The sequence below is a fragment of the Mucilaginibacter sp. P4_E8 genome, assembly GCF_056401495.1.
This window is the reverse complement of record NZ_JBFUJG010000002.1, coordinates 1-115,343: the sequence shown is the minus strand read 5'-3', so window position 1 is coordinate 115,343 and position 115,343 is coordinate 1. Positions and strand designations below refer to the sequence as shown.

The window sequence follows — 115,343 nt, the reverse complement described above, 5'->3', positions numbered from 1 at the left end:
CGTTGGGTTTGCCGGAGGGAGTGAGCTATTATACGTATAGGTGGTTCGTAATGGGATACTACATAAGTGTTCGCAATATATATTCCTGCCTTTGGGAGAGTAATAGCCTATGAAAAGACGGCGATTAAATTTTGAGGAGAAATAGTACCGTCCACAGTTGACTCACCCGGTCTACGCTTCGCTGGACCACCCTCTCTCCGGCTTCGCCGCAAAGAGGGTAAAGGAAAAAAATGTTGAAATCCCCTCTTTACGCGGAGCGTAGAGAGGGGTGATAAGCGCAGCGATGTCGGGGTGAGTCGATACCGCGTTTAATTCTCGTCGTCTGTCTTTTCATGGGCTATTGCTCTTGGGAGGGGTGAGCTGGATTGTGCAGTGGCAGGGAGGGGGTTCTACATGTGATTAAACCTGTAGCTCAATAACCCCTACCTCCTCCTTCCCCAAGGAAGGAATCGCACAGCTCACAGCTTTCTTTTTATTCTTCGGAACACCCGCCAGTTCAAGCGTCCACGCTTGAACTTATATTAACATAAACGTCCACGCTTATGTTAGGGTTTAGGCTAAATATAAGCGTGGACGCTTACCCAAGTTATTATTCAAGCGTGGACGCTTGAACAGGCGAAAAATACCTTAACTTTATCCATTATGCTTAAACCTTATCTAATCCTGTTTCTTTTATTTATTGTAATCGGTTCTGTTGTTTCCTGTACAAAAAGTATGGAAGATCCATCTGCTCCGCCGGTTATAAAAACGCTGCCTTCTATAAGTAAAATTTATCCTGAAAGCGCGGGTGGCGGCGATACGGTGATTGTGGTAGGCAAAAACTTTTTGGTTGATGGAACAAATCCAACCATAACTATAAATGATAAACCTGTTACCATTATTAAACTGATCAGTGATACCTTAAAAGTGATCATCCCTAAACTTGCAGGCTCGGGCCAGGTGGTGGTGACCAGCAAAGGGAAAGACTATACCGGCCCGCAGTTCACTTATAAATATAAGGCTACTGTAACCACCGTAGCGGGGAGCGGCGCTGTTGGTACAAGCGATGGCGGTGGTCGCCAGGCTTCTTTTAATTGCCCCTGGGGTGTAACTCTTGATGATAATAGCGGTTTGTACATAGCTGATTGCTACAACAGGCTGATCAGAAAAATAAATCTTGCAGATAACTCCGTATCAACAATTAATATACCAACCTATGTTGACGGCGGTGAATTTTATTCGCCTTATAACATTACGTTTAATGGTAACGACAAGGCGCTTTATGTTACCGATTTTAACAAACACCTGATGCGGGTAAGTGCCGAAGGCTCATTAAAAGTAATTTATACAGGTACTATGCCAACTACGGGTATTGCAGCTGGTGCCGATGGTTACCTGTATATGAGCAATAATATAAAAGGTACCATTATGAAGCTACGTACCGATGGCAAAGACACCGTAAACTTTTCTTCGGGAATTATAACACCGAGAAATATCATTTTTGATAAAGCAAATACTATGTATGTAGCTGGTTATGACGGTAGTTCTGAATCTGCAGCGATATTTAAGGTTGATAATGCCGGTAAATCAACAATGGTTGCAAAGGATAAAGGTTTTAAGGGATGGGAAATAGCAATTGATGCCCAGGGGAATTTTTATGAAGCTGATCACTTTGGTAATACCATAAAGCTGATTGAAAAAAATGGCAATGTAGTAACCCTTGCCGGTAGTGGTACTGCTGCCGATGTTGACGGCGTAGGCCTAAAAGCATCATTTGATGGCCCGCAGGGAATGGCTATGGATAAAAATGGGAACTTATACGTAACAACCTATAATTACGATAAAAAAACAGGCAATAAGGTACGAAAGATAGTAATAGAATAGGTTTGAAAAAGGCAGTATCGCCTACCTGGTTTCAATTTTAAAACGCTGCATCACCTCTGTGATATCATTAAAACTGGGTTTTATAAAACCGATGCTGGGGTTGTCAAAAAACTCCGCGCTGCAAACACCTTGCTTGCAGTGTTTTGCAATGGGCTTCTATAGTCATCAGCCCAAACATTACTTGTAATTACCACAACAATAATTTAGCTTTAAAAATATTGTTGCATTAATTTAACCACTATGAAGCACCTTACCTTAAAATCATTATTTGCCGTGTGCATGTTAAGCAGTACAAGCCTGTTTGCACAGCAGGAGGTTGTTGATACTGCTGTTTTCAGCAGGATCAGGAACGCGGAACTGAAAGATTCGCACATACCCCATATCGCGCATTATCTTACGGATGTTTCGGGGCCACGACTTACCGGTTCGCCGGGTTTTAAAAGGGCCGCTGAGTGGGCGGTTGAAACCATGAAAAAATGGGGACTGGTTAATGCCACTTTAGAGCCCTGGGGCCAGTTTGGTAAAAACTGGGAGATACAGGATTTTAGCGTGATGATGAAAGTGCCATACGCGCAACCCGTAATGGCTTACCCTGAGCCGTGGAGTTCCAATACCAATGGCCTGCAACAAGGCCCGGTGATGTTGATTACGCAGGCTCAATCAAGGGATACCACCTATATAAGCCAGCATTTGAATGATTTTAAAGGCAAATTTATTTTAGTAGCAGGAGGGCCAATAAACACTGCCGACAACTTTAAACCCTCGGCCAAACGCCTCACAGATGCTGAACTTGCCGATATGAAGGACACTTATATGGTTAACCATGACCTGATAGTGCAATTTTTGGGGTCCTTTAAAATGTTAAACAAGGTGAGTATCTTGTTTAAACAGTCTGGTGCTATCGGGATCATAAATACGGGCAGGGCCAATATTAACGGAACTGTTTTTGTACAGGCGCGTAGCGGCTATAAGCTCACTAACCCCGAAAGTGTGCCTTCGGTAAGTATGGCATTGGAGGATGCTTTAAAAATAAAAAGACTGATAGAATCGGGCCACCCGGTAGAGATAGCGCTAAACATCAACGGAAAGCTTTCTACCGAAGATAACAAAGGCTATAATGTTGTTGCGGAGATACCCGGGACTGACCGTAAATTAAAATCGCAGCTGGTAATGTTGGGCGGACATTTGGATTCATGGTCGGCCGCTACTGGCGCTACCGACAACGCTGCAGGTTGTATTGTGATGATGGAAGCAGTTCGCTTGCTTGATTCATTGGGTTTAAAACCAAAACGTACCATACGCATTGCCTTATGGAGCGGCGAAGAGCAGGGTGTTTACGGTTCATACAATTATGCAAAAAACCATTTTATGGATGCCGAAAAAGGTACCGTGAAACCGGAGCAGGCCAAAGTATCGGCTTATTTTAATCTGGATAACGGTACGGGTAAGATCAGGGGAATATTTGCACAAAACAATACAGCCATGAAACCCATATTTGAGCAATGGTTTGCGCCGTTCCACGATCTGGGAGCCAGTACGGTTACACTGAAAAATACAGGTTCTACAGATCACCTGTCGTTTGATTGGGCGGGGATACCCGGCTTTCAGTTTATACAGGATCCTATTGATTATGAAACCAGAACGCACCACAGCAATATGGATAGCTATGACCACCTGCAAATTGACGACCTTAAACAGGCCGCGATTATTGTAGCATCGTTTGTATATCAAACAAGCATAAGGCCCGATCTTTTGCCAAGGAAACCATTGGTTAAGGAAACTTTTGCCTTTGATGGGTTGTAGATAACGAGCGGTTTATTTGTGATAGAGCCCCTGTAGATGTACAGGGGCTTTATCGTTTATTTAACCGCCAGTTCAAGCGTCCTTCGCTTGAACTTATACCAGTGTAAGCGTCCACGCTTACACAAATAATTATTAAAAAAGGTAAGCGTGGACGCTTACATCAACAATTATTCAAGCGGAGGACGCTTGAACAGGCAGAAACCTGAACTGTCATCTACTTCAACTTTGCTGTCATATCAAAATGTTCAACTGTTTTTATACCGTTTGGGGCTTCGTTAAAAGCGGAGTATAGTACGTATTTTTTGTCTTTATCTATTCCCGGCAAAGTTTTATCTATTACTTTTTTGATCGCCTCGTTTTCGTGCTTTATGGCTGTAGTATCTTTTAATTTTATGGACGACAGGTAATAGATCATTGGGAAATCTCCCTCAGGAGTGGTTTGATTAGATATCCTGATAATGCGTGGATGAGTGGCAACCTGTGTAATAACTAACGGGAATTTGTAATGTTCAATGGTTGACTTCAATAGCTTGTCATATAAATCCCTTGTCGCACCGAGATGATCATAGATCCATACATCGCTTGGGCGGTTACAGTATATAGCCGATTCAACCGTGTTTAATGCATCTATCAAATAGCCTTTATCATAATACGCCTTAGCTTGCTCGAGAAGTTCAGGACCGGTTTTGCCATTTATAGTGTATCGGCTTACCTCAAGGTTACTAAGCTTCCATCCATAATCATATTTGCAGTAAATAGCGGTGATCATATCTTTATTGGCACCTTCCTTCGGAATAAAAAATGCCATGTACATTTGGTGGGTTGTACCGATATAATTTAGTGTATAGCTGTTAATGCCTTTGGTGCCTGTTTTTATGGTATCATTATTTTTATAACGGTTTATTACATAATACTCATCAAGCAGGCTATAGCTGGCGGCTTTAACCCTGTTGCTTACCAGTTCAACTTTCCTCTCTTTGCCTGGTTCATCAATAAACTCTTTCGACATGATGTATTCCAACTGTTTTTCATTATTAACTTTCAGTTGTTTAAACAGTTCATCGTTAAGTTTATGAAATTTTTCCCGATCGCTTTTGGCTATGTTTTCATTCTTCCAGCTCCCCGGTTGTTCAGGCTCGCAGCTTTGTAAAGTAAAAATGACCAGTAAAAGGCCAAGCAGTTTTGTTACGGATGGGTTATATTTCATCGTTAGCGTTAAAGTATTAGGTGGGTACGATGATAACAATTTGCGGGCATTCTGCAAAAAAAATATTGTAGCATTTGTATAGTTACCAACGTATCATTTTTATAAACCTTAATGTTTATGAAAAAGCTATTACTCATAAGTATTTTGGCCGTTTTGATAGGCTGTAAAAAAGATGCCGAAAACAACGCTGGTCTTAATGGTAGCTGGGAGTATAGGGGCGCCGCCTGCTATTGCGTGGCAGCAGCCGACACCAGTGCCAACAAACCAGGGAACGGGAATATTTTAAGTTTTACAAATAGTGACTATAAGCGCTATACCAAAGGCGTATTGGAAAAAAGCGGTACTTATACCATTATAAAGGCTACGGCAGCTAACAAACAAATAGCAAGCCGCATTATCTATGATGGTGATACCACATCGGGCATTGTATATTTCAGGATCGATTCCTCAAAACTGACGCTTTTTGGATCGATACCCCTTGCAGCAGACGGGCCGGAATATTACTATGAGCGGATAAAACTATGAAATAATTTACCGTTTAAGTATACATTATTAACTTTTAGTAGTATTATTTTCTTTAAATGTTTACATTCCCCTCTTTATGCACATTCTAAACCCAGATAGGTATGGCAAAAGAAGATCGAGTGGACCTGTTAAAACTTATTTCCCCATTTTCTGACGAAGTACAGAACAAGGCGCTATGGCTGCGTGATTTTGTATGGAGCCAGTACCCGCAAGCTAACGAGCTTATCTTTGATAATCATGATAACATTATTTTAGGATGGTCGCCTACAGAAAAGGTGGGACATGCTTCTTGTGTCATCGCGTTAGACAGAACGAATAACAACATATACTTTGGGTTTTATGACGGAGCCGCGCTTGCCGATCCCGAAAAATTGTTGACAGGTAATGGTAAGCGGTACAGGTATATCCAGATTGAGGATATAAATGATTTTCCCAAAGCCTATATCACCCAGCTTTTAAAAGATGCGTGGATCAATTCGCTGAGAAAGGTTAATGATTACAAACAGATTGTGAATGGAAAAACCGTAGTCAAATCTATTTTGGCTTCCTTAGGGGCAATGCTCGAAACAATAGTACAGTTGTAACCATTTACCGCCACCTGTTGTTCTGAAATGTGCGACAATAGCGTTTTGCATGAAGTTTGGTACATTAACTTCCTGATATTTGTTGTGCGCATATTAAATTGGTAATTTTAGTATTAATATGCCAAAGGAAGAAAAAGCCGATCTTTTAAAATTTCTGGCTCCATTTGCTGCAGATGTGCAGGAAATGGCATTATGGCTTCGTGATTTTGTGTGGGATCAGTATCCGCAAGCCAATGAGCTCATTTACGATAATTATAACGCTGTTGCTTTTGGCTGGTCGCCTACAGAAAAAGTAGGTCATATCTTTTGTTCCATTGCCGTTGGCCGTACGAGTAACAATGTACATTTCGGGTTTTACTGGGGTGCCGAGCTCGCTGATCCCGAAAAATTGCTGATAGGCAACGGTAACCAGTACAGGTATATCCTGGTACACAATACAGCCGATTTTCCCAAAGCATATATTACCCAACTTGTGCAGGAAGCCTGGATCAACTCCCTTAAAAAAGTTAAAGATCCCAAACAAATTGTGCAGGGTAAAACTATTACCAAATCTGTTTCGGCTGTAAAACGGGAAAAGAAACCAAAAGGTGCATAAAGCTTTATTTTTCTACCAGCGCCAGCCAATCCTTTATAACCTTCCTTATCCCGGCCTCCTTGCTTTTCAGGTCATCCATACTTTTTATATATATAAGCCGGCGGCCGTCTGCATAATCACCCTCCAATAAGCCCGACGTGTCATTAACCTTAGCGCCGCTCGGAAAAACCAGTAGGATGCGTTTGTGCAGGTTCATCACCATGATGTGTCTTTTGTACTCTTTGGGGTTAAAGGGTTTCATTTCGCCGGTATACAGAAAGCTTGGCGCATTCCATTTTATTTCCTCGCCAATTTCAGGATCGGTGCTCAGTATGATCTGTCTGATGGCTTCAACAATTCCGGCAACCGGGGCATCCAGGTTTTGAATGTACCCGGTAACCAGTTCGGCATTTGACTGAGGTAATTGCTTTGCCATAATTTATTTGCAGGTTTTATACAAATGTGTTGAATATCAGGCAATAATAAAAGCGGTCATGCCCAAATCCTTCTTCGGAAGCTACATATTTTATTTAGATGTAAAGAACACTTTTATATCCAAAAAACGGGTAAATACGATAGCCGGAAGGAGAGGCTTAACAGCAATCAAAAAGTCTCCCCTACTGGGGGAGATTTAGAGGGGGCTCTTCCTTCATTTTTATTTCATATATCGCAATCAAAAAACATATATCTTAGTTTAATATTTCGGGCCGCAATTAAGGCAAATACACATGTGTTTCCGTAACATTATAGCGGTTTGCATGTCTTTATATAAACATTTTTAACATGGCTATTAATCTTCAAAAAGGACAAAAAATAGATATCGGACTGTCTAAAATGACAGTTGGTTTGGGCTGGAACCCAAACGAAGGCACAGGTTATGATTTTGACCTGGATGTATCGGCTATCATGATTGATGCCAACCGGTTTGTACCCGAAGACGAGTTCTTCGTTTTTTATAACAATGTTGATTCGCCTGATGCCGCAGTGCATCATACCGGCGATGATCCTTCAGGCGGCAACAGCGATGGCGGTGATGATGAATCCATTAATATTGATTTGACCAAAGTTGACCCTAAAATACAGGAGATCCTGTTTGTAGTTACCATACATGAGGCACAGCCGCGCAGGCAAAATTTTGGCCAGGTGCGTGATTCTTACATCCGTATTATTGATGACCTTACCGGCAGCGAAGTGTGCAAATATGAATTGGGCGAAGATTTCTCTATTGAAACCGCTATTGAGTTTGGCCGTTTATACAGGCGCAGCGGTGCCTGGAAGTTTGAGGCATCGGGTGTAGGATATAAGGAAGACCTTGCCTTCTTTTTAAGTAAATATTTTAAAGGACAGATCATTAAATAATCAAAAGCCCCACCCAAACCCTCCCCGGAAGGGAGGGCTTTTAAAAAAAGTCTTCCCTACAGGGGGAGATTTAGAGGGGGCTTATTAAATAATAATATAATGGCAATAAATTTAGTAAAAGGTCAAACTATTGACCTTCGTAAAAACGACCAGGGCGAAAGCTTCGACCTGTCGTCTGTTACCATTGGTTTAGGCTGGGATGTAAAACAAAATGGCGGCGGCGGTTTTTTAGGCAAGCTGTTTAGCGGTGGCGATGAGGTTGAGTATGACCTTGATGCCATAGCTTTTTTGTTAGATAAAAATGGTCGCGTGGCCGATAGGGGGCGTACATTTGAAAAGCCCAATGGCAATAAGGTAAGTTTATATGAGGGCGATGTGATCTACTTCAACTCTATGAAACACCCGTCGGGACATATATGGCTTACCGGCGATAACCGCACCGGAGCAGGAGATGGCGACGATGAACAGATCATCGTGAAGCTGGACTCGCTCGACCCAAAATTCGACCGGATACTTTTCATTGTTGCAATATACCAGGGCCGCAAAAATGGCCAGCATTTTGGTATGGTCGAAAACGCGTTCATCCGCGCGGTTGATAACCGGGGTAAAGAGATCGCGAAGTTCAGCCTTTCGGGCGATTCAACATACAACGGCATGTGCTCCATGACCTTTGCCGAGGTGTACAGAAAAGATGGCACCTGGAAATTCCGCGCCCTTGGCGAGCCGCACACTACCGATAACTTTTTAGAAATACTTAAACAATATTAGAAGTGGCGTGGGTCGGGTTGCGTGGTTCGGGGCTTAAATGATATGCCTTTCCCGCAACCCGTAACAGACAACCCGACCCCCATAACCCGACCCTCGCACCACACAACCCGCCCCCCGAACCAATGTCCTACCTGCACTATTCCTTTGATCTTTGGCTTACACTGATAAAATCCAACCCGGGTTTTAAAGCGGAACGTACCCGGATCTTTCACCGGGATTTTAATCCTGCTCATAAAAGCATAGAAGAGGTGGCAAAGGCTTTCAGGCTGGTTGACCTCATGTGTAACGCGGTTAACGAAAGTACCGGGAAAAACATCGATGCGGACGAAATGTACCTGATGGTGGTCAGTTTGATCAATGATAATCAGCTGAATTTGAATGATATTGATACGGGTAAACTTTATGCTGATATGGAGACGCTGGTGTTTAACTACCTGCCGGTAGTATACTCGCCTGTAACAATTGAGGTGCTGGACCGTCTAAAACAAAAAGGCGGCAGTACGTTTAGTATATTAAGCAACACCGGCTTTATTAAAGGAGCAACATTAAAAAAGATACTGGCGGAATTAAAGATGGAAAAATACTTTGATTTTCAGCTGTACTCTGATGAGGTGGGCATGTCAAAACCAAACCCGGCCTTGTTTAACCTGATGCTTCAATATATTAAACAGATCAATAAAGAAAAAGATATAACTTTAAGCAGCATTATTCATATAGGCGATAACCCTAAGGCTGATGTGGAAGGTGCAAACGCGGCAGGCATAAAAAGTTTGCTTATCAACTCAAACAACCAATCCATTTTTACATTATTAAGCTAATGAACGCTACCTGGTCATTACATCATATTAATAACGCGCAGGCATTAGGGTTTAACCCTGATGATTATAGCCGCTTTAAGTTTGGCGATGACGCTGTTGCAAAACAATTTGGTACCCAACTGGCAGATGGTTTTATTCATCAACATTTGTGTGTAAATCCTGTTGAACAGCAAATTGTGGTGATATCAAGCCCGTATTCGTTTATCCCAACAGCTACCTTTGCCATGAAAACCTGGTTTGTTTGCAGGCTTAACCGCTGGCTGGCCCAGCATGGCTATCCCGTAGTACAGGAAACAAAGGTACACCGCACCATAACCTATAAAGAAGATTATGGCGAACTGGATGCCGAACAAAGGATAAATCTGATTGGTAACGACTCGTTTCATATTGATAAGGATTTTCTGCAAAACAAAACGCTGGTGTTTTTGGATGATATAAAAATTACCGGCAGCCATGAACGTATGATTATGAAAATGGTGAATGCCTATGGTTTAGGTAATGATATATTTATGCTTTACTTTGCCGAGCTTACCAATAAAAGCATCCATCCAAATATCGAGAACCACTTAAATTATCACCAGGTAAAATCAATTTTTGATCTGGATGGCATCATAAAAAGCGGTAGCTTTATTATCAACACACGTATAGTAAAGTATATTTTAAATTACGATTTTGATAGTTTTTGTATTTTTATACAGGATCAAACGTATGATTTTATCAACCTGTTATACGATATGGCCCTGGGTAACGGTTATCATACTATTGAGGCTTATACCCAAAACCTAAATTTTATAAAAGAAAACCTATTTTTAAACAATCATAAATTAATTCAACATGGCAATTAACTTGCAAAAAGGTCAGCGGGAAAACATTAATGCTCCTAAATTTACCATCGGCCTGGGATGGGATACCAATACATCTTCAACAGGCAGTGCATTTGACCTGGACGCGTCTGTTTTTATACTGGGCGATAATAAAAAATTAGTATCTGACGAGAACTTTGTTTTTTACAACAACCTGAAATCGCCTGATGGCGCGGTTGAACATACCGGCGATAACCTAACCGGCGCCGGTGATGGCGATGATGAGCAAATAAAAGTCGACCTGTCAAAAGCCGATGCAAAGGTATCAGAAATATGCATCGTGGTAACTATTCACGAAGCGGAAGCCCGCAAACAAAATTTTGGCCAGGTACGCAATTCCTTTATCAGGATATTTGATGCGGCTACCAATACCGATATTTTAAAATACGAGCTGGAAGAGGATTTTTCGATAGAAACGGCTGTTGAGTTTGGCCGGATCTACAAAAAAGATAACAATTGGAAGTTTGAAGCAGTAGGCGTAGGCATGAAAGGCGGCCTGCAGGATTATTTAACCAAATACCAATAAAACTATGGCAATCAATCTTCAAAAGGGACAACGTATAAGTCTCGAAAAAAGTAATGGCAGTAAATTACAAAGTGTTTGCGTAGGTATAAACTGGGGCGCTATTGAAAAGAAGGGCCTGTTTGGTTTTGGCGCAACTAAAGAAGCTGTTGACCTTGATGCCAGCTGCGCTTTATATGATGATAACAAGCAACTCATTGATGTGGTTTACTTCGGTCACCTGAAATCAAAAGATGGTGCTGTTAAACATAGTGGCGACGATTTAACCGGCGATATGGCTGGTGATGACGGACTGGATAATGAAGTGATCACGGTTGATTTTGCGGGTCTTGGAAGTAACATAAGTTATGTGGCCTTTGTGCTTAACAGCTTCCGCGGGCAGGATTTTGCATCTATCCCGTTTGCGTCTATCCGTATTTATGAAGGCTCGCCTAAACAAGTGAATGAAGTGTTTGCTACCTATGATATTGCAAACAGCAGCGGTTTTGCAGGCCATGTATCTATGGTGATGGGCGTATTTTATAAAAAGAATGGCGAATGGAAATTTAATGCCATTGGCGAACCTACCAAAGACAGAAAATTAGAAGAAACAGTTAAAACTGTTACTCAAAACTATTTATAAATAACCTCACCCTGCCCTCTCCGGAGGAGATGGTTCAGAAAAGTGAAGTTAAAGTCCTCTCCTTTGGAGAGGATTATTACATGAGGGCTTCGCCGTTTAGGTGAGGCTAAATAGTTAGTATTTAAAATAATAATTGTATTTCAATAATTGAATTATGGAAAGCGCACCAGGCAATAACGAGCTAAATATAACACCGGTTAATCTGGATATTAATCCGGCTCCTTCTACCAATACTCCGGCAAAACTGCTGGACAAGGAAGGCAATGTAGACCTTACAAACATTTCATCGGCCGAGGTACAAAAATACAGCGAAACAGCGAAGGCCCTCGACCCTAAGGATGTTAACTCCATCCTGAACTATGGTACCGATGTACAGGCTTCCATGGAGAAGTACAGTAATAATTTCCTGACATCGGTACGTACTTACAACTCTGGCGAGGTTGGTTTGCTCATCAATGATCTGCTTACCGAACTGAACTATATTGATGTGGATGAGCTGAACCAAAGTGCGTTCACTTCATTTATATCGCATATACCTTTTGTTAAAAAGCTGGTATTTGATGCTAAAAAGCTGTTTCAAAAGTATGACACGGTAATTAACAACATTGATAAAATTACCAATAAGATAAAGGCCGGCCGGGTTAACTCGCTTAAGGATAACAGCTCATTGCAAACCATGTTTGATAGCAATGTAAGCTACATTCACCAGATGGAAGAGCTGATCATATCGGGCCAGTTAAAATATAACGAGCTTAATGAGCAGCTGGCGCAAATGGATGCCAACCCAACAGCTTATAACGATTATGAAATTGCCGATCTGCGCGATTTTGTGAACCGACTGGATAAACGCCTTGCCGATTTAAAAGTGGTGCGTTTTATCATGATGCAGTCGCTTGCGCAAATACGCATAGTGCAAAGCAACAATACCACCATTGCCGAAAAAGCGCAGTCTATTGTATCAACTACCATTCCGGTTTGGAAAAACCAGCTGACCATAGCGGTTGCCCTAAACAGGCAAAAGGAAAATGTGGAAATGCAGAAAAAGATCTCAGATACTACCAACACCATTCTGCAAAAGAACGCCGAACTGCTGAAGCAAAACAGTATTGACGTTGCCCGCGAGAATGAGAAAACCGTAGTATCATTGGATACCCTGAAAAAAACAACCGCATCCCTTATTGAAACCCTTACCGAGGTAAAACGCATTCACGATGAAGGTACTGCCAACCGCAAAACCCTCAACACCGAGCTGCAAAACCTGGAAGTGGAATTGAAAAAGACGGTAACAAACGGGTAAGGGCCTCACCCAACCCTCTCCAAAGGAGAGGGCTTTAAAGCACTTTTTAAAAGTCTCCCCCTTTGGGGGAGATTTAGAGGGGGCTTCGTGCTCCGCAATGACATATTTAATATGGTTGTCATATAATAAGACTGTCATACTTCAACAAGCTCTTGGCTACAAGCCCCTTTTGTTATTTATCACCTATAATTTTGTAAATTTGCATTTAATCAAAAAGTCGAGGTCGCCCGTTGATGGATGAAAACCGGTTAAATATTTTAAATCAGTCAAACCGAATGCTCAGTAAGCTGCAATTGCTTTCTGTTTTTTTTGGCGACGATGTTATTTATAAAATATATCTGCGCAGCCAGGTTATCCATAAGTTGTTTGAAACAAATCCTGAGCTCGATGTAAATAAGCTCGACCTGTTTCACCTGCAGTTCACCCAAAGCCTTATTGACCTGCTCCGGAAAATTAAAAAGAACAACGAGAGTAATATTAGCCTGGTGTTTGATGAAATACAGATCAATAAGGAACTGATTGACAAGCTGAATGATCCGTTTTACACCGAGGCCAATTTTAACCTCGAAAAGCAACGGCAGGCGCTAAAGGTCAATCTTTCGTTACGTAAATTGTTCCAGGTACTATCTGATAATTTAACGGATAACCCGCTTTCGAAAAATATCAACGCTTTTAGCTCCAGGTTTGCTGCCGACTTTTTTTATACCATAACACCCGAGCTGCTGGATGAACTCACCGCTTATAATGCCAAAGATGTTTATACTGATGAGTATGCTACCATTCAGCGAAAACTGATGGGCGTGCTGTGTAAATATGATTTTAAAACCGAGTTTTATTGCGGATTAAAATCGGGCAATCAAATTATTGAGGTGTATAAGTTTATGAATGCCGACCGGTATTTTCTTTACTCTCCATCAGACAGTCTGTTTGTGTTTTTGGATGTGGCTAAAATAGCGAACATCGATTTTTCAACTAATTTGTCGAAAAAAGAAAAGCTGATGCATGAGCTAAAAGATAAGAATGATAAGCTGGAAGGCAATGCTGCGGCCATGAAGTCATTTATGCCGCCCGAAATTAAAAACCTGCTGGCCGACGATTATAAAAAAATATCTGACATTAATTTCCTGGAGAATATCAGTAATATAGATGTGCAAGCCAATATTTTAAAAAGCATGCTCAATACCGATTTAATTTAGTTTATTTAACCCGACATTAATTCCTTACCTGTTATTATGGATTTCTTACATTCAATTTTGGGGCCTGATCTAAAAGCAGGCGTACTCGTTATTTTAAACTTAATAGTGATTGAGAGTTTATTATCAGTTGATAATGCCGCGGTGCTGGCCACCATGGTGCTCGACCTGCCTCCGCATCAACGTAAAAAAGCTCTTAGGTATGGTATCATCGGCGCTTATGTATTGCGTGGCGTTTGTTTGTTTTTAGCAGCCTGGCTGGTAAAAATATGGTGGTTAAAACCTATTGGTGGCTTATACCTGCTATACCTTGCTTTCGACTATTTTAAAGGTAAAATTCAGGCGGCTAATGGAGATGGAGGAGAGGAATCGGTTGACAAGAATAAAAACTGGCTTTATCGCTCTACAGTAGGGGTATTTGGTGTTTTTTGGTCAACTGTTGCTTTGGTGGAACTGATGGACCTTGCCTTTTCTATCGATAACGTATTCGCGGCCGTAGCTTTTACTGATCACATCGTTTTAATTTACATAGGTGTATTTATAGGCATACTGGCCATGCGTTTTGTAGCCCAGACCTTTGTTAGGCTGATGGAAAAATTTACCTTTTTAGAGACTGTTGCTTTTATAGTGATCGGTGTTTTAGGTATTAAACTATCGTCTTCAATATATGTGCATTTTTACCCGGAGGCGCCTGTTTCCAAAATGCTGGAGAGTGAGAAGACCGATATAGTTACCTCTATATTTACGGTGTCTTTATTCATTATTCCGGTATTAACTTCCTGGTTGTTTAACTTTCCTAAAAGGCACACCATCAACCCCGAAGTAGCCGAAGCCGCGGAAGATGTGTTGGATAAGCAATAAGGTTAAAACTGAAAGGTAAAAGGCGAAAGCTAAAACCAGGCCCGTGCGATTCCCCTCTTGAGAGGGGGGAGGGGTGTGTTCTTGACAGCAATTAATAACACCCCTGCACCGCTCTACCTAACGCGCCCCCTCTCAAGAGGGGAACTGAACGAGGGCATAAAACATGGCCAGCTCCAATGAACTATTGAACTAATGAACATTAATAAAATAATAGCCTCCATATTTGGTATAGGATTTTTAAAAGGCGGTGGTACATATGCCGCTATAGTAACCTGCGGATTTATCTGGTTGCTGTGGCAAAATCCCGCATTACAGAACCCCTGGTATTTATTTGCAATTACTATAGTGATAACCCTGCTGGGTGTACATGTGAGCAACAAAGTTGAACCCGACTGGGGCGAAGACAGCTCGCGCGTGGTGATTGATGAGGTTGCGGGTATGCTGATCGCCATGGTGTTTGTACCAATCAATATTTATCTTTTGCTGGCAGGCCTGGTGCTGTTTCGCTTTTTTGATATTGTAAAACCCCTGGGGATCCGTAAAATGGAAGCCCTGCCCAGCGGTACCGGTGTAATGATGGATGATGTGCTAGCCGGCTTTTACTCCAATGTTTTATTACAGGTAGGATATTTGGTGTGGGAAGTTTGGAAGGTAAAAAACTAAGAACAATCATACTAAATTAAGGAGTCATCCCGAATTTATTTCGGGACCCCATATTAAAAGCAGGGGATAGTGCGATTCCTTCCCTTGGGAAGGGGAGGTAGGGGTTTAGCAAACTTTGCAAGCTTACACCGCACGTATAAACCCCTCCCTGCCACTACACCTACAGCCGCACCCCTCCCGTGGGTAGGGAATTATATAGAGGGCTGCTCAGCATCACAACTCTTAAAGTTTCCTGATCTCCACATTCCTGAACCATACATCGGCTCCATGATCCTGCAGGGCTATGCGGCCTGTTTTAAAAGTACCGAAAGCCGGCCATTCCTTAAACTTGCTGCCTGCCACCAGTTTTTTCCAGCCATCGTCCCAAAGCGTGGTTGAGAGTACGTGCTCATTATTCATATAAATATCAAGCTTGCCTTTATTAGCCACAATCTCTACCTGGTTCCATTCGCCTGCAGGTTTTGCTACATCCTTTGATATCGACATCAGGTCATACAAATCACCTGCGCGGTGTTTGATCAGCTTGCCATCTTCATTTTCTTTATTATCAGCAACCTGACATTCCGGGCCGGTGTACCAGGCATATTGGTATTTAGCAGGATCTTCCTTTACATAAAACATAATACCGCTATTGCCGGCTTTGGATATTTTCCATTCGGTTTTAAAATCAAAGTTTTCATACTCCTCGTTGCTTACAATATCGCCTCCGTTTTTGGTTTGCCAGTCGCCTTTTTGTGAGGCATCCAGGTGTAAAACCCCGTCCTCAGCTTTCCATGCGCTGCCTGCAGTGTCTTTCCCGTAAGTATGCCAACCCTTGGTAGTTTTGCCGTCAAACAAAGGCGTGAATGCATTGCTGCTGCTATCGGCTACTTTGGCTACGGTATCAGTACCGGTGTTATCCTTCCTGGTCGACAAATTGCAGCTGCTTATGGCAATCACAACAATTAATAATAAAAATATCCTGTTCATCATGATGGTTTTAGTATTGGTTTATATGGATTATAGGTTCCCTTTTTTGATCTCACTTACAGCATAAGTGGCCGCCCTCGCCGTTAAAGCCATGTATAATATAGAAGGACTTTGGTTGCCGGTGGTGGTCATGCAGGCGCCATCGGTAACAAAAACATTTTTGCAAAGGTGCAGCTGATTCCAGTTATTGAGCAGCGATGTTTTGGGATCTTTGCCCATGCGCACGCCGCCCATTTCATGGATGTCAAGCCCCGGGGCCTGCTTGTTTTCATGTTTTTCGATGTTTTTACAGCCCGCTTTTTCCAGCATCTCGGCGCTTTGCGTTAAAAAATCCTGTATCATTCGCTCATCGTTATCATCATATTCAACAGAGGTGATCAATAGCGGGATACCCCATTGGTCCTTTTGGTCCTTACTCAGGCGCACATGATTTGTTTCTTTGGGTATGGTTTCGCCCTGCAGGTACATGTACGCTTTCCAGCCACCGGGTTCAGTAAGGGAATCTTTATATGCTCCACCAACTTGTCCACTCCCGGTCTCTGCCGGTCGTTCACGGTAGGCACCCATGAAGGTGGTAAAGCCGCCTTTATAATCGGTTTCCTGCTGGTGCAGGTTGCGGTAATTGGCCAGGATAAGCTCTGTAGGGTTTCTACCAAAATAATACCTGTCCAAAAATCCATCCATGCTTGCCGTTACCGAGGCCCGGTAATTTTGAAAGGCGACGAATTTACCCAGCAAGCCATTGTCATTACCCAAACCATTAGGGAAACGTGCCGAAGTTGAGTTAAGCAGGATAAGATTGGTGTTCAGTGCCGACGCGTTCATAAAGATGACCTTTGCCTTGTATTCAATCACCTCTTTGGTATTGGTATCAATCACTTTAACCCCGGTTGCCTTGCCCAGTTTTTCGTCATAAATAATAGAATGCACTACCGAGAACGGTCTGATGGTAAGATTACCTGTTTTTTTTGCCCAGGGTATGGTGGAGCTTACCGAACTGAAATAGCCACCAAACGGGCACCCTCGCATACACAAATTACGCGCCTGGCATTTGGCCCGCCCCTGGTCAAGATGAATTTGGTTGGGCTTGGTAATATGGGCCCAGCGGGCATGCACCAGGTGACGATCTTTATAGTTTTCACTTATTTTTTTACTGATAACCTCTTGTACTGCGTTCATATCAAACGGAGGCAAAAACTCGCCATCGGGCATGGCTTCAATGCCGTCTTTATTACCGCATACGCCAATAAATTTCTCTACATGCGAGTACCAGGGCGCAACATCATCGTAAGTTATGGGCCAGGCAATGCCATAGCCAAAGCGTTCGGGATTTATAAACTCATATTTACTCCAGCGCTGGCAAGCACGCCCCCATATAAGCGATTTCCCGCCAACCTGGTACCCGCGTATCCAGTCGAACGGCTTTTCCTGTATGTAAGGGTGGTCTTTATCCTTTATAAAAAAATGCGCGTTGTCTTCACCAAAACCAGCTGCTTTACTTATCAACGGGTTCTCATCTAAAAAAGCTTTGGTCATGGCCCCCCGGTGTTTAAATTGCCAGGGATCAAGGGTAGCCGTAGGATAATCTTTATTATGCTCCACGTTTCTTCCCCGTTCCAAAACCAGGGTCTTTAAACCTTGTTCACACAACTCTTTAGCCGCCCACCCTCCACTGATGCCTGAGCCTATAACAATGGCATCATAGGTTAAATTATCTGCCGGGTGTGAGGTGTTTTTTGAAGGATCTGGCATCGTGTTTTATGATTATATGTAAAAACTATTCAATCTGTATTTTTATATAGATTTTAACTATTATTACTGCGCAGCTATTCGATAAATAGCTTATCTGCAGCATCATTATCTAAAAGTACCTGTGCATTTGGCAGGGTTTGAAAGATGGAAGCAGGTACATCGGGCGTAACCGGCCCTTTCAAAGCCTGTACTATGATGTCGGATTTTTTTATACCGCTCGCAATTAAAACCGGAACTTTTGATTCGGCAAGGTGCCCAAGGCCAAGTGTAATACCTTCAGTTAGTTGGGTTTGCTGCTTAAAATATTTTTGCGCTACATCTACCGTAACTGGGTCTAACGCCGAATGATGTGCATAGGCTTTAAAATCGGCTCCGGGTTCATTCAGGCCGATATGGCCGTTCATGCCAATGCCTACTATCATCATATCCAAACCGCCAAGTTTACTGATGTACTCATTCATTTTTTTACACTCCGCATCAAGGTCATCAGCAACCGCGTCAAAAAAACGTACCTGTGATGATGATAATTTTAATGGCGTAAAGAAATGGGTATTCAAAAAATAGCTGCAACTGCCCTCATTGTCTTTATCCATGCCTACCCACTCGTCCAGTGCTACAAAATGCGTTTTACTGAAATCAATACAACCTCCCTGTGCATATTGAACAAGGTACTTTAGCATATCCGTTGGCGACTCACCCGATGGGAAACAGATCAGGGAATCCGGTTTTTGCTGCACTTGCCGCACAACAAGCTTAGCCACTGCCTGCGACATTTCATCATAATTTTTATAGGTGTGTATGTTCATCGTCGTTTATTTATGATCCAACCAAAGGTCAATGGGTTTGGCCACCTTAGCCGAAAATGGTAACGTTATCTTTTTACCCGCGCCCGCCGAAGCGTAAGCCGCATATATGATCTCCAACACAGCCCTGCCATCTTCGCCGGTAACCAGCGGGGTTTCATCATTTCGCACACAGTCAATAAAGTGTTTCAGCTCATGCGGATAGCCCTGGTTAAAGGCTTCCTCAAAAATGGTAAAGCTCCAGCCCTTGCTGGTATCAGCTTTTTCCATAGCATAACCATATCCTTCGCGACTATAAGTAACTGCCGCGTTGCCCATGAACAGGTCGGCATAGATCACGCCCCCGGTACCGTATATTTCGCAGCGGTCGTCCATGCCGCCATGTTTGGCCCAGCTGTTTTCGGCCACGGCGGTAACGCCATTTTCAAATTCCACTATAATAACCGAGTTATCCTCGCCTTTTGTGCGATCTTTATGAAATACGGTGCTCATGGTAGCGTAAACATTGGCAACTTTTGCATTATTAAGCATCCACCTGAACCAGCCTAAAGCATGGCAGCCCATATCCATAATAACACCGCCGCCTGCCAGGTTAATATCATAAAACCAATCCGTATGCGGGCCCGAATGTTTCTCGCCCTGCTTCAGCATAAATACATCGCCAACCGCGCCATCTTTTACCAGCTGCCTTGCCCGCTCATATTTTGGGGCGAAGCATAGTTCTTCGGCATACATGAGTTTTACGTTGTGGGCTTTGCAAACGGCTATCATTTCATCAGCCTCTTCCAGCGTTACGGCCAGCGGTTTTTCGATAATAATATGTTTGCCGGCTTTGGCCGCTTTGATGGTGGCTTGGGCATGCAGGTAATTGGGCAGGCATATATCCACCACTTCGCAGCCCGATTCGGCTATCAGCTTATCTATATCATCAAACCATTGTGGTACCTGGTATTTTTCGGCAAAAGCCTTTGCCTTATCATAATTGCGGGCATATACGGCAACCACTTCGGCCTCGGGTATAAAGCGATGATATGATTCTATGTGGATGTCGGTAATAAAACCTGCTCCGAGTATAGCCACTTTAGTTCTGTTCATACAATATATTTTACGTAAGCAGCAACAATTAATTACTGCATGTTTATTAGGTATAATTTAAGCGTTGCAATAATTGGAGCAACGTTCTATTGGTTCAAGGGGTATTCAGAAATACTAATTCAAGATTAACGATTTAAATGTTAAATCAAAAAACTAATTGAAGTTTTAAAAAAGGATTTAGCATGGGCTACGGATAATATTTGAACAGTTGGCAGCCGGTAATTGTTTATTTGAGCCGTTTAACATTTGCAATTTCAAAAGATAATATATACTATTGTGTATTATTGACACAATGATTTTGTTTGCTGTTAATAAGCCAGTTATAACCAACAGGATTTTATACCCCTTTAAAATTTAACATGAGAATAAGCTACAAATTAAGTGTTGCTATTGTACTGACGTGGGCCGTCAGCGGTTTTCAATCAACCGTGCAAGCCCAAAACAAGCAACAAGCCCCGCAATTGCGTGCAAACAATGTTAAGCAGATCATAGCTGCTATGACATTAGAAGAAAAATCAAAATTGGTTGTTGGCATGGGCTTTAAAATGCCCGGTATGCCGCCGCCCGAAAAAGGTAAAAAGCCCGAAGCTATTGACATTGGTGGCTTTAAATTACCTCCATCTGATCCTGATGCTTATAATATTCCCGAAAAAGTTCCCGGAGCCGCGGGCCGTACACATGGCATTGCCCGTTTGGGTATCCCATCAATGACGGTATCTGACGGCCCTGCCGGATTAAGGATCGAACCGATCAGGAACGGCGATAAATCAAAAACATATTATGCCACAGCGTTCCCGGTGGCCACCTTGCTGGCTTCAACCTGGGATACCGAACTGGTAAACCGGGTAGGTGTAGCCTTTGGTAACGAGGTACGCGAATATGGCGTGGATATATTGTTAGCGCCGGGTTTAAATATTCACCGCAACCCGCTGGGCGGGCGTAATTTTGAATATTATTCGGAAGATCCGCTGGTTGCCGGTAGCATGACCGCCGCTATTGTGCGTGGTGTGGAATCAAACGGCGTGGGTACATCTATAAAACATTATGCCGCCAATAATCAGGAAACTAACCGTAATTCTATCAATACCATAGTAAGTGAAAGGGCCATGCGCGAGTTGTATTTACGTGGATTTGAGATCGCCGTAAAAAAATCACAACCATGGACAGTGATGTCATCCTATAACAAACTGAATGGAACTTTTACTTCGCAACGGCATGATCTTTTATCAACCATCCTGAAAAAAGAATGGGGCTTTAAAGGCTTTGTGATGACCGACTGGTTTGGTGGCGTTGATGCGGTAGCGCAAATGAAGGCCGGTAATGACCTCATTATGCCGGGCAGCCCAAGCCAATCTGAAGCTATTGTGGCCGCCGTTAAAAAAGGCACACTGAGCATAGCCCAGCTGAATGCCAATGTAGAGCGGATTTTGAACATCGTGGTTAAATCGCCATCATTCACTAAATATAAATATTCTGATAAGCCCGATTTGGCCGCTCATGCTAAAGTTGCCCGTGAGGCAGCGGCGCAAGGTATGATTTTGCTTAAAAACGATGAGCATGCTTTGCCGCTTGCCGCGGCTAAAAGAATCGCGGTATTTGGCAATACCTCCTATGATATTATTGCCGGTGGTACGGGAAGCGGTGATGTGAACAAGGCATACACCATATCGCTGATGCAAGGTTTGGGTAATGCAGGTTATAAATTACAGGAAAAACTGTCGAAAAGCTATGCCGATTACCTGGCCGATATGAAGCTAAAACAGCCCAAACCTAAAAACTTTTTTGACCACCCGGCCCCCATCCCCGAAATGGATGTAACCGCAATACTGGCCGATGAAGCCAATGGAGCCGACGCGGCCCTGATCACGATAGGGAGGAACGCCGGTGAGGGTGCCGACAGAAAACTGGATAACGATTACTACTTATCGGCAGCCGAAAAAGGATTGATCAAAAGTATTGCCGATGCCTTCCACGCCAAAGGTAAAAAGGTAATAGTGGTATTAAACATAGGCGGCGTAATTGAAGTAGCCAGCTGGCGCGATGGAGTAGATGGTATCCTGCTGGCCTGGCAGCCCGGTCTTGAAGCAGGCAACGCCATTGCCGATGTTTTGAGTGGCAAAGTAAATCCTTCGGGTAAACTGGCCACCACCTTCCCAATGGATTATAAGGATGTGCCATCGGCCAATAATTTCCCGGGAACACCAGCCGATAAACCAGAGCAGGTGATATACGAAGAAGGCATTTATGTGGGTTACCGTTATTACGATGCGGCAAAAGTTAAACCGGCTTATGAATTTGGTTATGGATTATCATACACCAATTTTAAATTCAGCAATCTGAAACTGAGCGCATCAAACTTTGTAAAAAGTATTACAGCAACCGTGACCGTTAAAAATACAGGCGATGTTGCCGGTAAAGAGGTAGTGCAATTATATCTGGGTGCCCCTAAAAAAGATCTGGATAAACCCGAAGATGAGTTAAAAGCCTTTGGCAAAACCCGCCTGCTTGCTCCCGGCGAATCGCAAACATTAAGTTTTGTGATCAAGGCAGCCGACCTGGCATCGTTCTATACGAACAGGGAAGCCTGGGTAGCTGATGAAGGCAAATACGAGGTTAAAGTAGGTTCCTCATCAAGAATGATAGCCGAAACAGCATCGTTTAAACTGGCAAAAGATATTACCGTTGAAAAGGTGAACAAAGCCCTTGTGCCTCAACAAGCAATCAAGGAATTAAAATTAAACAAATAAAATTCCCCTCTTGGGAGGGGTAATAGCCTATGAAAAGACAGACGACGAGAATTAAACGCAGTATCGACTCACCCCGACATCGCTGCGCTTGTCACCCCTCTCTACGCTCCGCGCAAAGAGGGGATTTCAACATTTTTTTCCTTTACCCTCTTTGCGGCGAAGCCGGAGAGAGGGTGGTCCAGCGAAGCGTAGACCGGGTGAGTCAACTGTGGACGGTGTTATTTCCCTTCAAAGTTTGATAGCTGCCTTTTCATGGGCTATTACTCTTGAGAGGGGGAGCGATGGGTAGTGTAATGGCAGGGGTGTGTTATTGAAATGATCAGGAACACACCCCTACACCCCTCTCAAGAGGGGAATCGCACAGGCCCTATGCTTTTTAGAATTTGTCTGCCTTGCAATTATTTAAATGTGTTGCAAAGGCATTTATAAATGATCAACTTTATACTAACCAATTATGAACCTTATGGCTAATCGACTTAAAGTTATAGCATTGCTGTCCCTGCTGCCTGCTACTGTAACTATGGCGCAAACTAAATGGACCGAAAAAAAATCGGGTGATATTGTTTTTGTGACAAATACAGGAGGGCAAAGCCTGGGCTATGCAAGCACATCGGGTGTAAAAATTTTAACCGTTGATGGCCTGGCTTTTAAAGACCTGAACAAAAATGGCAAGTTGGATAAATATGAAGACTGGCGCTTACCGGTTGATGTAAGGGCTAAGGACCTGGCATCACAAATGAGCGTGGAGCAAATTGCCGGTTTAATGCTGTACAGTAAGCACCAGCCCATCCCCGCTGCACCGGCTGGCCCGTTTGCAGGTACTTATAATGGTAAAAGGTTTGCCGAAAGCGGGGCAAACCCTTATGATCTTTCTGATCAGCAAAAGCAATTTTTGGCTAAGGATAATGTACRCCACGTATTGATCACATCGGTACAAAGCCCCGAGATAGCGGCGCAATGGAATAACAACGCGCAGGCTTTTGTAGAAGGCCTGGGTTTGGGGATCCCGAACAATAACAGCTCGGACCCTCGGCATGGCACCGTTGCCACCGCCGAATACAATGCCGGTGCTGGTGGCGCTATATCCATGTGGCCCGGTTCGCTGGGTTTTGCTGCTACTTTTGACCCTAAGGTAGTTGAAGGCTTTGGCCACATTGCAGCTTTGGAGTACCGGGCTTTGGGTATCGCCACCGCTTTATCGCCGCAGGTTGATATTGCTACAGAACCACGCTGGGCCCGTGTAAGCGGAACTTTTGGCGAAGATCCGCAGCTATCTGCCGATATGGCCCGTGGTTATATTGATGGTTTTCAAACTTCGCAGGGCGATAAGGAAATTACCGGCGGCTGGGGTTATGGCAGCGTGAACGCCATGGTAAAACACTGGCCGGGTGGTGGTGCAGGTGAAGGTGGCCGTGACGCGCATTATGGTTATGGCAAGTACGCGGTTTATCCGGGGAATAATTTTAAACAGCATTTAATTCCGTTTACAGAGGGTGCTTTTAAGCTGAATGGTAAAACAGGAATGGCTGCGTCGGTTATGCCTTATTACACCATATCCTTTAATCAGGATACCAAGAACAAGGAGAATGTGGCCAATAACTATAACGCCTATATCATTAATGATTTATTAAGAAAGAAATATAAATACGATGGCGTGGTATGTACCGATTGGCTGGTAACGGGTGATGAAACCGCGGTTGATCAGTTTTTGTCGGGCAAATCATGGGGAGTGGAAGCGCTTTCTATAGCGCAAAGGCATTATAAAGTATTGATGGCCGGGGTTGATCAGTTTGGCGGTAATAACGAGGTTGGTCCTGTGGTAGCAGCCTACCAGATTGGGGTTAAGGAACATGGCGAAGCCTTTATGCGGGCGCGGTTTGAGCAATCGGCAGTACGGTTGTTGCGGAATATTTTCAGGACCGGTTTATTTGAAAATCCTTACCTGGATGCAGCGGCGACAAAAGCGACAGTTGGTAGTCCGGAGTTTATGAACGCGGGATATCAGGCACAACTTAAATCTATCGTGATGTTGAAAAACAAGAAAAACATCTTACCGCTTGTCAAAAACAAAACCGTGTATGTGCCAAAGCAATTCACCCCTGCAGGCCGTAATTTCCTGGGGATGGAAACACCCGAAAAACTGGAATACCCGGTTAACATGGAAACGGTAAAAAAATATTTTAAGGTAACCGAAAATCCCGATGAGGCCGATTATGCTTTGGTATTCATCAACAGCCCCAACAGCGGCGGCGGGTACAACAGCCAGGATGCTAAAACCGGTGGAACGGGATATGTACCTATCAGTTTGCAATATGGGGCGTACACAGCCAATGATGCCCGTGCAACAAGTATAGCCGGCGGCGATCCGTTAGAAAAATTTACTAACCGTACTTATAAAGGTAAATCGGCAACGGCTATCAATGTAACCGACCTGGGTATGGTTACGGATACCTATGCCAAAATGAAAGGCAAACCGGTAATTGTTTCGGTTAATATGGCGAACCCTATGGTGTTCTCTGAATTGGAAAAGGATGCGGATGCCATATTGGTTGATTTTGGTGTACAGGGTCAGGCTACTTTAGATATCCTGACCGGCAACAGCGAGCCATCGGCTTTATTACCGCTGCAAATGCCCATCAATATGAAAACCGTGGAAGAGCAGTTTGAGGATGTACCGCATGATATGAAATGTTATGTAGATGAGCAAGGCAATACTTACGATTTTGGTTTCGGGCTTAACTGGAAAGGGGTGATCAATGACGCACGTACCGCTAAATATAAAAAGGGGAGTGTAAAACCATAAATTAGCCTATTGTAAACCTCGAAATTTAAAAATGAGAAACTGTTTGTTATTATCTGTAATGTTGCTGTACTGCACTTTGGTCTGTGCTCAAAAAAATGATCTGACTGTAGTTAAAACCGATGCAGGGCTCGTTTCGGGCAGTACCAATATTACAGGCGATGTACATATATTTAAGGGGATTCCTTTTGCCGCGCCACCGATTGGCGATCTGCGGTGGAAGGAGCCTCAACCGGTAAAATCCTGGGAGGGGGTAAAACAGTGTACTACTTTTTCGGCCAGCCCTGTGCAGGGTAAACCCGATGAGTTTGGTGTTTATACCCGCGAGTTTTTAATCCCATATGACCCCATCAGCGAGGATTGCCTGTACCTGAATGTTTGGACAGGTGCCAAGTCATCCACAGAAAAACAACCTGTATTGGTTTATATATATGGCGGCGGATTTGGGAGTGGGGGCGCGGCTGTGCCTATATATGATGGCGAAGCCACTGCTAAAAAAGGAGTTATATTCGTGGTGATCAATTACCGGGTAGGCATATTCGGTTTCTTCGCGCACCCCGAGCTAACCAAAGAATCGGGTCATAATGCTTCGGGTAATTATGGGTTGATGGATCAGCTGGCGGCCTTAAAATGGGTAAAGCAAAATATTGCTGCCTTTGGCGGCGACCCTGATAACGTGACCATCGCGGGGCAATCGGCAGGTTCTATGAGTGTGAATTGCCTGGTAGCTTCGCCGCTTGGGAAAGGGCTGTTTCAAAAAGCCATTGCCGAAAGCGGGGCAAGTTTTATTACCGGCCAATACGGTGGTACAACATTGCAGCAGGCCGAGCAGGAAGGAGAAAGGGAAGTCAAAGTTTTAGGGACAAATTCTATTGCCGAATTAAGGAACAAGCCGGCATCAGAGCTGGTTAATAAATCGCACAGCCGGCCTATTATTGATGGTTATGTATTGCCCAAATCTATAGCACAAATTTTTGATGAAGGAAAAGAGAATGATGTGCCTTTACTTACCGGCTGGAACGAGGACGATGCTTTTGTGGGCAAACTTAAAAACGCAGCAGATTACAAACAGCAAATACTTGCACAATACGGAATTAAAGCCAACACGTTCCTACAACTTTATCCGGCCAATACTGATGCCGAGGCGGCAACATCGCAGATCAGGATAAACCGCGACCAGATATTTGGTGTGCAAAACTATACATGGGCCAATATCCAAAGTGAAAAAGAGCACTCCAAGGTTTACGTTTACCGCTTTACCCGTCGCTTGCCGGCCACAGCCGATTTTGTAAAGTACGGGGCATTCCATACCGGTGAGGTAGCCTATGCTTATGATAACCTGAAATTTCTGAACCGCCCCTGGCAACCGGTTGATCATGAGCTGGCCACAACAATATCTACCTACTGGACAAATTTTGCCAAAACCGGTAACCCCAATAGCAAAGGCCTACCCACATGGCCCGCCTATGATACTCATGATAACCAGATCATGATATTGGGCGAAAAACCAATGGCAAAGCCCCTGCCTGATAAGGCCGCTTTAGATTTTATGTTTGGTGAAATGAGCAGGAAGTAGATTGCATCAAACTTATGTGGGTCATAATTCCTGCCTGATCACTTTTACAGCGCCACCACGGGCTAAAGAATGATGCGCTATCCACTGCTTTTCATGCTGGGCAATTAGTTTTTCGGTTTGTTGAGCTATCAATTTTTCTTCGAGACGGATTAAACAAAGTTTTTTATTTTGTAACTGTGAGCGGCTATCCATAGCCATTACCTGTATACCGGTAGGGGTATGGGTGCCACGCACAGCAGTTTCAACTTTATTTACATTTTGTCCGCCAGGTCCTGACGAGCGCAATGTTTCAAACCTCACATCTTTAGCATCAAAGTATATTTGTTCGGCTATACCAAAAACCCCAATCCCAACAAACCAGTTTTTACGTTTGTGAAATTTGCGGAAAGGGCTTTGCGCTATCCATTGTACAGTACCATTCCATTCTTTAATAAATGCATCTAAATTATGGCCCTGTGCCAATAAAGTAGCCGATAGTAGCGCTCCGTTTGTACCTGCTTTTTTATTTTCAATTATTGATAGTTCAATGCTGGCAAAGTGAGCCTGTTTCATTATCATTTCCTGTACTTTTGTTACTACTCTGCAACACTCCATTGGACCCTTGCCCGCGGTTATTTGTATAATTACCTTTTTCATTTTGTTAATCTTTATTCATACGTACAATACGGGGTAAAAACAGGCCCTGTATTTCTACCAGATCCTGTTGTGCTTTCATCACTGTTTCAATATTCTTATAAGCGGCCGGACTTTCTTCCAAACTGCCACCAATCAGGTTTACGCCGGCTTCGGTCAGTACCTTTTTCAGAGCCGAGTTTGTGGTGCTTTCCTTTGCCTGTTGCCGGCTCATGGCCCGGCCTGCACCATGTGAAGCAGAATATAGCGCATCTGCGTTACTCTTACCCATAACAAGGTAGGCGGGAGTGGCCATACTGCCTGGTATTATACCCAATTCGCCGTTGTGTGCTGGTGTAGCTCCTTTGCGGTGGATGATCGCTTCAGTGCCATCAGCAAGTTTATCTTTCCAGGCAAAGTTGTGATGATTCTCCACTTTGTATAACGGCTTTAATCCTAATGCCTTCAGTAAATTCATATGGATGCGGTCATGACAGGCCCGGGCATAATCGCCGGCAAGGTTCATGCTTAACCAGTATTCCTGCCCTGCTTCGCTATCCAGGTTAAGCCAGGCCAGTGGTTGCGCTTCGCGCGGAAGCTTGCAGGTGTTCATAGCTATTTGTGTGTAATGCCGCGCAATGTTAGCACCTAAACCCCGGCTGCCCGAATGAGATAGTAGCGCCACATACTCTTTAGCGGGTAGTCCTAATGTATTGTTATCTGCCAGTTCAATAGTTCCAAACTCTACAAAGTGATTGCCGCTGCCCGACGAACCTAATTGTTTTACCGCTTTACCATGCAGTTTTTTTAATAGCGCAGTTTCATAGAATTGAGGCTTGTCAAGAACTTCATGATACTGGGGTATGGATAAGCCGCCTTCCATGCCAAAATGAGTGCAGGTGTTTAAGGTCTGTTTTATTTGATGCTCATATCGCTTAATGAATTTCGCATCAGCATCAATAATAGTTAAAGCCATACGGCAACCAATATCCATTCCCACACCATAGGGCATAACTGCATTACGGGTAGCTAAAACACCACCTATTGGCAGGCCATAACCACTATGTGCATCTGGCATTAAAGCCCCCTGTATACTGATAGGTAATGACAAGGCCAGTTCCATTTGTTTTATTGCAGAGGTTTCAATTCCATCCCCACCATAAATTTTACAAGGAGCAGCTTTACCCATCAATTCAAATGAATTAATGACGGGCCGAACTGGGTTTTTTATAAATGACTCAGCAATTTTTTTGGTGGCCGAATCATTTATATATGCATCAGGATTATTCCCGATGTCGGTTAATAATGTTATGATCTCATTTTTACTTTGATGTTTAAAATGTTTAGCAATGGTGTTGATGGCAAGGCTTTTCAGCCTGTCGTCGGTATAGCCTATCTGCTGTAGTTCTTTTATTTTTATATTGCCCATAACGGTGCTGTTTTAATATTCCAGGTATGCCTCTTTTGAGGTATACCTGGGTTTGTTTTTTAATTTGTTAATGTACTGGGGCTTGTCGAAATAAACATCTCCCCAATATTTGTATGCGTTTCCGTGCAGTTTAAATATTCTTGGCTGCCAATTATTCCAGTTGATATGCTTATCAACTTCACTTATTGCTTGCTCCAGTAGTTCATCTACTCTGTTTACAGCAAAAACAATATGAGGCTGTATGGTTAATACAAATCTCCATGCCTCGGTGCAGGAGTAAATCGCTTCCCACTTTCTGTACTGGTTATTCCAGATCTCTTTACGGTAAAAGCACTGTTTTTCCGCCTCGCTCAGGTTAAATCTTCTGCCATGAAATTCATCATAGGATAATTCTCTTAATTTTTGCTTTTCGGCATCGTAATAATGATATACCCCTTTGCGGATCTTTCTCTTTTTGAATGATCGGTCATAGTGATATTGAACTTTGTTGATCTTATTTAATAATGTCTGATAAAATTCAGCTTTGTCGCTTCGCTTAATATCATCCCGCAAAACAAAAAGACGTTTCCATCCTCTTTGATATGGTTTTTCTAAGATTATAGGGGGCAAACTCCTTATCTGATCGGTCAACGAGTGACGCAACTTATCCAGCCTTATCAACTGCTTATCGAAGTCTTTTTTTACGAGCCGCTTCTTTCTCCGGGCCGACTTTATCCTGTACGGCCAATCATATATGTCCATCGGACTTTATGCATTAAATTTTTTTAATCTGTTAGGATCGTGAAAAATTCATCCATCGTATGGATATACCCTTTGTGGAAAGCTCAAAGCATGGCCTGTAACGCAAAATTTATGGCGAACAAAATTGATATGCCGATGAAAATATCGTCAGTAAATCAAGTCCAAATAAATTAAAATAGAAATGGCGTCCGCCTGTATCAGGCAGCGAGCTAAAGGGATGTGTTGGAGTTACTTTCTGTCATGATTCCCTGGTATTAAAGTGTTAATAGTAAGGAACTGGCGCAAAGATGGGAAATAATTTTAAAATGGCAAGGATATATTTCGCCAGCTATTTTTTCTGCTGTTTAATTAGATTTTCCAGCGCCTGCAGGTGCAGTTTAAAGGCGGCCCGGCCTTTTTCGGTTACGGAGTAACGGGTATTGGGTTTGCGGCCGATAAAGCTTTTTTGTACCTGCATATATTCCTCTTTTTCGAGTGCTTTTAAATGCGATGCCAGGTTACCATCTGTCAAATCGAGCAATTCTTTAAGCGAATTAAAGTCGTAGCTTTCATTGGCAACCAGTACGCTCATGATCTGCAGGCGTATGCGGTTTTCAAATGCTTTATCAAACTGGTCTAAAGAAATTTTCACGAATCGTATTTAAAGTGCATCACGGTACCATAAATAATGTGCAGCAGCCCAAAACCCACCGACCAAAAAATTAGTCCGTAGCCTGGTACCAATGCGGCCAACAAACCTAATAAAATCTCCATAATACCCAAGCCCTTTACATCAGAATAGGTATAATGACTGGCGGCTATCAGCGAAAGTCCATAAAATATAAGCGTTGATGGTGCCACAATACCGTAGTGACCGTGAAATATCAGGATAAATGTAAACAAACCCCCGCTTACCAGGGGTATGGCCATATTAACCACCAGTCTTTTACTAATGGTTCCCCAAAAAGGCTGTCCGTTTTTTTTAGCCTTTTTAAAGGATAACCAGATGGCAGTGCCAATGGAAAGAAAAAGCACGGCAGATGCTACCACAAATAGTTCGGCTATAAGCGTTGTGTCGTTACGGTTAACGAGGCCCCCGTTTGCCTGTTGCAAAAGCTGGTAGCCTATCCCCGCGCCAATAAGCGCGTAAATGCCCGCCAGGATACCCGAAAGCCCGCTAAGCGAAATGAACTTGGCCGAACGCTCCATCAGATCGCGGATAGAGCTGATCTCGGCGTGAATGTCTTTTTCTTTCATCGAAAGTACTTTGTTTACCAAAGTTATTAAGATAGTTGGTAATTGCAAGGGGAAGATAATAAAAAACGCGTCATTGCGAGGTACGAAGCAATCTCTATGCTGTACAGAGCGGTTGCCCAAATGATAAACTTTGAATATTTAACCAGCCTATGTAGAGATTGCTTCGTACCTCGCAATGACGCTGCTTTTTAAGACCTTCTTTCCGTCGCAGGCGATGACAGGATGAGTCAATCTGCGGAAGAAAAACGCGTCAATGCAAGAAGTCCCCTCTAAGCAGCGAAGCTATCATGAACGCAAAAAATAAATATAATAATGTAAGTAAACTCCCTAAAGGGGAGACTTTTAAAAAGCATTTTAAAGCCCTCTCCTTTGGAGAGGGTTGGGTGAGGCTTCTGCAAGCATCTTAAAATCTAATTAAAGTTTTAATAAAAATTATATTTTCAGTATTTATTGAAAATATAATATAAACTGTATATTTGTACTGTGCAATCACAAAACACAAATCAAAATACAATGAAAACGTTAAAAGATCATGTGGTGCTTTTCGATGCGGAATGTCCTATGTGCAGTGTGTACACCAAAGCCTTTGTTAAAACCGGGATGCTGGATACCGATGGACGTTCAGCTTATCAGGATGTTGCTGAAAATACCTGCCCGGTATATGACCGCCAGCGGGCCGTTAATGAAATTGCCCTGATAAATCTTAAAAGCGGCGAGGTAACCTACGGAATAAAAAGTTTGTTTAAAATAATAGGTAATGCATTCCCACTATTTACACCACTGTTTGCATTTAAACCATTTATATGGCTCATGAGCAAAGTTTACGCCTTTATATCATACAACAGGCGGGTTATTATTCCGCCATCAAAAGGGGAGGTCAATTTTACTTATCAGCCCACATTTAAAAGACATTACCGGATAGCGTACCTGCTGTTCACCTGGTTTTTTACAGGGTTTATACTAACCGCTTATGCCCATTTGCTTACCGGGGTGATACCATTGGGCAATGCCTATCGCGAATACATGATATGCGGCGGACAGATCATTTTTCAGGGAGCAGTGATGAGCTTTTGGGAACGCCGCCAAACCTGGACCTACCTGGGCAATATGATGACCATTTCTTTCGCGGGCAGCTTGTTGCTTTTAATTCCGCTGGCAATAAACCATTGGTTTAAATTAGGGTCTGAGGTATATGCTTTGTGTTTTATGGCTGTTGCCGGGTTAATGTTCCTGGAGCATATCCGCCGTACTCAACTGTTAAACCTGGGTTGGGTACCTACTATTACATGGGTTGCGTATCGTATTATTTTATTGGCATTGATCTTAAACCTGAACTAATGAAAACCTATAAAAAAATTGTACTTGCCGGCGGCAATGGCTACCTGGGCACTATACTGGCAAAATATTATAAAGACATAGCCGATGAGGTCATCATCCTGGCCCGCAAACAAGCAAAACCTGTTGATAATATACGAACTGTAGTTTGGGATGGTAAAACCGAAAACGGCTGGACGGTACAGCTCGCAGGTGCCGATATGCTGATAAACCTGTGCGGTAAAAATGTAAACTGCCGCTATACAGAAAAAAACAAGTCCGAAATTATTACCTCACGCGTTTTGCCTACCGAGCTGCTGGGCCATGTGATCCATAAAATGACCAACCCGCCAAAACTTTGGATCAATGTAACCTCTGCCACGATATACCGCCATGCCGAAGACCATCCGCAGGATGAGGAGACCGGCGAAATTGGCTATGGTTTTTCAATAGATGTATGCAATATATGGGAAACCGTTTTTCTGAACTGCGAAACACCGCATACCCGTAAAGTTGCCCTGCGCATGGGTATAGTACTTGGCCGCAGCGACAGTGTTTTTCCGCGCCTGCTTAACCTGGTGCGACTGGGCATGGGTGGCAAACAAGGTACCGGACAACAATATATGGCCTGGGTGCATGAGCACGATGTGGCCCGCAGTACCCAATGGCTGCTTGATCACCCGGATATGGAGGGCATATTTAATTGCACTGCGCCCATGGGTGTGAAAAATATCGACATGATGGATACCATACGTAAAAGTTATGGTATGCCGTTTGGATTGTCTGCACCGGAGTGGTTGCTTGATATCGGTGCCGTGGTTATTGGTACCGAACCTGAACTGATATTAAAAAGTCGCTGGGTAAAACCCAAACGATTATTGGATTCTGGCTTTGTGTTTCAGTATGAAAATGCCGAACACGCGGTGCATGATATATTGAGTATTAAGGGGTAAATGTCAAGTCCTCAAATTTGTTCGGAAGAATAGAAAAGAAAACGGAGGGAATGTGCGATTCCTTCCTTAGGGAAGGGGAGGTAGGGGTTTTGTAAACACTTGCGAGTCCGGATCGCACGTAGAAACCCCTCCCTGCCATCGCCCTCTACCTACCGCACCCCTCCCAGGGGAGGGAATGTTTATATGAAACGTTATGTACTAACTGCCGCAAGTGGCACGCGTGCGCCAGCGAAGGCAATCCCTTTTTACCTTTCGATTACAAAGGCCTTACTCGCAATTGTCTGCCCCGCCAGTTCAAGCGTCCTTCGCTTGAACTTATATCAAATGTAAGCGTCCACGCTTACGCAAAGAGTTATTAAAAAAGGTAAGCGTGGACGCTTACTTCAGCAATTATTCAAGCGTGGACGCTTGAATAGGCGGAGCAATCCCCGATTTACAGAGTGGCTCTGTATAGCATAGAGATTGCTTCGTGCCTCGCAAGGACGCGCGGGGATAAACAATCGGGACACGTGCGACACGCGTTGCGCCAGCTTTGGAAGTTATTTAGTAATTGAATAGGAGAGACAATATATCCGCAATAAGCTATTTGTAGAGTTAGTACTTAACTCGACTTTACACAATTCATTCAAATTCACCCCTATCTTGCTCCATTTCTCCTTTACTGCAACAACATCCTCTCCTATATATGAAATGTTCAAATATCTTATGGTTTCTTCTGCAACAATCCCAAAGTTAAGGTGTAATTCCGCATGATACACATCCTTAAGCAATAGAGTTACTGTGTCATATAGAATCTTAAAGTCTAATAAAATCGAATCGTTTTCGCCCGGATTTGCCCGGTCTATTTCAACTCGTGTTAAAATCTGATCATGCCATTCTATATCTTCTATCTTCATTTTATTTATTGTTTAAATCCAGGACCCCACTATCCGATTCTCTGACTTCGAACTACTATGCCTATAGCATTCAGACTACCTAAAGCGTTATTCATTTTCCTTATCCGCTTTTTTACCAACCTCTTTGGTCATTTTTAAAGTCAAAAAAAGCAACAACCCAAGGGCAACTATTATAGCGATCCAGATAAACACAGTATAATCACGGCCTGCCTTTTTCTGTTTGGTTTGGTAAGCGGTGTTTTTTTGAACTGCCTCATGACTTATCTGCGGGATATCATCGCGAATGCTATCTGCAAAAAATTTGAGATCATATTCGGGTGCTTGTACCGACGCATCGCCTGCAAGGAGCTTGTAGGTTTGTTTACCATCCAGATAGCTGATCAATGATTCGTCGGACTGATACGCTTCGATACCCTTGATGGCTAAAGGCAAATTATCACCATTGCTTATTTGCAGTAACAGTTGGCCGGCCTTGGCAGCTATGAGCAGGTCAGTAGGTTTTGCGGAATTTAATTCGGCCTCGCCAAGCAATTGTTTGTCGCGCCCGATGATCTGGTAAACCATCACATCACGCTTAAAATATTTAGGCGCTATGATATTTATATGCAACTTGTTTACCTGGTAGCTGTCATTCAGTTTAATGGTGACGTAGGTGGTTTTATTACTGTCGGTCCGACTTATTTGCGCGGGTGCAATCGGCATATAGGCGAGCGAGGCTGCATATTCGGTATATACCCCGGCCTGCAAAAACTTTATGGGTGCTTTATTTTTATCGTTCACCAAAATTTTAAGGTAGCGGTAATTGCTGGTTGGGAAGGCTAATGATTGCATATAAGTGCCCTCGCTGTTTACCACGGCCTCCTGCAACGGAACATCTTCCTGTATGGCAAACCATTGTTTCAGGTCATCGCTGCCAACTAAATTTACCTTGCGCTGTACGGCGGTATTTTGCAGTTTTATCCACAGGCGGTCCAGAGCCAGACCGGTTTTATTTTCAACAATAAAAGTGGTTCCGGTATCGGTGCTTAACCGGGCATCAACCTGGTTAAAAACAACAAAGCTTTTCTGATTTTTTTGAGGCAGGCTTCCCGCTTGTATATAAGGTATGAAATTCCCTTTAGCATCAATGACCCTAATGTCTGACAGATCGGCCTTGGCTTTTGCCACTAAAGCAGGCTGCAGGCTAATGCGATAAAATCCGGTACTATTGATCTTTTGCAGGGCTGCCTGGTATTTAAAGTTTTTTTGTGCCGATGCAGATAGCATCAACCCACAAAATAATAGGGTAAGGCAAGCTATTTTATTCATCCTTGGCTTTAGTCTTGTCATCAACAATAATTTTTTTAACCTTTTGATACATGAACGATATTATAAGTAGCAGGATCCCCAGGCAAAAGAACGCTGCGATCTTTCCCGCCACAGGTATATTAACAATATCGAACAAAAATAATTTAAGCAGCGTTAACGAAAACAGGCTTAATGATACAATACGCATCACCCGGAGCTTATAACGCATCCCCAGCCACATGAGCGCGAAGGATAACAGGCCCCATAATATGGGCAGTCCGGTTTTAACATAAACTGTTTCTATCCTGTCGATAGAATGTATTTTGCTATAGAACAGCAGATTGCTTAATAAGCTTATTTCTAAACTTAAAAACAATACTATAGCCGCGCTGATGAGCCAGGTGAACATGATCTTCATCCCTTCATCCAACGTTTTTTGGCACAGGCGGGTAATACGGTAAAACAACAGTCCGATAAAAATTGCCCCTATCCAGTGCGCGGTGAAATGACTGGTTGAAAGTTTTTGCTGCATGAGCATAATCCGTTGCAGATCGAAGAAAGTGGGGGTTAACGCCAGGTAAACCGTAACGCAAACCATCAAAATGCCCAGCCTTATTTTTTCATTGAAATTAAGGGCCGGTACTTTTAACGAAACCAGGTAATACAGATAAACAAATGCCGGGGTGTACAGCATCATGTACAATATATTTAGGGAGGTATTGGGGTAGTGATTTAAAAATTGGTGATTGATCTCCAGCAAGCCGCTTAAAAACAGGAGCGCGAGTGCTGCAATACTGAAAATCCGCTTATCTACAGCTATACCGCGTAAATGGGGATCTGCTTCCTTGCTCACCAAAACTGATAGCAAGTATGAACTTATAGCAGCTACCAACGTGGTAATAAAACCCTTATTGGCTATGATGGTAAGGCTTGTTTCGTGGTAGGTATATATCTGGTACCAGTCCATAAACAGGCTGAGCAGCATGGCCATCCATAGTATTAACGAAGTAAGTTTCATTAACTGGATAGATGATTTTTGGTACAGCCAATACAATAGCACTGTTTCTGACGCCCAAAAAATAGTGATGCTGTTACCATGCAATTGAATAGGCGCGGCCAGCGAAATAAATGTAAGCGTAATACCGATGAGCAGGTACAATATATTGGTATCAACCTTACGGTTGCGGAACAAAATGAAGGATAACACCAGGTTTACAACAGCCAAACTCACGCAAAACAAACCCCTGAACTGCTCTTCCTTCATCACGGTAAGCAGGTATAAGCCGGCGGCAAAATAAAGCGCTGTGTTGCTGAGCAATATGGTAAAGTCAGAGGCGACGAATTTTTTGTTCTCCTTAACATTGTTTGCCACATTGATAATAAAATACAGCACATAAAAAATGCTGGCATAAACAAAACCAATATGGTAGGTAGGCGCGGTAAGTGTATATAAAACCGATGCGAAAACAATTACCGTAAAGCCAAAGGATACCATATTAAGTATGCGCCAGGCTTTAAAATAAGCGATGATGAGCAGGCCGGTATTGAGTATAAGCAGGTATATAAATAAAGCATCATAATTAGCGGTACCGGTGCTTACCATAAACGGGCTTGCAAAACCACCAACCAGCGCAATCACGGCCAGTTCCTGCTTGTCATATAACAGCGAAAGCACCACCGCGAAAATGGTGATCACGATAAGGATAATGAACGATGCGGTTTGATTAAACAGGTGAAACTGGTGAAAAGCCAGTGTAATGGTAAAATAAAATACAGCTAAACCACCGCCAACCAGTACCGAACTAAAGGCCTTATAACTGTTGCGTAACCGGTGGGCTATGGCTATTAAAATACCTCCGCAGGCTATGCCTATGCCAACGCGGCCTATTGGGCCAACCCAATCGTTATCAATAGCGAATTTTACAAAGTAACCAATGGCTAAAACCAATATGGCTATACCTATTTTATTGATGAGGTTTTCGCCGATGAATTTCTCCAGATCAGGGTGGCGCTCAAAGAAGGATGGTTGAGGTTCTTTTGGTTTGGGTGGATACAGATCCGATGTTTTAACCGGTCGCCTGATGCCGGATAAGCTATCGCTAATAACTTCACGTTGTTTTTCAACCTGAACAGGTTCAGGCTCGGGTTTTATTTCGACGGGAGCAGGCGGCCTTGGCACGCTAACGGGTTCTTTCGGCGGTTTTACCGGCGGGATTTCGCTAATGGCAGGTTGAGGTGTATCCGTTTTTTTAACCGGTTCTTCACCTGGTCGGGATACCCGTAAATGGTCAATTACCCGCTTTAGCTCCAGTATTTTTAGTTCCAGATCGGCAATTTTATGGTTAATACTGGTCTTATTGTTCATGATCAAAACAATAATTACCAGCAACATAATAATGGTAAAAAATTCCATAACCTTAGGTTTAGCAAAACCTAAAGATAGATGATTTATGAAATAATATGCATTTGTAGATAAATAAGGGATGTAAAAGCCTCATCCCAACCCTTCTCCAAAGGAGAAGGGCTTAAAAATGATAATTATTCATTTGGCAAGTCAAAGTCCTCTCCTTTGGAGAGGATTATTACATGAGGGCTTCGCCGTTTAGGTGAGGCTAAACAGCTCGCAAGACTTGCGCAAGTGAATTTGGCTAAAGCCTTTCCTTTTTTTGTTTTTATCCGTCCCATAAATGGGACGGCAATGAATAGTCTGCTTTTTATGAAGTTTTTCATTGCCGTTGGCTTTAGCCAACGGATACAGAGTAAGCAAATGGGCTTTAGCCAAATTCTTTGTTGCTATGATCTAAGTATAGCGCCGCCTATTTTAAGGTGCAAATCAAACTACAATTTGATTTGCACCTTAAAATAACGTATAAGCTAAATCAAATTAATTAACTTAGCTTCATTCATAAATCCCTGCTGCTAACCACAGTACACAAAGCCTAATAATGAAGATACTTTTTAAGCCTGCCTTGTTGATAGTCTGTTTATTAATTATAAAAACGGGCAATTCACAAACTGTTTCCCCATCACTTTTAAGAGGTCATTGGAACGCTTCCTGGATCACCGTACCTGATGAACCCACAAAAGATTACGGCGTTTACCATTTCAGGAAAAATATCCAGCTAAATGCTAAACCAGCTTCCTTTATAGTACATGTATCTGCCGATAACCGGTATAAGCTATATGTTAACCAAACCCTGGTATCATTGGGCCCTGCCCGTGGCGATACCTATTACTGGAACTATGAAACGGTTGACCTGGCACCTTATTTAAAAGCCGGAAATAACAGCATCGCGGCATTGGTATGGAACGAGGGCGATTACCGTCCCGAAGCCCAGATCTCTATCCGCACCGCATTTATTATGCAGGGCAACACGGCTAATGAGGAAGGGATCAATACCAATAAAACCTGGAAAGGTATTCGCGATAAAGCTTATCGGCCCTTTACCGGTGTCGGTTATCGTACTTATTATGTGGCCGGGCCGGGTGAGCTGGTTGATATGAACACAACGGTTAAAGGATGGGACGCTGTTGACTTTGACGACAGCGCCTGGAAAAATGCCATTAAGATAGACGTGGGCAACCCCAAAGGAACAGTAAACGCTTTCGACTGGATGCTGGTGCCATCATCGCTCCCACAAATGGAATTAAAGTACCAACGCATAGCTTCACTCCGCAAGGCTGAAGGCGTTAGCGTTCCTAAGTCTTTTCCGGCGATAAAAACTGCGGTAACCATACCGGCCAACACATCGGCTACTTTACTGCTCGATCAAACTTTTTTAACCAATGCTTTTATAACGCTCAATTTTAGCAAGGGGAAAAACGCGGCTATAAAACTGACCTATGCCGAGTCCATGTTCACCAGTTTAACCGGGCCGGAGGGTACGGTTAAAGGTAACCGTAACGATGTGGAAGGGAAATTATTTGCTGGTCGTAGGGATAGTATTATTGCTGATGGCTCGCCCAATCAAACATTTACAACCCTGGCATGGCGTACTTACCGCTATATCCAATTAAAAGTTAAAACCGGGAATGAACCTTTGGTTATTGATGATATTTACGGCACGTTTACGGCCTATCCATTTCAGCTGAATGCCAAACTGGAAACAGGCAACCCCGAAATACAAAAGATCCTGGATATAGGCTGGCGAACTGCACGCCTTTGCGCTGGTGAAACGTATACCGATTGCCCGTATTACGAACAACTACAATATGTTGGCGATACCCGCATACAGGCCCTGGTATCTTTTTATAACAGTGGTGACGACCGGCTGGTACGCAACGCCATTAACCAGATGGATCATTCGCGTATTGCCGAAGGATTGACGCTGAGCCGCCATCCTTCATTTTCGCCCCAAATTATTTCTACCTTTTCTTTATGGTACATTGGTATGCTGCATGATTACTGGATGTACCGGCCCGATAGCGCGTTTATAAAAGATAAGCTATCAGGAGCAAGGGATGTGCTGGCATTTTTTGGCAAATACCAACAGGCCGATGGCTCACTAAAAGATACACCCTACTGGACATTTGTTGATTGGGTAAATGATAAAGGCTGGGATTTTGGTCAGGCACCTAAAAGCGCCGGTGGAAATTCGGCCATATTGGATATACAACTGATGTGGGCCTATAACCAGGCTGCCGAAATGGAAGCAAAAATGGGTTTGCCCACCTTTGCCGCATCATACCAGGAAAAGGCAGCGCAACTAAAAGCCACTATTCAAAAAAGATATTGGGATGCAGGCCGGCAATTGTATGCAGATACGGAGGACAAACAACTGTTTTCGCAGCATACCAATACGCTGGCGGTTTTAACAGGTATGGTTACGGATACCGATGCAACCGCGTTATGCAAAAAACTGTTAACCGATACTACGCTTACGCAATGTACCATCTACTTTAAATACTACCTGCACCAGGCTTTAATAAAAGGTGGTTTTGGAGACGACTACCCGAAATGGCTTGATATATGGCGAAAAAACATCAACATGGGCCTTACTACCTGGGCCGAGATCTCGGACCTGGAACATAACCGTTCTGATTGCCATGCCTGGGGTGCAAGTCCTAATATTGAGTTTTACAGAACCATATTAGGGATTGACAGTTATGCCCCCGGTTTTAGTAAAATAAAAATAGAACCACATTTGGGCGAACTAAAAAATGTAAGTGGCGAAATTCCTCATCCCAATGGAAAGCTATCGGTAAAATACCAGATGGAGAAAAGTAAGTGGATGATGTGGATCAACCTGCCGCCAAATACATCGGGTGTGCTGGTATGGAAGGGTAAAAGTTATTCTATAAAAGCCGGGGAGAATAAATTAAGCATTTGAAAAAACAACCTTTCCACACAGGGTGAAAATTCCAAAATGTTTATTATCAAATATTTGTAGATTTGATAGAGCCAATTAAACCCAAACCAATGAAAAAAATAATTATAGTGAGCTTGCTAAGCCTAATGGTGATCATGATGTATTCATTTAGCCGGGCCGAAAAGAAACTGCCCGAAGGTATTTTAATTCCGGAAGGTTACCGGAATTGGACGCATGTGAAAACGGCTGTCAACAATCCCACTTTTGCATCACATTCAGGGTTTCATCATATATATGCTAATCCAAAAGCTATAGAAGGCTATAAAACGGGTCAGTTTGCCGATGGCGCTATCATCGTGTTTGACGTATTGGAATCCCTCCCTCAAAAAAACGGGGATATTTATGAAGGCAAAAGAAAGCTAATAGATGTAATGGTTAAAAATAGTTCCCAATTTAACGAAACGGGCGGTTGGGGATATGAGGAGTTTATTTACAGCGATAGTGTAACCACAAAGGCGCTGCACCCAACAAAAGAACAATGCTTTAACTGTCATAATACCCGAAAAGTAAATAATTTCATTTTTAGTAATTACAGGAGCTAAGAGAGCAAAGCCTGTCAGTCTTGTCGAAGACTTGTGCGCATAGGAGAGGCCTGCTCACCATGACACCCGGCCGCTGCAAGCGTCCCGCTTGTAGTTACCATGATTTGGAATAAACCCAACTATCCAATTTACCACAAGCGCTTGCGGTAGCGAAGGCAAATGGCGCATAGAGATTGCCCTGCCTAAAGCACATCGGGTGTTTTTATCTGGAAAGGTCGTAGTTATGTGATTAATTCAGGTAAAAACAATGTAATTGTTTAATAAATCAGTAAAAAAATATAATGAAAGTCATGTTTTATTGAAAAAGTGTTAATAAAAGAGCATTTTGCATCGTTTTTGCAATTTTTGAGTAAAAAAACTTTGATTTTCTGTTTGAAAAGTAAAAAGCAACACTAACTTTACCTTTGTAAGGATGATTGCTTATTGTAATAGTTACACTTGTATTAATTGCATATTTAACAATCAGATATTATTAAAAATGTGATATTTACGTGCCGGGGAAATTAAGTGATCAAATTGATTGTCGATTACACCTAAAATCCGGTATAAATCTATACGAATGAAAAACAATACGCCATCACAAGTAAAAATTCTTTCCATCGATATCGGCGGCTCACACATTAAGGCCACCATCTTAAATAAAAAAGGCGAACTCAAAATGGATTACGATAAAATTGTAACCCCGGCGCCTGCAAGTCCCGAAAATTTGATAAAAGCTATCAAAACATTGGTTAAGAATTTTCCTTCATATGATTATATATCTGTAGGTTTTCCGGGATATGTGAAAAACGGGATAATAGATACCGCCCCCAATTTAGATACCAAACTTTGGGCTGGTATTGATTTAAGCAAAAAATTGGCCGAAGCGTTGGGCAAACCAACGCAGGTGGTTAATGATGCAGATATGCAGGGCCTGGGTGTAGTAAAGGGCAAAGGCCTGGAAATGGTTATTACACTGGGTACTGGTTTTGGCACCGCGCTGTTAATGAATGGTCATTTGCTACCGCATTTGGAACTGGCCCACCATCCAGTTAAAGATGCAGACACCACTTATGATAAATACATTGGCGAAAAGGCATTGGAAAAATATGGTAAGGAAAGGTGGAACAAGCGCATGCAAAAAGTTTTTAAAATTTTAAAAACAGTATTCAATTACGATACTTTATACATTGGCGGTGGTAACTCCGACCTGCTTACTTTTAAGCTGGATAAAAACATGAAAATTGTTACCAATGCCGACGGCATAAAAGGTGGCGCAAGGTTATGGCTTAACGAGGGTGAAAGCAAAACCAAAAGATCAAAAGCAACACCGGCCAAATAAATCATTTAACACCAACTAAATAAAATTATACAACACCGACACGACAATGGAAAATAATCAGGACATAGAAAAATTAGCAATAGATACCGTAAGGATATTATCGGCAGATGCAGTTCAAAAGGCAAACTCAGGTCACCCCGGCACCGCGATGGCGCTTGCACCTATGGGCCACGTTTTATGGTCAAAGTTTTTAAACTACAACCCTAAAAACCCTGATTGGGTAAACCGCGACAGGTTTATCCTTTCGGCAGGGCATGCTTGTATATTGCAGTACAACTTTTTGTATTTAACAGGCTATGATCTTAGTTTAGATGATATCAAACAATTCCGCCAGTTACATAGCAAAACCGCAGGTCACCCCGAGTATGGTTTGGCTCCTGGTATTGATGTTACTACTGGTCCGTTGGGTCAGGGTTTTGCAAATGGCGTAGGTTTTGCCATTGCGCAAAAACATTTGGCAGCACGTTACAACAAGCCAGGTTTCGAACTTTTCAATTACAATATTTACGCTATTACCAGCGATGGTGATATGATGGAAGGTGTTACTTCTGAAGCAGCATCATTAGCTGGTCATTTACAACTGGGTAATTTAATTTATCTGTATGATGATAACCATATCTCTATTGAAGGCAGCACCGATATTGCTTTTAATGAAGATGTAAGCGCGCGTTTCCGCTCATACGGCTGGCAGGTACAGGAAATAGCCGATGTTAACGATACCCACGCGTTAGAACTGGCTTTAATAAATGCCAAATCCGAAACTCAAAAACCATCACTGATCCGTGTTCGTTCGCTGATAGCTTATGGCAGCCCTAACAAATCTGGTACTGCAGGCTCACATGGTTCGCCGCTTGGTGCTGATGAAATTAAGCTGGTTAAAAAATTCTTCGGCTTTGATCCTGAAAAATCATTCGAAGTACCTGCCGAAGTATTAAAATACTACAACGGAGTAGGTGCTAAAGGCGAAGGCAAAGAAGAAAAATGGAATAAATTATTTGCCGACTATAAAGCCAAATATCCTGAATTAGCTGCCGAATACGAACTGGCCAGCAGTGGTGGTTTACCAGAAGGCTGGAAAGATAAACTGCCGGTATTTAAAGGCTCTGACCCTAAAATGGCTACCCGCCAGGCATCAGGTAAAGTATTGAACGCTGTTGCAGCAAGCCTGCCCAACCTGATAGGTGGCGCGGCGGATCTTTCCCCATCAACAGAAACCAACCTGAAAGAATTTGATTCATTCACCTCTGAAAACAGGAATGGCCGTAACTTCCACTTTGGTATCCGTGAGCATGCCATGGGTTCGGCAATGAATGGTATGGCATTAACAAAAGGCGTTATTCCTTTTGGCGCTACCTTCCTGATGTTCTCAGAATATATGCGCCCGCCTATCCGTTTGGCGGCCATTATGAAAATAAGCCCGATTTTTGTTTATACCCATGATAGTATTGGTTTAGGCGAGGATGGTACTACCCACCAGCCTGTTGAGCAATTGGCTTCACTGCGTTCTATTCCAAATATTACGGTTATACGCCCGGCTGATGCCAACGAAACCACACATGCATGGCGCGTTGCGCTTGAGCATAAAGGTGGTCCGGTTGTATTGGTGTTCACCCGTCAGGGCTTGCCAATCCTTGATCAGGATAAATACGGTAAAGCCGATGGTCTTGAAAAAGGCGCCTACATTCTTTCAGAAGGCAGCAAAGGTCCGGATCTGATCCTGATAGCAACCGGTTCTGAAGTGGCATTGATCATGGAGGCTCAGGCAAAATTAGAAGCAGAAGGTATTTCAACTCGTGTGGTAAGTATGCCATCATGGGAATTGTTCGAGAAACAGGACGCCGCTTATAAAGAAAAAGTATTCCCTAAAGCAAGCAGGAAACGTTTGGCTGTTGAAATGGCATCCCCAATGGGCTGGCATAAATACACTACCGACGAGGGCGATATGTTAGGCATGACCACCTTTGGTGAATCGGCCCCGGCAGAAGACCTGTTCAAGTTTTTTGGCTTTACAGTAGATAATGTAGTGGCCCGCGCTAAGGCTATTTTGTAGTATCAAGTAGCGAGTATCAGGTAGCAGGATTGCTATTTGATACTTGCTTTAAGTTCTTAGATATCGATATATAAATGAATAAAAGATGTTTTATAATTGTTAGTATAGTTATGCTAAGTGTGGCTGTATTTTCAAAAGTAAACGCACAGCCTTCTGTACAGGATAAGGCAGATGTTAAAGCTTTTGTTCAAAAATTTTATGATTGGTATGTTGTTTTGTACACGGCTCCGGTAAATAAAAAAAATCCGGCATGTTCTTGTGAAATACCTACAAAACAACATCCGGAATATTTCGATCTAAGTCTTCGTAAAGCACTAAAAGACGATTTTGCCGCGCAAGCCAAAGTAAAAGGGGAAATTGTGGGACTGGACTCAGATCCGTTTTTGGGAGGACAGGACATAGGCCTTGGCTATCAAGCAGGTAATGTAAAGAATATTGGTAACAAGTTTCTTGTCGATATACATGATATAGATAAAGGCAAATCCGAAAAAGAGAAGTTGGCAGCACCAGTTACAGTTATTGCGGAGGTTGCTAAATCAAATGAACATTTCGTTTTTACGAATTTTATTTTTTTGATAGACGGTAAACGGTTCAGTCTTCTGAAAATGTTAAAGGATTTGAGCGATGAACGAAAAAATAATATAAAGTAATCAATGAGTCCTAATAATAACCTCATACAAAACCTACAATGGTCGTCGGAGATCATTAATCCGGTTGGCAAGCAAAAGGTGGCGCGGCAAATTACCGAAAAGGTAAAGGATGGCGATGTGCTTGGCGTGGGCTCGGGGTCTACTGTGTATATGGCTTTGCTGGCCATTGCCGACAGGATTAAATCTGAAAATCTGAACGTGCTGGCAATCCCCACCTCGTTGGAGATTTCGATGTTTTGCAGCAAGCTGGGCATACCGCTAACTACCTTGTATGAGCACAACCCAGATTGGCTGTTTGACGGCGCAGATGAGGTTGACCCAAACAACAGTTTAATTAAGGGCAGGGGTGGCGCAATGTTCAAGGAAAAACTGCTCATCAGCTCAAGCCCAGTGAATTATATTATTGTTGATGAATCAAAAATGGTAGCCAAATTAGGTACTAATTTCCCGGTACCTATTGAGGTGTTCCCACAATCGCTGCTGTATGTTGAAAGGGAATTGAAGAACCTGGGAGCTACCAGCATTGTTTTGCGCCCGGCTAAAGGTAAAGACGGATCAATAATTTCAGAGAATGGTAACCTGATACTTGATTGCAAATTTGAGGAAATAGGCATTACTATGGAAAAGGACATCAAGGCAATTACCGGAGTTATTGAGAGCGGGCTTTTTATAGGCTACAATCCGAGCATTTTAATGGCCTCGAACAATTAGGGATAAAGGATCGGATCAAGGATACAGGAAGAGCGACGGCATAAGAGAGTAAAAAAAGCACCGGGTGTGTGCGATTCCTTCCCTTGGGAAGGGGGAGGAAGGGGTTTATTAACCATGTGATTTCTGATCGCACGAACAAACCCCTCCCCGCCATTGCTCACAAACCCTGCCGCACCCCTCCCGTTGGGAGGGAATTTAGGCATAAACACAATGCAGAGACGCATAAATTGCGTTTCCCGGTACTGAGTTATTCAAACAATGATACTAAGGTTACCTAATTTACAATATAAATTAGGAACTTTAACTTATCAAAACAAATGCAGGCGATTTGGGAGGTAAAACCGCCATCTGCAAAAAAAACATCTACCTCGTTAATTAAATAATTGAACTTTAAAACAACCTTAATATGGCAACTAATAATGTAAAGCAAATACATGATTTCGGACAAAGCATCTGGCTTGATTTCATCGATCGCGAGATCATTGCTTCAGGAAAACTAAAAAAATTAATTGATGAAGATGGTGTAAGAGGCGTAACCTCAAACCCGGCAATTTTTGAAAAAGCCATAACCAGCAGCTCTGATTATGATAACGATATTGTTGAACTGTCAAAAACCACTGACGACAACGAGCAGCTGTTTTTTGGTTTAGCCATAAAAGATATTCAACAAGCGGCCGATTTGTTTAAAGGCGTATATGAAGAATCAAACGGCGTAGATGGTTACGTAAGTTTAGAAGTTTCTCCGTTTTTGGCGTTAGACACCGCAGGCACTACCAAACAAGCTGCCGAGCTTTGGAGAAAAGTTGATCGTAAAAATGTAATGATCAAAATTCCGGGTACACAACCAGGTTTACCAGCTATCAGGCAATCAATTGCCAAAGGCATTAATATCAATGTAACCCTACTTTTTGGTTTAGAGCGTTACGAGGCAGTTACCGAAGCCTATATTTCGGGCTTAGAGGATCATTTGGCGGCAGGTCATTCCATTGGTCATATTGCATCAGTAGCCAGTTTCTTCCTGAGCCGTATTGATGTGGTTGTTGATCCATTGCTGGAATCAAAAGGTCATAAAGAACTGGTAGGCGAAGTTGCTATCGCTTCAGCTAAAAAAGCTTACGAAATTTATAAAAGGGTGTTCAGTACCGAAAGGTGGAAAAAACTGGCAGCACAAGGCGCTCAGCCACAACGTTTATTATGGGCAAGTACCGGCAGCAAAAACCCGGCATTTAAAGATACCAAATATGTTGAGGCATTAATTGGTCCGGATACTGTTGATACCGTTCCTTTAGAAACTGTTGATGCTTTCCGTGATCATGGTATTGCAGCCAACACGCTTGAAGGTGGTTTAGAGCAGGCAACCGCTACTTTAGCTAAACTGAAAGATCTGGATATTGATCTGGATGCCATTACCCAACAACTGGAGGATGAAGGTATCGAGAAATTCAATAAACCTTTTGAAAAATTATTGAACGCGATTGAGGAGCAAAAAAGTAAAGTAAGCTAATTACTTTATGGAAGCTGCAAGCCTTAAAATACTTTTTTTTGACGTTGGTGGCATTTTGCTCACCAACGGCTGGGGTCATGAATCCCGGAAAGAAGCATCTAAAAGATTCGGCCTTAATTACACCGAAGTGAATGAGCTGCACAATTTCATATTTAACGTATATGAAATTGGCAGCATCAGCCTTGATGAATACCTGGATACTGTAATATTTAACCACCCCCGCGATTTTGTACGCGAGGACTTTAAGGAGTTTATTTATGCGCAGTCGGTTGAGCTGCCTGATATGCTTGCCTGGCTTAAAGCGTGGAAAAAAGACTGTGGTTTCCGTATCATTTCGGTAAATAACGAGGGTAAGGAGCTGAATGATTACCGGGTTAAGAAATTTAAGCTGCATGAGTGTTTTGATGCCTTTGTATCATCGTGCGAGGTAAAAATGCGTAAACCCGATCCGGGTATATGGCAACTGGCTATGGGTATAGCGCAGGCATCGCCGCAACAATGCGTGTATTTTGACGACAGGATCATGTTTGTGAATACGGCCCAGAAATTGGGTATCCGCTCGTTCCTGCACACTGATTTCGAAAACACCAAAAAAATATTAGAAGATCTAAAAAAAGAAAACAATGTTCATTAAGGCAGTGGAAGTTATTTAGCCTCACCAAAATCCTCTCCAAAGGAGAGGACTTTAACTTCACACTTTTTGAACCCTCTCCTTTGGAGAGGGTAGGGTGAGGCAACCAATGAACAAGTGAACCAATAAACTAAAACAATAAAATGAGCGCAACAAATAATAAATATGCTTTTGGTATGATAGGCCTGGGCGTTATGGGCCGCAGTCTGCTGCTCAACATGGCCGATCACGGCTTTGCTGTAGCCGGGCATGATAAAGATGCCGCCAAGGTATCATCACTGAACGAAGAAGCCGGCGACCGTGCCGCTAAAGGTTTTGGTGATGTTAAAGAATTTATACAAAGTTTAACCACCCCGCGTGCTATCATGATGCTGGTTCCGGCCGGCAAAATTGTGGATGCTGTAATTGAGGAACTTACGCCGCTGCTGGAGAAAGGTGATATATTAATTGACGGTGGTAACTCGCACTTTACCGATACCAACCGTCGTGTGGAAGAACTGGAAGCCATTGGCCTGCATTTCTTTGGCATGGGTGTTTCTGGTGGAGAAGAAGGCGCGCGTCGTGGCCCAAGCATGATGCCGGGTGGCGATAAGCAGGCCTACAACGTAATGAAGCCTATTTTTGAAGCCATTGCCGCTAAGGTTGATGGTGTGCCTTGTGTTACCTACATTGGTCCGGGTGCATCAGGTCACTTTGTTAAAATGGTGCACAATGGTATTGAGTATGGTATTATGCAGCTGATTGCTGAAACTTACGAGATCCTGAAAAAAGGCCTAAAACTAAGCAATGATGAGATAGGCAAAATTTTTGCCGAATGGAACGAAGGCAGGCTGCAATCATTCCTGCTGGATATCACCAAAGATATTTTCAAATATAAAGCTCCGGGTACCGATCATTTATTATTAGATGATATTAAGGACGAAGCCCGCGCTAAAGGTACCGGTAAATGGACATCGCAAGTGGCCATGGACCTGCAGGCTCCTATCCCTACTGTGGATACTTCGGTAGCCATGCGCGATCTGTCAAAATACAAACAACTGCGCGAAAAAGCCGCTGCACTGTATGCTAAAGATGCTATTGTTTTAGAAGCCGATAAAGCCGAGTTTATAGCGGCTTTGGAACAGGCATTCTACTTCACCATGATCATCAGCTACGCGCAAGGCATGCATTTGCTGTCAAATGCGTCGGCAGAGTATAAATATGATCTGCACCTGGGCGAGATAGCCAAAATTTGGCGTGGAGGCTGTATCATCCGCTCAAAATTCCTGAACGATATTTTTAAAGCGTACGAAAAGAATGCCGGCTTAGAGCACCTATTACTGGATACCAATGTGCAGGCATTAGTTGAAAGCGTTGTACCGGGCATCAGGAAGGTATTGTCAAAAACCATTGCTGCCGGTGTGGCAGCACCAGGCTATGCGGCATCACTAAGTTACTTTGATGCTTTCCGCAGTGCAAGGATGCCATCAAACCTTATCCAGGCCCAGCGCGACTATTTTGGCGCGCACACTTATGAGCTGATAGGTAAAGAAGGTACATTCCATACACAATGGGCACCAGTTAGTTAGGGTCGGGTTGCGGGATCCCTGGTTCGGGGGGCAGAATGTATGAAACCCAACAACAGAAATCCCGCAAAACACAGTATACACAAACCTCGCAACACGCAACAGAAACAAAATGAGCACACACACTAAATCAGATCCTACTATATTCATCATTTTTGGTGGCACAGGGGATTTAAACTCCCGGAAAATTGCACCGGCCCTTTATAATCTTTTTTTAGATGGCTGGATGCCTAAGCAATTTTCTATTATTGGCACCGGTCGTACCAAGCTTACCGACGAGCAATTCAGGGAGAATTTATTTAAAGATATCAACCAGTTTTCGCGCAGCGGTAAAACCGACGATAAAAAATGGGCCGAATTTGTAAAAAATATCACTTACCAGGTATCAGACGCTAACGACTTTGAAACCTATAAAGAATTTGGCAAACGTATTGAAAAACACAATGCCGAGTGGAAAACTAAAGCCAACGTATTGTTTTACCTGGCAGTAGCGCCTAATTTCTTCCCGATTATTGCTGCTAACATATCAAAGGCCAAACTGGCCGAGGATAAAAAGCGCGTAAGGATCATCATTGAGAAACCATTTGGCCACGATCTGGAAACAGCGAAGGAACTGAATCAATTGTTGTCGAGCATTTTTGATGAGTGCCAGATCTATCGTATTGACCATTACCTGGGTAAAGAAACTGTTCAGAATATTATGGCTTTCCGCTTTGCCAACTCCATTATGGAGCCGCTGTGGAACCGTAATTACATTGAGCACGTACAGATCTCGGTTACCGAGCAATTAGGCGTTGAAGATCGCGGCGACTATTATGACGGATCGGGCGCTATGAGAGATATGATCCAGAATCACCTGTTGCAATTGCTTTGCCACGTAGCCATGGAACCGCCCGTTAGCTTTAACGCCGATGAAGTGCGCGACCGCAAAGTTGATGTACTAAAAGCTATGCGCAAGTTTAGCCCCGAGGATGTACGTAATTCGGCCGTTAGGGGCCAGTATGGCAGTGGCTGGATGAAGGGCAAAGAAGTTCCCGGATACCGTGAAGAGCCAAAGGTTAACCCTGAATCAAATACCGAAACTTTTGCCGCCATTAAGTTTTTTATTGACAACTGGCGCTGGCAGGGTGTTCCGTTCTATTTACGTACAGGTAAAAGATTGCACCAACCGTCATCGGTTATCACCATTCAGTTTAAGGATGTTCCGCATTTGATTTTCCCTACTGAGGCCGCCGAAAGCTGGCAGCAAAACAGGCTCATCATCAGTATACAGCCCGAGATGAGCATCCGTTTACAGGTGCAGGCCAAACGCCCCGGAATTGATATGGTATTAAATGCTGTTGATATGGTGTTTGATTATAAAGGTACTTACACAAACCAGGCGCCCGAAGCTTATGAAACGCTGATATTGGATACCATGCTGGGCGATCAAACCCTGTTTATGCGCGGCGACCAGGTTGAAGCGGCGTGGGAGCTGGTAATGCCTATTCTGAGCACGTGGCAGAATAAAAAGAGCCTGAATTTCCCTAACTATTCTGCCGACTCATGGGGGCCTGAATCTGCCGAGGCACTAATTGCCCGCGATGGATTTACATGGTTCACATTGCCGGTAAACAGTAAAAAATAGTAATACAAGTTTAAAGTCTGTAGTCTTAAGTCTTAAGCCTGAAGTCCAAAGTCTTATGATTAGGAACTTGAGACTTTGGACTCGAGACTTAGGACTTCAGGCTTAAGACTATAAAACAGTAACCATGAAATTGAATATATTTAACTCGGCCGATGAGGTGCTTACCGCATTGGCAGATTATTTTGTTAAAGTAGCCACAGAGTCGATAGCTGCAAAGAACAAGTTTACCGTAGCCTTATCTGGTGGTAGTTCGCCTAAAAAGCTATATGAACTGCTGGCATCAACCTCTTATGCCGATCATGTAGATTGGGAAAAAGTATACTTCTTTTTTGGTGATGAGCGCAATGTGCCCCAGGACCATAAAGACAGTAATTACCTGATGGCTAAAAAGGCATTGTTTGATCCATTGCTGATAAGCCCTGCCAATGTTTTTGCTGTTGATACCACATTTGAGCCCGCGGAAGCCGCTGCCAGGTATTGGGAAATGATCTCCACCTTTTTTGATGAGGGTGAACTGAGCTTTGACCTGGTACTGCTTGGCCTGGGCGATAATTCACATACAGCATCATTGTTTCCGTATACAYCGGTACTGCATGATACCACACCAGGTGTAAAAGAGGTTTGGCTGGAAGACCAGCAGGTGTGGCGCATTACACTGAATGCCCCATTGATCAACGATGGTCGTCATATAGCATTTTTGGTTTATGGCGAAGGTAAAGCCATTGCTGTACACCATGTACTGGAAGATGCCGAGGATATTGACGAATACCCGGCCCAACTGATAGATTCAATTACAGGCGAAACCGTGTGGTTTTTAGATGAAGCCGCCGCCGCTGACCTGGAAGAAAAGTAAGAAGGGATAGTATTCCGTTATCAAAAGAAAGCAGGCTCATAAATGAGCCTGCTTTCTTTTGATACTTTAGGACACGTCATTGCGAGGTACGAAGACAACCGACTGAAGGGAGCTCATTAATACAAATAAAAACTAACACAGCATTAATAATCTCTATGTTATACAGAGCGTACATTCATGTAGCAGAGCGCTCAATTGCCGCTGAGGCTGTTACTTTTGTCTTGATACAAAAGTAACCAAAAGATCAAGTCAGCAGAAATGCTTCATTGCCGCACAGGGCCTTTACCCCGCAAATCAGCCAGAACCACGGGCTGCTAAATTTTTACTCCACTGCGTTCCCGCTATCCCTTTGCTTCAGTAAAAATTGCTAATGCCCCGCCACCGCGCAACCCATCGTGTTCTGACTGATTTCGCCCGAAGCTTATCTGCTGACGGGGAGGCTGAATGGTTAAAATTAAAATCGTGGTAATCCCTTAATCCCACAAATCCAGGTTCAGACAATTAGTCGCGCGGGTTACCTTGTTCTATCCGCTTTCTCCCGAAGTTTCCCCCTCCTCATAATATGTTGTCATTGCGAGCGCAGCGTGGCAATCTCATAGGACAAGTAACGAACTTTGCTTGGGCAACCTGCATAGTGAGTTTGCCACGCTGCGCTCGCAATGACATATTTTTAATCTGCCAAATGCAAACAGTTATTTTAGCTCAAAGTGGTTTAAAACCGGTTGATAATGATCAAAAAGTGTTAAAAAATGTAATTTTTTGTCATTTATAAATAGTTAAATAAGCCTAAAATGGGGTAGAAATGCGTATTAAATGTCACCTTATCGCCACTTAATGCACAAAAAATACACCTTAACAACCTGTTTATTTGGATAGTGAAGTTTGAATTTTGTAACTTTGGGTATGGCAACAGAAACACTTGAAGAATTTTACAAAAATAAATTTGACTGGCTGCCCGATAACCTGCAGCAAAACATCGGTCATTTTAACGTTTTCAGGATTGAGGATTGTATTGGCCCTAATGCAAAACCGGTTACTTACAGCCGCAGGAGCTTTTATAAGATCAGCCTGATGCATGGTGATAATATTATTCATTATGCTGATAAAAGTATTCAGTTATCAGGCACCTCGCTGATGTTTTTTAGTCCGCATGTGCCGTATACGTTTGAGCGCATGTCTGATGACAGAACCGGGTTCTTTTGCATATTTACCGAGGCTTTTTTTACAGAAAGGTTCAGGGGCGGTTTAAGCGAGCTGCCGATGTTTGCCCTTGGTGCAAAACCGGTTTACGCGTTAAATAGCGAGCAGAATGAATACGTGAGCGGTTTGTTCTTAAAAATGATCGATGAGATCAATTCTGAGTATGATTTTAAGTATGACCTGATCAGGAACTATGTTACTGAAATGGCCTATTATGCCCTAAAAACCCAGCCATCAGAAAACGTATACAAACATGCCGATGCCAAATCACGAATAACGTCTGTTTTTACCGAACTACTGGAGCGCCAGTTCCCCATAGAAACCCCGGCACAGCGCTTCGCGCTACGGTCGGCCAATGACTTTGCCCAGCGCCTTTCAGTACACGTAAATCACCTGAACAGGGCCATCAGGGAAACCACCGGTAAAACCACCACCGATCACATCGCCGAACGCCTGCTAAGCGAAGCCAAATCATTACTAAGGCATACCGACTGGAATGTATCTGAAATAGGCTATTGCCTTGGCTTTGAAGAGCCTACCCATTTCAATAACTTTTTTAAGAAACAAACCCAGCAAACGCCATCCTCTTTCAGAAATGTTTAAACGCTGATTTTATTTTGCGGCTGCAAATCGTTATATTTGTTATAAACCTAACAGGCCTTTTCAATCAAAGCATTCTTCGTAAATTCATAAATGTTTGAATTTTGTAACCATTGGTTTGATTGGCGTAATGCATTGCCTCCGTCCCTGCCGTAAATTTGTTCTATCAAACAGAACAAATTATGGACAACAACAAAAAAGTATGGTTTATAACCGGAGCTTCCAAAGGATTTGGGCTCAGTTTAGTTAAACAATTACTGGATGCTGGTCAGCTTGTTGCCGCCACCTCCAGAAATCAACAGGAGTTAATTGAAGCAGTTAACACCCAAAGCAATAATTTTTTACCCCTTCAGGTCGATCTTGTTAATGAGAGCAGCGTATCACTGGCCCTGCAACATACTAATGAAACATTTGGAAAGATAGATGTAGTTATCAATAATGCCGGTTACGGTATTGGCGGTGCCATTGAAGAGCTTACGGATAAAGAAACCCGCCAGGCCTTTGATGTAAATGTATTTGCTACCCTTAACGTGATAAGATATGTGATGCCTTATCTGCGTAAGCGGCGTTCGGGGCATATCATCAACATATCATCAATAGCAGGTATTGCACCGGGTACTGGCTGGGCAATTTATGGTGCTGCCAAATATGCCGTAATTGGTTTATCAGAAGTGCTTGCCGCTGATGTAAAATTATTGGGTATTAAGGTTACCGTAGTTGCCCCGGGCGCGTTCAGAACCAGTTTCCTTACCCCTGATTCCTTAACTATCACTAATAATCCTATAGCCGATTATGAAGATGTTAGGGCCTCACATGCTAAATACCTGAAAATGGATGGCGAGCAGGCCGGCGATCCGGAAAAAGCAGCCGAGTCTATTATAAAAATTGCTGATGAAGCAAATCCGCCATTGTACTTATTATTGGGTGGCGATGCTTATAACAGGGCTTTGGCCAAGCTGGATGCTTTGCATGACGAGATCCGTGAATGGCAGGATCTTACCTGCTCAACCGATTTTGAGTATGATCTTGAAAATAATTAGAAGGAGGGCCTCATCCCAACCCTTCTCCAAAGGGGAAGGGCTTAAAAATAAATCATTTAGGTGAGGCCAAACACTGATAGTCATTATGGAAAATATTAAGGAAAAAGTTATTGTAATTACCGGCGCCAGCAGTGGCATCGGCGCGGCTGCTGCCCGTAAACTGGTTGAGCTTGGGGCTAAAGTGGTTTTGGCTGCGCGCCGGGAAGATCAGTTAAAGACCCTGGTAAACCAACTGGGGGATAACGCCATGTATGTAATAACAGATGTGAGCAAACGTGCCGATCTTGATAACCTTATTCAACAGGCCATAGCCAAATTTGGGCACATAGATGTTTTGTGGAATAATGCCGGTATTATGCCCATCTCTTTTTTTGACGAAGGACTTGTAGAAGAGTGGGACCGGATGATCGATATCAATATCAAAGGGGTATTGTATGGTATTAATGCCGTACTGCCACATATGATAGCAAGGGGAGAGGGGCATATTTTGGCTACCTCATCTGTTGGTGGTTTAAGAACGTCGCCGGGTATTGGGGTATATAGCAGCACCAAGTTTGCTGTGAAGGCCATTATGGAAACACTGCGCGAAGAAGTAACCCAGATAATAAAAGTAACTACCATTTACCCGGGCGCTACGCAATCTGAACTGGGACATGACATTACCAGTCCTAAGATCAGGGCTCTTTACGGGAATTTAAAAAACATGCCCAAAATGGATGAGGAGGCAATTGCCAACGCTGTTGTATATGCTATAAGTCAGCCTGGTAATATAAACGTGAACGATGTGGTATTAAGGCCACTTGGGCAAACCCGGTAACGGCATCACGCACAACATCTACCTAAAAACAAAAAATAAAATGGAAAATAAAAAAGTATGGTTTGTAACCGGAGCCTCTAAAGGATTAGGGCTTACTTTAGTAAAAAGATTATTAGCAGAAGGCTATCGCGTGGCTGCTACTTCAAGAAACCTGAGCGACCTGAGCAAGGCCGTTGATAGCCACAGCGATCAATTTTTGCCACTGGCGGTGGATATTAAAAATGAAGACAGCGTGCAGGAGGCTATTGAAAAAACAGTAAGCACCTTTGGCAAAATTGATGTAGTGGTTAATAATGCCGGCTATGGTTTGCTTGGCGGTTTAGAGGAATTAACAGACGAGGAAGCCCGTAATAACTTTGATGTAAACGTGTTTGGTTCTTTAAACGTGATCCGTAAGGCATTACCTTATTTGCGCGAACAGCAATCGGGTCATATTCTTAATATATCATCAGTTGGTGGGTTTACCGGAGGGGCACCAGGCGGCGGTATTTATTGTGCTACTAAATTCGCGGTTAATGGTTTTTCAGAGGCATTGTATTCAGAAGTTAAACCCTTTGGTATAAAGGTTACCATAGTAATGCCCGGATATTTTCGCACCAATTTCCTTTCTGAGGGATCGCTTGTAGTTCCTAAAAATCAGATAGATGCTTATCAAAATGTGCGTGATACAGTAAACTGGCATCAGAATGATATGGACAATCAACAGGCAGGTGATCCGGAAAAGGCGGCAGCGGCCATGATCAGGATAACCAATGAGGCAGAGGCTCCGCTTAATTTGTTCCTTGGGGCGGATGCTTATGATTTCGCAAATCAAAAAATTGCTTTGGTTCAAAATGAACTGGAAGCATGGAAATCGTTAACAACATCAACAGGATTTTAATATAACATGGAGAAAGATCAGCATATAGGCGTTTGGGTAACAAGGGATGGTTACATACGCCATGAGTTTTTACCAAACGGCCGTTATGATGAGGCCCGTGGTAATAAAAAAAGCGCGTACACCGGGTTTTATACCATTAGGGGTAAGCATGTAGAATATCTGGACGATACCGGTTTTACAGCCGATGGCGATTTTAGGGATGGCGTTTTTTACCATGCCGGCATGGTGCTGTATAAAGAATCGGCATAATCAGCAACGCGCCTGAGTGCTGCCGGATAAATAAAATGTCTTTAATGTTGTAACTTCACTTACAGCATTAAAGACATTAGCTAATGGTATGGCGCAACCTTTGTTTATTTATTTTGTGGATGAGCACTGTAGGCTCCTCCGCTCCAATACTTGCGCAGGAACAGAGCCATACAATAACTTTCGCCAGTGACACGCAGGAACCCCTGCTGGTTGAAAAAGTGATCCGCAAAACAGATCATAATCAAAAAGCAACTAAACTCATCTTTCAGGATATTGTAACTACCCAACCCTCAAGCTTATTTATATTGGGCGATGTAGTGTCATTAGGCTGCCAGGATAGTAAGTGGAAAAGGATGGATGAGTATCTTGGCTGGTGCCGCCAGCGTAATATACCGGTTTATGCTGTGCTTGGTAACCATGAATTAATGCTTAATGCAAAAAAGGGGGCGGCGAAATTTCAGGACAGGTTCCCGATGCATAGTTCAACAGGCTATGTTGAAAAGGTGGATTCTGTAGCTGTGGTTTTACTAAATTCAAATTTCGGTAAAATGACGGAGTTGGAAATAGAAAAACAGGATAACTGGTATCGGCACACCATGAATGAGTTAGACCATGATGCTGCTATAAAATTTGTGATTGTTGGTTGTCACCATTCGCCTTTTACCAATAGCAGGGTAGTTGAGCCATCATTAAAAGTACAGCAGCGGTTTGTGCCCGCCTTTATTAATTCAAAAAAGGGTATTCTTTTCCTGTCGGGCCATTCGCATAATTTTGAACATTTTAATATACAAGGCAAAAATTTTCTGGTAATAGGCGGCGGTGGCGGTCCGCACCAGCCCATACGTTCAGGTAAGGGCGTAATGCATGATATTGATAGTAGCTATAAGCCAATGTTTCATTACCTGCAGATAAAAAGATACCGCGATTCACTGCAGGTGGTTTCGCGGCAACTGAAAACTGATTTCTCCGGGTTTATTGATGGATCAACCTTTTATATCCATCGCTTTTAATAAAAATAACAGGATCATAATTGAGGTTCCATTAAATTTAAAAATTGATAATAATGGGTATCTGACATAAAAAGCTTGCTAATAAAAGCAGGCTTTTTTTATCTTTATAGAAATCAAATACCAGTTAAATATGAGTTTTCAAGACCAGATCAGTTCGATATTTGTGGAAGAAAGCGAGATACCAGCCGAATTCCAAATAGAAGAAGTGCACCAGCGGGAATACCTTTGCAACGGCGAAATGAAACAATGGATTGGGCCCGTGAGCGAAGTTTACTCGCCTGTTTGTTTCCCTACCCCCGATGGGTTTGAACGCAAACTAATAGGCACATACCCCATTTGTACCGAAGAGGAAGCTAATGATGCCCTGGAGGCGGCCATTGCTGCTTATGATAATGGCCGCGGCGAATGGCCCACTATGAGCATTGATGGCCGGATCAAATGCATGGAGCGCTTTATTTACAAAATGATTGAACAACGCACCCTCGTGGTAAAGCTGCTGATGTGGGAAATTGGTAAATCATACGGCGATTCGGCAAAGGAGTTTGACCGTACCGTTGAATATATCAATGCTACTATTGATGCTTTGAAGGAGCTTGACCGAAAGTCGTCTCGGTTTGAAATGGCCGAGGGGCTGATAGCCCAGATACGCCGCTCGCCGTTGGGCGTGGTGTTGTGTATGGGGCCATTTAACTATCCGCTTAACGAAACTTTTACCACCCTGATACCTGCCCTTATTATGGGCAATACCATTTTATTTAAACCACCTAAGCATGGTACGCTATTGCATTACCCATTGTTAAGGGCTTTCCAGGAGTCGTTCCCAAAAGGCGTGGTTAATACGGTTTATGGTCGTGGTGCAGTAGTTACCCCGGGTTTAATGCAAACCGGCAAAATCAACGTGCTGGCCTTTATTGGCTCAAGCAAGGTAGCCAACGACCTTAAAAAACGCCATCCTAAGATAAACCGTTTACGGGCGGTGCTTAGTCTTGATGCTAAAAACGCAGCTATCGTAACTAAAAATGCCGACCTGCATTTGGCTGTAAGTGAATGTGTTTTAGGCGCATTGTCATTTAACGGACAGCGCTGTACTGCCATAAAAGTGATATTTGTTCACAAAGATGTTGCCGATGAGTTTTTGAAACTGTTAAGTGAGGAAGTATCAAAGCTTAAATTTGGGTTACCCTGGGATAAAGATGTAAAACTTACCCCACTGCCAGAAGCCAACAAGACCGACTATTTAACAGATATAGTTAATGACGCCATTACCCACGGCGCTAAAATTATTAATGAAAACGGCGGCGAAACCGTTGCCTCATTCTTTTACCCGGCAATTGTTTATCCGGTTAACGAAAAAATGAAGCTGTACCGCGAGGAGCAGTTTGGCCCGGTGATCCCGGTAATTCCCTTTGAGTCGATCGAAGAACCTATTGATTACCAGATAGATTCGCCGCATGGTATGCAGGTGAGTATATTTAGTAACGATGCCAAAGAGGTGTCATCATTAATTGATCCTTTTGTGAATTTGGTAAGCCGGGTAAATATCAACAGCCAGTGCCAGCGCGGGCCCGATGTATTTCCTTTTACCGGGCGTAAGGATAGTGCCGAGGGGACACTTTCGGTATTTGATGCGCTAAGGGCTTTCTCTATACGCTCCTTAGTAGCCACTAAAATGAACGAAGCCAATAAACAGATTCTCAATGAAATTGTGAATAATAATGATTCCAATTTCCTGAGCACTAAGTTTATACTGTAATCCCCCCAGCCCCCTGAAGGGGGAGCAATTAAAATTAGTGTGGACCGCTATTCACAATTGTTCTCCCCTTCAGGCAGGTAGGGGGCTTTAAAAAGCAGGAAAATCAAAAAACCTCTCCTTCTGGGGGATTTAGAGCGGGCTAATAAGTGCCTGAATTAGCGAAAGGTCAGTATAAATCTATAGTTTCCAATGAAATAGCTATGGTTTATATAATTTAAATCATGTATAAATAAAATCTATATGATATAGATTATTAGTATTCGGCGGCAGCCTTAAAAAGTTTATATTTGCAGAAATAATAAAGAAATAGCAAATATGTTAACGATAGGACAAAAATTCCCCCAATTTTCTAAAATTGCCGTAACAAGTCTTGAAAAAGGCAAAGAGTTTGAAACACTAACTTCTGACTACCTGGTGAACGATGATAACGTTTGGACTGTAATGTTCTGGTGGCCAAAGGATTTTACTTTTGTTTGCCCAACTGAAATTGCTGAGTTTAACAAAAACTATGGTGAGTTCCGTGACCGCGAAACCCGTTTAATTGGTGCTTCAACTGATTCTGAATTTGTTCATGCTGCCTGGAGACGCGATCATGATGATCTGCGCGATCTTAAATTCCCGATGCTTGCCGATACTTCAAAATCATTGGCTGAGGATCTTGGTATATTGGAGCCAACCGAAAAAATCGCTTACCGTGCTACTTTTATTGTTGACCCTACCGGTATCATCCGTTGGGTATCTGTTAACGATTTAAGCGTTGGCCGTAATGTTAAGGAAGTTTTACGTGTACTTGATGGTTTACAAACCGACGAACTTTGCCCATGTAACTGGGAAAAAGGTCAGGAAACTCTTACCGTTTAATACCCCTGTTAATCTCCATATTCCCCGTACATTTTAATTCTGTGCGGGGATTTTTTATACACTTTATAAGCAGAAAGCTTAAGGCAGAAAGCCGAAAGCTATTTAAATCATAATTTGCTTTAAGCCTTAGGCTTTTTGCTTTAAGCACAAAAAACATGAACGAAAGTACCGAAGTGATCCAGGAAATATTGCAAAGTATTGGATTAGATAAAGATTACAGAACAGAAGCCCTTACCCTGCTTGAAAAAGGTGAATCACGTTACCTGCGCGATTTAAAGCTGAACTTTACAAGTACACTTACATCGGCCCATTTAACCGCTAAAGAGTGTGCTTTATTGGGTTTGAGTACCGCTGTAAATAACAATAACAAGCCCCTTACTACCTATTTTACTGCCTATGCAGAAGAACAAGGCGCCGATGCTGCCGAGATAGCCGAAGCCGTTGGCTGCGCTTCTTTACTGGCGTCGAACAACGTGTTTTACAGGTTTAGGCATTTTACCCAAAAGGAAAAATATACCCAGATCCCGGCCCGTATCCGTATGCAGCTGATGATGAAACCGGTAACGGGTAAAGAATTTTTTGAACTGATGAGCCTGGCTATCTCTGCCGTTAACGGTTGTGAGATGTGCGTTAATGCTCATGAAGATTCATTGATAAAATTATCAACTACCGAAGAGCGTATTTTTGATGCAGTGCGTATTGCATCCCTGATAACATCTACCGGAAAAATAGTTTTTTAAAATATTACCATTTTATGTAAAAAAAAGACATGAAGTTCACAAATTTCATGTCTTTTTCACAAATTGTAGTTTATTACCGAATTAATTTGTGTTTGTTAATTAAAAACTTCTAAATTTATACCTAAGATTAAACACCCCCCTGACTCTGCAAGATCTTTTTTGGAAGCAACTTTGTCTTCGGGGCGATTACTTAAATTTTAATTGTTAATTTTTTTTGGGGAAAGCCGTTCCAAGTAATAGTGGAACGGCTTTTATCATTTTAATGCGCGTCAACCGGCATTTTAACTGCCTTTTTGAACGGTTGCAAGTACAATAATGGTATGGAGAATAACATAACCAAACCAGATATCCAGTAGGCATCATCATAGGTTAATAATAGTACCTGTTTGGTAAGGGCGCCTTCAATAGCTCCATAAGCCATACGTGTAGCATCTATCAGGGAGTGACCCTTAGCCATAAAACCATGCAGGTATGTATTAAACCGGTCAGTAAACGCTGGATTGGTAGATGTAATATTTGTTAAAAGATTACTCCGGTGTACCCCTTGCCTAACATGGATAATAGTTGTAAGCGTAGCTATACCAAATGAACCGCCTAACTGGCGCATCATGTTGTTTAAGCCCGTTCCCTGTCCAACTTCGGGCCCCTTTAAATCGGCAATGGCCAGGGTGGTTAATGGCACAAACAATAAGGCCATACCCACACCGCGTATTGCCAATGGTATAAAGAAATTGCCTGTACCCATGGCCAGTGTGGAATTACTTAGCATAGTGGTGAACACAAAGAACAGGAACATACCACCGGTTGCCATAAACTGGGCCGGGATACCTTTATTAAGCATTTTACCTATAAATGGCATCATAATAATGGTACATAACCCACCCGGAAATAAGATTTCGCCCGTTTGCTGTGCCGTAAAGCCAAGCAGGTTCTGGCAAAATATGGGGAATACAAACACTGATCCGTATAACCCGAAACCAAGTATGAAGGAGGTGAACATCCCCACTGCAAAGCTCCTGTGTCTTAATATAGCAAAGTTCACAATCGGGTAAGTTATACTCATTTCGCGCCATATAAAAAGGATCAATCCTAATATGGCCGTAATGGTAAGCACAGTGATATACGGTGTGGCAAACCAATCTTCCGATTCGCCTTTTTCCAATATGGTTTGTAAACTACCTACTGCAACTGCCAGCAAACCAATGCCCCACCAGTCAACAGGTTTACCCTTTTCATCCTTGGGGGTTTCGCGCACAAAGGTGTAGGCAAAAAATGCCGCCAGCGCGCCAACCGGAATGTTTACATAAAATATCCATCTCCATGAAGAGTGATCAGTAATATAACCCCCAATAGTAGGCCCAACAGTAGGCCCAACCACAGCGCCTAAACCAAACAATGCTGTAGCTGTACCTATTTGTTCACGTGGCCAGGTCTCGATCAATATAGCCTGCGAGGTTGATATTAAGCCACCACCTGCTATACCTTGCAAAATCCTGAATAATACCAGCTCATTAAGATTGGTTGCATTACCGCATAAAAATGAAGCTATGGTAAAAACAATGATGGATGTTATAAAATAGTTTTTACGCCCGAAACGGCTTCCCAGCCAACCTGACATGGGAAGTACAATAACGTTTGCTACAGCATAACCGGTAACTACCCAGGCAATATCTTCCAGCGTAGCACCAAGATTACCCTGTATATCGGGCAGCGATACGTTCACGATCGTGGTATCAATAAGCTCCAGTAGGGAGGCTATGATAACCGTAATGGTGATGATCCATTTTTTAAAGCCTGTTTCAGCCATATTATTTATCCTTTAATTACAGAAACTTTTACGCTCATTCCGGGACGTAACTTATCCATCACCTCTTTACTGGCGTTTATTTTTATTTTAACAGGAACACGTTGTACAACCTTTACAAAGTTTCCGGTTGCATTATCAGGAGGCAGCAAGGAGAACTTAGCACCAGTAGCCGGCGAAAAGTTATAAACCTGGCCTTCCAGCTTCAGATCTGGATAAGCATCAACTTCAATGTCTACCTTTTGACCGCTTTTCATCTCATCAAGCTGTGTTTCCTTAAAGTTGGCGGTTATGTACAAACTATTGTCGTTAATAATGGAAAACAATGTTTGTCCGGCTTGTACCAACTGACCTAACTGAACACTCTTTTTTGAGGCTAAACCTGCTGATGGCGCTTTAATAGTAGTATAGCTTAGTTGCAGTTTTGCAAAATCAATATCAACCTGCTTTTGTGATACACCAGTGTTGGTAACCTTTAATTGACTGCGTGTAGTACCAATTTGTTGCTGCGCTGCTTTGTACTGGTCTTGTGATGCCCTCAGGTTAGCCTGTGCCACATCAAGATCGGCTTTAGCCTGGTCAAATTGCTGTTGTGTTACTGAACCATCTTTTACCAGGTTGGCATAACGTGCATAGTCCTTTTTAACCTTATCTAAACGGGCGGCATTTGATGCAACCTGTGCTCTGGCACTTGATGAATTTGCTTCATTGGCATAAATTTCTGATTGATTAACATTTATACCAGCGCTTGCACCTACTTGCGCGGCCTGTGCCTGCTCCAACCTAACTTTATAGTCGCGGTCATCAATTTTAACCAAAGCCTGGCCTGCTTTTACGTGCGTGTTCTCTTCAAAGTAAATCGAATCAACATAGCCGCCAACGCGGGTAACAACCGGGCTTATATCGCCGTCTATCTGCGCGTCATCAGTATCAATGTGTTTACCGTAATATATATATTCTTTTATCCCGAAAATAATACCGCCAATAAGCAGCACTCCTAATATGATTGGAATTACTTTACTCGGTTTCTTTTTATCCTGTGTTTCTTGTTCCTTTGCCATTTTATTGATTGGTTTAGTATTATTATTTGTTGATTTTTCCAGTTGATTTTAATAGGGTATAGTAAGCAAGTCCTGCATCGGCTTTGGCCAGTTCAAGATTGATCTGTGCCTGGTAAAGCAATGTTTCGGCATCGGCACGGTCTGTGGCTGATGCTATATTGCTTTTATATTTCGACTCGAGTATTTTATTATTCTCGCCGGCTTGCTCTATTGATGTTTGTAAAAGCTTTATTTTATCTAAAGCCATGGTGTAGTTCTGGTAGTTTTGATTCACTTCGTCTTTTATACGGTCAACAGAAATACTCTTATTAATAACCGTTTGTTCACGTTGTATTTTAGCTTCAGTAACCTTGTTTTTATTGGTCCATAATGAGCCAAAGTTCCATGACAGGGTTAAGCCTACCGATAGCGGCGTAATGAACTGGCCACTTTTAGGTATCGGGTTTGAGCTCACATCCACATAATATGCGGCGGCTGATGCTCCAAGCGTTGGCAATGTATTAGCCTTGATGGTTTTCACATTGGTTTCGGCCACTTTGGTACGCAAATCAAACTGCTGTAATTCTGGTCTGCTGATCATAGCGGTATCAAGATAATTGGCCAGTGGGGCAACCTGCCTGTCGGCTTCGGTTATTTGCGCAATGTTTAACTGAGTACCTTCGGGTAAGCCTAATAAAACATTAAGGTTGTAGTTAATAATGCGGCGGTTGGTTTCCAGATCGATACCGTTAAGTTCGATATTTGATCTTTGCAATTGGAAACGCAGCACATCATTTTTAGTTACAAGTCCCTGGTCAAAAAACCTTTGTGCCTGTTTTATTTGCGCGTCAATGGTGGTTAAGTTTTGAGCAACTACCTTTTTGCTTTGCAACACCTTGTACAGGCTGTAGTATGAACTGATAATATCATAAGTGATCTGATCCTTATCATTAGTAACATCTAAACGGGCAACCTGGGTTAGCAAGTCGGTTGATTGGCGGGCGTACTTTAATTTATTACCACCAAAAATAGTTTGGTTCAAAGTAAGTATACCCAGATAAGCATCGGCCCTGTTGGGTAAATTAAAGCTCTCGGATCCTAATGCCAGTTTGTTGGCCGGAATTTCGGCGTGATTGTAGCCGTAGCTTATCTTGCCGGTTGGCAAGGCTTCGTCTTTGGCCTGGTTATACTCAGAAACAGCCTGCTCAACTTTTGATTGCGATAGTTTTAAAGTCTTGCTGTTATCAAGGCCCAGTTTTATCGCTTCATCTAAGGTAATGGTTCTGTCCTGTGCATTCGCACTTTCGGCAAATAGCACACCTGCTATTACAAACGTAAAAGCATAAAGGCAGATGTGGTGCACTGCTCTTAACAGTGTAAGGTGATGGGGTTTTTTATTTTGAGTTGTCATTTTCATTAACTAAATATGCTTTTAAGAGGTTTTTTAAATATTTTTTTATGCGGGGTTTAAATGTTTCCTCCAATATATTATCGTCCGTAATATCGTATCCCAACATTGTCGACGACATGAGCGGTGTGTTAAGGATAAAGTTTTTGGTGCCATAAAGTGTAGCTACTACCATTTGCATGTCCGTATCTTTATGAAACTCACCATTATCTATTCCTTCCTGTAATATTCTGAATAGCTCCGATACACTTTTCATCAGGATGTTACGGATCTTTTCTGCAAGTTCTGTGCGGCGGTTCATGGTTAACTCCTGATATAATAATTTCTGAAAACAGTTATTATTTACTACCCGCTCGCCATATATTTCAATATACGCTTCTATTTTTTCCCAGGAACTGGTATTTTCAGCGCTGCCCAGACTTTGTAATATGTTTTGAAACGAGGTGATCTTACGCTCTATAACTGCCAGGAACAAGCCTTCTTTTGAACCGAAATAATAATTAAGCATAGCCATGTTCACAGCGGCCTCGCCCGAGATCATGCGGGTTGAGGCACCATCATAACCCATATCTGCAAAAATGCGCTCGGCAACATCCAGGATATGGTCTTTTTTATCTATTTTATCTTTGTCCATTTTTTTAACGGCACAAAACTAATCAAACGATTGATTAGTGCCTAATGGTCAGGGGCAAAAAACTAATCGTTTGATTAATCATTACTATTGAATGACAGAATTGTTTTTATTGGCTCAATATTTTTTGAATTCTTTAATTATATGTTTAAACTGTTATGTTTTTCATAATACAGCATTTTGCACATTGTTATATTATTGATACATAAATTCGTTAATATGTATCTTTCAATATATTTGTTACCATGAAGCGGATCAACCTCATTACAGTATTTTTATACCTATCCACATTTGCAGCAGCACAAACCTCACCACCAACCGATCTGGGCAGCATACAGCAAAATTTTAAAAAACTGAGCACGCTGGGCAGCGTATTGTATATAGCCGCGCATCCTGATGATGAAAACACCCGGTTACTGGCTTACCTGGCACAGGAAAAGCATTACCGTACAGGTTATCTTTCTGTTACCCGTGGTGATGGCGGCCAAAATTTAATTGGTAATGAGCAGAGTGAACTTTTGGGGTTGATACGCACCCAAGAGTTATTAGCTGCACGAAAGATTGATGGCGCCGAGCAGTTTTTTACCCGGGCCAATGATTTTGGTTTTTCAAAAGGGCCAGAAGAAACCCTGAAAATATGGGACAGGGAAAAAGTATTGGGCGATATGGTTTGGGTGATCCGCAAATTCAGGCCCGATGTAATGATATGCCGTTTCCCTACAACAGGCGAGGGGGGGCATGGACATCATACTTCATCGGCGATATTAGCGCAGGAGGCATTTGCTGCCGCTGCCGATCCTAAGCGTTACCCTGAACAATTAAAATATGTGCAGCCCTGGCAGGCCAAACGTTTGTTATGGAACACTTTCAGTTTTGGAAGTGTAAATACTACTGCCGCTGATCAATTTAAAATAAACGTAGGTGTTTACAACCCGGTTTTGGGTAAAGGTTACGGCGAAATAGCTGCCGAAAGCCGCAGCAATCATAAAACACAGGGCTTTGGTTCGGCTAAGCAACGTGGAGAATTTTATGAATATTTTAAAACCATTTTAGGTGATGCTCCGCAAAATGACCTGATGGATGGTGTTAACACCACCTGGAAAAGGGTAAAGGATGGTGAAACTATTGGGGCAGGCATAGGTATCATTAACAGGGATTTTAACGCCGAAGCCCCTGAAAAATCAGTGCCGGCACTTGTACAGTTGCTTGGCCGCGTTGAAAAAATATCAGATACCTATTGGCGCACAAAAAAAACAAAAGAGCTAAGCAACCTGATAGCTGCCTGTGCGGGGCTGTGGTTTGAGGCTTACACCGCGGAGCCAACTTATGCACTGGGCGATGAGATCCGGATACGGTCGCAGGTGGTAAACAGGTATAGCAACCGGGTAAAAATAAACAGCATTAGCTGCCAGGGCAATGCCTCAAATTTGGATAGTAAAGTGATTCCGGCTAATCAATTACAAACATTTGAGCAAACATGTAATGCCGATAAAATTACACAGCCTTACTGGCTGCAGGTGCCGCATCCTATAGGTTCATATAACATTCCCGACGATACACTTGCCGGCAACCCAGAGAACCCTGACCTGCCAAAGGTTGATTTTGAATTTATCATTGAAGGTAAGCCTGTACGTTTTGAACGAAGGTTATTATATAAATATGTTGACCCGGTTAGAGGCGAAGTTTACCAGCCGTTGGAAATAACCCCGCCTGTTACAGCCAATGTTGAAAGCCAGGATTATATTTTTAATGCCCAGCAGCCGCAGGTAGTTCAGATAAAATTAAAAAGCTTTACCAATGCCAGCGGAAGTATCAGTTTAAAACCTATTGCCGGCTGGAAAATAAGTCCTGAAAAAATTGATTTTACCGGTAAAACCAAAAACGATGAATGGGCCGTGGCTTTCACTGTAGCGCCTACTGATAGTAAACCCCGGACAGATTGCTTGCAGTTTGTTGTAACCGCTAACGAAAAACCTTTTTCGCTGGCCCTGCGACGCATCAGGTATGATCATGTACCGGCTATTACTTTGTTTCCGCCGTCAGAAGCAAAATTGGTGAACCTCAACATGAAAATTGCGGGTAAAAAAATAGGCTATATTGTGGGTGCCGGCGATTTGATGCCAGAGGCCCTGCGCCAGGTTGGGTATGATGTACGGCTGCTATCAGAAAATGAGATCATGAACGCCGATCTATCGGTATATGATGCCATTATTACCGGGGTACGTGCCTATAACGTAAATGAAAGACTGGCCTATGAACAATCGCGGTTAATGGATTATGTAAAAAATGGCGGTAATTTATTGGTACAGTATAATAATAATGCCGGGTTGGTGGTAAAGCAAATAGGCCCATATCCTTTTAAGGTGGTTAACCAAAGGGTTACCGACGAGGATGCCGAGGTTACTGTTTTAGATAAGCAAAACCCGGTATTGAATTATCCTAATAAAATTACACAGGATGATTTTAAAGGCTGGATACAGGAACGGGGTTTATATTTTGTAAACGATATTGATCCGCAATATAAAGCCATTTTACAGATGAATGACAAAGGGGAACAACCTAATAATGGCGCACTGATAGTTGCTGATTATGGGAAGGGCCGTTTTGTTTATACATCGCTGGCTTTCTTTAGGGAATTGCCTGCAGGCGTGCCGGGAGCATACCGTTTGTTCATTAATTTATTGAGTAAACCTAAGGGCTCCATATAAAAAAAGACATGTCAGTTTGAGCCTGTTGAAGACTTGCGCGAAGAGGCATTTGCCCGTTATGCTTCAATTGGCCTGGCAGGGCAAATTGAAAAAAGTAACAGTTTAAGTACACCAATTAGTTTTTTTGGTAAAAATCAATTAATCACCTATTTTTGTTCCCGTTATAAAAACAGTAATATGAAACATCACAAAGAAGAAGAAAAAAACTTGGATTTTGTATACTACCTGGTAGGATTGGTATCCGGCCTTTTTGTAGGAGCAATAATTGATAAAGGATTTACATGGATATTTGTTGGTGGTGTTTTGGGCTTATTAACTGCCTCTTTCTTTATAACCGTTTTGGTTAAAGGCCGTGGTGAAAAGGCGTGATCCTGATCTGCCCTCATTTATAAGTAATTGGAACCAGTTTTACGGCATTGTGGTCGCATGGCTGGTTTTTTTAATTTTATTATTTTGGCTCATTACAAGGTTTTTTGAATGAGTTTAACTGATTGGATAGTTTTAGGTTCAACGCTATTTGCCATAGTACTTTACGGGGTATGGAAAAGCGGCAGTAATAAAAACATCGATCAGTTTTTAATGGGTAACCGGTCATTACCCTGGTACCACGTTGGGCTTTCGGTTATGGCCACCCAGGCCAGTGCCATCACCTTTTTATCAGCTCCGGGGCAGGCCTACTCAGATGGAATGCGGTTTGTGCAGTTTTACTTTGGGCTGCCACTGGCCATGATCGTACTTTGCATCACCTTTGTTCCCATATTTCATCGCCTTAAAGTATATACCGCTTACGAATTTCTGGAGCAGCGGTTTGATCTGAAGACGCGGGCATTTACTGCATTTTTGTTCCTGGTTCAGCGCGGGCTTTCAACCGGGATAACTATTTACGCACCCTCTATTATTTTATCAACAATACTTAATATCAATACAGTTTATACCACCTTGTTTATTGGCGGATTGGTTATATTTTATACGGTTTATGGCGGCAGTAAAGCGGTATCGTACACCCAACTACTACAAATGAGCATTATTTTTTCGGGAATGTTTTTGGCCGGCATTCTGGTGGTAAGTTTATTACCTGCTGGGGTTGGCTTTACACATGCACTTAAAATGGCAGGTAAGCTGGGCCGTATGAACGTTATCGACTGGAAGTTTGACCCAGACAACAGGTATAACATATGGAGCGGGCTTATTGGCGGGTTCTTTTTGCAGCTATCTTATTTTGGTACCGACCAAAGCCAGGTAGGCAGGTATTTAACAGGTAGCTCAGTAGGGCAAAGCCGGTTGGGGCTTATCATGAACGGTTTGATAAAAATACCCATGCAATTCATGATCCTGTTAATAGGGGTGTTGGTTTTTGCCTTTTACCAGTTTAACAGACCGCCTATGTTTTTTAATAATTACGAGGTAAATAAGGTTAAACAAAGCAGTTATGCTACCCAATATAATTACCTCGACCAGCAATATACCCAGGCCTTTGAGCAAAAGAAAGTTAAGACCAATGATTTGATCAAGGCTATCGATAGTAAAGATAAAGAACAAATAGATCATGCTCAGGATGCTTTAAAAGTAGCCGATATGCAATCCCGCATCATCAGGCAGGATGCCATTGCCTTAATGAAAAAAAGCAGCGCCGGGGCCGATGGTAATGATACCAACTATGTATTCCTCACCTTTGTTACCCAGTACCTGCCTAAGGGGCTCATAGGGCTGCTGGTTGCCATTATTTTCCTGGCCTCCATGGGTTCAACAGCCAGCGCTTTAAATTCCCTGGCCTCAACCAGCGTGGTTGATATTTATAAACGCATCGTGAACCCTAATGCATCAGAGCAAAATTACTTAAATGCATCGCGGTTGGCTACTGTATTTTGGGGGGTGGTTTGTATAGGCATGGCGCTTTATGCAAGCCGTATTGGCAACCTGCTTGAGGCCGTGAACCAGTTAGGATCATATATATACGGAACTATTTTAGGGGTGTTTATTGTGGCGTTCTACCTTAAAAAAATAAGAGGGAATGCCGTTTTTACAGCCGCGATAATAACCGAAGCCGTGATATGCATTTTGGGGTATTTTGATGCGATAGCTTATTTGTGGCTTAATGCGGTTGGGTGCATTTTGTTAATTATACTGGCTTATATATTGAACAAAGTAATTCCACAAAAAAGCCCGGCTCAAACTGAACCGGGCCTGTAATTCTTTAAATATATCTTAATAGCTTTTAGCGTGATCCAATGCTTCCTGGTTCAGTCTGGTGTATTCATCATCGTTACTGTCTTTGGCAAGCTGAAGTCCGGCCTGGGCTGCTGCTATAGCGCCAGCTTTATTGCCTTTCTTTAATAACAAGCGAGATTCCCACAATTTATACCACGGGCCTTTAGGGTCAATCTTCTCTGCCTCGGCTACCCAACCTAAAGCTTTGTCAACATCTTTATTATTTTCGTAATAGTACTGTATGGCGTTAAAGTAATATGGCTTGCGGTCGCCCTTCATAAGTTCATCAATGTTGGCTGTGATCTTGGCATCATCATCAGTTTCCATATGTATTGCGGCAGCTGTGTGGTCCCATACTAAATACAGATCGGTTGATTTGGTGTTTGAGTTTGCAAACGCCATCGTAAATGTTTCCCTTTTTTCGCTTACGCGGATAGGTTTTATTTTAAATCGTAAAAAATCATTGGACTGTTTGTAGCTGTATGCGCCCCATTGCTTAACGGTTTTGTTCAGGATAATGGTCCACTCGCTTTTTTCAGGAATGCTGAAAAGCGAATAGGTGCCAGCCGGTACAGGATTGCCCTCAATAACTACTCTTTCGGTAAAGGTAATGGTGGTAGCCGCGTTAGCGCCGGTTCTCCAAACTTCTCCGTAAGGTATAATGCCACCAAATATTTTGCGATCCTTAACATTTGGCCTTGAATAGGTGACCGTAATTTTGCCTAATCCAAAATCCTGGATTATGGTTTGGGTTGAACTTGCCTCAGGTATGCGGGGTACCTGCGCGTAGCTTTTATAGCTTACACATGCCAATAGCATGGTAACTAAAAATAAGTAAGTTTTTCTCATGTTTATGTTTTCGATACTAAGATACCAAATGTTTTTAATCGGGAAATATTGTGTTGGAGTAATAAATTTTACAAAAGTTTAATTTAAGCAGAAAGCTAAAGGTAGAAAACCGGAAGCTGCAGTAGTTAATATGCTTTTTGCTTTAAGCTTTCGGCCTTTAGCTTTTTATTACCTTTGCAGCTATGATTGATGTTGTTTTAAATAAAGGTAAAGAAAAAGCTGTTTTGCAAAAACACCCCTGGGTGTTTTCGGGCGCTGTTGAAAAGGTAAAGGGCAAGCCGGCCAATGGCGATGTGGTGCGCCTGCTCAACTCAAAAGGCGATTTTATGGCCTATGGTTTTTATAACGATCAATCGCGGGTGGCTTTAAGGCTCCTGGAATGGAACGAAGCAGTTGAAATTAATGACGACTGGTTCCGAAATAAATTAGCTACAGCGGTAAAAAGCCGTGCCAATGTATTGGAGAACGGAACCAATACCTGCCGACTGGTTTTCAGTGAGTCTGATTACCTGCCCGGTTTAATAGTTGATAAATATGCCGGTCACCTGGCTGTGCAGGTACTTACATCGGGCATGGAGCGGATGATGCCGGTAATTATTGATGAGTTACAAAAACTGTTAAACCCCGAAAGCATATCTGATAAAAGTGATGCCGCATCCCGTGCGCACGAAGGTTTGCCCGAAACGGAAAATAAGATGCTGGCCGGTGATCCGCCACCCGAAATAGTGGAAGTATTGGAAAACAATATTGTTTACGGCATCAATATCACTGAGGGGCAAAAATCGGGCTTTTATTGTGATCAGCGCGATAACAGGCATATATTGGCATCATACGCCAAAGGGAAAAAAGTGCTGGATTGCTTTTGCTATACCGGTGGCTTTACGCTCAATAGCTTAAAAAATGGCGCTTCATCTGTAACCAGTGTGGATAGCTCGGCGTTGGCTATTGAAACATTAAAGGAAAATATACAGCTTAATAAACTGGATGCTGCAAGCCATACCTCCATCAAATCTGACGTAAATGTGCAACTACGCAAATTCAGGGATGATGGCGAAAAGTTTGACATCATTGTACTTGATCCGCCTAAATACGCGCCATCACGGTCGGCATTGACCCGAGCTTCACGTGCTTATAAAGACCTGAACCGTTTAGGTATGCTGCTATTGAACGATGGGGGGTTACTGGCCACGTATTCCTGCTCGGGGGCTATGGATATGGAAACCTTTAAGCAGGTAATAGCCTGGGCTGCCCTGGATGCCGGGAAACAGGTGCAATTTATTTACCAATTCCATCAACCCGAAGATCACCCGGTAAGGGCATCATTCCCGGAAGGTGAGTATTTGAAAGGGTTGCTTTGCAGGGTATTTTAAGAGGGAAGTAGAGAGTAAGGACTGTTAGAATCAGGGGACAATTTTTTTTGTCATGCTGAGTACAAGGTTAAAATTAAAAAAGCCGGGCCTATGTGCGATTCCCTCCCTTGGGAGGGTAGGGAGGGGTTTCTCTACTCCATTAAAGTTAAATCTTTCATTTCAATAACCCTCAATCAAATTCCTTAGGTAATTTAATAGAAGGGCTATTTTTCGCCATATTGATTATTGTGCTTTCAATTGTTCTAATTGCATTTAGCATATCATTCTTTATTTCTGCTTCCGAAAAACGCAGGAATTGTATTCCGAAGCTTTCTAACTTTTGTTGCCTTAATTCATCCCTATTGAAAGCTTCTTCATAATTATGCGATATGCCATCAATTTCAATAACCAACATTAAGTTTTTACAATAAAAATCGACTATATAATTATCAATGCAGCATTGGCGGTCGAAATCAAATCCGAATAGTTTATTTTTTTTCAATTCATTCCATAACAATACTTCACCAAAAGTCATATCCTTTCTCAGCTTACGAGCTAATGATTTTAATTTAGGATCATATGGAATTATTTTGGTCATAATTTAATATCATCTTTTAGGAGATTAATTGGAGAAACCCCTCCCTGCCCCTCCCAAGGGAGGGAATCGCACCGGCCATACTTTTACTAATCCTATTCTTATTTCTTGACTCTCACAGTCTTTTTTCCACTCTTCGCTTTCATTTTCAGATTCAGCATTTCAACCAGTACGGAAAATGCCATGGCAAAATAGATGTATCCTTTGGGGATATGCTGCTCAAAGGCTTCGGCTAAAAGTGAAACACCTATCAGTAGTAAAAAAGATAATGCCAGCATTTTTACGGTAGGGTGCTTGTTTACAAATCCAGCCACGCCGTTTGATGCCCACATCATGATACCTACGGCAATTACCACGGCAATGATCATGATCTCGACATGCTTGGCCATACCCACGGCGGTGATCACAGAATCGAGCGAGAAAACAATATCCAGCAGCATGATCTGAACAATGGTACCCCAAAAACTGTGAGGCTTTACAATTTCCGTGTTTTCGTCGTCGCCTTCAATTTTATGGTGTATTTCGGCCGTACTTTTATATATCAGGAACAGCCCGCCAATGATCAGGATCAGGTCGCGGCCCGAAATGGCTAATTTTTCGGCCCAGTCGGCATCGGTTATATTGAAAAGGTGCCCCAGGCTAAATATGGGAGTAGTAAGTGTCATTACCCAGCTTATAGATAGCAGTAGTAAAACGCGGGTGATCATGGCCATGGCTAAACCAATCCTGCGCCCTTTAGCCTGTTGTTTTGCCGGGAGTTTATCAGACAAAATGGATATAAAGATCACATTATCAATCCCTAAAACTATCTCCAATAAGGTAAGGGTAATTAGCGAGATCCATGATTCGGCATTGGCAAATATTTCCATAGGGTTGAGATTTATTTTCGCCCTAAAATAACAAAACCCCTGCCGAAAATGACAGGGGTTAATGAATTAGTGTTAAATATATAGTGTTTAATTAAAGCTTACGCTGCCATAGCTCGAGTTAATGGTTATGGTTCTATCTGTTCCGCCTTTACCTAAATGCCCTTTGTAATTCTTGGTAGGATTAAATCCTCTTTCACTATCTGAAGGGGTTTTACTGGTAATGTTAACATCATTGCCACCATAGTTAAAGCTGCCATAACGTACGGTTACATCAAAGTCGGCATTTTGATCGCCACTGAGGCCAAGCTTAACACTTGAATAAGATGCGTTTACAGCTAAGTTTTTTACGTTTTTATCCACATCGCCTATGCTTAAAGCGCCGCTGAATTTTACATTGATGTTTCCCGAAGTAGTAATACGGCCAATTTTTGCCGAGCCGTAGCTGATGTCGGCATTAAGTTTATTGCACTCGCCCAGGTTTAAGCTGCCATAAGCAACATCCAAATCGCTGCCATTAAGCGCACCAATGGTGGCGCTGCCGTATTTTACAGTGATCTGGTTACCGGGATTGCTCAGGGCTTTGGCCACAAGACTTCCGTAACTGTTATTAATGGTTAGTTTACCTTCCAGATCGGGCAGGTCAGTACTACCATATTTGTTGCTGATGTTCATCGGGTTTTTTACAGGCATGTAAACGGTATAATTTACCTCCATTTTTCGCACATTATTATGTTTGCCACCAAACAGCGACCATGAGCTATCATCATTATTGGTGTTGATATTGGTCTTGAAATATACGCCTGCCCCGTCTTTACTATCCCTGATGGTTACGTTATCCAATAGCTTTTGTGCTTTATCTTCATCATTTGCCGCCACCTTTATCTGTACATCAACTTTTACTTCGTTTTTGGCCCAGGTATTTACGGTTATTTTTCCAAAGCGGTTATCAATATTTATTACATCGTTACCGTCAACTGTATAGCTTTTGCTGTAGCTTTTACTTTTTTCAACGCCATCATCACTCTTCTGGTTATTATCGTCAGTGTAGTTAAACCTAAAATTAGTATCAAAGTCTTTAAATCCATAGGCAATTTGAGGTGCTATGTTGGTAAACTCATAGGCAAAATTCAGGCTATCGTTAAATTTAAATGTATGCTTAAAGGTTTTTAAGCTATCCATTTTAAAAACCAGGTTTTTGTTAAGATGCTTAAACTGCTTGTCAAAATTCTTCATGTTCAACTTCATCTGATACTTGAATTTTGGCATTTGAATTTTACTCATTTTAAATTGCATGTCTTTCAATTTCACTTTCATGTCTTTCATTTTTAACTGAAAGTCAGCATTGTTCCATGGAGACATTTCCTGTACCGGAGCCTGTTTAGGCGGTTCAGGTGGGGCCGGAGGTGCAGCAGGTGTTTCCTGTGCAAAGCAAGTTGCGCTAATGGTTAATAAAACCACAACAGTCAGCAGGGACTGTTTAAATATTTTTGATTTCATTTTGTTGATCTTTTTTCATTTGATTGAATTGCTCTATCACACTTAATTGCTGATTAAGCACCTCGGTTTGTATTTGCAAGTTCCGGATCATTGCACGTAAAACACGTTCCTGGTTGGGGCTGGTGGCCAAATCATTATTGAGTCTTTTATAGGTAGAATCCATTTTAGCTATTTCGGCGCTAAACTCTTTGTATAGTTGCGGGTCGGTTTTGGCAACTGATTTAAGTTCGGTAAGTTTAGTTTCAACAAGCGATGCATAATGCAGTTGCTGTTTAGCATATTCGGGGTTAATGGCTGCAAGGTCAATTCCTTTTGCGCCTTTTTGGCTTTGCAGGTATACCCCGAAACCTATTCCCATGATCAGGATTACCGATGCCGCGACCTGAAGCACGAAAGCAAGAGAAAAAGTTTTTGTTGCCGGCTTTTTTGGCAGTTCCTCCTGCAAATTTAAGCTTTGCTCAATTTTGCTCCACAAATCTGCCGATGGTTCAACCTCGTCAAACTCCTCCCTGTTCTTTTTAATGAAATCTTCAAATCGCTTGCTCATGATACTGTTCCTTTTCTTTTTAAAATTTCCATTAATTTTCTTTTAGCTCTCAAAAACTGGGTTCTTGAGGTGTTTTCTGATATGTTCAATATTTGACTTATTTCTTCGTGGTCATAACCTTCAAGCAAGTAAAGCGACAGTACTACCCTATAACCATCGGGCAGTTGTTTCATGGCCTCTTTAACCATGGCCACCTGGTATTGTACCTCTTCTTCATCCTCATTTTCCTCTTCGGGTATATTTTCCAGATGATCGCCTTCCAGCTCTATTAATTCCAGCTTGCGTTTTCGCAGCAGGTTTATGGAGCGGTTAACCACAATTTGCTTAAGCCACAAACCAAATGTTGTTTCCTGTCTAAAATCTTTAAGCTTGTTAAAAGCGTCCAGAAAAGCTTCCTGCAAAACATCTTCAGCTTCGCCAATATTGCCCACTATCCTAAAGGCGATGTTCAGCATCGCTTTTGAATATAAACGGTACAATTCGTAACAGGCTTTTTTGCTTCCCTGCTTGCACTCAACCACCAGGTTGTAATGTTTGTCAATAAATATGGCTTCCAAATTATGTTAAGCTTCAGGTTAAATGACGCACCAGTTTTTACAACGTTGCATCATTGTGAAAAATAATTTGTTGGAACTTAGATTTTTTTGTCCGGACATATTGCCGAACCGCCAATTATTGCCTGAACCGCGATTAATTTGTCTGAACCGGGATTAATTTGTCTGAACTCAGATTAAACAGATTAAAGGATTACCCGGATTTTTATAAGAAATCGTAATAATCCTTTAATCCTAAAAATCCCGGTTCAGATAATATCAACGGTCAAAAAATCATCAATAGCTTTTACCGCGTTGTCATACCTATCGGTACCGGTACCTGATATGAGTACGTACCGGGCCTGCAATGCATCAAGTTCTTTGTACCAAATATTCATAAAATGTTCGCGCAGGGTGGGGAAATTACGCAGCGGGTCATCCTGCCAGGGCAAATCGATATTTAACAGCAAGTAAAGATCATAGGGGTGCTTGGGCAATTCATCCAGTACTTCCTGGGGGGCACGACCAAACATCTGGTCGCTCCATATTTTTACAGTGATGAAAGTAGTATCGCAGATCAGGATATTATTGGCTTTGGGCAGCAGTTCTGCCTCGAGCGCCAGTTGCCCGTAAAACATATTGATCTCATCCTGCCAGGTGCAGGGTTCGGTTAATTTTTCGCAATACCCTCTGGCATACTCGGGTACCGCGATGGTATGATAATGCGAAGCCAGGTAATCAGACATGGTTGATTTTCCTGTTGACTCTGGCCCTACTACCGCTATTTTGAGTATGTTTTTCATGGTGGAGGAATTTTATGAGCGAATAATTGACTCACCCGGTCTTTGCTTCGCTCGACCACCCTCTCTTCGCTTTCGGCGGAAAGAGGGGATTAAAAGCTTTCATTTTAACTATTTTCCTGAGCAACGAAGGATCTATTCAACAACATGCATGCCGAATAAATAATAGATGCTTCACTATGTTCAGCATGACAAACTTATTTTTCTCCTAAACCCTCTTTCCGCCGAAAGCGAAGAGAGGGTGGGCGAGCACAGCGATGCCGGTGTGAGTCTTAGCCGGTGTGCCATAACTCGTACAAATTTTATCTTTATTTCTCCAGCTTAGGTACCCGTGTCGGTGTATCCTTACCCGAAACTATACTGCGCGAGCTTAAAGCTATAGCTCTGATGGTTGAAGTAATATTGCTTACATCAAGCGAACTAAATTCGTCTTTTACGGTGTGGTAAAGCTTATCAATATCAATTTGATCTGTTGATATGGTATGCGCGGGCACACCCTTTTCGGCTAACGAGGCATTATCACTGCGGTAAAACAGGTCCTGATCGGGATAAGGGTCAGGGTGAAACTTAAAGACCGTTCCCTGCAGGTTATTTTGTAATATGGTGCCAAAGTTTGAGCGCTCAAAACCTGTTATAAAAGCCGAATTTTCCCCGAATTTTGATGCCTTGCCTATCATTTCAATATTGAACATGGCCACAACTTTATCAGGATCAACTTTGGTAGCAAAATATTGTGAACCATATGTGCCTATCTCTTCGGCGGTAAAGGCCACAAATATAAGCGTACGGGCATTATTGTTTAGTTTTTTATAGTATTTGGCTAAAGAGATCACCGCTGTTGTTCCTGACGCGTCATCATCGGCACCGTTGGCAATGCTGTCGCCCTCCATTGGTTTTATGATACCAAGGTGATCATAATGGCCCGAAAAAACAACATACTCATCGGGCTTGGTTTTACCGGGTATCATACCCGCAACATTAAATAAAGGCAATTCTTCTGTTTTGCCTTCATAACTCACCTCAAACGATTTTACACTGTCAAACTTGCCCAGCACAAATACCAGAGCCTGGTTGTTATCTGTTTTAAAACTCGCGCTGCCAGTTAAAATATGGTTACGTACACGTTTAAATATGGCCTGAAAATTAGGGTCGACCAGGACGAGCATTTTTTTACCGCTTTTTATAGCAGCCAGATACTCCTCTCTGAAGTTTTTTTCGGCACCTAACTGCACTACCTGTACATCGCTATTGTTTGCCCAATTAAATGACGCGCCGGCTGATGCAAAAAGGCTATCAACAGGTATGCTCTTACCATTAATGGTAGCAGTTGTTTTTATAGGTGTTGAACGGATCATTGTAAAATTTTGACGATAGCCCGTATTGCCGGCCAGGGGTTTTAAGCCCGCCTTTTTATATTCGCCCTCAATAAATTGGGCTGCTTTTTCAATACCCGGCGTAAATGTGGCCCGGCCCTGCATATCATCGGCCGACAGGGTTTTGATGATGCGCGTTACATCATCCTGGCCAATCAGTTTATTTACGTCCTGTCCAAAGCTGCTGATGGAAACAGCTAATAAAGCAATTGTTGCTAAATGTCTTTTCATTATTATGTGTTTAATATTTCTTTTTTATGGGGGCCATAGCCCGGTTATTTAACTTTTGACTGTAACCAGTTATTACGGAAAGTTTCTTGTTCTTTACTTAACTGTTTGCCGGCTTTTTCAAATGTAACCACTTCCAGGTACGGGCTCTCTTCCAGTACTATGGTTGTTTCATGAGCACCGGTACGGTTTTTATAGTTAACGGTTATTTTATCGCCGGGTCTTTTACCAGCAAGCACGTCTGAAAATGATTTTGGATCTGTGATGGCCTGGCCATCGGCTTTTAAAATAACATCACCGGCATCAAGGCCCGCTTTATAAACAGGTGTGCCAATTATGGTGCTTGACAGGATAGGTAAACCTTCGGCCCCGGCTGCACGCTGCTGCCCGGCCCGGCCACGGCCCGGGGTAGTGGCTAATGAACCTGCCCATGCTTTGCCCGGTTGTGCTTTCTGTAGCATTAAGCCCGCTTTAGCCAGCAGTTCTTCATAATTATTTTTGTCGGTTCCATAAATGTAGCGTTTAAAAAAATCGGCAGCAAACTTGGGGTTGTTGGTAACTTTCCCCAGATCGTTTTGCAGATCAGGAATGGTATATGGTTTCATGACCTTACCGCGTGCAAGCCAAACCTGGCGCATATAATCGTCAAGGGTTAGGTTAAATTCGCTGCGTAAACGCATGTCAAGGGCCAGTGCTATGGCGCCACCATAAGTATAGTAGCTGGTAAAATCATTAACGTTATTGTTTGGATCGATAGATACACCGGCATCTGCAAATACCGAATAACGGCTCATTTGTGTGGCCGGGTATTTTGCGGCTCCAGGGGTGTTCAGGATCTGGTTAATAAGGCCGCCCAGGGTACGGGTATAATCATCAAGGGTGTTAAACCCTGAACGTGTAAGCAACAATTCGCCATAGTATTGGGTAAAACCTTCGGCAAACCAAAGTTCGCTGCTCATGTTGGCATGTTCAAAATTAAAAGGTTCCAATGATTTTGGGCGGATGCGCTTTACATTCCAGCTGTGGAAATACTCGTGCGAGAATATGCCCAAAAGGCCGTTTTCGTTACCGGCCACTTTATCAAGTGGATCAACAATACAAGTAGAGTTGCGGTGTTCCATACCATCGCCTGATGTAGTTGGATAAACATCTGTTAAAAATGTATACTCACCATAATCATAAGCAGGTAACTCGCCAAACACGGCTTTTTCTTCCAGTACCATCTTTTGTACCATTTTGCCGAAGTTATCAACCGCGGCCTGGTCATCATCTGAGTGGATGGTTACATTGATCTTCTCTTTTTTGCCGTCGGCGTTTACTACATCCCAGCTGGTTACTTTGTAATTGGCAAGCTCGGTAGGGCTATCCATCACATACTGCAGGTTAGGTGCGCTGTATACATTTGCGCCTTCGTGCTTTAGTTGAGTGGCAACTTTCCATCCGTATTTATCAAGGTCATTAAACTCAAACTTAACTGATCTTTTGTCCTGGCCCAAAAGCCACATAAAGGTGGCCGGCATATTCAAGTGTGCATGGCTGGGGTCAATGCTGGTGTAGGTGCCATCGGTCCAGTTGCCAAACAGGGTATAGCTAACTTTTATATTGGCCGGGTGGGTGGTTACTTCATATAAGTCGCCCTCCAATTGTGTAATTGGGAGCGGATTGCCATCAACATCGGTTACCTTAACATTATAAATATTTTTGCCAAACTCATGTGTTGCGTAACGCCCGGCAGATGAGCGGCTCATGCGTAAACGTATTGGCCCATCGGGTGCCTGGGGTACAGTCATCACAATTTCTGCTTCGTGATGTGCCGCGTTTGGAAACGATATGGAATAGTAAATGGCTTTTTGTACATCCTGCTGCGCAATGGCTACAGACGTTAATAAAGAGGCAATAGTAATTAAAAATATTTTTTTCATGTAAACCTGATTAATAGCGCTGAAATTACAATTAATCGGGGAAATGTATTCTATCAAAATTATTGGCTGATAATTTCTAATGCGGCTGAGATTTTTTCTTTCAATTTAGCGTATAGGCATGAATTTCATCAATTGCTTCTATTATATGAAGCAACCTCTGGCGGTCGCCCATTTTACCTTTCATATATTAAAATTTTATCTTTTTCTATGAAAGGATACAGGCGTTTAGATATGGCTTTGGATGAAACTAAGTCGATTGGTTTTTGGAGTTTTTGTTGAATATCTGATTGCATAGTTACAAAACCCAGGCCTATATGTTTTGAATAATCAAGATCAACCAGTATATCTACATCACTGTTTTTGTCAGCTTCATCACGTGAATATGAGCCAAATAAGTACGCCTTTATTACCGGCTTGCCGGAAAAGTAATCTCTAAGTATTTGAATATCATCTGTTGACAGCTGCATTATAGTACAAATATAATAAACAGATACTACATGTAATTACATAATTAAAAGGCTTTATCCTAACGCAGTAAAACCCCTTGTAAACTAATTCCATGTTAATTATACGTACCTTTAAAGAAATTAATGAACTCATGATCCTTTTTTCAAGAAGAAACTTGCATTACTCCGATTACAAATGGAGCGTATATAACCAAAACGACCCACGTGTAAACGGTAAGCCCGATACTACTCCTTTTACTAAGGATGAGGGCAATGAGGTAGTTTACCTGATCAATAAATTGATGATACTTTGGGATTACCGTTTTGCCAACACCGGCAACAAAATGGAAAAACTGATACACGATAAATTGCCGGCAGAAATTACTGTACAACAGGATGTACAGGAATGGCTTAAAGCTAATCTGAAGTTTTAAGGCTTAAAGCCCAAAGCCGAAGGCTAAAAGCTTTTTGATGTTCTCTTTTGAAAACTTTTAGCCTTCAGCCTTTAGCTTTCCTCGCTACTCCTTCTTAAACTCATAAGCATTGTATTCTACAAAGTCGGCAACTTTAACCTTTACACCGGTTACTTTGCCATTTTGTACCGTGAACGGAAAAACCGCCTTGCCCAGTGTAGCATCAGAAAAAGTGACGTAAAAACGGTTGCCCCCTAATGGTTGCAATTTGGCAAACATGGTGGGGTGGTGTTCAAAACGCATTTCCAGGTCGTTATTTTCGCCCTGTGTAATAGTCATGATGCCATACAGGCTGTTAGAGTATTTGCCTGCATAAGCAATTACTGGCAACATAGGTTTTAAGTTCAGCAATACAGTATCACGCAATTTCCGTTCGGCTTGTTGTGCGGTAGCGGCCTGGGTTTTATAAATTTTCAGATAAGCATCGCTGTAATTGCGATAGCCACGGCCAAAGTATGCGTCTAAAATTTCCCAGCGAAGAGCCTCATATAGCCGATTTTGATCAGTATTGGTTAAAATAACGATACCCAGATTATCCTGTGGCGATAGGGTTACTGATGACAGGTAACCGTTTACACCCCCGTCATGCATAATGAGCCTATGGTTTGAGTAGTCCTGTATAAACCAGCCAAGCCCGTATAGCTCAAAATTATTTTCGCCGTTAAGGTGATATTGGCTGCCAACAATATCCTGTGGTTCGCGGGTGGCTTGTATGGCCGCCTGTGGTATAACCTGTCTGTTACCCACCTTGCCATTATTTAATAAAGCCAGCACCCATTTACCCATATCGCTTGCCGATGAGCTGATAGCCCCGGCAGGCGCAAGTCCGTCAATCTGGCAATAAGGTATGGCCGTAAGCCGGCCATCGGTTAAGGTATGGGGTACGGTGCGGTTAAGTGATTTTGGCAGATCTTTACTTAGTGCCAGGGTATTGGTCATGCCCAGCGGGGCAAAAATGGCTTCTTTTAAATATATTTCCCACGGTTTACCGGTTACACGGGGAATGATCTCGCCTGCCGTTAAAAACGCGGCATTGGTATAACCCCATTTGGTGCGAAAGGGGTAAGGCGCTTTAATTTCTCCCAGTTTTTTAATTATGTCTGCCCGGGTTAGGTTGGTGTTATAAAAGGTAAAATCGCCCTGAAAAGTTTGTAATCCCAGGCGGTGGCAAAGCAGGTCGCGTACCATGGCTTCCTGCCCGGCATATTTATTCTCCAGTTTAAATTCCGGAATATATTTAGTTACCTTATCATCGAGCGATAGCTTATTATTGGCCTGCAACATAGCTAAAGCGGTAGCGGTAAAGGCCTTGGTATTACTGCCAATCATGAATAACGTATTTACATCAACATAATTGGTAAGCCCAAGCTCTTTAATGCCATAACCTTTCACCAGCACTATTTTGTTATCTTTTACAATACAAACTGCAATACCGGGAACACGCCAGTTGGTAAGCGCCCTGCTTATGTAAAGGTCCAAACTGTCTCTTATAAACTTGGTGCGGTCGGCACGTTGGGCTTGGGTTACAGTGATAAATGAAATGCAAACAGTAAAAAGTAGAAGTATTTTTTTCATTACACAGATGTTACATCTCTTTGAATGTGCTAATTTAATGCAAAATTTACAGCGGCTTTACACAATTGTAAAATAACGCCGCAATCTAATTAAAACACATTGTATATGAAATTTTTACGTTCGGGATCATTATTCCTTACAACTGTATTGCTCATTTTGGGAGTATATACGGCAAAAGCACAACGGGCGCCAACGCATTGGACGGCTGATGGCTACCAGTATTACAAAATTACCGATAGCGGCATCAGGATACTGGACACCCGCGATACCAGTAAAAAAACCTTATGGATAAGTAAAGAAATGCTTACCCCACAAGGACAAACACCTATAGGTATTAAAAGATTTACGGTATCAACCGATGGACAAAAAGTGCTCATCAATACTAATACAAAAAAAGTATGGCGTTATGATACCCGCGGCGATTACTGGGTGTATGATACCAATACTAAAAAGCTATGGCAGTTGGGTAAAAACCTGCCGGCATCGTCGCTTATGTTTGCAAAATTATCGCCCGATGGAAAAAGCGCGGCCTATGTGAGCGGGCACAATATTTATGCAGAGGATTTGGCTGATGGATCAGTTAAACAATTAACCACAGATGGCAGTACCAGGCTGATCAATGGCACTTTCGACTGGGCCTACGAAGAAGAATTTGGCTGCCGCGATGGTTTCCGCTGGTCGCCTGACAGTAAATCAATAGCATACTGGCAAATAGATGCCCGCAAAATAAAAAGTTACCTGATGCTGAACACTACCGATTCTATTTACCCTTATGTAGTGCCTGTGGAGTACCCGGTTGCCGGCGAAAATCCAAGCTCATGCAAAGTAGGGGTTGTTGATATCAGCACAGGTAAAACAAACTGGATAAATGCGCCGGGCGATGCTGTACAACATTATATACCGAGGATGGAGTGGACATTAAACTCAAACGAGATCATCCTGGAGCAACTGAACCGGGCGCAAACCGAGAGCCGGGTGTTTATAGGCAATGTATCAAACGGTACTGCCCGCGTTATCCGTGAGGAAAAAAGCAATGCCTGGATTGATGGAAAAGAACGCTGGAACGGGGGCGACCCAACCGGATGGGAATGGATAAACAAAGGCAAGGACTTTTTATGGGTAAGCGAAAAGGACGGCTGGAAGCACATCTATCGTATAAGCCGCGAGGGTAAAGAAAGCCTGGTAACCAAAGGCGATTATGATGTGATCAGTATAAACTTAATTGACGATGCATCGGGCTATATTTATTTTATGGCTTCGCCGGATAATGCTACCCAAAAGTATTTATACCGCATAAAAATTACCGGCGGAACAAAGCCTGAGCGCGTTTCTCCGGCTGATGAACCCGGAACTCATGGCTATGATATTTCGCCAAATGGCAAGGTGGCGCTACATAACTTCTCAAACAGTTATACCCCGCCGGTAAGCGAAGTAGTGAGCCTGCCCGAGCATAAACATATTGGCGGCACAGTTGTGGTTTTGAACAAGGATGCCAAAAATAAAACGGAGTTTTTTAAAGTAAAAACCGTTGATGGCATTGAAATGGATGGCTGGATGAAGAAACCCACCAATTTTGATCCAAATAAAAAATATCCGGTTGTATTTACGGTTTATGGCGAACCTGCCGGGCAAACCGTTACCGATACCTGGGGAGCTGGCCGTAATGGCTTATACGTAGGCAGTATGGCCGATGATGGTTATATCTATATGTCAGTAGAAGGGCGTGGCGCACCGGCACCAAAAGGTACCGCCTGGCGTAAAGCTATCTATAAAAACATAGGCCTTATCAACATCCGCGATCAGGCTATGGCTGTTAAAGAAATACTTAAATGGCCATTTGTTGACTCCACCCGCATAGCGGTTCATGGCTGGAGCGGCGGCGGCTCGTCAACATTAAACCTGATGTTCCAGTATCCTGATATTTATAAAACGGGGATAGCCGTAGCAGCCGTAGGCGATCAGCTTACCTATGATAATATTTACCAGGAGCGTTATATGGGGGTGCCCATTGATGATGAGGGCCGCGCTGCATTTATAAAAGGTTCGCCGGTTACGTACGCTAAAAACCTGCGTGGTAACCTGTTGTACATACATGGTACAGGCGATGATAATGTACATTATAAAAATGCCGAAGAGTTGATCAATGAGCTTGTAAAATACAATCGCCAGTTCGATCTGATGTCGTACCCTAACCGTACACACAGCATTTCAGAAGGCGAGGGAACTTCTTTGCATTTGAGAACCCTGTTCACCAGGTATTTAAAAGAGCACTGCCCGCCGGGTGGCAGATAGGTAAAGATCCATCAATAAAATTAACTCCCTGTATTGCTGATTAGATAGTCGATAATACAGGGAGTTTTTTATTTTCAAGTGTATCACAATCATATAGTTATGCGTAATGATTGGTATGAAAAGATCACTTAACCTTATCTCAACTTTGGGCCTTTTGTCTGGCATTTTATTTTTAACTTTTTCTGCTTGTAAGAAAGATTCTTCGGGCAAGGGGGATTTAACAGGCAAATGGCTGGCCGCTATTCCTAAATCAGAACAAATGTCGCTTTACGAATTTAAAGCCGATCATGCTTATGAACATACTCAAACAGGTACCGATTCTGTTACCAAAAAAAATCTCGGAATAATTGCGAAAGAAGTTGGGAAATACCAGCTGAAAGATAAGCAATTGAACCTTTACGATATTGTAAGTTATATAAATAAGGATCACACGTATGGCCCGGTTACCGATCTGGTTGTTAGTACCGGACTAAAAAGCATTGATTACACTGTATTATTAAATGCTGAAGGAAATAAATTTTCCCTCACCTATATCTGTGGGCCTAATGAGCTTTGCGCTACGGTTTACATACCTCCTTTTTATTACTATAAGCAATAAAGTAAATGTGTTACAGCAAAATGCCCAGGGTACTCACCCCGGGCATTTTATTATGAATTGGTTTAGTAAAGTTTTATATCAATAGGCGTTATTTTCATTTTCATCAGTTCCGTTTGAATAACTAATTGGATCTTCATGCTTTGTAATTGAACGTGTGTCATTATCAAAATCGCTTTTACGGCCCAATATGGTAAAGTTTTCGGCCACTACCTCGGTAGTGTACTTTTTTACGCCTTCCTTATCTTCAAATGATCGGGTGCGCAGTTTACCTTCAATATAAACCAGTTTTCCTTTTTGTAAATATTTGGCTGCCATATCTGCCAGCCCGCGCCACATTACAATATTGTGCCACTCGGTTTGTTCAACCTTACGACCATCTTTATTATAAGTTTCAGAAGTAGCTAACGGGAAACTGGTCACTGACACCCCTCCTTCTAAACTTCGCACCTCAGGATCCTTGCCCAAATGCCCTACAAGTATTACTTTATTTATTCCAGACATGCTCTAAATTAACGAAAAGTTATTTATAAATTAAAATTATTTTTTAATAATATAATAATAGCCCTTGGAAGGGCTAAATTATGCAGGTTTTCAACTGTAGTATAAAACCAGTTTATTTCTAATTTAACCGGTTTTGATGCTGTTTTTATAAGCCTTATGTACAGGCGCTGGTGGGTAAGGATGTGTTTTTGCACCGGGATAATGTCTCCGTTTAATTTAATTTCAGCATCAAAAATTTCCCGTACCTGTGGCAAATCAATAAGTTCATTAAGTGGTAACAGGGAGGAGGTTTCAACCATTGGCAGGTCATACATATTGGCCCATATGTCTTTATCTCCCCTTTTATTCATTAATATATTATCGCCATCGGTTATTAAAAAGTAATTTAAAAAGCGTTCGCGCACTTTCAGGGTCTTTAGTTTAACAGGTAAAGCAGTGACGGCATTATTTAAAAAAGCTGCGCAACCGGTACGTACCGGGCAAATACCGCAGGCCGGATTTTTAGGTTTGCAGAGCATGGCGCCAAATTCCATCATGGCCTGGTTATGTAAAGCCGGTGTTTGTTCATTAAGCAAATCATTTGCTAATGCTTGAAACGTTTTTTTACCGCTGGTGGAGTTAATGGGCTCGTAAATGCCAAAATAACGGGCGAGTACCCGGTAAACATTTCCGTCAACAACAGCTTTGGCCTCATTTGCCGAAAATGATGCTATAGCCGCGGCAGTATATTCGCCTATACCTTTTAGTTTAATAAGCGCGTCATAGCTTTCAGGGAATTTACCCTGGTGTTGTTCCTGAACCAGGCGTGCTGTTTTAAGCATATTGCGCCCCCGCGAGTAATAACCCAGCCCCTGCCATAGTTTAAGCACTTCGTCTTCATGGGCTGCAGCAAAGCTGCTTACATCAGGGTACCGTTCAACAAAACGATAAAAATAGGGCAGTCCCTGCTCTACGCGTGTTTGCTGCAAAATAATTTCAGACAGCCATATCACATAAGCATCGGTAGTGTTGCGCCAGGGCAGGTCGCGTTTATTTTTAAGGTACCATTGTACCAGTTCGTCAGTAAAATTCATTGATGTAAAAGTAGTAATGCGAATCAAGAAGGGATAAAAGATTTTTAGACGAAAGATAAAGGATGAAATGACAAAGGAACTGCCATTTACTCTTATATTTTTGTCCTTTAACCCCTTATTTTTTATCCTGTTTTATCCTTTGTTTTTTTGCATCATATATCTTGATTTCCTGCGCTCGATTTTTGTCTCTAATTCACTGCTTTAGCCCATAATATGTAACGATAATGTACGTTTTACATATTGAATAAAAAAAAACATACAAATATTTCGCTCTTAAAATATAAAGCGATACTTTTGCAACCCCAAAACAGTTAAGTATTTATATATTAAATAAAAGTAAATCAGATATGACTAAGGCAGAAATTATAACTGAAATCTCATCTAAGACAGGTATAGAGAAAGTAGACGTGCAGGAAACAGTTGAGGCATTTTTTAAAGTAGTTAAAAGCTCAATGGTTGGCGGCGAGAACGTTTACGTTAGAGGATTCGGAAGTTTTGTTGTAAAGAAAAGAGCGAAAAAGACAGCACGCAATATTTCAAAAAATACTGCCATCATTATTCCAGAGCATTTTGTACCAAGCTTTAAACCAGCTAAAACTTTTGTTGAAAAAGTTAAAACCGGTAACAAAACAAGTAAATAATTTATAAGCATGAATAAGAAACAAATAGTTGTAGGTGTAGTAGTTATTGCTATCATGGGCTATTTGTATTCTTTACCTGTTAAAGGTTTAATAAAACCCAAAGAGGCAAAAACCGATAAAACAAACGTGATGTCAGCAAACCGCAAGGCGGCAACTGCTGTAACGGTTGATATGGTATCTGCGCCTGCTAAAGCCGCAATTGGGGCGGCCTTAACAGCTAAGATAAATGACCTTGAAGGGCAATTAAAAAACGCATCAGGCGCTGACGGGCAAAAATTGCAAAAGCAATTGGCTAGCCAGTGGGATGATGTTAACCAGCCGGCTCCGGCAGCATTTTATTACCAGGCTTTGGCCCGTAAAGAAAATAAGCTGGAAGATTGGTTAAATGCAGGTAATCGTTTTAATGATGCTTACAAACTTACGCAAGACACCCTAACGCAGCCCGCATTTGTAACAAATGCGGTGGAAGCGTTTCAAAGTGCCCTGAAATTAAAGCCTGAAAGCCTTGAGGGTAAAACAGGATTAGGCGTTGCGTATGTAAATGGCGGCGCCAGCCCTATGCAAGGTATTGCCTTACTGCTTGAAGTAGTTAAAAAGGAACCGAACAACTGGAACGCAAACCTTAATCTGGGTATGTTCGCCATGAAATCGGGCCAGTACGAAAAAGCGGTAGGCCGGTTTAAAACATTAATTGCGCAGAAACAGGAATTGGAGCCAACGTTTTATTTGGCCGAAAGTTACAAGCAACTGGGCATGAAAAAGGAAGCTATTGACGCTTACCAAAAATGTAAAGAAATGATGCCCGATCCTGTATTTGGGCAGCGAATTGATGAATATATCAAGGAATTAAAGAATTAAATTAATCACATTTTAAAATTATTATTATGCCGAGCGGTAAAAAACGTAAAAGACACAAAATGGCTACCCACAAACGCAAAAAGCGTTTAAGAAAAAACAGACATAAAAAGAAATAAGCTGCTTTTTTTAAAGCAGCTTACCTGCTTTTTTTACGGGCAGGTAACTTTAATAGTGTTTTTTACCCACTTATTAACATGCGGTTTTTACCGTTTTAAGAAATGGAGTAGCAGTTGATAAAAGAATTAATTATCGATTCATCCCCAAATGGGGCTACTATTGCATTATTACAGGACAAACAACTTGTAGAGCTTCATAAAGAGCAGATCAGCAACAATTATACTGTTGGTGATATTTACCTTGGGCGCATAAAGAAAATTATGCCCAGTTTAAATGCAGCCTTTGTAGACGTTGGCTACGAGAAGGATGCCTTTTTGCATTATCTTGACCTTGGTCCGCAGGTACAAAGCCTGCTTAAATTAACCAAACAAGTACGTAGCGGGGGATACCAATCGAAGCTTTTGGATGGCCTTAAGCTGGAAGGTGATATCAATAAGGGAGGAAAGATCTCTGAGATATTATCAAAAAACCAGCTTATTCCGGTACAAATAGCTAAGGAACCTATATCAACCAAAGGACCACGCTTAAGCTCTGATCTTTCAATAGCTGGCCGGTATGTGGTATTAGTACCATTTTCGGAAGCTATCTCTATTTCCAAAAAAATAAAGAGCAATACAGAGCGAAATCGTTTACGGAAGGTTGTTGAAAGTATTAAGCCAAAGCATTTTGGCGTTATTATCCGTACAGTATCTGAAGGTAAAGGGGTTGAAGAGTTACAAAAAGACCTGCTTGATCTGATATCAAAATGGGAGTTATTTATTACCAAACTGCCGTCTGTTGAACCTTCAAAAAAGGTTTTGGGCGAAATTGGGCGCACATCAACTATCCTTAGGGATATATTGAACCCCGATTTTCAGCATATTTACGTAAATGATAATAGTATGTTCGAAGAAATTCGTTCGTACATCCATGAAATATCGCCCGATATGGAGAGTATAGTGCGCATGCATAAGCATAAGGAGCCTATATTTGAACATTTTGGGATCGATAAACAGATTAAGGGTGCTTTTGGTAAAACAGTGAACCTTGCCGGCGGCGCTTACCTGGTTATTGAACATACTGAAGCATTACACGTTATTGACGTTAACAGCGGTAACCGTACAGCCAGTAAAGAAAACCAGGAAGAGAACGCTTACCAGGTAAATAAGGAAGCAGCTAAAGAAATTGCAAGGCAGTTACGCCTGCGCGATATGGGCGGCATTGTGGTTATTGATTTTATTGATATGCACAAACCCCAAAACCGCAAGGAGCTGTTTGATTATTTACGAGCAGAAATGCTGTACGACAGGGCCAAGCATACCATTTTACCGCCAAGTAAATTTGGTTTGGTGCAAATTACGCGCCAGCGTGTAAGGCCCGAAATGAATATTGTTACCAGCGAAGTGTGCCCAACCTGTAATGGTACAGGTACTATAAGGCCAACCATTTTGCTGCTTGACGATATTGAAAACAACTTCAATTATATTTTGGATGAGCAAAACGAAAAGGGCATTACCCTGGTTGTGCACCCATATATTGAAGCTTACATTAAAAAAGGTATTTATAACCGCCAAATGAAGTGGTTTGTTAAATATGGCCAGTGGATCAAGGTTAAAAGCAATCCTGCTTACCAGATCACCGAGTTCCATTTCTTTTCATCAAAAGATGAGGAAATAAAGCTGTAAGGAATTAAATGTGCAGATATGCAGATTTCAAATGTGCAGGTGTTTTAATTAACATCTGCACATTTTGTTTAATAGGATATTAAGCATCCATAGACTCAGGCGTTAAGTGGGGCCTATCATCCTGAGTAACCTTTATTTGTAAACCAAATAAAGGTTACTCAGACTGACAGGCCTTTACACCTTGAAAAGCTGATTAATGTAAACCCAGGATATTATGCGAAAAAGTATATAATTAATTGATTTTTAATTATATACATCAATGTTAATCATGAAAAGTGTAAACCATGTAAACCAAATTAGGTGCCAATGACAAGTCTGTAACTTGCTGATCATCAATATTGAAAAAATGTCATTTTCAATGCGATTATTTGCAAGCAAATAAAGGTTACTCAGCATGACAGCCTTTATTAACTATTAAATTGCCGAAGATGATGATCGGTATGCTTATAAACTAAATACCCAATTTGCTCTTTTGTTAGTTTTCCAAAAAAGGCGTGTACAATCTCATGGTTTGAAAGATGTGCGTATTCTTCAAGTAAGGCAGTCCACCTCTTTCTTTCGCATGAAATATTGCCACTGTTTTCTTTTACCTTAAGTTCGGTAAGTGTAGGTACATTTCGCCTTATAGGAGTTTCATCTTTTACAAAAGCTGGTAAAGCCATTCTGCCAAACAAACGGCCAACAAACGCCCATTTATACTTTTGTTTACCTAACATCATTTCTTCATACAGGGTACAATGTTTCAGCATCTGGTAAATATTCATTTTGCCCCATTGAGCAGTGCTGTTTTCATCAAGTGTATTGATCCTGTAAATCAATTCATCTCTTGTTGTTTTATCATATATTGTTTTCATTTGGCCAATAATTTGAAAATACACGTCAATTTTTTTTGCTTACGGTATAAACCAAAATTATACATAAAGCTTAATAAAGCCGGTTTTGGAAATGACAATTAAAGGGGGTAAATGCGACAAAGAATAAGTCGATCCGGAAGTTCCGCCTGTTCAAGCGTCCTTCGCTTGAATAATGTCCTGAGGTAAGCGTCCACGCTTACTTTAAAGATACGCACAAGAATTTAAGCTTGAATAGAATGTAGGTCTCTTTATTGCTAATTAAATTAGTAAAACAATAACGCATTTCCAATTAAATCTGCATATTTGCACATCTAAAAACAGCGGAACCCTCAACAGAGTAAATCTGCACATCTAAGTAATAATGGCTAAATCAAAGATCGCGTACTTTTGTCAAAGCTGTGGCTTTGAGTCGGCAAAATGGTTGGGCAAGTGTCCTTCATGCCAGGCCTGGAATACTTTTGTTGAGGAGATCATTGATAAAGGGAACAATACCGCGGTACCCACCTGGAAAGTTACCTCCAATACCCAGCAGCGCGCCAATAAACCGGTACAGGTTGCCGATATCACCTTTAGCGAAGAACACCGCATGTTAACCCCCGATAAGGAGTTTAACCGGGTTTTGGGTGGCGGTATTGTAGCCGGCTCACTGGTACTTATAGGCGGCGAACCGGGAATAGGTAAATCAACTCTGATGCTGCAGCTGGCCCTTAACATGCCCAATCTGAAAGTACTATATGTATCGGGCGAGGAAAGCGAAAGACAGATCAAAATGAGGGCGGAAAGACTAACGACGCCCCCCCCGCCCCCTGAAGGGGGAGTTTCTGAATCTATTATTGAGCTATTAGCTCCCCCTTCAGGGGGCGGGGGGGGCTCTTATGTACTTTGTGAAACTTCAACCCAGAATATTTTTAAACAGATAGAGGCGCTGGAGCCTGATCTGGTAGTGATCGACTCTATACAAACCCTGCATTCGTCGCATATTGAATCCACACCGGGGAGCGTATCGCAGGTGCGTGAATGTACGGCCGAAATGCTGCGTTTTGCCAAGGAAACTTCTACACCGGTGTTCCTGATAGGCCATATTACCAAAGATGGCATGATAGCCGGCCCCAAAATACTGGAGCACATGGTTGATACCGTTTTGCAGTTTGAGGGCGACAGGCACCATGTATACCGCATATTACGCACGGTTAAAAACCGCTTCGGCTCGGCATCTGAACTGGGTATTTACGAAATGCTGGGTGAGGGGTTAAGGGAAGTATCCAATCCGTCAGAGATCTTACTATCGCAACGCGACGAACCTTTAAGCGGCATCACCATTTCTGCAACTTTAGAGGGACTGCGCCCCATGCTGATAGAAACACAGGCACTGGTAAGTACATCGGCTTACGGCACACCGCAGCGTACCGCGACTGGTTTTGATACCAAACGCATGAGCATGCTGCTGGCCGTCCTCGAAAAACGTTGTGGCTTCAGACTGGCTGCAAAGGATGTATTTTTAAATATAACGGGCGGTATCAGGGTTGAGGACCCGGCTATTGACCTGGGACTGGCTGCTGCCATCATTTCGTCGCATGAGGATATGCCAGTGCCTTTTAAAACCTGTTTCGCGGGCGAGATAGGTTTGTCGGGCGAGATCAGGGCGGTGAACCGTGTGGAGCAACGCATTGCCGAAGCACAAAAATTAGGCTTTAACCAGATCTTTATTTCGAAATATAACCTGCCATCTGGTGGGCAGGACAAAAAACGGATGGACCTGTCGCGCTATGATATCGACATAAAAATTGTAAGCACTATTGAAGAAGTGTTTGGCTTGCTATTTGGATAGATTTTTTTAGACTTTTAGACTTTTGGACGAAGGACTTTAGGACGAAAGGCTTTAGACTTTAAGACAAGAGACAAACTTGTTCTTTGTCTTTTTATCTTTTGTCCCAAAGTCCTAAAGTCCTTTGTCTAAAAGTCCTAAAATTATATCCCGGCAGGCGGTACTACCTTACGTATACGGTTGTTATTGCTATCTGCCACCCAGATGTTTCCGCTGGCATCGGCAACTAAGCCTTGTGGCGAATTAAATAAAGCGCTTGCTCCCTGCCCGTCGGCAAAGCCTGCCGAAGTTGTTTTACCAGCTATCGAAAGTAAAACCTTACCGGTGGTTATTTCCAGGATGCGGCCATTTTGATCGCTTATAAAGAAATTCCCTTTAGCATCAAACGTAATAGCGCCTGGGTTACCAATAACACCGGTTTGTTTAGGGCCGCCTATGTAAGTAGTAACTACTCCGGCTGTGCTTATTTTACGAATAGCATAGTTAAGCAGATCGGCGACATAAATATTGCCCTGGGCATCCAATGCAATACCATCCGGCCGGTTAAACTGTGCGCTGGTGGCGGTAGCATTATCAACATAGCCTGCTGTTGTGGTACCGGCAACGGTGGTTACTACACCAGCTGCTGTAATTTTACGGATAAGATTATTCCCCTGGTCGGCTACATATAAATTCCCCTGGGCGTCTAAAGCTATCCCACGCGGACTATTAAAGGTTGCCGCTGTGCCTGTTCCGTTGACATAACCGGCATCACCGCTTCCTGCAAGCGTGCTTACCACGCCGCTTGCTGATATTTTACGGATCATATTATTACCCATATCGGCTACGTAAATATTACCCGCGGCATCAGCCGCCAAACTTTGAGGGGCATAAAACTGGGCACTGGCGATAGGGCCATCCAAATAGCCTATGTTTCCGCTGCCCGATAATGTGGTTACAACACCTGCGGGAGTAACTTTCCTTATAGCACTATTAAAGGAGTCGGCAACATAAATATTGCCGCTTGCATCTACGGTTAATCCCTGCGGGCCGTCAAAAAATGCACCAGTACCCGTACCATTTATAAAACCTGAAGAAGCGTTGCCTGCCAGTGTGCTCACAGTACCAACTGCTGCCGACAGGTCGGTATTGGTGGTAAACTGTATCATGTTGCCATAACCTGTGCCCGCGGCACTGGTAGCGTAAGCTCTTAAATAATAAGTGGTTTTGGGGCTTAAGCCAGTTATTTTACTGGCAAAGCTCAATTGATTAACCGTGTCTGTAGATTTGGAGTCGGCTATGCTTGGGCTTTGATTGGTACTGCTCCAGCATACACCGTAAGCCGTTAAGCCATCAGTAAGCGTTGCAGTAATAATGCCACCACTATGTGCCGTTGTACCGGCAGCATCAATAGTTACATCGATTGTGGTTAAAACGGGGATAGAGCCAGGCGTGGTTGTTGTGCCTTTATTGCACCCGGTAACAACTAAAATAATAGCCAATAGAGACGCGGCAAATGAAATTGCTTTGGTCAAGGTTTTGTTCATGTGTTAATAGTTAATAAATTATAAATAGATTAAGTAATAAGTATGTCATTGCGTCAAAATTAACTCAACATGGTGATGCATATTACCTGTAACAAGGCTGTTTTAACATACATTAACACGTTTTAACATACATTAACATATACGCTGGCCCGACTTTAAACGATACTTAAAAAAATACTTTTTTAGTTAAAAGGATACTTAGCTCCCAGGGTGCAGAAACAGGAAAATACAGCAGCGGCAAGGGCAACATTTTGCCTGGATCATTGTTGTATTTTAATAAGCTGTATCATGAAATTATTAACATTTTTTGTTTTGTTATTTACGTCTGTAACGGTGCTGGCACAAAAAGATGAGCCCCTGCCGCATGGTATAGTTTACGGGCAAAAGCCTGATACAACAGCTATGATGAGCGCCGCCAAAGTGGAAGCATTTATGGGGAAAAAAACACGGATCAGTACTACCATTGAAGGTAGGGTGATCAGGGTGACGCGTGAAAAAGGTGGCTGGTTTGAGTTAGATGCCGGTGCCGGTAAAGTAATATCGGCGCATTTTAAAAATTATAATATTAATATACCTGCAGATTTGGCCGGGCGGACGGTGATCATGGAAGGAGTAGCAGCCAAGCAATTTATAGCCGATGACCTGCAGCACCTCGCTGGAGATACGGTTAGCGGCAAAAAACAGCATAAGGTTAAAACTGATCCCAAACGAAAGGTAACTTTTGAGGTGAAAGGATTAATGGTTGATAAATAAAGCTTCAATCCGCTAAAGCTACAGTGTATACACATCTCAATACAGCCAGCCGGATGATGTGCGCCGTAGGAGCTACCTGTTTGTAGTTTAAAATGTGAATATTTTTTTTGCCCCAGAGGGGTTACCCGGATCACATAAAGGCAATTTACTGCCAATTTAGGTTGCACCTATAGAGCAATCTTGTTTTTTGATTTGGCTTGCTACAAACAGGCAGCTCCTAACGGAGCATCCAAGCTGTGTAAACACGAAAGCCCGTGAAGATTGAACTGCGTTATTTTAACCTTGTGAATGAAAAATTATATGTTAAACGTAAACCAGCCAGGGTAGTTCTTTCATGGTCGTTCTCAAAATAATCGGCATGAAAGTTTACGTCGAGAACATGCCTGGTGGTTGCGAGTATTATGAAACCGATACCGGCTGTTCCGCCAGGCCCGAGGTAAGGATCATCAACGCCGCCAACATGCGCGAAGGCCCCAAGCGATCCATAAACCTCATCGGTAAAATAGTACCGGCCAGCAACACCCAAATAAGCTACATAAGGTATTTCAATACCAAGAGAAGGGGCTAAACTAATGGAATTGGTTAATTTAATTTCGCCTTGTAAAGTAGCACCAACGCCTGAGCCCTCTCTCGAAGTGTTTAAGCCGGCCCCAATTCCGATGGCATTTTTGGCCTGAGCGTTTGCAAAATTGGCACCACAAATGAGGCTACCAATAATTAATATTAGTTTTAAAGGTTTATGCAGGATATTCATAGGTTTCGCAATTTACTGAATAATGCGACAACCAAATATGGATTAAATAAAAAAGGTCACCCAAGTAATATGGATGACCTTTCAAAAAAAGATGTTGTGGTTTTTTGCTTAAAACTTGGTGTTGCGGGTTAATACCGATGGTTCCATATATAGCTCAGCTGTAAAAAGCTCTTTTATTTTTTGTGCTATTTCGGTTCTGTTTACAGTAGCGGTATCGCGCCTGCATTTCAGATAATGCTCTCTCGCCACTTTTTCGGCCAGGTCGCCAAGGGTTTTTACTTTTAATTCTTTACCAAACTTTCCTGCAAGCATTAGCCCTATAGCCGCAATGATCAATCCAACAAAAGCCATTACCGGTTGAAAAAAGAAACCGGCCAAAGATGCCAGTAATACAAATACGAATGTGCCCACTATGCCTTGCTTAGGTTGTAAAAGGTTAATTTTAAAACCCATTTCCTTTTCAATTTCGGCTATTACCTCTAAACGGTTATCACGGGGAAAAATATCTGCTAACCGGGTTTGAGGCTTTATCAGCTCTTTAGGCGGCGAAATGGTGGAGTTAATAGCATTGCGTATTTTATAAAATGCCTGTTGTGTAGTACAGCTATCGTTGTTGGTTTGCTTTACCTTTTCAACTACAATATCACAAAGCTTGCCGAAGGTTTTAACATCTTTACAGGATGTATCGTCTAAACGGATATTAAAGGACTTTTCAATTTTTACAAGAACATCACCTATATCTTCAGGATCAACATTATTGAGGTTGAATGCCTGGGTATTATTCGAATTAACTTTCAATCTATAGTAACTAAGTTCAACAATAATTTACCTGTAACCGGGGAGCTACAGGTAAATGTTTATCCTGTTATTAAACTACACGTGTAATTTAATGTTTTAATTATTTTTATTTGCTCAGGTACATTGATTTCTCTTTGTACAAGTGCCTGAAATAAGGATCCTGCAGGTTTGGTATAAAGCGTATAGCCTCGCCTGTTGATTTCATTTCGGGGCCAAGCTCCTTGTTCACTTCAGGGAATTTATCGAAAGAGAACACAGGTTCTTTTATGGCATAACCCCATAGTTTGCGCTCAATGGTAAAGTCTTTAAGCTTATTAACTTCAAGCATTACCTTGGTAGCTATGTTAATGTAAGGTACATCATAAGCTTTGGCAATAAAAGGTACCGTACGTGATGCACGCGGGTTGGCCTCAATTACAAACACCTGATCATTTTTAACAGCAAACTGGATGTTAAGCAAGCCGCGCACATTTAATGCCTTGGCAATTTTAACCGTATATTCTTCCATCAGGCTAATCACGTTGTCTGACAGGTCAAATGGTGGCAATACCGAAAATGAATCGCCTGAGTGGATCCCTGCGGGCTCTATATGCTCCATCATACCAATAATATGCACGTCATCACCATCACTGATCGAGTCAGTCTCGGCTTCTGCGGCACGGTCAAGGAAGTGGTCAATCAATACACGGTTGCCTGGCAGGTTTTTTAATAAGCTAACTACAGCTTTTTCCAGGTCCTCGTCATTAATAACAATGCTCATGCCTTGTCCGCCTAATACATAACTTGGGCGCACCAATACCGGGTAACCAACATGGTGGGCAACTTCAAGCGCTTCTTCGGCACTTTCGGCAACGCCATATCTTGGATAAGGGATATCAAGCTCTTTCAACAGGTCTGAGAAACGACCGCGGTCTTCGGCAACATCCATATCATCAAATGATGTACCTATGATCCTGATGCCATGTTCGTGCATCTTCTCGGCCATTTTTAAAGCAGTTTGCCCGCCAAGCTGAACAATTACACCATAAGGTTTCTCAAGTTCGATGATCTCGCGAACATGTTCCCAATATACCGGCTCAAAGTATAGCTTGTCGGCCATATTAAAATCGGTTGATACAGTTTCAGGGTTACAGTTAATCATGATAGCTTCAAAACCGGCTTCTTTGGCGGCTAATAACCCATGTACACAGCTGTAATCAAACTCAATACCCTGTCCAATGCGGTTAGGGCCCGATCCTAATACAATTATTTTCTTTTTATCTGATGATATTGATTCGTTTTCGCCCTCGTAGGTTGAGTAGTAGTAAGGCGTTTGGGCCGGGAACTCGGCAGCGCAGGTATCAACCATTTTGTAAACGCGGTTAATACCCAAAGCTTTTCTGCGCAGATACACATCTTCTTCGGTAACGTTACCCAGTATATAAGCTATCTGGGTATCAGAAAATCCTTTTTGTTTCAGGGTGAAGAAGAAATCTTCAGGAATGTTGGTTAACGAATAGCGGCGCAGTTCGTTCTCCAGGTTCACCACATCCATGATCTGGTTCAGGAACCAGCGATCAATTTTTGTAACCTTCCTTACCGATTCAATGGGAACGCCCAGGCTCAGCGCGTCATATACATGGAAAAGCCTGTCCCAGCTTGGATGCTCCAGGCTGTGCATGATCTCTTCCAGATTGCGGCTCTGGCGGCCATCGGCACCTAAACCGGCGCGGCCTATCTCTAAACTCTGACAGGCTTTTTGCAGCGCCTCAATAAAGCTGCGGCCAATGCCCATCACTTCGCCCACTGATTTCATTTGAAGGCCCAGCTCTTTGTTGGCGCCCTTAAATTTATCAAAGTTCCAACGTGGTATTTTAACGATCACATAATCCAAAGTAGGCTCAAAGTAAGCCGACGTTGTTTTGGTGATCTGATTTTCTATTTCGTCAAGGTTATAACCTATGGCCAGCTTGGCAGCAATTTTAGCGATAGGATAACCTGTTGCTTTTGATGCCAGCGCCGATGAGCGCGAAACGCGCGGGTTAATTTCAATAGCGATGATGGCTTCATCGGCTGGGTTAACCGAGAACTGTACGTTACAGCCACCTGCAAAATTGCCAATGGCTCTCATCATACGGATGGCCTGGTTACGCATATCCTGGTAGCAGCGGTCGCTCAGGGTCATGGCCGGGGCCACAGTGATCGAGTCGCCGGTATGGATCCCCATCGGGTCAAAGTTTTCGATAGAGCAGATGATGATAACGTTATCGTTATTATCACGCAGCAGCTCAAGCTCGTATTCTTTCCAGCCTATAACAGCCTGCTCAACCAAAACCTCGTGCGATGGTGAAGCTTGAAGGCCTCGGCTTAATGCGGCATCAAAATCTTCTTTTTTGTGCACAAAGCCCGCCCCTTTACCACCAAGGGTATAGCTTGGGCGGATAACCAGCGGAAAGCCAATATCCTGTGCCGCCTCTTTACCTTCCAGAAAAGAGTTGGCAATTTTTGAATTAGCTACGCCCACGCCTATATCAACCATTAACTGGCGAAAAGCTTCTCGGTTCTCGGTTTTTTCAATAGCGGCTATATCTACCCCTACAATTTTTACACCGTATTTTTCCCAAATTCCGCGTTCTGCAGCTTCAATACAAAGGTTAAGCGCGGTTTGACCGCCCATAGTAGGCAATACAGCATCAATTTTTTGTTCTGCAAGTATCTGTTCAATACTTGCACAGGTTAGTGGCAGCAGATAAACATGGTCGCCAATAACCTTATCCGTCATGATAGTTGCCGGATTGCTGTTAATGATGGAAACGGTAATACCTTCTTCTTTGAGCGAAAGGGCTGCTTGTGAGCCGGCGTAATCAAATTCGCAGGCCTGGCCAATAATAATAGGGCCTGAACCAATAATTAAAACGGATTTGATGGAGTTGTCTTTGGGCATAGGGCTTTTTTTAAGTCAAAAGTTCTAAGTTAAAAGTCAATGTCTGTTAAGACGATAACGATTTTTCCTATGCACTGAAAGCGAAAAAATCCCGACTTCAGTGTCGGGGTGCAAAGATAGAGTTTTGTGAAACTTTTTAGCCTATTTTTTTATAAAATTTTAGAAAGCCGCTTTGGCGTAATATTGTATAGCTTTACTGTAACTAAAATGTGATTTTAAATGCAAAAAAAAGCGTATTTTTAAATATTGCTGTGATAGACCGGTTCATAACCCCGATACCGATTTTTTTAACAATTTTCAAAAAAAAATTCGGCTTTAAGTTAAATTATACTGAAATTTAATATATAATATGCAGTACAAACTTATTAAACCCGCGTTTGTAGTGTAGAGGATAACCACCTGAATTGATATGATGAAGAAGCCTTTGTTTATTCTGATAATAACCTTGTTTTTGGGTAGTTGCGCCATGATGCAATCTATCGTAAAGTCAACGTTCCCTTATACAGCCAATCTGGTGATTCCGGCATCGGCAACAGTGGGCGAAGCGCGTACTGCTTTAAGTATAGCCAACAGCTTTGACCAGGATTTTACTAAAGATGGTAATAATGCAGGCCGGATAAGCGAGGTGCGCGTTGTATCGGCCAAGTTGCAATCAAAAGACCCATCTGATTATAACATTGGCAATATAGTTTCTTTGAGGGTGTATATGGCAAAAGCCGATGGGAGTGATGAAGTACTGGTTGCTGTGCGTAAGGATATTACCCCCGAAGTTGGTAATAGCATTGTGCTTGATATTGATAATTCACATTTTCTTGATGACCTTGTTCGGCAGCCAAGTGTGCGCATCAGGATGGTTTACCTGTTGCGTAAGGCTAACGCCGTTGATGCAAGTTTAAAAGTTACCCTGGGTTTGGGTTCTTATCCGCGTAATTAATTCCTGAAAACAGGGGATTGTGTCACAGATTTACGTTAAATTTTTAACAAAAATTGTGCGTAGATGACCTGTCCGGCTTATAGCGGTGCTTTGAGAGAAGGATGGTTGTTTTTGTTTGTTTGGAAAAACGAATCTTATTTGATCAGCTTATTATCAGCATCAGGAAACACCAATATGGGCTCATATGCACGGGCCTCATCAGTTTCCATGTACGCGTATGACATAATGATCACAATATCGCCAACCTGGGCCAACCGTGCTGTTGCACCGTTAAGGCATACTGTTCCGCTGCCACGCTCGCCTTTTATTACATAAGTTTCAAAGCGTGCGCCATTATTATTATTTACAATCTGGACTTTCTCGTTCGGTATAATATTAGCCGCTTCAATCAAATCTTCATCAATTGTAATACTGCCCACATAATTCAGTTCGGCCTGTGTTACCTTAACCCTGTGAATCTTGGACTTTAATATCTCAATAATCATGATGCAAAGTTATGAATATTTAACTCATGGTTCATAGCTGATAGTACATTGCATTGTTGGCTAAATGTAAATAGTTGTATACCTGCAATTATCGGGCTACCATGATCTGTGAATCATGAGCTAAGAACCAATCAACATATTATCTATCAGTCTTGTTTTACCTGCCCTGGCCGCAACAAGTGCAACTATGTTTTTTGTATCGGCAGTTGCGGTATGCAGGGTTTGGCCGTCAACAATTTCAAAATATTCCAACTCAATTCCGGGTTCGTTACTTATCATTAGCCCGGCCTGCTGTTTTATTGCCGGAATATTGCCTGCATCAAAATTGTTTTTAACCCAGCTTAGTGCTTTGAAGAGGATCAGCGCATGGTGCCTGTCGTCGGGAGTTAAATGAATATTTCTTGAGCTCATGGCAAGACCGTCATTTTCGCGCTCAATAGGGCACATGACCAGTTTAACCGGCATGTTCAGTAATTCAACCATTTTACTGATCACTAAAAACTGCTGGTAGTCCTTTTGCCCAAAAAAAGCGATATCCGGCTTCACAATGCTAAATAGCTTATAAACCACCTGGGTAACCCCTTGATAATGCCCCGGCCTAAATTCGCCTTCGAGCAAATGTTCCAGATCGCCTATGTTTAAATGCCATTTCTCATTATCATCATAAATTTCATTAACCGGGGGATTGAACAAAATATCGCATCCAACCTGCTCCAGCATACTGATGTCTGCAGCAATTGGCCTGGGGTATTTTTCAAGGTCTTTGGGGTCATTAAACTGTGTGGGGTTAACAAAAATGCTGCAAACCACTTCGGTGCTGTTTTGCTGTGCCTGTTTAATTAATGACATATGGCCCTGGTGCAGGGCTCCCAGTGTAGGTACAAAGCCCACTATTTTTCCTGTTTTATGGGTAAAATAGTGTGTTATTTCTTTTTTGGTGGTAAATATTTTCAATGTAAATACTATTACAAATTTTGGTAAAGATGTGCATTTGCCTAAAAAATACCAAAAGTTACTTGCACAATTCGTTGACAGTTCATATAATAATGCTTATATTTGCAGACTCAAATTTTTTGACTTCTTTACATATTTAATACTGATTAAGTGATGGGTAAATCTAAGCTTTTGTTTATAACTCATGAAATGTCTCCCTTTCTCGAACTCACTAAAATTGCTGAAATAACACGCCAACTTCCGCAGGCTATGCAGGAGAAAGGTTACGAGATCCGTATCCTTATGCCGCGTTTTGGTAATATTAATGAGCGCAGGAACAGACTTCATGAAGTGATCCGTTTATCGGGTATGAACATCATTATCAACGATAATGATAACCCGCTGATCATTAAAGTAGCATCTATCCCGGCGGCGCGCATGCAAGTATATTTTTTAGATAATGAAGAATATTTTCAGCGTAAACATGTGTTTGGTGATAAAGACGGTAAATTTTACGCCGATAATGATGAGCGGATGATTTTCTTTTGCAAAGGTGCATTGGAAACTGTAAAAAAATTAGGGTGGGCTCCTGATATTATTCACTGCCATGGTTGGCTTAGTGCATTGGTGCCTGCTTATTTAAAAACTACTTATAAAGACGATCCTACATTCAAAAACTCAAAGATCATTTACTCTATCTACGAAAATGATTTTAAAGAGAAAATGAATGGCGATTTTGTGCGTAAGGCTATCATGAACAACATGACCGAACAGCACGTTGACGCTTACAAAGAAGGTACAAATTCTGCCTTATATGCAGGTGCCATTCAATACTCAGACGGAATAGTTTTGGGTAGCGAGAATATAGATGCAGATGTGTTAAATAATGTTAAAAACAGCAATAAATCGGTTTTAGAATTTGATTCTACCGCAGATTTCGAAAATTATTACAATTTTTACGACGAAATTACCAACGATGAATTGGTGCATGTTGCTTAATCTTTAATATTATATATGAAATTTTTAAGATTAGACTTATTGACGCTGTTAATAAGTCTTTTTATTTTTAATAGTTGTAAACGACAAGATGGGATCGGTTTAGGTATTGACTCTTCAAATCAGATCAACGGAAGTTTAATTGTTGATTCCAACGTTATTGTTAATACTGTTGTTGAAGACTCTGTAGTTACATCGGCGCTTGCAAAAACACCGCTTGCTAACTTTACCGACCCTGAATTTGGAACAACAAAATCAAATTTGGCCCTTGCCCTTTCATTACCAAATAATGCGGCATATACTGTGCCACCGGGTACATTAACTATTGACTCTGCTGTATTGGTATTACGATATGCCGATGGTTTTTATGGTGATTCTGTTGCTACCCGTTACGTAGCAAATGTTTACCAGCTACAGGAAAAAGCCAATAACCAAACTTATTATAACACCAAACACTGGCAGGCTAATTTAGGCAATTTATTGGGTACAAAAACATTTACAGCCCGTACACATGATAGCGTAACCATTACTAACATCAGGGATGCAAAGGTTGATACTGTGCAAAAGGTTGGTCCGCAGTTGCGTATTCCATTCAGCAAGAAGTTTATTTATGATAATCTGTTGAATGCAACTGGTTCGCAGCTGGCTTCAACGCTGCTTTTCCAAAATGCAGTGAAGGGTTTATATGTTATGTTAGATAAAACCCAGGCTTCCAATGCCGGGGGTATTTTACAGCTTGCACTTGACTCATCACGCATAGATGTGTTTTATAAAGCTGTAAATGGTGCAACCATTGATACCGCTACGGTGACGTTGCCTTTTTCATCGCACAGTGCCGAGATAACACATACTTATACTTCAACCATTCAGGCTGCGCTAAACGACAAAACAAATTCACAAAACACTTTTTATTTGCAAGGGCTTGCAGGTTTAAGAGCCAAAGTGAGTTTCCCGGATCTGAGTAAATTGCCTGATTCTATTGTACTGAACAGGGCCGAACTGGTGATCACACCAGTGCCAAACTCAGGTATACCTTATGCTCCATTGCCAAAACTTACCATGTACCAGTTAGATATAGCCAAGCAGCGTACCCTTATTCAGGATGCTTCACCAACCGATGCGCGTGCCCAGGCAGGTGTATTTGGCGGGGGATATAGTAAAACAAAAAAAGAATATCATTTTATAGTGACAGCTTACATCCAGGATCTGTTACTTAAAAAAACAATTGATTACGGAACGTATGTAGCACCTGTTGATACAACAGAGGTTAATAGTCAAACAGGTTCTACTAATATTAGTCCAACCGCACAGGTTGCAGCCCGTACCGTAGCGGTTGGAAGCGATAAAACTTCACCTTATAAAATCAAGCTGAATATCATTTATACCAAGATCCGTAAGTAAACGAATCTCTGATTAGATAAAAAGAATCCCCGATAAGGGGATTTTTTATTTAAGCTATTTATACTTCTTAAAATTTGTTTTTAAGTAATTAAAAACGTCCTTCTTTTCTAAAAAAATCAAAATAATTAGCTATGATTTATGTTATATAGCTAATTATTTTTGCTCCATTTACATTTTAATAAATTTATTATGTGCGGAATTGTAGGTTATATAGGTTACCGGGATGCTTATCCAATAGTTATTAAAGGACTTCACCGTTTAGAATATCGGGGCTATGACAGCGCCGGTGTGGCTTTATTAGATAAAGAACTGAAGGTTTATAAAAAGGCAGGCAAGGTTGATGATCTTGAAAAGTTTGTTAAAGACATTGACCTGAAAGGATCAATAGGGATAGGGCATACCCGCTGGGCAACACATGGCGAGCCAAGCGACCGCAATTCGCACCCGCACTCGTCTGGCGACCGTAAGTTAACCATTATTCATAATGGCATTATTGAAAACTACGGTATTATTAAAGAAACCCTGCTGGCTAAAGGCCACGTTTTTAAAAGCGATACGGATACAGAAGTTTTAATTCACCTGATAGAGGATATACAGCAGCAGGGCGGCCTGGATCTGCGCGATGCTGTGAGGGTAGCTTTAAATAAGGTGATAGGCGCTTATGCCATTGTGATCATGAGCGCTGACGAGCCAGATGAGCTCATAGCTGCCCGTAAAGGCAGCCCAATGGTAATTGGTGTAGGTAAGGGCGAATATTTTATTGCATCAGATGCCACACCTATTGTGGAGTACACTAAAAATGTGATCTATCTAAATGATAACGAAATTGCGTTTATAAACCGTAATAACCTGCTGATCAAAAATATTGACAACTCGGTTCAAACCCCATACATACAGGAGCTTGACCTGAAGCTGGAGATGCTTGAAAAAGGCGGTTATGACCACTTTATGCTCAAAGAGATATATGAGCAACCCCGTTCCATTCGTGATTGCCTGCGTGGCCGTATTTACCCGCAGCAGGGTAAGGTACAGCTGGGGGGGATAAAGGAGTATACTGAAAAACTAAAAAATGTTGACCGTATTATCATCATTGCCTGCGGTACCTCATGGCACGCGGGCTTGGTTGGCGAATATCTGATTGAAGAATATGCCCGTGTACCGGTTGAGGTGGAATACGCTTCTGAGTTCAGGTATCGCAACCCTATCATTACAGAAAAGGACCTGGTAATAGCCATCTCACAATCGGGCGAAACCGCGGATACTATGGCGGCTATTGAACTGGCAAAGGAAAAAGGCGCTACTATTTTTGGTATTTGTAATGTAGTGGGTGCGTCCATACCGCGTACTACACATGCCGGGGTATATACCCACGCCGGCCCCGAAATTGGTGTAGCATCAACAAAGGCATTTACCGCCCAGGTTAGCGTGCTAACACTTATTGCCTTTTACATTGCGCAGCAACGCGGTAAAATAACACAAGGCAAACTGGTGGAGTATTTGACCGAGCTGAACGAGATCCCGCAACTGGTGGAACAGGCTTTAAAATCAAATGACCATATTAAAGAAATTGCCGCGAAATTCAAGGATTCAACAAATTGCCTGTTCCTGGGCAGGGGGAGTTCGTTCCCAGTGGCGCTTGAGGGAGCTTTAAAGCTTAAGGAGATATCCTATATTCATGCCGAGGGTTATCCTGCCGCCGAAATGAAACACGGCCCTATTGCCTTAATTGATGACGATATGCCGGTAGTGGTTATTGCAACCCAGCATTCCTCGTACGAAAAAGTGATCAGTAATATACAGGAAGTAAAAGCACGTAAGGGGCATGTAATAGCCATTGTTACCGAAGGTGATACCGAAGTACGGAACATGGCCGATTATGTGATTGAGATACCTCAAACCAATGAGGCGTTTGTGCCGTTGGTGGCTACTATACCACTGCAATTATTGGCTTACCATATAGCCGTAATGCGTGGCTGTAACGTTGACCAGCCGCGTAACCTGGCTAAGTCTGTTACGGTTGAGTAAGTTCTAAGTCAAAAGTTTTAAGTCCTAAGCCGGCAGTATTTTTAATACAACTGCAGACTTAGGACTTAAAACTTTTGACTTAATACTTTATACCGAAGCCGGCATTTGTTTCATGGTTTCATTCAGATCAAGTTCCAGGCCTTTGGCAATTGCCATACCTAAATTAATATCGGCCCTGAACCAATGGCATAGTTGGCGGTTAACTATCTGATCTTTTTTAGGGCCATCAATACCACTCATAGAATTCACAATATTAGTGATCAGGTCATGTTTTGCCTGTCCATCCATTAAACGGTATAAATTACCCGGTTGGGTGTAATGATCGTTTTCGCCTTCGGCGTTGCGGTCATACCAGTCGCCTACAGAGCTGCCAAAATCCCAGGCCGGTTGTTTATAGCTTTGATCAACTTCAATATCATCAAAACTATTAGGGAAATAGTTAGGATTTGAACCCTGGTTGCCATCCACACGCATTTGGCCATCCCTTTCGTAATTACTTACCAGATACGGGCATTTATTTACAGGGATCTGTTCATAATTACCCCCTAAACGGTAACGGTGCGCATCAGGATATGACAAGATGCGGCCCTGCAGCATTTTATCGGGCGAGTAGCCAACACCATCAACAACATGTGCCGGTGCAAAAGCAGCCTGTTCCACATGGGCAAAATAATTGTCGGGGTTTTCATTAAGCTCCAATATACCAACATCAATTAACGGATAATCGGCATGTGGCCATACTTTGGTAAGGTCAAACGGGTTAATGTGATATGTTTTGGCGTCAGCCTCAGGCATTACCTGAATTTTCAGGGCCCATTTCGGAAAATCGCCATTGTCAATAGCGGTTAACAGGTCATGTTGTGCAAAATCAGGGTTTTTACCACGCATTTCACCGGCTTCCGCGTCGGTAAAGTTTTTAATGCCCTGCTGGGTTTTAAAGTGGAATTTTACCCAGAATCTTTCATTCTGCGCATTGATGAACGAGAAAGTGTGGCTGCCAAAACCATCCATATGGCGATAACCGTAAGGCGTTCCCCTGTCGCTCATCAGTATGGTTACCTGGTGCAGGCTTTCAGGGTTTAATGACCAAAAATCCCACATCATGGTAGCGCTTTTACAGTTGGTATAGGGGTCGCGTTTTTGGGTGTGAATAAAGTCACCAAATTTCTTTGGGTCCTTTATAAAAAACACTGGTGTGTTGTTACCTACCAGGTCCCAGTTACCGTCTTCTGTATAAAATTTTAGGGCAAACCCTCTTGGGTCGCGCTCCGTATCAGCCGATCCTTTTTCGCCACCTACGGTCGAGAAACGTAAAAATGCCTTGGTTTCTTTACCTATCGTATTAAATATTTTGGCACGGGTGTATTTTGAAATATCATGGGTGATGGTTAGTTTACCATAAGCGCCTGATCCTTTTGCATGTACCACACGTTCCGGTATACGTTCACGATTAAAATGAGCCATTTTTTCGTGAAGTATAAAGTCTTGTAACAAGATCGGTCCTCTTGGTCCGGCAGTTTGTGAGTTTTCATTTTCCACATAGGGGATACCGGATGCAGTAGTCAGCTTTTTTTTATTGGTTTCCATATCAAGTTGGTTTTGTTAGTTCAAACTTCATTATAATATTTCAATAGAAAAAATCAATAATTGTTATATTTGAATAGAATTTATCTATATGACAATTACCCAGCTTGAATATATTGTAGCCGTTGATACCTACCGGAGTTTTGTATTAGCCGCCGAAAAATGCTTTGTTACGCAGCCAACACTGAGTATGCAGGTACAAAAGCTGGAAGATACGCTTGGTGTAAAACTTTTTGACCGTAGCAAGCAACCTGTAACACCTACCGAAATTGGTATCGAAATAATTACGCAGGCTCGTATCATGCTGTCGGAAAGTGAAAAAATAAAGGAAATTATTACCGATAGGCAAAAAGAATTATCCGGCGAATTAAGGGTGGGCATTATTCCTACCGTATCTCCTTATATTTTACCCAAAATTATCCGTGGTTTTATTGAAAAGTTTCCGCAGGTTAAGTTGATAGTTTGGGAGCAAACTACCGAGGAAATTGTGCAGCAGCTAAAATTGGGAATGATAGACTGCGGCATCATGTCGACCCCGCTGCATGAAAGCACCTTAACCGAGATCCCTGTTTTTTACGAGAACTTTGTGGCCTACGTATCTAAAAATAGCAAACTTTCAAAAAAGAAAAATATCAACCCCGAGGATATTGATATGGAAGAGATTTGGGTGCTTAACGAGGGGCATTGTATGCGCGAGCAGGTTTTAAACATTTGCCAGCGCCGTAAATCAACCAAAGGATTTTTGCATTTTGAGTATAATACCGGGAGTGTTGAAACTCTGAAACGGATGGTTGACCAGAATAACGGCGCCACCATATTGCCTGAACTTGCCCTGGCCGAACTAAGCGACAAACAATTGGACAGGGTGCGTTATTTTAAATCGCCCGAACCTGCCCGCGAGGTAAGCATTGTGATACAGCGTAACTTTTTAAAACGCCGCATGATTGAGGCCCTCAAAAATGAGATACTTGAATTTGTACCCAAACGAATGAAAAGTAAGAAAAAGAAAGAAGTGATTGATATTTGATACAACAATCCGGGCATTGTTTATATAAGTTAAGTTGCTCCGTTAGGAGCTACCTATAAATATATCATTGCGAGCGCAGCGTGGCAATCTCATAGGATAAGTAACAAACTTTGCTTGTGCAACCTTCGTCGTGAGATTGCCACGCTGCGCTCGCAATGACACCATATAGATAACGTCAAGCTTAGCACTAATGGAGGTAATTCTCCCCAGGGTTTTCTCACTAAACCTCATTATTATTTATAATTATTCTAAATAATTTGGATTGTAAGGCTTTGTATTTTATTTTTGACCATTATTTGTAATTAGTCTAAATAAAATGGAACAACCCCAACTCTCTTTTCACAAAATATTTTCTTTTCTCTCCCTCTTAATTTTATTATCCTTTAGTTCAAATTTCGCTGCGGCGCAACAAATACGCGGTATTGTTAAAGGTCACGTTAAAATTTATAATGACGGCCCGGCCGAAAACGTTTCGGTTACTTTAAAGGGCACCAAGTATGGAACAATTACCGACGCGAATGGCGATTTTAGTTTGCGGGTACCTCAGGGAAAGTACACCCTTGTTATCAGTCACGTTAGTCAAAAGGCACAGGAAGCACAGGTTGAAGTAATGGCGGGCCATCCGGCTGTTGCCAATTTTACGCTGGCCGAAAATGCGAACCAGTTAAATGAAGTGGCCATATCTGGTAAAAGGCAAAAATATAAAGTAGATGCCCCTTCAAATAGCTTGCGGTTGGATGAGCCATTATTGCAGATTCCTCAAAATATTCAGGTAGTTACATCACAAGTATTGGCCGATCAGCAGGTGATCAGCATGAGCGATGGCTTGATACGTAACGTGAGCGGTGCAGTAAGATTAGAGCATTGGGGCGATATGTATACTAATATTACCATGCGCGGTTCGCAGATACAGGCATTCAGGAACGGCTTTAACGTAGTAAGTTCATACTGGGGCCCGCTTACCGAAGACATGAGCTTTGTTGATCATATTGAATTTGTAAAAGGCCCTGCAGGCTTTATGTTGTCTAACGGCGACCCAAGTGGATTATACAATGTGGTTACTAAAAAGCCTACCGGCCAAACAAAAGGCGAAGTTAGCTTTACCACCGGCAGTTTCAATTTGAACCGCGCAACGCTTGATCTTGACGGGAAGCTGAGCAAGGATGGAAAACTGCTGTATCGCTTAAACTTATCTGCACAAAACAAAGGCTCATTCCGTGCTAATGAGTTTAATGACCGTTATGCCATTGCGCCGGTGATTTCTTACCAAATTGACGATAAAACCAAGCTGACGGCCGAGTATGTTTATCAGCGCGCGCATATGTCTGACGTTGGTTCATACTACGTATTCAGCCCTAAAGGCTATGCTGTGCTTCCGCGTAACTTTACCCAGTTACCGGCAGGCCTGCCTCCAACCAATATTAATGATCATAGCTTTAGTTTGAACCTGCAGCACCAGTTAGCTGATAACTGGAAATTGACTGCGCAGGCGGCGCGTTACAGCTCTTCGCAACTCGGCACCTCTATGTGGGCCGACACCGTATTTGCCGACGGCCGGTATGTGCGCAACGCAGGTATTTGGGAAGCACAAAGCACAATGTCATTAGCCCAGGTATTTTTAAATGGCAAGGTAACTACCGGTGGCATAGTTCATAAAATTTTAGGGGGCATTGATATGGCAGACAAAAAATATATTGCCGATTATGCTCAAACTAAATCGCTTGATACCAAAGAAACACCTTTTAATCCTTATGAAGAAGGCATCCCTACATTAAACAACCCTGCAAATGGTTACCCTACGTTTGACCGTACCTTAAATTTAGAGGCGCGTGCAGCAGCAGGATTTGGTCTGATCAACTCACGCTATTCAAGCTTCTATGTGCAAGACGAACTTGGCTTTTTTGATAACAGAGTTAGATTAACATTGGCAGGCCGTTATACCTCCATACAAATGTCAGACTTTAACACTCCGGAAGAAGCTAAGCATTTTACCCCGCGTGTTGGCCTGAGCGTATCCATAGACAATCAAACTTCGGTTTATGGTTTACGCGACCAGACATTTTTACCACAGGCAGGCAGGGTTAGCGTTGGTAAATTACAGCCATTAACCGGTACCAACACCGAGTTTGGTATTAAAAAAGATTGGGCCGATGGCAAATGGAACACTACGCTTTCGGTATACCGCATCTTAAGAAATAACGAGTTAACTGCCGACCCCAATGCTGCTCCTAACTCAGGGTTAAGTATCATATTTGGTCAAAAAAAATCTCAGGGTTTGGAGTTTGACCTGCGTGGTGAAGTGCTACCCGGTTTGAACCTGACTGCAAACTACGCATACACCGATTCAAAAGTGAGCAAAGTAAATCCCGACCTTGCCGCATCTCCAGATAATGCTATTAAAGTAGGTGATGTGGTTCCCGGTTACTCAAAACATGTTGCTAACGCCTGGTTAAGCTATAAATTAAGTAGTGGTGGACTAAAAGGTACCGGCATTTCTTTGGGCGGAACTTATCTTGCCGGCCGGCAGACAGATACCTGGAGCGTTGGCCTGGAAAAGTTGCCCAACTACTTTAAAATGGATGCTGGCCTATTTTGGGAAGGTGCGAAAATGCGCATTACCGGCAACGTATTTAATGTGCTTGACAAATATACTTACAGCGGTTCCTATTATTCTTTCCTGAACGCTTATTACTGGCAGGCAGATGCACCGCGCAATTTCCGTTTGAGTATTGCTTACCGATTTTAATAATGACGAGGTTTAAGAAAGTCATATTATTCTGTCATCGCTGGCTCGGGTTTATATCCGGGCTGGTGGTGTTTATTGTGAGTATTACCGGCTGTATATTTTGTTTTCAGGATGAGATACAGGATCTTATACATGATTACCGCAAGGTTGAAGTACAGTACAAAGCCTACCTTGATCCATCAGTTTTAAAAGCCGAAGCGCTTAAGGGCCGGAAAGGGGCATCGGCCACTTATATGTACTATTATGGAGTGAACAGGCCTGCTGCCGTACTGGTCAATTTGCCTAAGGACGAAATGTTGTATGTGTATTTAAACCCTTACACTGGCAAAATAACCCATACCGAGAACCCGGCGAAAAACTTTTTTATTATTGTAGAGTATATTCACCTGTACCTGCTGCTACCTGCCAATATTGGTAGTTTGGTGGTGGGCATATCAGTTATCATATTTATGGTGATCATGATCACCGGCCTCATACTCTGGTGGCCCAAACGCAAAAGCGATCGTAAACGCAGCTTTAATATTAAATGGAACGGTCGCTGGCGCAGGGTAAATTACGATCTGCATAATGTACTGGGCTTTTATGCTACCTCCGTAGCCATTATACTGGCTATAACGGGCTTGTCGATGGTTTTTGAATCGGTAAGGGAGGGAATTTATATCACTGCTAATCTGGGCCGGTCATATCCATCAGAAAAAGAAGTGCTGAAGTCTGATTCGCTTTTGAAAGGGAAAGTAAAAAATGGTTTTGTGATAGATAAAGCTTTTGCAATTGCGCAGGTGCAGTCGCCCAAAGCCGAGATGTTTCTTATTAATGACGATGCTACTGCCGCCGGTACGGTTGGGATAAATGCTTACGCCCAAACCCTGCATTATTATAATAGCGACGAATACATTTTTGAAAAATATACAGGCAAACTACTAAAGCAAACACCTAATGAAAAGAAAAGTCCCGGCCTGAAAATGAACGAGATGAATTATGATCTGCATGTGGGCCAAATAGGTGGACTTACCACCAAGATCATCGCTTTTTTAGCCAGTTTGATCTGTGCCTCGCTGCCCATAACAGGGTTTATCATTTGGCTGGGCAAGCGTAAAAAGTCAAAATCAAAAAAAGTAAAAGAGGTGGTGCACAGAAGGGTGCATAAACAGCATTTGACATAGCTTATAAAATTTGTCATGCTGAACGCAGTGAAGCATCTATATTTCCTTCCACACGTCGCAATTGTAAAGGTCAGATAATTCGAGGACAAGAATAGCTAAATTAAGAGCTATGCGCATCAACACGAACGACCTCACCCTGAAACGGAATTACTTGCAGACCTATCGTTTTCTAATAAAGGATTATGAGCAGGTCAAGCAAGGGCTTCATCCAAGCTTTAAACTGGCCAAAGAGTTCTATGAGTTTCATCACACCGACCGCCGAAGCTTCCTGAAGTATTACAACCGGTATAAACAATCCGGTAACGAAGAAG

General features: G+C 42.4%; 99 protein-coding genes. 60 read left to right on the top strand and 39 right to left on the bottom strand.

Features of this window, described 5'->3' with window-relative positions; genetic code table 11:
• The first annotated feature begins 642 nt into the window (after nt 1-642).
• The gene (locus AC1DRQ_RS02000; protein ID WP_477421951.1) at nt 643-1,863 is read left to right on the top strand and encodes an IPT/TIG domain-containing protein; all 1,221 of its coding nucleotides are present in this window, start codon (nt 643-645) and stop codon (nt 1,861-1,863) included.
• A gap of 240 nt (nt 1,864-2,103) precedes the next feature.
• Nucleotides 2,104-3,666 (top strand): M20/M25/M40 family metallo-hydrolase, encoded by a 1,563-nt coding sequence (locus AC1DRQ_RS01995; protein ID WP_477421950.1) that lies wholly within the window; start codon nt 2,104-2,106, stop codon nt 3,664-3,666.
• 214 nt (nt 3,667-3,880) lie between these two features.
• Here AC1DRQ_RS01995 and AC1DRQ_RS01990 read toward each other — a convergent pair whose 3' ends face one another.
• Nucleotides 3,881-4,873: a hypothetical protein gene (locus AC1DRQ_RS01990; protein WP_477421949.1), complete on the bottom strand. Its 993-nt coding sequence runs from the start codon at nt 4,871-4,873 to the stop codon at nt 3,881-3,883.
• A gap of 117 nt (nt 4,874-4,990) precedes the next feature.
• On the opposite strand from AC1DRQ_RS01990, the gene AC1DRQ_RS01985 reads away from it, so the two are divergent.
• The 3 genes from AC1DRQ_RS01985 (at nt 4,991) to AC1DRQ_RS01975 (ending at nt 6,577) form a co-directional block, all read left to right on the top strand.
• The gene (locus tag AC1DRQ_RS01985; RefSeq protein WP_429399772.1) at nt 4,991-5,398 is read left to right on the top strand and encodes a hypothetical protein; all 408 of its coding nucleotides are present in this window, start codon (nt 4,991-4,993) and stop codon (nt 5,396-5,398) included.
• 101 nt (nt 5,399-5,499) lie between these two features.
• Nucleotides 5,500-5,982, top strand: a complete 483-nt coding sequence (locus AC1DRQ_RS01980; protein ID WP_429399773.1) for a hypothetical protein — start codon at nt 5,500-5,502, stop codon at nt 5,980-5,982.
• 118 nt (nt 5,983-6,100) lie between these two features.
• Nucleotides 6,101-6,577, top strand: coding sequence for a DUF1801 domain-containing protein (locus AC1DRQ_RS01975; protein WP_477421948.1), 477 nt, complete (start codon nt 6,101-6,103; stop codon nt 6,575-6,577).
• A 4-nt stretch (nt 6,578-6,581) separates the two neighbouring features.
• Here the strand turns inward: AC1DRQ_RS01975 and AC1DRQ_RS01970 are convergent, their stop codons facing one another.
• On the bottom strand, nt 6,582-6,992 hold the full coding sequence (locus AC1DRQ_RS01970; RefSeq protein ID WP_477421947.1) for a DUF1801 domain-containing protein: 411 nt from the start codon (nt 6,990-6,992) through the stop codon (nt 6,582-6,584).
• Between the two features lie 347 nt (nt 6,993-7,339).
• Between AC1DRQ_RS01970 and AC1DRQ_RS01965 the strand changes: the two genes are divergently transcribed.
• The 10 genes from AC1DRQ_RS01965 (at nt 7,340) to AC1DRQ_RS01920 (ending at nt 15,523) form a co-directional block, all read left to right on the top strand.
• Nucleotides 7,340-7,915, top strand: a complete 576-nt coding sequence (locus AC1DRQ_RS01965) for a TerD family protein (protein WP_477421946.1) — start codon at nt 7,340-7,342, stop codon at nt 7,913-7,915.
• Nucleotides 7,916-8,014: 99 nt separating this feature from the next.
• A complete protein-coding gene (locus tag AC1DRQ_RS01960; protein WP_477421945.1) occupies nt 8,015-8,683 on the top strand; it encodes a TerD family protein in 669 nt (222 codons plus the stop codon).
• A gap of 122 nt (nt 8,684-8,805) precedes the next feature.
• The gene (locus AC1DRQ_RS01955) at nt 8,806-9,501 is read left to right on the top strand and encodes an HAD family hydrolase (RefSeq protein ID WP_477421944.1); all 696 of its coding nucleotides are present in this window, start codon (nt 8,806-8,808) and stop codon (nt 9,499-9,501) included.
• Nucleotides 9,501-10,346: a phosphoribosyltransferase family protein gene (locus AC1DRQ_RS01950; RefSeq protein WP_477421943.1), complete on the top strand. Its 846-nt coding sequence runs from the start codon at nt 9,501-9,503 to the stop codon at nt 10,344-10,346. The genes AC1DRQ_RS01955 and AC1DRQ_RS01950 overlap by 1 nt, the downstream gene beginning before the upstream one ends.
• Complete coding sequence (locus AC1DRQ_RS01945) at nt 10,336-10,890, top strand: TerD family protein (RefSeq protein ID WP_429399780.1); 555 nt, start codon at nt 10,336-10,338, stop codon at nt 10,888-10,890. The genes AC1DRQ_RS01950 and AC1DRQ_RS01945 overlap by 11 nt, the downstream gene beginning before the upstream one ends.
• Nucleotides 10,891-10,894: 4 nt before the next feature.
• The gene (locus AC1DRQ_RS01940; protein ID WP_429399781.1) at nt 10,895-11,509 is read left to right on the top strand and encodes a TerD family protein; all 615 of its coding nucleotides are present in this window, start codon (nt 10,895-10,897) and stop codon (nt 11,507-11,509) included.
• Between the two features lie 154 nt (nt 11,510-11,663).
• The gene (locus AC1DRQ_RS01935) at nt 11,664-12,806 is read left to right on the top strand and encodes a toxic anion resistance protein (protein ID WP_477421942.1); all 1,143 of its coding nucleotides are present in this window, start codon (nt 11,664-11,666) and stop codon (nt 12,804-12,806) included.
• 275 nt (nt 12,807-13,081) lie between these two features.
• Nucleotides 13,082-14,002: a hypothetical protein gene (locus tag AC1DRQ_RS01930; RefSeq protein ID WP_477421941.1), complete on the top strand. Its 921-nt coding sequence runs from the start codon at nt 13,082-13,084 to the stop codon at nt 14,000-14,002.
• A 36-nt stretch (nt 14,003-14,038) separates the two neighbouring features.
• Nucleotides 14,039-14,860 (top strand): TerC family protein, encoded by an 822-nt coding sequence (locus AC1DRQ_RS01925; protein ID WP_477421940.1) that lies wholly within the window; start codon nt 14,039-14,041, stop codon nt 14,858-14,860.
• Nucleotides 14,861-15,052: 192 nt separating this feature from the next.
• Entirely contained in the window at nt 15,053-15,523 is a 471-nt protein-coding gene (locus AC1DRQ_RS01920; RefSeq protein WP_477421939.1) for a phosphatidylglycerophosphatase A family protein, read from the top strand.
• A 222-nt stretch (nt 15,524-15,745) separates the two neighbouring features.
• On the opposite strand, the gene AC1DRQ_RS01915 is transcribed toward AC1DRQ_RS01920, so the two are convergent.
• The 4 genes from AC1DRQ_RS01915 to AC1DRQ_RS01900 form a co-directional block, all read right to left on the bottom strand.
• Nucleotides 15,746-16,495, bottom strand: a complete 750-nt coding sequence (locus AC1DRQ_RS01915; protein WP_477421938.1) for a 3-keto-disaccharide hydrolase — start codon at nt 16,493-16,495, stop codon at nt 15,746-15,748.
• Between the two features lie 27 nt (nt 16,496-16,522).
• Nucleotides 16,523-18,244, bottom strand: a complete 1,722-nt coding sequence (locus tag AC1DRQ_RS01910; protein WP_477421937.1) for a GMC oxidoreductase — start codon at nt 18,242-18,244, stop codon at nt 16,523-16,525.
• Nucleotides 18,245-18,318: 74 nt separating this feature from the next.
• On the bottom strand, nt 18,319-19,050 hold the full coding sequence (locus tag AC1DRQ_RS01905; protein WP_477421936.1) for a glucosamine-6-phosphate deaminase: 732 nt from the start codon (nt 19,048-19,050) through the stop codon (nt 18,319-18,321).
• A 6-nt stretch (nt 19,051-19,056) separates the two neighbouring features.
• Complete coding sequence (locus tag AC1DRQ_RS01900; RefSeq protein WP_477421935.1) at nt 19,057-20,142, bottom strand: Gfo/Idh/MocA family protein; 1,086 nt, start codon at nt 20,140-20,142, stop codon at nt 19,057-19,059.
• A 359-nt stretch (nt 20,143-20,501) separates the two neighbouring features.
• Between AC1DRQ_RS01900 and AC1DRQ_RS01895 the strand changes: the two genes are divergently transcribed.
• From AC1DRQ_RS01895 to AC1DRQ_RS01885, 3 genes are all read left to right on the top strand, one after another.
• Nucleotides 20,502-22,889 (top strand): glycoside hydrolase family 3 C-terminal domain-containing protein, encoded by a 2,388-nt coding sequence (locus AC1DRQ_RS01895; protein ID WP_477421934.1) that lies wholly within the window; start codon nt 20,502-20,504, stop codon nt 22,887-22,889.
• Nucleotides 22,890-23,352: 463 nt separating this feature from the next.
• On the top strand, nt 23,353-25,692 hold the full coding sequence (locus tag AC1DRQ_RS01890; protein ID WP_477421933.1) for a glycoside hydrolase family 3 protein: 2,340 nt from the start codon (nt 23,353-23,355) through the stop codon (nt 25,690-25,692).
• Nucleotides 25,693-25,723: 31 nt separating this feature from the next.
• Nucleotides 25,724-27,265 carry a carboxylesterase/lipase family protein gene (locus AC1DRQ_RS01885; protein ID WP_477421932.1) on the top strand — a complete coding sequence of 514 codons (1,542 nt, stop codon included), beginning with the start codon at nt 25,724-25,726 and terminating at the stop codon, nt 27,263-27,265.
• Nucleotides 27,266-27,286: 21 nt separating this feature from the next.
• On the opposite strand, the gene prfH is transcribed toward AC1DRQ_RS01885, so the two are convergent.
• The 5 genes from prfH to AC1DRQ_RS01860 all read right to left on the bottom strand — a co-directional run bounded on the left by prfH (nt 27,287) and on the right by AC1DRQ_RS01860 (nt 31,304).
• Complete coding sequence (gene prfH, locus AC1DRQ_RS01880; RefSeq protein WP_477421931.1) at nt 27,287-27,901, bottom strand: peptide chain release factor H; 615 nt, start codon at nt 27,899-27,901, stop codon at nt 27,287-27,289.
• A 4-nt stretch (nt 27,902-27,905) separates the two neighbouring features.
• The gene (locus tag AC1DRQ_RS01875) at nt 27,906-29,306 is read right to left on the bottom strand and encodes an RtcB family protein (protein ID WP_477421930.1); all 1,401 of its coding nucleotides are present in this window, start codon (nt 29,304-29,306) and stop codon (nt 27,906-27,908) included.
• Nucleotides 29,307-29,318: 12 nt separating this feature from the next.
• Nucleotides 29,319-30,047 (bottom strand): hypothetical protein, encoded by a 729-nt coding sequence (locus AC1DRQ_RS01870; protein ID WP_477421929.1) that lies wholly within the window; start codon nt 30,045-30,047, stop codon nt 29,319-29,321.
• Nucleotides 30,048-30,375: 328 nt separating this feature from the next.
• Nucleotides 30,376-30,678, bottom strand: coding sequence for a winged helix-turn-helix domain-containing protein (locus AC1DRQ_RS01865; protein WP_477421928.1), 303 nt, complete (start codon nt 30,676-30,678; stop codon nt 30,376-30,378).
• Entirely contained in the window at nt 30,675-31,304 is a 630-nt protein-coding gene (locus AC1DRQ_RS01860) for a hypothetical protein (protein WP_477421927.1), read from the bottom strand. The genes AC1DRQ_RS01865 and AC1DRQ_RS01860 overlap by 4 nt, the downstream gene beginning before the upstream one ends.
• 492 nt (nt 31,305-31,796) lie before the next feature.
• Here AC1DRQ_RS01860 and AC1DRQ_RS01855 point away from each other — a divergent pair, with 492 nt between their 5' ends.
• Both AC1DRQ_RS01855 and AC1DRQ_RS01850 read left to right on the top strand, forming a co-directional pair.
• Nucleotides 31,797-32,621, top strand: a complete 825-nt coding sequence (locus tag AC1DRQ_RS01855) for a thiol-disulfide oxidoreductase DCC family protein (protein WP_477421926.1) — start codon at nt 31,797-31,799, stop codon at nt 32,619-32,621.
• A complete protein-coding gene (locus tag AC1DRQ_RS01850) occupies nt 32,621-33,550 on the top strand; it encodes a TIGR01777 family oxidoreductase (RefSeq protein WP_477421925.1) in 930 nt (309 codons plus the stop codon). The genes AC1DRQ_RS01855 and AC1DRQ_RS01850 overlap by 1 nt, the downstream gene beginning before the upstream one ends.
• Nucleotides 33,551-34,089: 539 nt before the next feature.
• Here the strand turns inward: AC1DRQ_RS01850 and AC1DRQ_RS01845 are convergent.
• The 3 genes from AC1DRQ_RS01845 to AC1DRQ_RS01835 form a co-directional block, all read right to left on the bottom strand.
• Nucleotides 34,090-34,446, bottom strand: a complete 357-nt coding sequence (locus tag AC1DRQ_RS01845; RefSeq protein ID WP_477421924.1) for a hypothetical protein — start codon at nt 34,444-34,446, stop codon at nt 34,090-34,092.
• 87 nt (nt 34,447-34,533) lie between these two features.
• Nucleotides 34,534-35,754 carry a DUF3999 family protein gene (locus AC1DRQ_RS01840; protein WP_477421923.1) on the bottom strand — a complete coding sequence of 407 codons (1,221 nt, stop codon included), beginning with the start codon at nt 35,752-35,754 and terminating at the stop codon, nt 34,534-34,536.
• A complete protein-coding gene (locus AC1DRQ_RS01835) occupies nt 35,747-38,146 on the bottom strand; it encodes a DUF2339 domain-containing protein (protein WP_477421922.1) in 2,400 nt (799 codons plus the stop codon). Before AC1DRQ_RS01835 ends, AC1DRQ_RS01840 begins: the two co-directional genes overlap by 8 nt.
• Before the next feature lie 532 nt (nt 38,147-38,678).
• Between AC1DRQ_RS01835 and AC1DRQ_RS01830 the strand changes: the two genes are divergently transcribed.
• From AC1DRQ_RS01830 to AC1DRQ_RS01735, 20 genes are all read left to right on the top strand, one after another.
• The gene (locus AC1DRQ_RS01830) at nt 38,679-41,063 is read left to right on the top strand and encodes an alpha-L-rhamnosidase-related protein (protein ID WP_477421921.1); all 2,385 of its coding nucleotides are present in this window, start codon (nt 38,679-38,681) and stop codon (nt 41,061-41,063) included.
• 89 nt (nt 41,064-41,152) lie between these two features.
• On the top strand, nt 41,153-41,644 hold the full coding sequence (locus AC1DRQ_RS01825) for a cytochrome P460 family protein (protein ID WP_477421920.1): 492 nt from the start codon (nt 41,153-41,155) through the stop codon (nt 41,642-41,644).
• Nucleotides 41,645-42,203: 559 nt separating this feature from the next.
• Nucleotides 42,204-42,965 carry an ROK family protein gene (locus AC1DRQ_RS01820; protein WP_477421919.1) on the top strand — a complete coding sequence of 254 codons (762 nt, stop codon included), beginning with the start codon at nt 42,204-42,206 and terminating at the stop codon, nt 42,963-42,965.
• Nucleotides 42,966-43,011: 46 nt separating this feature from the next.
• Nucleotides 43,012-45,015, top strand: a complete 2,004-nt coding sequence (gene tkt / locus AC1DRQ_RS01815; RefSeq protein ID WP_477421918.1) for a transketolase — start codon at nt 43,012-43,014, stop codon at nt 45,013-45,015.
• 74 nt (nt 45,016-45,089) lie between these two features.
• Nucleotides 45,090-45,665, top strand: coding sequence for a YqhG/Tai3 family protein (locus AC1DRQ_RS01810; protein ID WP_477421917.1), 576 nt, complete (start codon nt 45,090-45,092; stop codon nt 45,663-45,665).
• 3 nt (nt 45,666-45,668) lie between these two features.
• On the top strand, nt 45,669-46,376 hold the full coding sequence (rpiA, locus tag AC1DRQ_RS01805) for a ribose 5-phosphate isomerase A (protein ID WP_477421916.1): 708 nt from the start codon (nt 45,669-45,671) through the stop codon (nt 46,374-46,376).
• A gap of 406 nt (nt 46,377-46,782) precedes the next feature.
• Nucleotides 46,783-47,880, top strand: a complete 1,098-nt coding sequence (gene tal / locus AC1DRQ_RS01800) for a transaldolase (protein WP_429399808.1) — start codon at nt 46,783-46,785, stop codon at nt 47,878-47,880.
• Between the two features lie 7 nt (nt 47,881-47,887).
• Entirely contained in the window at nt 47,888-48,514 is a 627-nt protein-coding gene (locus AC1DRQ_RS01795; protein WP_477421915.1) for an HAD family hydrolase, read from the top strand.
• Nucleotides 48,515-48,654: 140 nt separating this feature from the next.
• Nucleotides 48,655-50,079 (top strand): NADP-dependent phosphogluconate dehydrogenase, encoded by a 1,425-nt coding sequence (gndA, locus tag AC1DRQ_RS01790; RefSeq protein ID WP_477421914.1) that lies wholly within the window; start codon nt 48,655-48,657, stop codon nt 50,077-50,079.
• A 109-nt stretch (nt 50,080-50,188) separates the two neighbouring features.
• Nucleotides 50,189-51,703 (top strand): glucose-6-phosphate dehydrogenase, encoded by a 1,515-nt coding sequence (gene zwf, locus AC1DRQ_RS01785; RefSeq protein ID WP_429399812.1) that lies wholly within the window; start codon nt 50,189-50,191, stop codon nt 51,701-51,703.
• 124 nt (nt 51,704-51,827) lie between these two features.
• Nucleotides 51,828-52,556, top strand: coding sequence for a 6-phosphogluconolactonase (gene pgl / locus AC1DRQ_RS01780; protein WP_477421913.1), 729 nt, complete (start codon nt 51,828-51,830; stop codon nt 52,554-52,556).
• Between the two features lie 903 nt (nt 52,557-53,459).
• Nucleotides 53,460-54,359, top strand: a complete 900-nt coding sequence (locus tag AC1DRQ_RS01775; RefSeq protein WP_429399814.1) for a helix-turn-helix domain-containing protein — start codon at nt 53,460-53,462, stop codon at nt 54,357-54,359.
• 179 nt (nt 54,360-54,538) lie between these two features.
• Entirely contained in the window at nt 54,539-55,396 is an 858-nt protein-coding gene (locus AC1DRQ_RS01770) for an oxidoreductase (protein WP_477421912.1), read from the top strand.
• Nucleotides 55,397-55,481: 85 nt separating this feature from the next.
• On the top strand, nt 55,482-56,213 hold the full coding sequence (locus AC1DRQ_RS01765) for an SDR family oxidoreductase (RefSeq protein ID WP_477421911.1): 732 nt from the start codon (nt 55,482-55,484) through the stop codon (nt 56,211-56,213).
• Nucleotides 56,214-56,253: 40 nt separating this feature from the next.
• Nucleotides 56,254-57,093 carry an oxidoreductase gene (locus tag AC1DRQ_RS01760; RefSeq protein ID WP_477421910.1) on the top strand — a complete coding sequence of 280 codons (840 nt, stop codon included), beginning with the start codon at nt 56,254-56,256 and terminating at the stop codon, nt 57,091-57,093.
• Nucleotides 57,094-57,099: 6 nt separating this feature from the next.
• Nucleotides 57,100-57,342 (top strand): Atu4866 domain-containing protein, encoded by a 243-nt coding sequence (locus tag AC1DRQ_RS01755; protein WP_429399818.1) that lies wholly within the window; start codon nt 57,100-57,102, stop codon nt 57,340-57,342.
• An 83-nt stretch (nt 57,343-57,425) separates the two neighbouring features.
• Nucleotides 57,426-58,352 (top strand): metallophosphoesterase family protein, encoded by a 927-nt coding sequence (locus AC1DRQ_RS01750; RefSeq protein WP_477421909.1) that lies wholly within the window; start codon nt 57,426-57,428, stop codon nt 58,350-58,352.
• A 130-nt stretch (nt 58,353-58,482) separates the two neighbouring features.
• Complete coding sequence (locus tag AC1DRQ_RS01745; RefSeq protein ID WP_477421908.1) at nt 58,483-60,105, top strand: NADP-dependent glyceraldehyde-3-phosphate dehydrogenase; 1,623 nt, start codon at nt 58,483-58,485, stop codon at nt 60,103-60,105.
• A 315-nt stretch (nt 60,106-60,420) separates the two neighbouring features.
• Nucleotides 60,421-60,966 (top strand): peroxiredoxin, encoded by a 546-nt coding sequence (locus AC1DRQ_RS01740; protein WP_429399820.1) that lies wholly within the window; start codon nt 60,421-60,423, stop codon nt 60,964-60,966.
• Nucleotides 60,967-61,121: 155 nt separating this feature from the next.
• A complete protein-coding gene (locus tag AC1DRQ_RS01735) occupies nt 61,122-61,706 on the top strand; it encodes a carboxymuconolactone decarboxylase family protein (RefSeq protein ID WP_477421907.1) in 585 nt (194 codons plus the stop codon).
• Between the two features lie 259 nt (nt 61,707-61,965).
• Here the strand turns inward: AC1DRQ_RS01735 and AC1DRQ_RS01730 are convergent, their stop codons facing one another.
• The 4 genes from AC1DRQ_RS01730 to AC1DRQ_RS01715 are packed head-to-tail and all read right to left on the bottom strand — an operon-like array spanning nt 61,966 to nt 66,592.
• On the bottom strand, nt 61,966-63,513 hold the full coding sequence (locus AC1DRQ_RS01730; protein WP_477421906.1) for a DHA2 family efflux MFS transporter permease subunit: 1,548 nt from the start codon (nt 63,511-63,513) through the stop codon (nt 61,966-61,968).
• 5 nt (nt 63,514-63,518) lie between these two features.
• A complete protein-coding gene (locus AC1DRQ_RS01725) occupies nt 63,519-64,571 on the bottom strand; it encodes an HlyD family secretion protein (RefSeq protein ID WP_429399823.1) in 1,053 nt (350 codons plus the stop codon).
• A 22-nt stretch (nt 64,572-64,593) separates the two neighbouring features.
• A complete protein-coding gene (locus AC1DRQ_RS01720) occupies nt 64,594-65,961 on the bottom strand; it encodes a TolC family protein (protein ID WP_477421905.1) in 1,368 nt (455 codons plus the stop codon).
• A complete protein-coding gene (locus AC1DRQ_RS01715; RefSeq protein WP_429399825.1) occupies nt 65,945-66,592 on the bottom strand; it encodes a TetR/AcrR family transcriptional regulator in 648 nt (215 codons plus the stop codon). The genes AC1DRQ_RS01720 and AC1DRQ_RS01715 overlap by 17 nt, the downstream gene beginning before the upstream one ends.
• Before the next feature lie 242 nt (nt 66,593-66,834).
• Between AC1DRQ_RS01715 and AC1DRQ_RS01710 the strand changes: the two genes are divergently transcribed.
• The 3 genes from AC1DRQ_RS01710 to AC1DRQ_RS01700 all read left to right on the top strand — a co-directional run bounded on the left by AC1DRQ_RS01710 (nt 66,835) and on the right by AC1DRQ_RS01700 (nt 71,487).
• The gene (locus AC1DRQ_RS01710; RefSeq protein ID WP_477421904.1) at nt 66,835-69,297 is read left to right on the top strand and encodes a PIG-L family deacetylase; all 2,463 of its coding nucleotides are present in this window, start codon (nt 66,835-66,837) and stop codon (nt 69,295-69,297) included.
• A gap of 177 nt (nt 69,298-69,474) precedes the next feature.
• The gene (locus tag AC1DRQ_RS01705; RefSeq protein ID WP_429399827.1) at nt 69,475-69,666 is read left to right on the top strand and encodes a hypothetical protein; all 192 of its coding nucleotides are present in this window, start codon (nt 69,475-69,477) and stop codon (nt 69,664-69,666) included.
• Between the two features lie 108 nt (nt 69,667-69,774).
• Nucleotides 69,775-71,487: a sodium:solute symporter family protein gene (locus AC1DRQ_RS01700; RefSeq protein ID WP_429399828.1), complete on the top strand. Its 1,713-nt coding sequence runs from the start codon at nt 69,775-69,777 to the stop codon at nt 71,485-71,487.
• Nucleotides 71,488-71,502: 15 nt separating this feature from the next.
• On the opposite strand, the gene AC1DRQ_RS01695 is transcribed toward AC1DRQ_RS01700, so the two are convergent.
• Entirely contained in the window at nt 71,503-72,354 is an 852-nt protein-coding gene (locus AC1DRQ_RS01695; RefSeq protein ID WP_429399829.1) for a DUF2911 domain-containing protein, read from the bottom strand.
• A gap of 182 nt (nt 72,355-72,536) precedes the next feature.
• On the opposite strand from AC1DRQ_RS01695, the gene AC1DRQ_RS01690 reads away from it, so the two are divergent.
• Nucleotides 72,537-73,724, top strand: coding sequence for a class I SAM-dependent rRNA methyltransferase (locus AC1DRQ_RS01690; protein WP_477421903.1), 1,188 nt, complete (start codon nt 72,537-72,539; stop codon nt 73,722-73,724).
• 169 nt (nt 73,725-73,893) lie between these two features.
• Here AC1DRQ_RS01690 and AC1DRQ_RS01685 read toward each other — a convergent pair whose 3' ends face one another.
• The 9 genes from AC1DRQ_RS01685 to AC1DRQ_RS01645 form a co-directional block, all read right to left on the bottom strand.
• Nucleotides 73,894-74,301: an endonuclease domain-containing protein gene (locus tag AC1DRQ_RS01685; RefSeq protein ID WP_477421902.1), complete on the bottom strand. Its 408-nt coding sequence runs from the start codon at nt 74,299-74,301 to the stop codon at nt 73,894-73,896.
• A gap of 98 nt (nt 74,302-74,399) precedes the next feature.
• Nucleotides 74,400-75,167 (bottom strand): TerC family protein, encoded by a 768-nt coding sequence (locus AC1DRQ_RS01680; RefSeq protein WP_477421901.1) that lies wholly within the window; start codon nt 75,165-75,167, stop codon nt 74,400-74,402.
• A gap of 87 nt (nt 75,168-75,254) precedes the next feature.
• Nucleotides 75,255-76,664, bottom strand: a complete 1,410-nt coding sequence (locus AC1DRQ_RS01675) for a DUF4097 family beta strand repeat-containing protein (protein ID WP_477421900.1) — start codon at nt 76,662-76,664, stop codon at nt 75,255-75,257.
• Nucleotides 76,645-77,211: a hypothetical protein gene (locus AC1DRQ_RS01670; RefSeq protein WP_477421899.1), complete on the bottom strand. Its 567-nt coding sequence runs from the start codon at nt 77,209-77,211 to the stop codon at nt 76,645-76,647. The genes AC1DRQ_RS01675 and AC1DRQ_RS01670 overlap by 20 nt, the downstream gene beginning before the upstream one ends.
• Nucleotides 77,208-77,768 (bottom strand): RNA polymerase sigma factor, encoded by a 561-nt coding sequence (locus tag AC1DRQ_RS01665; RefSeq protein ID WP_477421898.1) that lies wholly within the window; start codon nt 77,766-77,768, stop codon nt 77,208-77,210. The genes AC1DRQ_RS01670 and AC1DRQ_RS01665 overlap by 4 nt, the downstream gene beginning before the upstream one ends.
• Before the next feature lie 245 nt (nt 77,769-78,013).
• Nucleotides 78,014-78,547, bottom strand: a complete 534-nt coding sequence (locus tag AC1DRQ_RS01660; protein ID WP_477421897.1) for an AAA family ATPase — start codon at nt 78,545-78,547, stop codon at nt 78,014-78,016.
• A gap of 305 nt (nt 78,548-78,852) precedes the next feature.
• A complete protein-coding gene (locus AC1DRQ_RS01655; protein WP_477421896.1) occupies nt 78,853-80,148 on the bottom strand; it encodes a M20/M25/M40 family metallo-hydrolase in 1,296 nt (431 codons plus the stop codon).
• Between the two features lie 44 nt (nt 80,149-80,192).
• Complete coding sequence (locus AC1DRQ_RS01650) at nt 80,193-82,067, bottom strand: M61 family metallopeptidase (RefSeq protein ID WP_477421895.1); 1,875 nt, start codon at nt 82,065-82,067, stop codon at nt 80,193-80,195.
• A gap of 173 nt (nt 82,068-82,240) precedes the next feature.
• Nucleotides 82,241-82,534 (bottom strand): nucleotidyltransferase family protein, encoded by a 294-nt coding sequence (locus AC1DRQ_RS01645; protein WP_429399838.1) that lies wholly within the window; start codon nt 82,532-82,534, stop codon nt 82,241-82,243.
• 92 nt (nt 82,535-82,626) lie between these two features.
• Between AC1DRQ_RS01645 and AC1DRQ_RS01640 the strand changes: the two genes are divergently transcribed.
• The gene (locus AC1DRQ_RS01640) at nt 82,627-82,947 is read left to right on the top strand and encodes a hypothetical protein (RefSeq protein WP_429399839.1); all 321 of its coding nucleotides are present in this window, start codon (nt 82,627-82,629) and stop codon (nt 82,945-82,947) included.
• 84 nt (nt 82,948-83,031) lie between these two features.
• Here the strand turns inward: AC1DRQ_RS01640 and AC1DRQ_RS01635 are convergent, their stop codons facing one another.
• Nucleotides 83,032-84,561, bottom strand: coding sequence for a serine hydrolase (locus AC1DRQ_RS01635; protein ID WP_477421894.1), 1,530 nt, complete (start codon nt 84,559-84,561; stop codon nt 83,032-83,034).
• 105 nt (nt 84,562-84,666) lie between these two features.
• On the opposite strand from AC1DRQ_RS01635, the gene AC1DRQ_RS01630 reads away from it, so the two are divergent.
• Both AC1DRQ_RS01630 and AC1DRQ_RS01625 read left to right on the top strand, forming a co-directional pair.
• Complete coding sequence (locus tag AC1DRQ_RS01630; RefSeq protein ID WP_477421893.1) at nt 84,667-86,853, top strand: S9 family peptidase; 2,187 nt, start codon at nt 84,667-84,669, stop codon at nt 86,851-86,853.
• Between the two features lie 115 nt (nt 86,854-86,968).
• Nucleotides 86,969-87,451, top strand: a complete 483-nt coding sequence (locus AC1DRQ_RS01625; protein ID WP_477421892.1) for a hypothetical protein — start codon at nt 86,969-86,971, stop codon at nt 87,449-87,451.
• 78 nt (nt 87,452-87,529) lie between these two features.
• Here AC1DRQ_RS01625 and AC1DRQ_RS01620 read toward each other — a convergent pair whose 3' ends face one another.
• Together AC1DRQ_RS01620 and mutY are read right to left on the bottom strand one after the other, a co-directional pair.
• The gene (locus AC1DRQ_RS01620; RefSeq protein ID WP_477421891.1) at nt 87,530-87,952 is read right to left on the bottom strand and encodes a single-stranded DNA-binding protein; all 423 of its coding nucleotides are present in this window, start codon (nt 87,950-87,952) and stop codon (nt 87,530-87,532) included.
• A gap of 23 nt (nt 87,953-87,975) precedes the next feature.
• The gene (gene mutY, locus AC1DRQ_RS01615; protein ID WP_429399844.1) at nt 87,976-89,025 is read right to left on the bottom strand and encodes an A/G-specific adenine glycosylase; all 1,050 of its coding nucleotides are present in this window, start codon (nt 89,023-89,025) and stop codon (nt 87,976-87,978) included.
• A gap of 317 nt (nt 89,026-89,342) precedes the next feature.
• Between mutY and AC1DRQ_RS01610 the strand changes: the two genes are divergently transcribed.
• From AC1DRQ_RS01610 to AC1DRQ_RS01600, 3 genes are all read left to right on the top strand, one after another.
• Nucleotides 89,343-89,666 (top strand): HU family DNA-binding protein, encoded by a 324-nt coding sequence (locus AC1DRQ_RS01610; protein ID WP_429399879.1) that lies wholly within the window; start codon nt 89,343-89,345, stop codon nt 89,664-89,666.
• A gap of 9 nt (nt 89,667-89,675) precedes the next feature.
• Nucleotides 89,676-90,524 carry a tetratricopeptide repeat protein gene (locus AC1DRQ_RS01605; RefSeq protein ID WP_429399845.1) on the top strand — a complete coding sequence of 283 codons (849 nt, stop codon included), beginning with the start codon at nt 89,676-89,678 and terminating at the stop codon, nt 90,522-90,524.
• A gap of 230 nt (nt 90,525-90,754) precedes the next feature.
• Complete coding sequence (locus AC1DRQ_RS01600; RefSeq protein WP_429399846.1) at nt 90,755-92,305, top strand: Rne/Rng family ribonuclease; 1,551 nt, start codon at nt 90,755-90,757, stop codon at nt 92,303-92,305.
• Nucleotides 92,306-92,712: 407 nt separating this feature from the next.
• Here the strand turns inward: AC1DRQ_RS01600 and AC1DRQ_RS01595 are convergent, their stop codons facing one another.
• The gene (locus AC1DRQ_RS01595; protein WP_477421890.1) at nt 92,713-93,159 is read right to left on the bottom strand and encodes a DUF1569 domain-containing protein; all 447 of its coding nucleotides are present in this window, start codon (nt 93,157-93,159) and stop codon (nt 92,713-92,715) included.
• A 361-nt stretch (nt 93,160-93,520) separates the two neighbouring features.
• On the opposite strand from AC1DRQ_RS01595, the gene radA reads away from it, so the two are divergent.
• A complete protein-coding gene (gene radA, locus AC1DRQ_RS01590; RefSeq protein WP_477421889.1) occupies nt 93,521-94,987 on the top strand; it encodes a DNA repair protein RadA in 1,467 nt (488 codons plus the stop codon).
• Nucleotides 94,988-95,127: 140 nt separating this feature from the next.
• Here radA and AC1DRQ_RS01585 read toward each other — a convergent pair whose 3' ends face one another.
• Nucleotides 95,128-96,510 (bottom strand): NHL repeat-containing protein, encoded by a 1,383-nt coding sequence (locus AC1DRQ_RS01585; RefSeq protein ID WP_477421888.1) that lies wholly within the window; start codon nt 96,508-96,510, stop codon nt 95,128-95,130.
• Between the two features lie 288 nt (nt 96,511-96,798).
• Between AC1DRQ_RS01585 and AC1DRQ_RS01580 the strand changes: the two genes are divergently transcribed.
• Entirely contained in the window at nt 96,799-97,263 is a 465-nt protein-coding gene (locus tag AC1DRQ_RS01580; RefSeq protein WP_477421887.1) for a DUF4920 domain-containing protein, read from the top strand.
• A gap of 271 nt (nt 97,264-97,534) precedes the next feature.
• On the opposite strand, the gene AC1DRQ_RS01575 is transcribed toward AC1DRQ_RS01580, so the two are convergent.
• The 3 genes from AC1DRQ_RS01575 to carB all read right to left on the bottom strand — a co-directional run bounded on the left by AC1DRQ_RS01575 (nt 97,535) and on the right by carB (nt 101,738).
• The gene (locus tag AC1DRQ_RS01575; protein WP_477421886.1) at nt 97,535-98,017 is read right to left on the bottom strand and encodes a hypothetical protein; all 483 of its coding nucleotides are present in this window, start codon (nt 98,015-98,017) and stop codon (nt 97,535-97,537) included.
• Nucleotides 98,018-98,125: 108 nt separating this feature from the next.
• Nucleotides 98,126-98,815, bottom strand: coding sequence for a CobD/CbiB family protein (locus AC1DRQ_RS01570; protein WP_429399853.1), 690 nt, complete (start codon nt 98,813-98,815; stop codon nt 98,126-98,128).
• A gap of 106 nt (nt 98,816-98,921) precedes the next feature.
• The gene (gene carB / locus AC1DRQ_RS01565; protein WP_429399854.1) at nt 98,922-101,738 is read right to left on the bottom strand and encodes a carbamoyl-phosphate synthase large subunit; all 2,817 of its coding nucleotides are present in this window, start codon (nt 101,736-101,738) and stop codon (nt 98,922-98,924) included.
• 409 nt (nt 101,739-102,147) lie between these two features.
• Here carB and AC1DRQ_RS01560 point away from each other — a divergent pair, with 409 nt between their 5' ends.
• Nucleotides 102,148-102,672: a hypothetical protein gene (locus AC1DRQ_RS01560; protein WP_429399855.1), complete on the top strand. Its 525-nt coding sequence runs from the start codon at nt 102,148-102,150 to the stop codon at nt 102,670-102,672.
• A gap of 134 nt (nt 102,673-102,806) precedes the next feature.
• On the opposite strand, the gene panD is transcribed toward AC1DRQ_RS01560, so the two are convergent.
• Together panD and panC are read right to left on the bottom strand one after the other, a co-directional pair.
• Nucleotides 102,807-103,157: an aspartate 1-decarboxylase gene (gene panD, locus AC1DRQ_RS01555; RefSeq protein WP_429399856.1), complete on the bottom strand. Its 351-nt coding sequence runs from the start codon at nt 103,155-103,157 to the stop codon at nt 102,807-102,809.
• Between the two features lie 120 nt (nt 103,158-103,277).
• Nucleotides 103,278-104,111: a pantoate--beta-alanine ligase gene (panC, locus tag AC1DRQ_RS01550; RefSeq protein ID WP_429399857.1), complete on the bottom strand. Its 834-nt coding sequence runs from the start codon at nt 104,109-104,111 to the stop codon at nt 103,278-103,280.
• A gap of 153 nt (nt 104,112-104,264) precedes the next feature.
• On the opposite strand from panC, the gene AC1DRQ_RS01545 reads away from it, so the two are divergent.
• From AC1DRQ_RS01545 to glmS, 3 genes are all read left to right on the top strand, one after another.
• Nucleotides 104,265-105,089, top strand: a complete 825-nt coding sequence (locus tag AC1DRQ_RS01545; RefSeq protein ID WP_429399858.1) for a glycogen/starch synthase — start codon at nt 104,265-104,267, stop codon at nt 105,087-105,089.
• 15 nt (nt 105,090-105,104) lie between these two features.
• On the top strand, nt 105,105-106,487 hold the full coding sequence (locus AC1DRQ_RS01540; RefSeq protein WP_477421885.1) for a DUF4270 family protein: 1,383 nt from the start codon (nt 105,105-105,107) through the stop codon (nt 106,485-106,487).
• 189 nt (nt 106,488-106,676) lie between these two features.
• Nucleotides 106,677-108,512 carry a glutamine--fructose-6-phosphate transaminase (isomerizing) gene (glmS, locus tag AC1DRQ_RS01535; RefSeq protein ID WP_429399860.1) on the top strand — a complete coding sequence of 612 codons (1,836 nt, stop codon included), beginning with the start codon at nt 106,677-106,679 and terminating at the stop codon, nt 108,510-108,512.
• Between the two features lie 87 nt (nt 108,513-108,599).
• Here glmS and AC1DRQ_RS01530 read toward each other — a convergent pair whose 3' ends face one another.
• Nucleotides 108,600-110,099 (bottom strand): catalase, encoded by a 1,500-nt coding sequence (locus AC1DRQ_RS01530; RefSeq protein WP_477421884.1) that lies wholly within the window; start codon nt 110,097-110,099, stop codon nt 108,600-108,602.
• Nucleotides 110,100-110,187: 88 nt separating this feature from the next.
• Here AC1DRQ_RS01530 and AC1DRQ_RS01525 point away from each other — a divergent pair, with 88 nt between their 5' ends.
• The 4 genes from AC1DRQ_RS01525 to AC1DRQ_RS01510 form a co-directional block, all read left to right on the top strand.
• Nucleotides 110,188-111,123, top strand: a complete 936-nt coding sequence (locus tag AC1DRQ_RS01525; protein ID WP_429399862.1) for a hydrogen peroxide-inducible genes activator — start codon at nt 110,188-110,190, stop codon at nt 111,121-111,123.
• 316 nt (nt 111,124-111,439) lie between these two features.
• Entirely contained in the window at nt 111,440-113,869 is a 2,430-nt protein-coding gene (locus AC1DRQ_RS01520; RefSeq protein WP_477421883.1) for a TonB-dependent siderophore receptor, read from the top strand.
• Nucleotides 113,870-113,871: 2 nt separating this feature from the next.
• On the top strand, nt 113,872-115,032 hold the full coding sequence (locus AC1DRQ_RS01515) for a PepSY-associated TM helix domain-containing protein (protein WP_477421882.1): 1,161 nt from the start codon (nt 113,872-113,874) through the stop codon (nt 115,030-115,032).
• A gap of 109 nt (nt 115,033-115,141) precedes the next feature.
• Nucleotides 115,142-115,343, top strand: a 202-nt coding sequence (locus tag AC1DRQ_RS01510) for a hypothetical protein (protein ID WP_477421881.1), incomplete at its 3' end; no start/stop codon positions are given.

What these genes read in the sequence shown, in the direction of transcription:
- AC1DRQ_RS02000 (WP_477421951.1), top strand. Translation starts at nt 643, where the DNA reads ATGCTTAAACCTTATCTAATCCTGTTTCTTTTATTTATTGTAATCGGT.
- AC1DRQ_RS01995 (WP_477421950.1), top strand. Translation starts at nt 2,104, where the DNA reads ATGAAGCACCTTACCTTAAAATCATTATTTGCCGTGTGCATGTTAAGC.
- AC1DRQ_RS01990 (WP_477421949.1), bottom strand. Translation starts at nt 4,873, where the DNA reads ATGAAATATAACCCATCCGTAACAAAACTGCTTGGCCTTTTACTGGTC.
- AC1DRQ_RS01985 (WP_429399772.1), top strand. Translation starts at nt 4,991, where the DNA reads ATGAAAAAGCTATTACTCATAAGTATTTTGGCCGTTTTGATAGGCTGT.
- AC1DRQ_RS01980 (WP_429399773.1), top strand. Translation starts at nt 5,500, where the DNA reads ATGGCAAAAGAAGATCGAGTGGACCTGTTAAAACTTATTTCCCCATTT.
- AC1DRQ_RS01975 (WP_477421948.1), top strand. Translation starts at nt 6,101, where the DNA reads ATGCCAAAGGAAGAAAAAGCCGATCTTTTAAAATTTCTGGCTCCATTT.
- AC1DRQ_RS01970 (WP_477421947.1), bottom strand. Translation starts at nt 6,992, where the DNA reads ATGGCAAAGCAATTACCTCAGTCAAATGCCGAACTGGTTACCGGGTAC.
- AC1DRQ_RS01965 (WP_477421946.1), top strand. Translation starts at nt 7,340, where the DNA reads ATGGCTATTAATCTTCAAAAAGGACAAAAAATAGATATCGGACTGTCT.
- AC1DRQ_RS01960 (WP_477421945.1), top strand. Translation starts at nt 8,015, where the DNA reads ATGGCAATAAATTTAGTAAAAGGTCAAACTATTGACCTTCGTAAAAAC.
- AC1DRQ_RS01955 (WP_477421944.1), top strand. Translation starts at nt 8,806, where the DNA reads ATGTCCTACCTGCACTATTCCTTTGATCTTTGGCTTACACTGATAAAA.
- AC1DRQ_RS01950 (WP_477421943.1), top strand. Translation starts at nt 9,501, where the DNA reads ATGAACGCTACCTGGTCATTACATCATATTAATAACGCGCAGGCATTA.
- AC1DRQ_RS01945 (WP_429399780.1), top strand. Translation starts at nt 10,336, where the DNA reads ATGGCAATTAACTTGCAAAAAGGTCAGCGGGAAAACATTAATGCTCCT.
- AC1DRQ_RS01940 (WP_429399781.1), top strand. Translation starts at nt 10,895, where the DNA reads ATGGCAATCAATCTTCAAAAGGGACAACGTATAAGTCTCGAAAAAAGT.
- AC1DRQ_RS01935 (WP_477421942.1), top strand. Translation starts at nt 11,664, where the DNA reads ATGGAAAGCGCACCAGGCAATAACGAGCTAAATATAACACCGGTTAAT.
- AC1DRQ_RS01930 (WP_477421941.1), top strand. Translation starts at nt 13,082, where the DNA reads ATGCTCAGTAAGCTGCAATTGCTTTCTGTTTTTTTTGGCGACGATGTT.
- AC1DRQ_RS01925 (WP_477421940.1), top strand. Translation starts at nt 14,039, where the DNA reads ATGGATTTCTTACATTCAATTTTGGGGCCTGATCTAAAAGCAGGCGTA.
- AC1DRQ_RS01920 (WP_477421939.1), top strand. Translation starts at nt 15,053, where the DNA reads ATGAACATTAATAAAATAATAGCCTCCATATTTGGTATAGGATTTTTA.
- AC1DRQ_RS01915 (WP_477421938.1), bottom strand. Translation starts at nt 16,495, where the DNA reads ATGATGAACAGGATATTTTTATTATTAATTGTTGTGATTGCCATAAGC.
- AC1DRQ_RS01910 (WP_477421937.1), bottom strand. Translation starts at nt 18,244, where the DNA reads ATGCCAGATCCTTCAAAAAACACCTCACACCCGGCAGATAATTTAACC.
- AC1DRQ_RS01905 (WP_477421936.1), bottom strand. Translation starts at nt 19,050, where the DNA reads ATGAACATACACACCTATAAAAATTATGATGAAATGTCGCAGGCAGTG.
- AC1DRQ_RS01900 (WP_477421935.1), bottom strand. Translation starts at nt 20,142, where the DNA reads ATGAACAGAACTAAAGTGGCTATACTCGGAGCAGGTTTTATTACCGAC.
- AC1DRQ_RS01895 (WP_477421934.1), top strand. Translation starts at nt 20,502, where the DNA reads ATGAGAATAAGCTACAAATTAAGTGTTGCTATTGTACTGACGTGGGCC.
- AC1DRQ_RS01885 (WP_477421932.1), top strand. Translation starts at nt 25,724, where the DNA reads ATGAGAAACTGTTTGTTATTATCTGTAATGTTGCTGTACTGCACTTTG.
- prfH (WP_477421931.1), bottom strand. Translation starts at nt 27,901, where the DNA reads ATGAAAAAGGTAATTATACAAATAACCGCGGGCAAGGGTCCAATGGAG.
- AC1DRQ_RS01875 (WP_477421930.1), bottom strand. Translation starts at nt 29,306, where the DNA reads ATGGGCAATATAAAAATAAAAGAACTACAGCAGATAGGCTATACCGAC.
- AC1DRQ_RS01870 (WP_477421929.1), bottom strand. Translation starts at nt 30,047, where the DNA reads ATGGACATATATGATTGGCCGTACAGGATAAAGTCGGCCCGGAGAAAG.
- AC1DRQ_RS01855 (WP_477421926.1), top strand. Translation starts at nt 31,797, where the DNA reads ATGAAAACGTTAAAAGATCATGTGGTGCTTTTCGATGCGGAATGTCCT.
- AC1DRQ_RS01850 (WP_477421925.1), top strand. Translation starts at nt 32,621, where the DNA reads ATGAAAACCTATAAAAAAATTGTACTTGCCGGCGGCAATGGCTACCTG.
- AC1DRQ_RS01845 (WP_477421924.1), bottom strand. Translation starts at nt 34,446, where the DNA reads ATGAAGATAGAAGATATAGAATGGCATGATCAGATTTTAACACGAGTT.
- AC1DRQ_RS01840 (WP_477421923.1), bottom strand. Translation starts at nt 35,754, where the DNA reads ATGAATAAAATAGCTTGCCTTACCCTATTATTTTGTGGGTTGATGCTA.
- AC1DRQ_RS01835 (WP_477421922.1), bottom strand. Translation starts at nt 38,146, where the DNA reads ATGGAATTTTTTACCATTATTATGTTGCTGGTAATTATTGTTTTGATC.
- AC1DRQ_RS01830 (WP_477421921.1), top strand. Translation starts at nt 38,679, where the DNA reads ATGAAGATACTTTTTAAGCCTGCCTTGTTGATAGTCTGTTTATTAATT.
- AC1DRQ_RS01825 (WP_477421920.1), top strand. Translation starts at nt 41,153, where the DNA reads ATGAAAAAAATAATTATAGTGAGCTTGCTAAGCCTAATGGTGATCATG.
- AC1DRQ_RS01820 (WP_477421919.1), top strand. Translation starts at nt 42,204, where the DNA reads ATGAAAAACAATACGCCATCACAAGTAAAAATTCTTTCCATCGATATC.
- tkt (WP_477421918.1), top strand. Translation starts at nt 43,012, where the DNA reads ATGGAAAATAATCAGGACATAGAAAAATTAGCAATAGATACCGTAAGG.
- AC1DRQ_RS01810 (WP_477421917.1), top strand. Translation starts at nt 45,090, where the DNA reads ATGAATAAAAGATGTTTTATAATTGTTAGTATAGTTATGCTAAGTGTG.
- rpiA (WP_477421916.1), top strand. Translation starts at nt 45,669, where the DNA reads ATGAGTCCTAATAATAACCTCATACAAAACCTACAATGGTCGTCGGAG.
- tal (WP_429399808.1), top strand. Translation starts at nt 46,783, where the DNA reads ATGGCAACTAATAATGTAAAGCAAATACATGATTTCGGACAAAGCATC.
- AC1DRQ_RS01795 (WP_477421915.1), top strand. Translation starts at nt 47,888, where the DNA reads ATGGAAGCTGCAAGCCTTAAAATACTTTTTTTTGACGTTGGTGGCATT.
- gndA (WP_477421914.1), top strand. Translation starts at nt 48,655, where the DNA reads ATGAGCGCAACAAATAATAAATATGCTTTTGGTATGATAGGCCTGGGC.
- zwf (WP_429399812.1), top strand. Translation starts at nt 50,189, where the DNA reads ATGAGCACACACACTAAATCAGATCCTACTATATTCATCATTTTTGGT.
- AC1DRQ_RS01775 (WP_429399814.1), top strand. Translation starts at nt 53,460, where the DNA reads ATGGCAACAGAAACACTTGAAGAATTTTACAAAAATAAATTTGACTGG.
- AC1DRQ_RS01770 (WP_477421912.1), top strand. Translation starts at nt 54,539, where the DNA reads ATGGACAACAACAAAAAAGTATGGTTTATAACCGGAGCTTCCAAAGGA.
- AC1DRQ_RS01765 (WP_477421911.1), top strand. Translation starts at nt 55,482, where the DNA reads ATGGAAAATATTAAGGAAAAAGTTATTGTAATTACCGGCGCCAGCAGT.
- AC1DRQ_RS01760 (WP_477421910.1), top strand. Translation starts at nt 56,254, where the DNA reads ATGGAAAATAAAAAAGTATGGTTTGTAACCGGAGCCTCTAAAGGATTA.
- AC1DRQ_RS01755 (WP_429399818.1), top strand. Translation starts at nt 57,100, where the DNA reads ATGGAGAAAGATCAGCATATAGGCGTTTGGGTAACAAGGGATGGTTAC.
- AC1DRQ_RS01750 (WP_477421909.1), top strand. Translation starts at nt 57,426, where the DNA reads ATGGTATGGCGCAACCTTTGTTTATTTATTTTGTGGATGAGCACTGTA.
- AC1DRQ_RS01745 (WP_477421908.1), top strand. Translation starts at nt 58,483, where the DNA reads ATGAGTTTTCAAGACCAGATCAGTTCGATATTTGTGGAAGAAAGCGAG.
- AC1DRQ_RS01740 (WP_429399820.1), top strand. Translation starts at nt 60,421, where the DNA reads ATGTTAACGATAGGACAAAAATTCCCCCAATTTTCTAAAATTGCCGTA.
- AC1DRQ_RS01735 (WP_477421907.1), top strand. Translation starts at nt 61,122, where the DNA reads ATGAACGAAAGTACCGAAGTGATCCAGGAAATATTGCAAAGTATTGGA.
- AC1DRQ_RS01730 (WP_477421906.1), bottom strand. Translation starts at nt 63,513, where the DNA reads ATGGCTGAAACAGGCTTTAAAAAATGGATCATCACCATTACGGTTATC.
- AC1DRQ_RS01725 (WP_429399823.1), bottom strand. Translation starts at nt 64,571, where the DNA reads ATGGCAAAGGAACAAGAAACACAGGATAAAAAGAAACCGAGTAAAGTA.
- AC1DRQ_RS01720 (WP_477421905.1), bottom strand. Translation starts at nt 65,961, where the DNA reads ATGACAACTCAAAATAAAAAACCCCATCACCTTACACTGTTAAGAGCA.
- AC1DRQ_RS01715 (WP_429399825.1), bottom strand. Translation starts at nt 66,592, where the DNA reads ATGGACAAAGATAAAATAGATAAAAAAGACCATATCCTGGATGTTGCC.
- AC1DRQ_RS01710 (WP_477421904.1), top strand. Translation starts at nt 66,835, where the DNA reads ATGAAGCGGATCAACCTCATTACAGTATTTTTATACCTATCCACATTT.
- AC1DRQ_RS01705 (WP_429399827.1), top strand. Translation starts at nt 69,475, where the DNA reads ATGAAACATCACAAAGAAGAAGAAAAAAACTTGGATTTTGTATACTAC.
- AC1DRQ_RS01700 (WP_429399828.1), top strand. Translation starts at nt 69,775, where the DNA reads ATGAGTTTAACTGATTGGATAGTTTTAGGTTCAACGCTATTTGCCATA.
- AC1DRQ_RS01695 (WP_429399829.1), bottom strand. Translation starts at nt 72,354, where the DNA reads ATGAGAAAAACTTACTTATTTTTAGTTACCATGCTATTGGCATGTGTA.
- AC1DRQ_RS01690 (WP_477421903.1), top strand. Translation starts at nt 72,537, where the DNA reads ATGATTGATGTTGTTTTAAATAAAGGTAAAGAAAAAGCTGTTTTGCAA.
- AC1DRQ_RS01685 (WP_477421902.1), bottom strand. Translation starts at nt 74,301, where the DNA reads ATGACCAAAATAATTCCATATGATCCTAAATTAAAATCATTAGCTCGT.
- AC1DRQ_RS01680 (WP_477421901.1), bottom strand. Translation starts at nt 75,167, where the DNA reads ATGGAAATATTTGCCAATGCCGAATCATGGATCTCGCTAATTACCCTT.
- AC1DRQ_RS01675 (WP_477421900.1), bottom strand. Translation starts at nt 76,664, where the DNA reads ATGAAATCAAAAATATTTAAACAGTCCCTGCTGACTGTTGTGGTTTTA.
- AC1DRQ_RS01670 (WP_477421899.1), bottom strand. Translation starts at nt 77,211, where the DNA reads ATGAGCAAGCGATTTGAAGATTTCATTAAAAAGAACAGGGAGGAGTTT.
- AC1DRQ_RS01660 (WP_477421897.1), bottom strand. Translation starts at nt 78,547, where the DNA reads ATGAAAAACATACTCAAAATAGCGGTAGTAGGGCCAGAGTCAACAGGA.
- AC1DRQ_RS01655 (WP_477421896.1), bottom strand. Translation starts at nt 80,148, where the DNA reads ATGAAAAGACATTTAGCAACAATTGCTTTATTAGCTGTTTCCATCAGC.
- AC1DRQ_RS01650 (WP_477421895.1), bottom strand. Translation starts at nt 82,067, where the DNA reads ATGAAAAAAATATTTTTAATTACTATTGCCTCTTTATTAACGTCTGTA.
- AC1DRQ_RS01645 (WP_429399838.1), bottom strand. Translation starts at nt 82,534, where the DNA reads ATGCAGCTGTCAACAGATGATATTCAAATACTTAGAGATTACTTTTCC.
- AC1DRQ_RS01640 (WP_429399839.1), top strand. Translation starts at nt 82,627, where the DNA reads ATGTTAATTATACGTACCTTTAAAGAAATTAATGAACTCATGATCCTT.
- AC1DRQ_RS01635 (WP_477421894.1), bottom strand. Translation starts at nt 84,561, where the DNA reads ATGAAAAAAATACTTCTACTTTTTACTGTTTGCATTTCATTTATCACT.
- AC1DRQ_RS01630 (WP_477421893.1), top strand. Translation starts at nt 84,667, where the DNA reads ATGAAATTTTTACGTTCGGGATCATTATTCCTTACAACTGTATTGCTC.
- AC1DRQ_RS01625 (WP_477421892.1), top strand. Translation starts at nt 86,969, where the DNA reads ATGAAAAGATCACTTAACCTTATCTCAACTTTGGGCCTTTTGTCTGGC.
- AC1DRQ_RS01620 (WP_477421891.1), bottom strand. Translation starts at nt 87,952, where the DNA reads ATGTCTGGAATAAATAAAGTAATACTTGTAGGGCATTTGGGCAAGGAT.
- mutY (WP_429399844.1), bottom strand. Translation starts at nt 89,025, where the DNA reads ATGAATTTTACTGACGAACTGGTACAATGGTACCTTAAAAATAAACGC.
- AC1DRQ_RS01605 (WP_429399845.1), top strand. Translation starts at nt 89,676, where the DNA reads ATGAATAAGAAACAAATAGTTGTAGGTGTAGTAGTTATTGCTATCATG.
- AC1DRQ_RS01595 (WP_477421890.1), bottom strand. Translation starts at nt 93,159, where the DNA reads ATGAAAACAATATATGATAAAACAACAAGAGATGAATTGATTTACAGG.
- radA (WP_477421889.1), top strand. Translation starts at nt 93,521, where the DNA reads ATGGCTAAATCAAAGATCGCGTACTTTTGTCAAAGCTGTGGCTTTGAG.
- AC1DRQ_RS01585 (WP_477421888.1), bottom strand. Translation starts at nt 96,510, where the DNA reads ATGAACAAAACCTTGACCAAAGCAATTTCATTTGCCGCGTCTCTATTG.
- AC1DRQ_RS01580 (WP_477421887.1), top strand. Translation starts at nt 96,799, where the DNA reads ATGAAATTATTAACATTTTTTGTTTTGTTATTTACGTCTGTAACGGTG.
- AC1DRQ_RS01575 (WP_477421886.1), bottom strand. Translation starts at nt 98,017, where the DNA reads ATGAATATCCTGCATAAACCTTTAAAACTAATATTAATTATTGGTAGC.
- carB (WP_429399854.1), bottom strand. Translation starts at nt 101,738, where the DNA reads ATGCCCAAAGACAACTCCATCAAATCCGTTTTAATTATTGGTTCAGGC.
- AC1DRQ_RS01560 (WP_429399855.1), top strand. Translation starts at nt 102,148, where the DNA reads ATGATGAAGAAGCCTTTGTTTATTCTGATAATAACCTTGTTTTTGGGT.
- panD (WP_429399856.1), bottom strand. Translation starts at nt 103,157, where the DNA reads ATGATTATTGAGATATTAAAGTCCAAGATTCACAGGGTTAAGGTAACA.
- AC1DRQ_RS01545 (WP_429399858.1), top strand. Translation starts at nt 104,265, where the DNA reads ATGGGTAAATCTAAGCTTTTGTTTATAACTCATGAAATGTCTCCCTTT.
- AC1DRQ_RS01540 (WP_477421885.1), top strand. Translation starts at nt 105,105, where the DNA reads ATGAAATTTTTAAGATTAGACTTATTGACGCTGTTAATAAGTCTTTTT.
- glmS (WP_429399860.1), top strand. Translation starts at nt 106,677, where the DNA reads ATGTGCGGAATTGTAGGTTATATAGGTTACCGGGATGCTTATCCAATA.
- AC1DRQ_RS01530 (WP_477421884.1), bottom strand. Translation starts at nt 110,099, where the DNA reads ATGGAAACCAATAAAAAAAAGCTGACTACTGCATCCGGTATCCCCTAT.
- AC1DRQ_RS01525 (WP_429399862.1), top strand. Translation starts at nt 110,188, where the DNA reads ATGACAATTACCCAGCTTGAATATATTGTAGCCGTTGATACCTACCGG.
- AC1DRQ_RS01520 (WP_477421883.1), top strand. Translation starts at nt 111,440, where the DNA reads ATGGAACAACCCCAACTCTCTTTTCACAAAATATTTTCTTTTCTCTCC.
- AC1DRQ_RS01515 (WP_477421882.1), top strand. Translation starts at nt 113,872, where the DNA reads ATGACGAGGTTTAAGAAAGTCATATTATTCTGTCATCGCTGGCTCGGG.